Here is a 115,343-nt window from a genome sequence, read left to right as displayed (position 1 = left end):
TATTAAGCTTCCCAATCTTTAGCTTTAGAAAGGCCTAAGTCTTGCTTGATCTTAGTCGTAGAAATACCTTCAGTCCGTGGTAAGTAAACCACTTCACAGTAATCTTCTAAGAAATCAAACTTGCCTTTCCAGTCATCGCCCATTACAAAGACATCAATGTTGTTTTCTTGGACATCTTTAATTTTTTGGTCCCAACCTTTTTCTGGAATCACTTCATCAACATACTTGATGGCTTCCAAAATGTATTTACGATCTTCGTAAGGGGTGTAAGCTTTCTTGCCTTTTTCTGCGTTAAATTCATCAGATGATAAGCAAACAGTTAAGCTATCGCCTAGTTCACGTGCCCGCTTCAATAACCGAATGTGACCTTTATGAATCAAATCAAATGTTCCGTAAGTAATTACTTTTTTCATAATCTCTCCCGCTTTATTGTTAATTTAATGGTGGTGCTTATTAAAATTGCCAAATCCAATTTAAATCATAGCAATCTCAAAAACGTTAGTCAACAAGCCCCAACTAGATTAAGATGTTTCTTTAGGATTTAGATGGAAAATATTATATAGGTAGCTAACCACTACTTTGACCACTGCATATAATGGAATAGCCAAAATCATCCCGGCGATCCCGGCAATGTTTCCCGCTGCCAATAAGATAATAATAATGGTCAAAGGATGAATTTGCAAAGACTTCCCGATTACGTTTGGATAAACAAAGTTACCATCAATTTGTTGAACTATCAAGACAACAATAATATTGTAAACTACCGACATCCAGCTACCAGATGAAAGTGAAATTGCTAAGGCCGGAAATATTCCGATATAAGGTCCTAGGTACGGAATAATATTACAGATTCCAGCAATCACTCCTAGTAATAATGCGTAATCTAAACCAATAATAAAGTAACCAATTGCAGTAAACGTCCCAACAAAAAGACATTCAATCATTTGCCCACCAATATATTTTGATAATGTATCACTCATCTTTTCTAAGAGTTCCATGATTTGATCCCGACCTTTTGCCGGTAAAAACCTCTTAATGTTAGGAGCTAGTTTATAGCCGTCTTTTAGCATATAAAACAGAACAACCGGCGTAGTAATGGCTACAATTACCACATTAGTAGCAGTAGACACAATACTGCCTACCCCACTAGTTACCCCCTTCAAAATACTATTGGCATAACTAGTAATGTTTTTTTCAATTTTATCAGTAATACTAGTTAAATCTAATTCCTTCACAAATTGTTGATCGTTAAGTTGATTTAACCAATGCTGAACTGTATTTTGAGTTGATGTAGCCGCATCTGGAACGTGATTTAATAAAGTAGTTACCTGTTCAGACAACTTAGGCAAAAAAGCTACCGCCGCAAAAACAATTACTCCCACTAATAAAATAAAAACTAATGAAACTGCCCACGTTCTAGAAATGTGTTTTTTAGGTCCTAACTTGATTTTCATAATCAAGTTAACAATCGGGTTTAACATATAAAATAAAAATCCCGCTAAAATAATCGGCACAAAAATCGTCGAAATAAAAATAGCAATGGGTGAAAATAAGAAACTAATTTTCGTACATACTGCAATGATCCCCACCACGATTAATATCTCTAACGACCAAAACATAAGAGAAGATTTTTTTAATCGCTCTATCATTGACACCCTCCATTTCCACACAATTAAATTCATTCTAACATACTTTATTTAGGGAATAAAAAATGTGTCTGAACATTTTATACGATGTTCAAACACAGTTCTCTTCAATCTTCATTTAAAAAATTAGCGGGACAACTCTAGGTACCGATTAAACCAAATGGCAATAAACTCCTCGGAAAACGGACCTTTCCGGTTATCGATCCAATCGACCAAAATTTTGACGTTACGCTTTAAAATTCGATCAATTTCGGGACCGTAATGCCAACGTTTGCTAAAATCTTCGTATTCATCTACATCCAGTAACCGCCGGTGACCGTCTGCATATACTTTAACGTCTAAGTCATAATCAATATACTTTAAAGCTTCTTGGTCCAAAACATAGGGTGAAGCTAAATTGCAGTAATACACAATGCCATCATTTTGCAACATTGCTACCACATTGAACCAATATTTTTTATGAAAATATACAATCGCTGGTTCTCGAGTGACCCAATGGCGGCCGTTGTCCTCGGTGACCAACGTATGATTATTACAGCCAATTAAGCTATTATCGTTCGCCTTTAAAACCATAGTGTCCCGCCAAGTACGATGCAAGCTACCATCATGCTTGTAGCTTTGGATCGCAATGAAGTTACCTTCGCTTGGAAGTCTTCCACTGCATCCCATAATGGATCCCACTTTCTGGTTGGTTTTAAGCGATTGTCACCAATCTTATCTGTCATTATAGCAGATGGCTAGGATCATGTCGTTATCGATTAGTTTAATTCACTAATTATTTTTTCGATGTCATCTAAACTAAACCCTTTGCGATACAGAGCCTGCTTAGTTTTTTGCGTCCGCTTATAAGTTTCTTCTGCTCGAAATTTATGCCAATATTTTTCTGCTATCCGTTGAATATTTTCTTGATCATCTGCATAGACAGAATCATCAACCACTTCTTGCATGACAATTTCGATAACCTCAGCAGTAAAACCTTTGCGATATAATGTTTGCCTGGTTTTATCTACTGCCATTTTACCGGATTCTCTGTGATTCTTTTTTAATTGATTTTGGGCCACCTTTTGTCCTATTTCAATTTGGGTGGTGATCGGATAATAGTTTTGAATAGCCGCTTCAATCTCATTAGCTGTAATTTTTTTTTGCCGTAATTGATTTTGAATTGCTCCAGGTCCCTTTTGGGCCTCATTAACTATGGTCCGAACGTAACTTTCTGCATACCGTTGATCATTTAATAATTGCTGATCTTGCAACCGCTCAATTACTTCTGTAATTCGTTGCTCATCATCCGTTAGCTCGGCTAATTTAGTTCTGACTTCTGCGACGGATCTTAATTGATGTGCCAAGTAATTTAAGGCCCGATTATACAACTTAGAAACTGTATCAGCATCTTGTATTTGTTGTTGTAATTGGTCGTCAACTTCCATCCCCTTAAAGATTTGAAAGTTAATCAAGACGTCTTCACTAATTGGAAAAGCGTACTGATCATCCAAGTAAATATTGTAGCGTCCTTTGCGACGTTGAGCCTCAATTTTAGTTATTTTCTTCATTAATTGCGCCTCCAATTCAACGGTAAAATTCATTTTCCGATTTATTTTTGCTATACTAAATTCATACTAAAAATTCGAAAAGAAAAGAGATGCGTTATGATTACTGCTCAAGTTATTTACGCAACCATTACTGGCAACAACGAAGATATTGCCGACATTATCACCGAGCGTTTCGAAGATCGGGGCATTGACGTTAACCAAACCGAAATTTCTCAAGCAGACGCTAGTGTTTTTTTAGACTGCGATATCTGTGTTGTCTGTCCTTACACCTATGATGAAGGTGCCCTTCCCGAAGAAGGCTTAGACTTTTATGACGATCTTCAAGAACTCAATTTATCCGGTAAATTATATGGAGTGGCCGGTTCTGGAGACACTTACTATGAAGAATACTTTAACGTAGCTGTGGATAAATTCGATCAAGCCTTTCAAAAGGCCGGAGCTACTAAGGCTACCAAAAGCATCAAAATTAGCTTAGAGCCAGATCAAGTCGACATCGAAGCGTTAGATGAATTTACCGATGATTTAATTTTAGCTGCTCAAAAGCAAGCTGCAGAATAAATAATTGGGAGGAATTAGCCACTCACCAGGTGACTAAATTCCTCCCTATTTATTTTTTCGAATTCGTAATGCTCCGCGCTTCATCACCTGAGCAATCGCATCAGTTTGTTCCTGAATTTCTCCGTGTTTTAATTCTTGGACGGTAGCGTTCACTACTCCTCCAAATAATAAAATTAAGGCCGAAAAATCTAACCAAAACATTAATACAATAAACGTTCCGATTGTCTTATACGCCGTAATGCTATTAGCAAAGTACTGAACATAGTACGTAAAGCCTTGTGATAATAACATTAGACCAATAGTTGAAACTAAGGCCCCTACCCATACATACCGAAACTTAACTCGAGCGGTAGGCACAAAATAGTAAAGTAACATCAACAAAAACCAGACTGAAAAAATTGTCACTGGCCACTTAACCGTGTTAATCACTGACCCTAAATCACTTGGTAACCCCAACCGAGGAGTCAACCATTCAATTGCCATTTGACCAAACGTAAAGAATATCATCACGGCCATCACGATCAAAATCAAAACGATCATCCAAACAAAGGACAAAATACGGTTAGAAATTGCTGTTTGGTGTTTAGCTACTCCATAAGTTTGATTAATTGTCCGTTGAAATGCTGCAACAGCACGACTAGCAGACCAAATAGTCACAATAATCCCAAAAGAAAATTGCCCAGTACTATAACCATTTAAAGTAGATTCAATGATGGGTTTTAAAAAACTATAAATGCTATCCGGGAAAATCGGAGCAGCATACTCTAAAATCTGGTCAGCATCAAAATTAAATAATTTCAGTAAGCTTCCTAACAAAATAATAATGGGAAAAATAGATAGCAATGAATAAAAAGCTAAAACAACAGCTGAATCAGAAATATTCCCCTCTTGGTAATGGTTAATTAACGAATGGGTAAAAGTTTTCGTCTTTCGCCACAGTATGGTCCCCCATTTTTTCATTATGCTTCTTGGGACCCCAAAGTTTCTTGAATTGCCGTCAAAATATATTCGGCTGCATGACCATCTCCATAAGGATTTTTAGCGGTGGCCATCCGTTTATATTCTTGAGGATCATCCAGTAATTGATTCATTGCCATTTCAATTGCTGTTGGATCGGTACCTACCAGCTTCAAGGTACCAGCTGTAATCCCTTCTGGTCGTTCGGTAGTGTCTCGTAAAACTAATACCGGCTTTTCTAACGATGGAGCTTCTTCTTGGACCCCTCCGGAATCGGTCATAATAAAGTAACTACGAGCCGCCATATTATGAAAATCAATCACATCCAACGGTTCTACTAAATGAACCCGTTCTAAGCCATCAAAAGCCTCGTGGGCTGCTTGTTGGACCGCTGGACTCAAGTGAACCGGATAGACAACTTCTGTATCAGGATGATTTTGTAATACCCGCTTAATGGCTGCAAAGGTCCGTTTCATTGGTTCTCCTTGGTTTTCGCGGCGGTGCATAGTTAACAAAATCATTTTATTATTAGAACTTAACTCGTTTAAAACACTATGTTCATACTCCGCACTGACCGTTTGTTTTAAGGCATCAATGGCGGTATTTCCAGTCACAAAAATATTTTCTGCGGGATGGTTTTCCTTTAGCAAGTTTTCTTTGCTAAGCTGTGTGGGCGCAAAATACATGTCAGCCAAAACATCCGTTAACTGGCGATTCATTTCTTCTGGATATGGCGACCACTTGTCCCACGTCCGTAAGCCGGCTTCTACGTGGCCCACTTTAATTTGATGATAAAAAGCACTGATACTTGCTGCAAACGTAGTTGTTGTGTCACCATGGACTAAAATAATATCAGGCTGCACTTCCATAATAATCGGATCTAGTTGCTGAATTACCTTGGTGGTAATATCACTTAGACTCTGGCTTTTTTGCATGATATTTAAATCATAATCTGGAATAATCTGAAAAATACTTAATACCTGGTCTAACATTTCTCGATGTTGACCCGTCACAACGGTCACGGGTATAAATTCTGCTGGCCGTTGTTGCATCTGTAAAATTATCGGGGCCATTTTAATGGCTTCCGGACGAGTTCCAAAAATAGTCATTACTTTGATGGGCTTCATAATCGTCCTCCTTCGTTCGCCATATTATACCAAATTTGACGCTTCTTTTTAATTTTATTATAAAAAGGACTAACTACTAATATGGTATAATCAGTTGGTGTGACGTTATTTTAATACTTAAAATTTAAATGAGGACTTAACTATGTCAAGTGACTTAACAACCAACTTAACTAAATACGCTAACTTAATCGTTAATCTGGGAGTTAACGTTCAACCCAAGCAAACTATCATTATTTATGCGGCAGTAGATCAAGTTCAATTAACCCGCTTAATTACTAAGGCTGCTTATGCTAAAGGGGCTGCAGAGGTAATCATTAAATGGGATGATCCCGTTATTGACCGTGAATTTTTAACTAATGCTGATCCTATCCGGCTTCGAACTCCATATACGTTTGAAAAACAAGCAGCTACTGAGTTAATGAATAAAAAAGCTAGTCGAATCTCTATCCTGTCTAATTCTCCAGATGCGTTTAAGACAGTCCCAACAGACCAGCTTCAAGCATATAAAATTGGCAAAACCATCATTAAGCAACCAGTAATGAAAGCCACTATGAATAACGATATTAGTTGGTTAGTAGTCGCTGCAGCTAGTCCAGAGTGGGCCCAATTAGTGTACCCTACTGAAACAGTAGAGGATGCCACTAACCATTTATGGCAAACCATCTTTGCAGCTAACCGACTAAATACTGCTAATCCAGAGACTAGTTGGGCAGAACATATCGCTTTTTTAGATAACCAAGCAGCCTGGCTAAACTCCAATCAATTTGACGCGCTTCATTATCAATCAGCTAATACCGATTTAACAATTGGCTTACCAGCTAACCATGTCTGGAAAGCTGCGGGAGACAAAGATCGTTCTGGTAACTCGTTTGTGCCTAATATGCCTACCGAAGAAGTCTTTACCGCTCCTGATAACCGGCGAATTGATGGGACAGTTGCTAGTACCTTACCCCTTAGTTACAACGGTCAGATTATTAATGGTATCCAATTAACCTTTGAAAGTGGTAAAATTATTGCGGCTACGGCTAAGGAAGGTACCGAACTATTAACTAGTCTCATTGACACCGATGCCGGTTCTCATAGCTTAGGAGAAGTTGCTTTAGTTCCAGAAGACTCTCCAATTGCTCAAACAAAGACTATCTTTTATAATACTTTGTTTGATGAAAATGCTTCAGACCACATTGCCATCGGGGCTGGTTATCCGTTTAACATCCAAAACGGTACTAATATGACAGCAGACCAATTAGCGGCTGCCGGACTAAATCAATCTGATGTCCACGTTGATTTTATGATTGGTTCTAAAGATATGAACATTACTGGTATTACTAAAACACAACAAGAAATTCCCATTATGCAAAACGGCAACTGGGTTTAATTTTTGGAGGAAATATTTTGAAAACCATTAGTTTAATTGTTCCCTGTCACAATGAGGAACAAACTATTAACATTTTTTACGACACCACCGCGAAAGTCTTTGAACAGCTAAACGAACAAAATGTTGAAACCTATGTTCCAGAATATGTTTTCATCAATGATGGTTCAACAGATAAGACTTTAACCGTTCTACGAGACTTACAAGATGCTCATCCAGAAAACGTCCACTACATCTCATTTTCCCGGAATTTCGGAAAAGAATCCGCCTTCTCGGCAGGTTTTAACAATGCTAGCGGAGACTTTGTAGCCGTAATGGATGTTGATTTACAAGATCCCCCGGAGTTATTACTACAAATGGTGCCTATCTTAGAAAGCGGCGAATATGAATGCGTTGGTAGCATCCAAACTTCGCGAAAGCAAAATCCAGTTCGGGCCTTCTTATCCTCTTCATTTTATAAGTTAATCAACAAAATGTCAGAGGTAGAACTAAAACAAAACGTTCGGGATTATCGATTAATGACCCGTAAATACGTAGATGCCGTTTTGGAACTCCCCGAATACAACCGTTTCACTAAGGGAATTTTTTCTTGGGTTGGTTTTAAAACTAAGTACTTAGAATATGAAGGAGTGGAACGTTCAGCCGGAACTAGTTCTTGGTCATTATTTCAATTATTTGAATATTCCTTAGAGGCAATCGTCGACTTTTCAGATGTCCCCCTTAAAATTGCATCCTTTATCGGCGGCATCATCTGTTTCTTTTCCGTAATTGCCCTTTTCTTCGTTGTAATCAGGGCTGCCTTTTTCGGTGGTTCCGTCAGCGGTTGGGCTTCAATGGTCTCAATTCTATTATTCATGAGTGGGGTTCAATTGTTCTGTTTAGGAATTGTCGGTAAATACATCGGCAAAATTTATTTAGAAACTAAGCATCGCCCAGAATACGTTATAGAAGAAAAGCGGTAAAATTAATGAAATGGATTTTAGCAAAGTATAAACAATACCAAGAAGTGATTGCCTACCTCTTTTGGGGGGTAGTTACCACCGTTGTCAATATTGGAATTTTTATTTTTCTTAAACGCTTTACTGGCTGGAACTACCAAGTCGATAACGCTATTGCGTGGTTTATTTCCGTAGTAGTGGCATTTATTTCCAACAAGGCCTTCGTCTTTAAATCTCAGTCGGCTTCTTTAGGGCAAACTGCCCGTGAATTTCTTTCCTTTACTGGTGGTCGGGTAGCTACTTTATTAATCGAATCTGTCATTTTATGGGTGGGAATTTCCCTTCTTCATGGGAATGATGTGATCGTTAAAATCATCGACAACGTTGTAGTGGTAATCATCAATTACTTCTGGTCTAAATGGGCTGTTTTCAACAACAAGGCTAAATAATTGTAATTTTAAGTGCCATTCGCTATTATAAAGTCATGGAAATTATTTCCACGACATAGAACAACTGATTAATTACATAAGAGGTTGTAATAGCTCTTTGTTCCCTCACTTCGGTGGGGGATTTTCTTTTAGCTAAAAAACGGAAGCTAACACTTTAAGTAGTGTTAACCTCCGTTTTTTTAATCATTCTGTAATTGGTTTAGAACTAGTTTTTAATAATTTCATCCCACTCCAATAAATCAGTGCCGTAATTGCCATTGCGATGAAAGTAGCTCCAACCGTGTTAGCAATGAACGGAATTTGTTTTAATCCCCAATAGGCTAAGACTCCTAAGATCCAGCTAGCAATAGCCGTCCAATTCATTCCGTTTTGATACCAATAAGCGCCCCCTACTTTTGTCAATTCAGCCACTTGGTATTTTTTATGTTTCAGCCAGAAAAAATCGACTAAGAAAATCGCAATTTCAGGTCCTAAAAACATCCCAATACCATCTAGAAAAGTTTCAAATACTTCTAAGAAACTCGCTAGGTATACCGGAATAAAGGTAACTAATGTAGCTACAATCGTTACAATCCACAAGCTAGCATTTAACGATAAGCGGTGCACAATGTTAGTTAGTGCCGAACCGGCAGACATCAAGTTCACTGCGTTAGCCGTGGTACTAGTTAAGACAATTACTAACAATGCTAGAAACCCCAGACCTAACTTAGCAGCTACGGTACTAGGATCAGAGTTGTTAGGATCAAAGTGGTTCAACGTAATGGCAGTTCCAATCGTAGCGAATAAACCAATGAATGCAAACCAGAATAGTCCGATATTAGCTCCTAAGAATGAAGAGGTTGTTGTAGCTGACTTTTTGTCCGTAAACCGGCTAAAATCAGAAGCCGCCGTTACCCAAGCTAAGTTGAAAGCCGCCAAAGTATCCGCTGCGACTCCAGAAGACATTCGTAAGTTGTGTGGTGGTTGCCAAGCGACGATTTCTTGTAGAGAAACCATTTTAAAAACCACTACTGACTCCCAAATCACAAAAATCACTACCAAAATTATTCCGACCCGTTCAATCATTTGAATTGAGCGTTGGCCTAACGAAATACTAATCAAATGCAAAACGCTCATGATTAAAATCCCAACGATCAAGCCAAAGTTGCCGCCTGGTTGTCCGTACAGTGGCCACCCAAACATAGTATTGAACAGATAGCTTATGGAAGTCGCAGCAATAAAAGTATTCACTGCTGCCCAGCCGATAAACTGAATCACGTTAATGGCGGACGGAATAAAACTGCCTCGTAACCCGAATGAAGCTCTGGTTAAAGCCATCGCCGAAACTCCGGTTTTATAACCCATGTAACCAGCCAATACTAATAATAAATAAGAGCAAAGTCCTACAATAATTAACGTAGTGGAAGCCGTTAAAAAACCACACGCTGCGATTACCCCACCAATATACCAGGTTCCGTTATTAGCGTTAGCCCCGATCCAAGTGGCAAATAAATCCCAATTAGTCATTTTGCGATTAGCCAGCGGCACTGCTGTTACCCGGCCAAATTCTTGTGGTGCTTCTGAAGTTACTTTGGTTTCTGCTTTCATTGGTCCACCTTTCTTAATCCTCTTGGTTCAAATCCCATACTATCGGCCTATAAAATTTCTCCGAAAAATTCACCTTTAGTTAACGTCTTAAAATCATAAGTGGCAAAGTCTTGGGCATTCTTGGTGTACCAGTGCAAACTTTCTGTCACCATCAAGTTCACACCCTCTTCTTTTTCCTGAAGAGCTAAAATTGGTTTATTTCGCATCGTGGCTACCCCTAATTCATAAGCGGTACCGGAATCAATATTTTGTGCTTCAAAATCTAAAACAGTCACAAGGACGTCAGCTGCTTTAATTTGATCCATATCCCGCTGATAAATTTCAGCTGCCCATTCTTTGCTGAACTGTTCTGCTTGAGCGTCTTGATGCAAACGTGGTGAATAAAAATCAGTTACCGTTGGATTTTGTTTCAGGGCTTCTTCTACCCTTTGAACCCGATCGACTTGTTCGGGACTAAAAAACGGACTTGCAATATAAATTTGTGCCATGGAAAAATTCCTCCGGTTAATAATTTTTCAACCCACTTCCCATAAAAAAACGGCCAGACTCCGCAAGGAATCCAGTCGTTAGGTGCACTACTGCTAGTGCTTTTTTATCGGACCCTTACTAGCCTCACAGGACTAACTTAAAAGGAAATATTTGGTTGTTGTTAGCTATTATACGGATTCACCTAGTCATCGTCAAACTGATTAGCGCAATTAAGATTGTAATTAACCGTTTTAGTTGTTAACAGATCAGATTTTAAACTTTTTTCGTGTCATAAAACAAAAAGCTCGAAGCACCAGGTTAATACCTAGTACTTCGAGCTATTTTATCAGGAAGTGACCCCATCCGGACTTGAACCGGAATCAACCGCTTAGGAGGCGGGTGCCCTATCCAGTTGTGCTATGGGGCCAATACCCTTTAATTTTCTCATTTTTAAAACTAAATGTAAAGAGACTTAAGATTGTTTTCGCTTATAGCGCATCCCTTTACGCTTAGAATGTTTCTTTTTATTATGCTTTTTAGGACTAACCGGATTACTTGCAGTAACTGGTTTTTTCCCGGCAATTCGCACAGGTTTGTCATCATTAGTAGTTTTAGGCTTAGCTGACCGTTCAGAAACAGCGGCCTTATCAGTTGTCTTAACTACTTGCGAATTTGCGGGTTCCACGGTTGGTCTGGTAGTAGTTAATTGATTACCAGCAAAGTAAACTTTCACCAGTTGGTAACCTTGCGGACTAATCAAATGATTTAATTCTCGTAAGTCATGATCATTACCAAAACTCAACACCTGACCGCTAGCACCCATTCGACCGGTTCGGCCACTACGGTGAACGTATACCCGCGCGTCTTTAGGTAGGTCAAAATTAATCACCGCTGGTAAATCGGCAATATCCATCCCCCGCGCAGCCACATCGGTTGTCAACAAGAGTCTTAATTTGCCATTACGAAAATCCGTCAACGCCTTTTGGCGATCCACTTGCCGTTGGTCAGCCGTTAATTCCCCAGCCGCAACGTGATTGTGGCGCAAGAACGCTGCCGTTTTCTTCAAGGTGGCAACTTGGTTAAAAAAGACCAATGCCTTAAATTTCGGCATGTGCAATAACCGTATTAGCATTTGCGCCTTCTTAGGATTAGAAACCATTAGCAATTCGTGGGTAACTTCTCCTTGAGTATCATCAATCTCACGAACGTCTAAGGTAGTTACTTCTGGAATAAACCATTTAGACAACTCCGCTAACACATCGTTAGTGGTGGCGGAAAAGAACCCTAGAGTAACCTCCGTTGGGGTATGGTCCACAATGCTTCTAACCTGATCCAGAGAATCTTCGCTCAACAAATTATCAGCTTCATCAACAATTACGGTAGTTACATTACTGGTCTTTAACCGCCCAATTTCAATCAAGTTTAAAATTCGGCCCGGTGTCCCCACTACGATCTGAGGATGTTTTTTCAACCGTTCCATCTGTCGCTTGATGTTCGCACCACCAATTAGTGAGAGTACTTTAATATCTAGTTGGGCCGCCCACTGACTCATGACCTGACTAGTTTGGGCTGCTAATTCAGCTGTGGGTTCCAAAATAATTGCTTGAGTCGTTTGTTCCGCCATAATTCGTTCTAACACCGGTACGGTAAATGCTACGGTTTTACCAGAACCAGTCGGTGCGATTCCTAAAACACTTTGTCCCTGCAACATGGGGCTGTACACCGCCGTTTGAATGGCTGTTGGCTGTTGATAACCTAATTGAGTTGCGTAAGCTTGTAATTTTTCCTGCAAAGTAGTCTCCTGTTATTCTTCATCGTCCGGAAAGACCAAGTTAGCATCTTGACGTAAATTAAAGAGCACTTTATTTACGTTCATGCTTAATTGGAACCACCGGTCATAATCTAATTTATTTTGCGGATCATCTGGGTTATTAATTACCCGTTCAAAATCCTTCACTTCTGGATACATTGGGTTAACTTCGTCAACGTTACCAATGGTAGTTCTTTCACCTTCACCATTAACGTAAACCACGTCGCCAATTTCACCAGCATCGTCAATTTCAATGGTATCTCTTAACCCGTAAATTTCTGATTGCATGTATGAATTGCTAGTCTTGCCAAAGTTTAAAACAACGTTATATTCTGGGTATTGCAAAATAGCAGTCCCCTTACCATCAACTTCTGTACTAATAATTTGTGGGAAGTAAGATACTTCATCAGGCATTCCAAACAAAGTTACGGCATCATAAACGGTGTAAACCCCTAAATCTTGAAGCGCCCCACCAGCAAATTTCAATGAGAATATATTAGGTACTTCTCCGTCTAACACCTTGTCATAACGAGAAGAATACTTTTCATAAGTAAATTCTGCTCCTTGGATGACCGGCATTTTAGCTACTTGTTTTTCAATGGCCTTAAAGTTAGCAGTATGAATTTGGCGAGCAGCTTCGAAGAATAAAACGTTAGGTTTTTGTTTTAATAACGCTTCGATTTCTGCCATTTGTTTTTGATTAGTAAATGCGGGTTTTTCCACAATGATATGTTTATCAGCCGCAATTGCCAACTTAGCATATTTAAAGTGCAAACTGTTAGGCGAAGCAATATAAACAACGTCAAACGAACCATCGTTAAAGAAACGATCCAAGTCATCGAAAGTTTCCGCTGCATGGTTATGTTCTGCAAAGGCCTTAGCCTTGTCCATTGTTCGTGAATAAACACTGGTTAACTTGAAATCAGTGTTTAACTCCGTTGCATCAATAAACTGTTGGGTAATCCAATTGGTACCAATAATTCCTAATTTAATCATAGTTAGCCTCCTTCGATCTTCATATTTATATTGTATCAATGTTTTTTTATAAAGAATACTTCAAAGACCATATCTAGCAAATGTTTTTGGTACAATAAAGGGAAATTAATTGCAAAGGATGGTCGATATGCGAAGAAGAACGGTAATTTTATTTGCGGCATCATTAGTTGCGGGTTTACTCAAAACTCCCAAAAAACATAAGGAACTGCCTAATGGTAAAACTGATCCGCGTTTTTTTGTAGGTTCTTGGCAGTATACTGATCAAGAAAATCGACTCCATTATTTAGCTATTAATCCCGATCTGGAATTAATAATTGATCAAAAACCAGTTAAGGGGAATGTGGAAACTATTAATGCCTATCAACTAATTTTCTTGGATGCATTAGGCTACCATTTAATCATCAAAGCAAATGAAATCGGCCCCGTCGCATTTTTTGACGAAGCCGATAATGTTAATTATTCACTTAATAAAGCTAATTGACATTGGCGGACAAATATTGTTCCCACTTCAATTGATTACCATTAAATACTGCCTGAGTAAAACTTTGTTTAGTACCTGAAAGGTCAATCGTTGGTTTTCCCGGAACCGATAAAAATCTGGCATCCCCGTTGGGTTTTCCCAACGTACCATCAGAATACCAAAGTTGATACTTAGTTCCGATCTTAATTTCTAAGTGATCTAAAACTGATTTTGGTCCCCAAAAGAGCAATGGTCTTCGATAGTAATGGGTTAATTGTTTAGCTAGCCTTATAATTTTTTGACGAGTGGCTTGCCAATTCACGTTGTCATCAGAATAGGTTCCATAATAATCAATATACAACGCCATCGGTAAACTCCCGGTATTGGTTTTTACTTGATTAATTATATTATGATACTGCGAGTTAGCAGTGCTACTAAAGCTAAACACATGATAAACTCCTACTGGCAGCTGAGCCCCCTGGCTACGAGAATAATTACTGTTAAAGCTATCATCGCTAAATGCAGCTCCTTGAGTAGCTTTTAGATAGACAAAATCTACCTGTGCTTTTTTTAAAGCATCAAAATCTACATAACCATCATTTTGGCTTAAGACTACCCCTGCAATGGGGTATTTTTTTAATTGCTGTTTTTCATAATATCTATATCCCAGCCAGCCACCAATGGCTATCAATAGTATCACTCCAAGCAAGGAGTAAATAATTATTGATCGTCGCTTCCGTTGGTAAGTTTGGGTATAAATTGGTTGAATATCCTTACGCCCCATCAGTTCATCACCTTGCTACGTTACTTCCGGGTTTCACCTATGATGCGATGAACGTTTTGAATGGACTGTTCGGTATCGGGACCCATTCGCACACTAGTCATCATAAATAGGGTATCCACGATCGTAGTTTGCGCAATCAATGAATACATCCCTTCAGAACGATAATTAGATTCATCACTAGAAGAAATAAAGGTAATATCACTTTTTTCAGCTAATGGTGATTCCGGATAACTGGTAATCCCAATTACGGTTGCTCCAGCCTCGTGTAACGTGTCGGCTAGTTTTAACGTTTGCATGTTTCTTCCAGAGTGTGAAATCACAATTGCACAATCATCCTTAGTTAATTTTACCGCTTGCATCAACTGTACGTCAAAATCTGGGTAGTAAAAACAAGGAATCGGTGTTCTTAAAAATTTATGATAACCATCTAATGCCACCACTGAAGAACCTCCTAAGCCAAAAAAGCCTAGCGTGTGACAATTGATAATTCTTAAAACTGCACGAGCAAATTCACTATCTTCAATATTTTCTCTAGTATCTTGAATAGCTCGTTGAGCACTAGCAAAAATTTTATCAGCAATTTGAGGTAACGTATCGTCTGGATTTATTTCCTTAAATATAGGTAGATTTGATGGTCGTAGTTGAGTATAGGCTAATGCCAATGAAAACTCTCGGAAATTATTATAGCCTAGATTTTTTACCAACCGGGAAATAGAGGCGGTAGATGTTTTGGTTACGGCCGCCATTTCTTCAATATTTAGTTCTGAAGCTCTTTGGGGATTATTAATTACGAAACGAGCAATTTTTTTATTGGCCTTACTAAGGTCCTCAAAAGTCTGTTTTAATAACTGTATTGGAGAACTCATCGCGGTCACCTCTTTAATTTTTTTAATTTATGTAAATATTTTACAGCAAAACAGTTGAATTGTGAAAATTTTTTTCATATAATTAATTAAGCGCTTCAAAGTAAATTATTATTTTTAGTTTTCATGTTAGAATAAAGGTGCTTGTGAATCACCGGGAATTCCCGTTTTTTTTATCCAAATCGAGGTAACCGGTTTCACTTGCTACTATATCCTAATTTTTGAACGAGAGGATGGAATCAATTATGGAGTATATGTTAGGCGTTGATATTGGAACTACCAGTGTCAAAACAGTCCTTTACGATTTAGATGGCAAGGTACAAGGCTACTCAAACGATGGCTACGACCTTTATCAAGACACCCCAGATATGGCCGAGGAAGATCCAGAAGAAATCTTCTCCGCAATGAGCGAAGGAATTACCGAAATTTTAAGAAAAGCCAACGTTAAAAGTGGCGAACTTAAAGGAGTTTCTTTCTCATGTGCCATGCACAGTTTAATTTTGCTTGATGAAGATCACAAACCTTTAACTCGAGCAATCACTTGGGGAGACAACCGTTCAGTTCAATACGCTGACAGTTTGAAGGCTAGTCCTGAAGGAATGGAACTTTACCAAAAGACCGGGGTTCCAATTCACCCAATGACTCCCCTATCAAAAATGATTTGGTTACGCAATGACGAACCTGAATTGTTTAACAACGCCCGTTACTTCGTTGGAATTAAGGAATATATCCTTTACAAATTATTTGGTCAATTAAAGGAAGATTACTCCATTGCCAACGCAACTGGTTTGTTTAACATTTACAACCTTGACTGGGATGATCAAGCTCTTGAAATTGCTGGTGTTACTCGCGATCAGCTTCCTGAACTAGTTGATACTACTTACCAACTTCATGGTTTGAAGGAAGAATACGCTAAAGTCTTCGGCATGGATTCAGACGTACCATTCATCATTGGGGCTTCTGATGGTCCGTTAGCTAACCTTGGAGTTAATGCTATTAAGCCTGGAGTTGTCGCAGTTACCATTGGTACTTCTGGTGCCGTTCGGGTTGTTACTGACAAGCCAAGAACTGATCCTAAAGCCCGGGTATTTTGTTACTATCTAGCTAAGGATATGTGGGTAATCGGTGGGCCAGTTAACAACGGTGGGGTTGTCTTCCGCTGGGTTCGCGACGAACTTTGTGCTCCAGAAAAAGTTACGGCAGAACAATTGCAAGTTGATCCATACGATTTGTTGACTGACATTGCTGCTAAGATTCCTGCTGGCTCAGACGGTTTGATCTTCTTCCCATACTTAGGTGGGGAACGGGCTCCAATTTGGGACGCCAATGCTCGGGGTTCATTCTTCGGACTTAGTCGTACTCATACCAGAGCTCACATGATCCGGGCAACTCTTGAAGGGATTGTTTATAACCTTTACACCGTTATGCTCGCCCTTGAAGAAGTAGTTGGCAAACCAACTAGTATCCAAGCCAATGGTGGCTTTGCTCGTTCAGAACTTTGGCGTCAAATGCTTACCGATATCTTCGAACAAGACGTTTCTATTCCAGAAAGTTTCGAAAGTACTGCTCTAGGGGCTGCTACTTTGGGAATGTACAGTTTGGGCTTGATTGATAGTCTTTCAGAAGTTTCTAAGTTTGTGGGAACCACCGTGGCTCACCATCCAAACCCAGCAAACTTCGAAGCATACCGGGAATTAATTCCAATTTATATTCGTTTAAGCCGTTCACTTCAACCAGAATATAAAAATATAGCTGAGTTCCAGCGAAGACATGACCGTAAAAAGGATGAGCTTTAATTAGGGGTCTTGTTTTCGATATTAATATCATAAAGTCTGAAGGGAGACTTATTTTATGAAGTTACTTGCCTTATTAATTGGGATCATCTTCTTATTAGTCCTAATTATTAGATTCAAGATTAACACTTTCGTAGCATTAGTTTTAACAGCTGCGGTTACCGCCCTCTTGTTAGGTATGCCAATGCAAAATATTGCTACGTCAATTGAAACTGGTATCGGTGGTCAACTGGGGGAACTATCGATGGTCTTTGGTTTTGGGGCCATGTTGGGCCGACTGGTATCTGATTCCGGTGGGGCCTACATTATCGCTAACACCTTGATCGAAAAATTCGGTCGAGCTCGTTTGCAATTAGCCGTAATGGTTGCCTCATTTATCCTTGGGATCGCCCTCTTCTTCGAAGTTGGGATGGTATTGTTGGTTCCTATCGTCTTCGCCATCGCGGTTGAAGCTGGGGTACCAATCCTATTTCTAGGAATTCCAATGGCCGCTGCCTTGTCAGTTACCCACGGATTCTTGCCACCTCATCCTGCTCCAACTGCCATCGCCCAAGCCCTGGGTGCTAACGATGGTAAAGTCCTACTCTTTGGTTTAGTAGTTGCTATTCCAGCAGCTTACATTGCTGGTCCTGTATTTACCAAAGTTGCTGAAAAGTTTGCTCCTGACGCTTTTGAAGCTAAAGGAAACCTATCTTCTATCGGGGAAATCAAACACTTTTCTAAAGAAGAATCACCATCATTTGGTCTTTCTGTTTTAACCGCCCTCTTCCCAGTTATCTTGATGGCTATCACTACCGTTTATAAGATGACCGTTGAAGGTGGAACTACTCCTAAGAACCCAACTACCATGGATTCAATTGTTGCCTTCATTGGTTCACCAAGTATTGCAATGTTAATTTCATTATTATTTGCAATGTGGGCAATGGGCTGGGCTCGTAAGAGAACAACCGGTCAAATCATGGAATCACTTGAAAATGCCGTTAAATCAATTGCTATGTTGCTCTTAGTTATTGGTGGTGGTGGTGCCTTCAAGCAAGTTCTTATTGATGGTGGTGTTGGTAAAGAAGTTGCTAGCATGTTCGCTAACACTTCAATCTCACCATTGATTCTTGGTTGGTTAGTTACCGTTGTTCTCCGTGTTGCTTTAGGTTCTGCAACCGTTTCTGCCTTAACTGCTGCCGGAATTGTGGCTCCATTAATGGCTCAATCAGGTGTTGATCCTGCCCTCATGGTACTAGCAATTGGTGCCGGTTCATTAGCTGCTTCTCACGTTAACGATGCTGGTTTCTGGATGTTCAAAGAATACTTTGACCTTTCAGTTAAACAAACTCTTCAAATTTGGACCGTTTTGGAAACTGTTATCTCAGTTGTCGGAATCGTCATTGTTATGATTTTAAACATGTTCTTCCATTAAAATCTAAATTAATATCATTATTAAGGAATCCAAACATTGGATTCCTTTTTTTGTTAGTTTTAAAGCCGTAAAAATACTCCTTAACCGTTGTTTAATTAGTTAAGGAGTATTTATTCTAATTAGTTATTCGATGGTCTCATAGATCAATTCTGGTGCTTTAGCACTAGCACTAATTTCAATATTGTTGTACAACAATTCTTTAATGTCCTCTACGTCTTCGCGGTTGCTGTAAATCGTCAATAATGGTTCTCCGGATTCTACACGATCACCAATTTTCTTATTCAACATAATTCCAACTGCATAGTCTAATTGATCATCAGCTTTTTGGCGACCGCCACCTAATAACATGCTGGCAATTCCCATTTCATCAGCCTCTAGCTTAGAAACGACACCACTAGTTTTGGCTGGGAGTTCAATTTGGTACTTGGCTTGTGGTAACACTGCTTGGGGCGCATCAACTACGATAGCATCCCCACCTTGAGCAGCCACCATTGCTCTAAAGCGTTCTAGGGCTTGTCCGTTGTTGATAACATCTAAACACATTTGCTTGCCTTCAGCTACCGTTTCGGCCTTATGGCCCATCACGGCCATGTAGCCACCAATAGTGGTAATTAATTCAACTAAGTCAGCAGGACCGTTACCTTTCAATAACTCAATTGATTCTTCAATTTCTAAGGCGTTACCGATGGCCTTGCCTAGTGGTTGATTCATATCAGAAATAATTGCCATACATTGCATTCCTACTCCTTGACCAATATCAACAAGTGCTCGAGCTAATTTTTCTGATTCTGGTAAGGTCTTCATGAATGCACCCGCACCGGTTTTGACATCAATAATCAATGCGTCAGTACCAGAAGCGATCTTCTTACTCATGATGGAACTGGCAATCAACGGAATGGAATCTACCGTATCAGTTACATCTCGTAACGCATAAATCTTCTTATCTGCTGGTGCAATATTACCAGTAGCCCCAATAATTGCTAATTTTTCGTCATTTACCTGCCGTTTAAAGTCGGCTTCACTAATTTCTACCTGATATCCTGGAATGGCTTCTAACTTATCTAAGGTACCACCAGTGTGACCCAGACCTCTACCAGAAATCATTGGCACTGGAATGCCCAAAGCAGCAACTACGGCAGCTAATGGAATACTGGTCTTATCACCAACGCCCCCAGTAGAATGCTTGTCAACCTTAACTCCCTCAATATCGCTTAAATCTAAATGATCACCAGACTTCATCATCGTCATCGTTAGGTTAGACTGTTCTTCCTTAGTCATTCCGTTAAAATAAGTGGCCATTAAAAAGGCACTCGTTTGGTAATCTGGAATAGAGCCATCAACTACTCCGTCTACAAAGAATTGAATTTCTTCTGGAGTTAATTCTTTTCCTGATCGTTTCTTATCAATCACGTCTACCATGCGCATAATATAGTCGCTCCTTTTGTAATCGGTTTCATCATTTCGTTAATAAAAACTCAATCCAAATTGAATTGAGCTTTATCAGTATTAATCTAAATTTACTAATTTTTGGGCTAATAGTTGATCAATGACCGCACAATTAGCATATCCTGCTTTAAGGACAGCGTGAACCCCAGCGGCTTTAGCTACGCCGGTTGCAACTAGCATTGCGTGTTCTTTTTGCTTTAGGTCGTCTAAGGCAATGCCGATTGTTCGTTCATTAATCGTGGTACTGACAATTTCACCATTTGCATCGATGAATCGTGAGCAAACATCACCTACAGCTAATTGCTGCAGTTCGTTTTTTTCAGATTCATTAAAATATCCCAGTTGGAAAATTAAAGCTTCGGTCCTAACAGTTCCCACCGTGAAGATAGCTACGTTAGCTTTTCTTCCCAGTTCCAAAATGTGGTTAATGTGGCGGTCTTTTTCCACCATTTCCTTAGTAACCTGATTATCAAAAATTACTGGCAAAGGTAAAAATTCCGGATTACCGTGGTAAGCTGCCGCCAGTTCATTAGCACTTTCGTAAGCAAAAGTTTTTTGGTTAGAAAAACTAACACTTCCCTTTAACTGCACTACTTGCACCCCGCTAACGGATTGTTCTTCAATGTTTTCCGCTAGTAAATGGACGGTCTTACCCCAGCCAATTCCAATGATGTCACCCGGTTTCACCAAAGTGGTTAAAAACTCTGCCGCATACTGACCGTAACTGTTTTGAAACGTATTCTCCAAAGGATTTCCCGGAACCACTTTGATAGTAGCTCCGTACTTTTGGGAAAGTTGTTGAGCCAAGTTAGCTGAGTCTAATAGTGGATTGACAATTTCAATTTTAACGATTCCCCTGTCCCTAGCAAACTGCAATAATCTAGAAACCGTGGGCCGAGAAATACCTAACCGGCTTGCAATCTGAGCCTGGCTTAAATCTTGTTGATAATATAATTCCGCTACTTCTTGACTTTGGACCAGCTTATCCGTTTCTAACTTTTCGCTCACAATGCATTCCCCTAGTCTTGCATATTGGCAATCGCCGTATCTAACGATAAGCGAATCATTTCATCAAAGGAAGTTTCTCGATCCTTAGCTGATAAACTTTCACCAGTTTGTAAATGATCACTAACCGTTAAAATGGTTAAAGCTCGAATATGATATTTAGCTGCTAATAAGTATAGCCCTGCTGTTTCCATTTCAGTAGCTAATACTCCGTAATCAGTAAGTTTTTGCATGTCTAATTCATCGTTATAGAATCGATCAGCTGCAAAAATATTTCCCACCTTAACGTCTACATCATTAGCTTTGGCAGTTTGGTAAGCTGAATCTAATAATTCGAAGTCCGCAATTGGAGAGTAGTACACACCAGGACCAAAAGTATTAGCGATAATTGATGAATCAGTCGTTCCAGCTTGACCTAAAATAATGTCTCGCATTTTAACATCCGGACTCATGCCACCACAGCTACCTACTCGGTAAATGGTATCTACACCGAATTCCTTGATCATTTCAGTAGTGTAAATGGCTAGCGATGGAATTCCCATACCAGCTCCCTGGACTGAAATTTTGTGACCCTTATAGGTTCCGGTAAAGCCAAGCATGTTACGCACAGAACTGTAACAAACTGGATTGTCTAAGTAAGTTTCTGCAATATACTTAGCCCGCAATGGGTCTCCTGGCATCAAAACGGTTGAAGCAATATCTCCTCTGTTGGCACCAATGTGTGTACTCATGTTTTTGTCCTCCTATTTCAAATCAGCTAAGAAACTTTGACCTTCGTCGTTACCGGCAACGTTAAAGTTAGCTAAGACGGTTTGCCCGAAGTCTGCAAAGGTGGAGCGTAATCCTAAGCTACCACTTTCTGTCATGGATGGTGAGTAAGCTAATAGTGGAACCATTTCACGGGTATGATCACTACCTTTAAAGCCAGGGTCATTTCCGTGATCGGCAGTAATTAAGAGTAAATCATCATCCTTTAAGTTAGCTAAGACTTTGGCTAACCGTTGGTCAAAGTCCATTAAGGCTTGGCCAAAACCAATTGGATTTCTACGGTGGCCATACATAGCATCAAAATCAACCAAGTTCATGAAGCAAAAGCCGGTAAAGTCTTCTGCCATTACGTGGTCTAAATGATCCATTCCATCCATATTGCTTTCGTTATGGTAACCTTCTTCGATTCCTTGACCGGAGAAAATATCATTAATTTTGCCGATTCCCACGGTATGAACGCCATTTTCCACTAAGTAGTCCAAATCGGTTTTACCAGTTGGTTTCAACGTAAAGTCATGGCGGTTAGCGGTTCTAACAAAATGATCTTTGTCTGGTCCTACGTATGGACGAGCGATTACCCGACCCACCGTATATTCCGGACCATTAACAATCGAACGGGCAAACTCACAAATTCGATAGAGTTCTTCTAATGGAATAATCTCTTCGTGAGCGGCAATTTGAAGGACTGAGTCACCAGAAGTATAAACAATTAGATCACCAGTTTGCATTTGTTGTTCACCTAACTCAGCGATGATCTTAGTACCAGATTCAGGACGATTACCAATCACTTTGCGGCCAGAAAAGTCTTCTAATTGCTTAACAATCGAGTCTGGAAACCCATTAGGAAAGGTACTTAATGGCTTCATTACTGGTAGCCCCATCATTTCCCAGTGACCATCCATACTATCCTTGCCGGCAGAAATTTCTTTCATCTTACCGTAATAACCTAGTGGTTGTTCAACTGCTGCCACTCCCATGATTTCCTTGTCTCGTAGGTTAACTAAACCTAATTTTTGTAGGTTAGGAATTTCTAACTTACCTTCATAAGCTTCGCCCACGTGACCTAAGGTATCAGAACCTTCATCACCATAATTAGCGGCATCAGGAGCTTCACCAGTTCCCACTGAATCTAATACAATTTCAAAAATACGTTTATACTTTTGTTCACTCATAGTTGCCTCCCGTAACAGTTAGTTAATTATTATTCAGCTAAAATTTTGACAGTGGCACTAACGCCTAAACGACTTGCGCCAGCTTCAATCATGTCGATAGCTTCTTTACGTGAGTGAATTCCGCCAGAAGCCTTAACTCCCAAACGATCACCAACGGTAGTTCTCATTAAGCTAACGTTAGCCAAGGTAGCTCCTTCTGAACTAAAACCAGTAGAAGTTTTAACGTAATCTGCTCCAGCAGCTTCAGATGCTTTACATGCTCGAACAACTTGGTCTTCATTCAAGTATGAAGTTTCCAAAATTACTTTTAGTAATTTACCCTTGGCATGAACTGCTTCGGCTACGGCTTTGATGTCAGCGGTTACATTTTCATCATGACCAGTAAGTAATTCGCCGATATTGATTACCATATCAACTTCTTCGGCACCTTCATCAATGGAAGTATTAGCTTCGTAAACTTTAGTAGCAGTGTTAGTAGCACCTAATGGGAAACCAACAACGGTAATTGGGTTAACAGTTGAGCCTTCCAATTCTTTGGTTACCAATGGCATCCAGTATGAATTAACACAAACGGAAGCGGTGTTGTATTCTAAGGCTTCGCGACAAGTTTGAATAATTTCTTCTTCAGTAGCATCTGGTTTTAAATTAGTGTGATCCAAATATTTAGCGAGTTCTGCAGTTGTTAGTTTCATAATGTGTATCCCCTTTCATTTTTACAAAATAAGCATACCTGATTTCTGCACATTTGTAAACGTTTTCTTTAGAGATTTTGTTCAGATCTTTTTGTTTGCTCATTAAAAACCGCCCTAATCCTAAATTGGACTAAGGCGGTTACTATTTTATTTATCAATTTCCGGAGCTTGATCTAATTCAGCCTGAATCATCCACAATCGTTTTTCGGTTGCGGTTTTAAAGCCAATGAAAATATCTTGGGTGCAGTAGTCTTTTTCTACTTCACTAACTTCGATACCGTGTTGGTATACTCCGGCTAAGTAGCGATAATCTTTAGCTAAAATCGTTAGGCGTTCTGGAATAGTTTTCTGCCAATCTCCTGGTTCATCAGCAATTTTGGTATGCTCTGCCATTTCGGTTAACGTGGAGTAAGGAGACCCATCAAGTGTAATTAAACGTTCAGAAATTTCATCTAACTGGTCATTTAAGTCAGCCATCCAATCATCCATTAACGGATGTAGCTTCAAGAAATTAGTTCCCCGCATGTACCAGTGAGTCTGGTGCACCACCATAGCTAGTTGGGATAGATCGGCGACTAATTGATTCAATGTTTCTTTAGTTTCTTTATATTGCATCTTCATAACCTCCATCACTAAATTAATCTGAGCTAATACTTAAGATGTTACGAGTTTATTGTACCATTGGATCATAAAAATTGCTAAAAAGAGCGGTTTAAAAAACACCCCTAGTTACCTAGGAGTGTTTTATCATCTCTAATTATTAATTAATCAGTTGTTCGTTCCAACACCGTTACACTTTCCACGTGAATCGTTTGTGGAAATTGATCTACTGGTTGGATTGGTTGGTTCACTTGATAGCCTTTTTCAGCAAACAATTGCACGTCACGCGCCAAAGTAGCTGGGTTGCAAGAAACGTAAACCACTTTTTTAGGGTTCATTTCGGCAACACTATCAATCAACGTGCTGTCAAGGCCCTTCCGGGGTGGATCCACGAATACAACATCTGGTTTCAAGCCATCTGATTGCCACTTAGCCATCTGTTCTTCAGCCTTAGCAGCTACAAAATCAACGTTGCGGATATTGTTTAACTTCGCGTTATGCTTAGCATCTTCTACCGCTTGGTCAACAATTTCGACCCCGTACACTTTTTTAACGTGTTGGGCCACCGCTAGTGAAATCGTTCCAATCCCACAATAAGCATCAACTACTACGTCGTCCTTTTTCAACTCCGCCTTATCAATGGCCAATTGATAAAGTTTTTCTGTTTGGACTGGATTAACTTGGTAGAACGAAGTAGCTGAAATAGCGAAATTAAGTCCCAACAAAGTATCAGTAATAACGTTAGTCCCTGCTAACACATTGTTTACAGGCCCCATTAATGCATTGGTTTTTGCACTATTAACGTTTTGAATGACACTCTTAACTTCAGGTAACTTGGCTAAAATGCCAGCCACAATTTCTTCAGCGTGCGGAATCTTTTTCGCTCTAGTTACTAAGACAATCATCATTTGGTGAGAATAATAACCCCTTCTCACCATAATATTTCTAACTACCCCTTTATGATGCACTTCATCATAAGGTGCTACGTGGAAGGTCCGCAGTAAGTCCCGGACTACGATGATGGCTTTATCGATTTCTTTATCTTGAATGTAAAAATCTTCGATTGGTACTAAATCGTGAGAATGTTTCCGGTAAAAACCAGTTTCTAGTCGACCATTAATTAATCTAACCGGAACTTGAGCCTTATTACGGTAATGGGTAGGATCATCCATTCCCAAGGTAGGTTCTACATCCACATCTAGACCTAACTTTTGAAAGTCCATCGCTACTTGGTGTTGCTTAAACTCTAATTGAGCTGGGTACGCCAAGTGTTGCAAAGTGGCAATTCCCGTTTGGGTGTAAGCTTTATCCACTAATTCCACTCGATTAGGGCTAGTAGTTTTAAAGGCCACTACTTTTCCAAAAGCAAAACTACTTTTGGTTTTGATTACCTTGATTTTAACCTCTTCACCAGGAAGTGTGTTTTCAATAAAAATGGGGAAGTTATCGATTTTGGCAACGCCCAACCCTTGGTAACTAAGGTCTTCAATCGTTACATCATAATCAGTGTTTTTTGTTACAGGTATTTGTTTTTTCATTATTTATCCTTAATTTCAAATCCTTAAATAAAAATTGCGCTGCATCACGCAAACGCAATTTTGAGTTACTCTGTTTGATCCGGAATCTTATCAATGCCCTTTAAAAATTTAGCTTCCGCTTCCTTTTCTTCTTGGGTTTCACCGATAGCATGATTAGGGATTTTATCCGTGTTAGCAAACATTTCAATATGCCGTTTATGATCAATAAAGGTCATCGGCGCATCCCCACCATATTCACCATCTAAATTGACTTGAATCTGGTCGTTAATTGGTAAAACTTTTACTTTACGGGTTTTCTTGTAGATGATTCGCGGATCATCTACGTGCTTACCGCCGTTTAAAACCTTAGAAAGTAAGTGCAACATCTCTACTAGATTAGCCGTTTTTACGATGATCATCGTAAATTTACCGTCATCTAGTTCTGCATCCGGCACGATTTGCTCCAAACCACCGACCGAATTAGTTAGCGCTAGGAAAAACATGGACGCTTTGCCCTTGTATTCGCCACCGTCGTACTTAATGTCTACTTCTACTGGTCTGACCTGAGGTAATAACTCAGCCCCCTTAACCAGATAGGCTAAATAACCAAACAGCGTTTTTAAGTTTGACGGCACTTCATAGGTCAACTCAGCAATTTTACCACCCGCAGCGATATTAATAAAGTAGTTATCATTTGCTTGGCCAATATCCATTTTGACGGTTTGGTCTTTTAATACGATTTTTGCTGCTTCAACTGGATCTTCTCTAGGAATATGCAGGGCACGGGCATAGTCATTAGTCGTTCCCGCTGGAATAATTGCCATTTTAGGCCGGTAGGTTAACGGTGCAATCCCATTAACTACTTCGTTAATAGTTCCGTCACCCCCCGCCGCCACGACCAAATCAAATCCGGCTTTGGCTGCACGCTCAGCTTCATTTTTAGCAGAATTTTTTTCCGGCGTCGTTGCAAAAGCACTAGTTTCGTACCCCGCCTCTTCAAAAATTCCCAAAATATCAATCATTTTTTGTTTCATTAATTCGCGTCCCGCCGTGGGATTGTAAATAATACGTGCCCTTTTTTGCATAAGCTAAACTTTCCTATCCATTTATTTATTCATTGATGCGACCAATAACTTATTGACCACGGTTGGGTTAGCCTTCCCATGAGTTTGCTTCATGATTTGACCAACCAAAAAGCCAATAGCCCGATCCTTACCATTATGGAAGTCTTCAATTGACTGTGGATTAGCAGCCAAAACTTCATCAATAATTGGTTGCAATTGGGCAGGATCTGATAATTGAACCATACCATTAGCTTCAACGTAGGCATTAGGTTCTTCACCATTGGTAACGGCCTTAAAGACCTTCTTAGCCATCTTAGAAGAAATCGTCCCGTCAGTAATTAAGGTAATCATTCCGGCTAAGTTAGCTGGCGTGATCTTAGTATCGTTTAGATCGACCTGATTATCGTTTAAGTAGGCGTTAACGTCCCCTTGCAAGTAGTTAGCGGCTAACTTAGGATCAGCACCCAAACTAATCATTTGATCATAAAAATCAGACATTTCTTTGGTTTGAGTAAGCACCATTGCATCGTAATCGGTGATTCCCAGTTCATTTACGTAACGAGCGCGACGTTTACCAGGTGCTTCTGGCAAGTTAGCTTGCAAGTCGTTAACCCATTCATCAGAAATCGTTAAAGCTGGTAGATCAGGTTCAGGGAAGTAACGGTAATCGTCAGCACCTTCTTTAACCCGCATCAAAATAGTTTCACCAGTAGCTTCGTCAAAACGACGAGTTTCAGGTCTAACAACTCCACCTGACATTAAGACTTGTTGTTGGCGCTTTTCTTCAAAGGCCAAGCCACGCTTAACGTAGTTAAAGGAGTTCAAGTTCTTTAACTCCGTTTTAACCCCGTATTCCTTTTGGCCAATTGGACGAACGGAAATGTTAACGTCCACCCGCATTGAACCTTCTTCCATCTTAACGTCAGAAACGCCAGTAAATTGAATTTGTTGGCGTAATTCTTCCAAATAAGCATAGGCTTCATCAGGAGAAGCAATATCTGGTTTAGAAACAATTTCGACCAGTGGCGTTCCTTGTCGGTTTAAATCAACCAACGAGTAACCGGTGGCATGGGTGTTTTTTCCGGCATCTTCTTCAATATGCATTTCTGCAATCCCGATTTTTTTAGTGTTACCATCAACCGTGATTTCCACCCACCCATCATGAGCCAATGGTGTATCGGATTGAGTAATTTGGTAAGCTTTCGGGTTATCAGGGTAGAAGTAGTTCTTCCGGTCGAAATGCGGATTAGGTTCGATTTCAGCATGTAAAGCCAAAGCAGCCTTAATTCCAGATTCGACTACCCCTTTATTAGTAGTTGGTAAGACCCCAGGATAACCCCAATCAATTACGTTGGTATTAGCATTGGGATCATCACCAAACTCTACTGGTGAAGGGCTAAAAATTTTAGAATTAGTCTTTAATTCAACGTGGACTTCAAGTCCAATGGTAGTTTCAAAGTTCATTAATTTTGCCCTCCTAACTGTGGGTTTTGTTTATGAAAATCGGTTGCCTGTTCAAAAGCATTGGCAGCTTGGTAAACGGTCACTTCATCAAATGGCCGACCAATTAACTGCATTCCAACGGGCATCCCGTCAGCAAAGCCCACTGGCATACTTAGGCCTGGTAAACCGGCCATGTTAACTGGAATCGTCATGGCATCGTTCATGTACATTGTCATTGGATCATTAACTTCGGCACCTAAAGCATAAGCAGTAGTTGGCGCAGTTGGGGCCAAAATCAAATCAACGTTCTTGAACACTTCGGTGTAATCATTAATCATCAAGGTCCGCACTTGAGCAGCCTTCTTGAAGTAGGCATCGTAGAAACCAGCTGACAATGAGTAAGTCCCTAACATAATCCGCCGTTTTACTTCGTCACCAAACCCTTGACTTCTAGTTTGGACGTAGATGTCTTCCAAGTTTTTAGTGTTATCTGCTCTAAAGCCGTAACGAATACCATCAAACCGTTGCAAGTTAGATGAAGCTTCTGATGAAGACAAAATATAGTAAGCAGCTACTCCATAACGGGTGTGAGGTAGGGAAACTTCTACTACCTTGGCCCCTAATTGTTCATAGGTTTTAGCGGCAGCCAAAATTAATTGCTTAACTGAATCGTCGACTCCTTCGCCTAAATATTCAGTTGGTAACCCAATGGTCATCCCGGCTACCCCTGCATCTAATTTTTCAGCAAAATTAGGCACAGCCTTATCAGAACTAGTCAAATCACGTTGATCTTGTCCGGCAATAGCAGTTAACATCGCAGCGTTATCGGCAACGGTCTTAGTAAACGGACCAATTTGGTCAAAGCTAGAACCAAACGCGATCAAGCCCCAACGAGAAACTCGGCCATAAGTGGGCTTCATCCCTACGATTCCGTTAAAGGAAGCAGGTTGACGAATGGAACCACCGGTATCAGAACCAAGGGCTCCCAATACTTGTCCAGAAGCAACTGCTGCTGCAGAACCACCAGATGAGCCACCAGGAACCTTAGTATAGTCCCAAGGATTTTTAGTAGTTTGAAAAGCTGAGTTTTCGGTAGAACCACCCATGGCAAATTCATCCATGTTAGTCTTACCAACCATTACCATGCCAGCATCAGTCAATTTTTGCACCGCTGTAGCTGTATAAATGGGTTTGAAGTTACCTAACATTTTAGAAGCCGCGGTAGTTTTAACTCCCTTAGTAACCAAGTTATCCTTGATCCCAACTGGAATTCCGCTCAGGATATTTTGTTCATCCACTCCAGCCGCATCAATTTTCTCAGCCGCTGCTAAAGCTTCATCTTCATTAATGGTAATGAAGGCTTGAACATCTTTATCGGTTTCTTTCATATTAGCAATTGTTTGTTTAGCTAATTCGGTGGCAGACATTTCTTTAGCCACTAACTTTTGGTGAATGGATGTAAGTGATTCATCAAAATAGTTCATTATTAGTTATCCTCACTTTCATCTAAAATCGTAGGTACTTTAATATAGCCGTCCATGGTTTCTGGCGCGTTAGCTAACAACTCTTCTTTTTGATTCCAGTTATCCGCAATGTCTTCACGCATTACGTTTAACTGGTCAGTCATACTATTAGTGGGTTCGACCCCCGTAGTATCAACTTCACTTAATGTTTCAAAAAGACCCATAATTTGATCAAGTTGTTCTGTGAAATATGGCAATTGTTCATCACTAATTTCGAGTTTCGCTAACCCGGCAACGTGTTGAACTTGCTCTTCTGAAATTCTAGCACTCATTTAAATTCCTCTTTTCATCCGGTAAAAAATAAACCAAAAATATTCTATCACACTAATGATACTAGCGGGACAGCCTAATAGCTATTAAACACGTGGGAACTAAATTTCTTTTCGTTTGCCTTACGGCTTAAGAAACTTTGAATTCCTTCGGTAGATTGTACGGTAATATCAATTGGGGCATTAGCTGGTAAGTATTTTTGTGCCGCCGTTTGCAGGTACTGGGTGAAACTGATGATTTCAGTTTGACTGTAGAATTGGGTGTTAATGTTAATGTTCATTCCACTTAACGAACTATCGTTATATTGCGCTTGGGCAGTCACCCCACTCAAATTAGGGAAGAAGTTTTGTACTTCACTCTTAAAGTTTTCAAATGAACTTTCATCGTTACTGTTAGGAGCAGTCTTACCAGATTGAATTGGGAAGACGTAACTCTTTTGTTTTATCTTAGTCCAATCAGAAACCTTAGTAGTGCCACTATCATTAACGGAGTAAGCGTAGAAATTACCACCTACTAAACTATCGTCAGAGGCTTGTCGGTACATTGCAATTACAATCGGCACGTTTTTAAGCGCACTCTTTTTACGTAGCCGCGCTAGTACTTTATTAGCAATTTTTTGACCTTCCGCTTTCATTTGAGCATTACTAATATCCGTTTCAAAGGTGGCGCCGTACTTAGTTTTCTTATAGTAATCCACTGAGTTCATGGCTAATCCAATAGTAATTCCAGCTGTCTTAAGTTTCTTACCGTCTTGAACCATGAAATCTTGCTCATTAATTTGAGACAAATAAAGCGGGTTACGGCCTGTAGGACTAGTGGAACCATTTTTCTTAGGATTCAACCCCTTAGGATTACTCTTGGATTTTCGGCCAAGCCAATTGGTTACCGTCTTAGTTGAGAGATATTGTCCCTCTTGGAAAATGTACTTCTTAGTTGAAAATTCCTTTTTAGAAATATTTAACAGTTCACTTTCGAAACCTTTGATATTAAATTGGTTAGATTCTTGCGAAACGCTAACCCCTCTAGACTTACTAGTTTGATAGCGGCCGTTTTTGATAACTCCTTGGTAGTCATCACTATTAGCTTGCCCCGTTAGTTGGGTTCCGCTTTTGTTACTACCGCTATCAGAAGAATTGCCTCCCGATAAATTATCCACGCTGCCACAAGCCGTTAAAACCATTGCGGTTAATAACATCGAAAGCCCCACTGCCATTTTTTTCAAGCGTGGTCTGTTATTATTCTTCACTGTTCATCACCTCATCGAATCGAGATTCATTCCAAATTTCGACTCCTAATTCCTGTGCTTTAGTATATTTAGATCCTGGATCAGCTCCTACAACTAATAGGTCAGTATTTTTAGAAACTGAACTGCTAACTTTAGCCCCGTGGTTTTGTAACCATTCAGTAGCCGTTGCCCGGCTAAAAGCTTCCAGTTTACCAGTTAAAACTACCCGTTTACCGTTAAAAAACGAATCAGAAGCTGCCAAATCGGCTGCTTTAACGCCACGATATTCCATGTTCACTCCGACTCGTTGCAATGAGTTAATCAACTCGGTTGCTTCCGGAGTAGCAAAGTAAGTAGCGATACTATCACCAATCACTAGTCCCAAACTGTTAATTTCAGCAATTTCTTCTGCACTAGCAGCCATAATAGCAGCCATACTTTCAAAACGTTGAGCAATTAATCGAGCAGCTTTGGCCCCTACGTGTCGAATTCCTAATCCAAATAGTAATCTTTCTAAGGAATTGTCCCGACTATTTGCAATGGCCGTTAATAAGTTATTAGCTGATTTTTCCCCAAATTTATCTAGGGTTACTAACTGTTCAAAAGTCAATGCGTATAATCCCGCAACGTCACTTACTAATTGCTTAGTAAACAGCTGTTGGATGATTTTAGGCCCCAAGCCATCGATATTCATTGCATCTCGTGAAGCAAAATGAGCTAACCCTTCCGTTAATTGGGCCGGACATTTTGGATTAATGCAGCGTAAAGCTACTTCTTCGTCTAAATGCACCAACTCAGAATTACACGAAGGACAAGTAGTCGGAATCACGTATTGGATAGCTGAATCTGGTCGTTTAGCGGCCACATAAGTAGAAATTTCTGGAATGATATCACCAGCTTTGTGAAGCTTGACGGTATCACCAATCCGAATATCTTTTTCGGTGAGGTAATCAGGATTGTGTAGTGAGGCCCTAGCAACAGTGGTCCCTGCCAAGACAACCGGATCCATCACAGCAGTGGGCGTCACTACTCCAGTTCTACCTACCGTCCATTCAATATCTCGAACTACCGTTTCGGCTTCTTCTGGTGGAAATTTATACGCAATGGCCCACCGGGGGACTTTAACCGTATTACCTAACTGCCGTTGACTAGCTAGGTCATTAACTTTAATAACAATTCCATCGATCCCATAAGGTAAATCATCTCGCTGAGCTTGGTACTGATCTACATAGTCATTAATTTGATCAAAGCTAGCGGCCACCTGGTAATTTTCGTTAATGTTAAAGCCTAAGGCCTTTAATTCCGCCAATAACTCACTTTGGGTGTTGGCTTCTAAATCGTCATAGTCGGCCACATTATACATAAAACTACTTAGGTTCCGACTGCCCGTCACCTTAGAATCTAATTGCCGTAAACTACCAGCCGCAGCATTCCGCGGGTTAGCAAATGGTGCTAACCCATCTGTTTGACGTTGTTGATTAAGTTTGACAAACGATTCTTTGGGCATGTAACATTCGCCCCGAACTTCCACTGTAACTGGTTTAGTAAGTTGCTGCGGAATCGACTTGATTGTCTTTAGGTTGGCCGTGATATCTTCACCAATTTGCCCGTTACCACGAGTAGATCCCTGCACTAATTTACCGTTTTCGTATCGTAATGAAATCGCTAGACCGTCAATTTTTAGTTCACAGTTAAACTCCGGTCTAACCCCCTGCTCTACTAATCGATGGGTAAAATTCTGTAACTCTGCTACTGAGAAAACGTCGCCTAGAGATAACATTGGCACATCATGCGGTACCTTAGTAAACTCTGGTAACGTAGTATCTCCCACTTCTTGAGTAGGTGAATCAGCGGTGATTATTTGTGGAAAACCGGTTTCTAATTCCACTAGCCGTTCATAGGTTTGATCGTAAACACTATCTTCTACACTAGGCGCATCGTACGTATAGTATTCTGCCGCCCATTTTTTTAATTTAGTTCTTAAATTCGCCGCTTGTGTTGCAGCTTGGTCTGGCGTTAATTGATTGATTTCTTGTTCCGCCACGAAGGATTCCTCCTACTCTTGTTTAACAATTGGGGCAAAGGCTGCCAATAAACGCTTAATCCCTTGTTGATCAAAAGCAATATCTAATTCCATGTCTTCACCTTGACCAGAAACTTTCACAACCGTTCCGGTTCCCCAGGCTTTATGACTTACTTTATCACCAATTTGCCATTGTTTCTTATTTGCACCAGTTTCTTTAGGCTTTTCTACGGTTTGACTAGGTCGTTTGTAAATTGAAGCCACTGCTTGATCCGTTCTGCGATCAAATGGTGTTCTGGGGCCCGTACCTTCCGTTCGGCCTTGATTTTCAGGATGCAATAATTCTGGGGTAATTTCATTAACAAATCGTGATTCTGGGTTGTTTTGGCGTCGACCATATAGCATCCGAGAAAATGCATTGGTGATATACAACTTTTCTTTGGCGCGAGTGATCCCCACGTAAGCTAATCGACGTTCTTCTTGCATTTCTGCTTCGTTTTGATTAGCCCGAGATAGTGGGAACAAGCCCTCTTCCATCCCCATGATGAAAACAACTGGGAATTCTAGCCCTTTAGCTGCGTGTAAGGTCATCAATGTTACTTGACTAGTTTCTTCTTGTACATCATCTTGATCAGATACCAATGCCAAGTCGCTTAAGAAATCAATTAAGTTATCCACTCCAGAACCATCTGAATGTTCTTGATCATACTTTTGCGTTACTGAAATAAATTCTTCGATGTTTTCAATTCTAGATTGAGCTTCTAATGTCTTAGAAGCTTGCAAAGCTTTCACGTATCCGCTATTTTCTAATAGGTTTTCGGTAATTTCAGTAATGTCCATATTGGCTGCTTTAACACTGGCTTGTTTAATCACACCCGCAAATTGTTCAATTTCATTTTTAGCTCTGGTAGACAATCCATTCGCCAGATCTACGTTTTGCGCTGCTTCTAATAAGCTCCATTGGTGATCATTAGCAAATAACCGTAATTTTTCCACGCTGGTTTGCCCAACTCCACGCTTAGGTTCGTTAATCACCCGTTCAAAACTCATGGAGTCGCTAGGATTAGCCACTAAAGTTAAGTAAGCTAAAACATCCCTAATTTCTTTTCGATCATAAAACTTGTGCCCACCAACCATCGTATATGGAATATTAGACTTCAACAAAGTTTCTTCCATTACTCGTGATTGAGCATTAGTCCGGTATAAGATTGCCACACTACCATAATTGCGATGAGGTTTTTGAACTTCTTTTTGAATATTAGCCACGACGAAGCGAGCTTCATCATTTTCAGTTTGGCCCCGATAATAAGAAATTTGCTCACCGTCATCATTTTGAGTCCACAAATTTTTATCTTTACGATTATCGTTGTTAGCAATCACGGCGTTAGCTGCATCCAAAATGGTTTTAGTGGAACGATAATTTTGTTCCAGCATAGTTACGTGAGCGTCAGGATAATCTTTTTCAAAGTTCATGATGTTTTCCATATTGGCTCCTCGCCACCCATAAATACTCTGGTCAGCATCCCCAACCACACAAATATTACGGTATTTGGCGGCCAACATGTTAACTAACTTATATTGAGCTTCGTTAGTATCCTGGTATTCATCCACGTGGATATAGCGGAACTTATTTTGGTAAAATTCAAGAGTTTCTTTAGAGCTATTGAATAGCTGAATTGTCATCATGATTAAATCATCGAAGTCCAGCGCTTGATTCCGTTTCAATTCCGTTTGGTACCGATCGTAAACGTCACCCACAATTGATTCAAACGGACTAGTAAATTCTTGCTTATACTGCGCTGGGGTTAACAAGTCGTTTTTGGCGTTGGAAATAGCCCCTAAGATAGAACGAGGATCATATTTTTTAATGTCCAGGTTCATATCAGTCAAAATTCGTTTCACTAGTGTTCGTTGTTCGCTAGTATCAGCAATGGTAAATGCCCGATTATAACCAATTTGATCAATATTTCTTCTTAGAATTTGCATACATAGTGAGTGAAATGTTGACACCCAAACATCAGAGCCATTTCCCCCTAGTAAGTTATCCACCCGTTCTCGCATTTCGCGGGCTGCTTTGTTAGTGAAAGTAATCGCTAAAATGTTCCAGGGGTTAACGTGATCATGTTCGATCAAGTAAGCAATTCGGTGGGTTAAAACCCTCGTTTTGCCACTTCCAGCCCCTGCCATAATTAGCACTGGTCCCTGGGTCGAAATGACCGCATCTTTTTGTTCTTTATTGAGTTTTGCTGTTAAATCCTCTGTCGCCACTTAATTGTCTTCCTTTCACTTAATATCTTGTCAATTATACCAAAAATTGGGCCCTATTAGACGTTTGTATTCAATAAAAAAAGTCGGTTTTCCCGACTTATTCCGCACTTTGATATTTGCTATTAAAATCGATGTCGTCCCAGATGCTGGTACTTTCGATTTGTTTTAAAGTTTGGCTAACTGATTCAGTAGGAATTAAAATAATTCCTACAATTGTATCCGGGTTGGAACCGGCATCTTGATAAAAGCTAAAGTGCCAATCGTTTTTGATTACCCATTGAGTTTTAATTCGTTCAAAATCGCGGCGGCGAATCGTTTGCATTACCGTTGGCAAGCTTTCCAAGACATTGGTAAGTGGTAGGCCCGAAATAGCTTTCAAATGTTCTGTAAACTGATCAGTATTAGCTGCATATTGAAAAATCAAGCCAGCCATTCCTAAATTAGGGGCCACTTTGTTTACGTAAATTGTCCCATTTTCTGACAGAAAGAAGGTAATTTCAAAGGTTCCAATATAGTCTAAATTAAACGCAATTTCATTAGCAATCCGTTTAATTTCTTGGTCCACCAAGGGATCAATTTCAGACGGTGTAAAGGCCGTCGTAACCTGGCCAGCCTTATAAATTAACTCAGTAGTCGGAAAAACGGTGCGGTTTCCGACTCCGTCTCTAGTCACTACCACCGCATAATCGCGTTGATGTTCGATAAATGATTCCAAGACGTAAGTTCCCGCATCCAGTAATCCAGAGGCGTCTACGATGTCTTTAGCGGATTTAATGAATAACTGTCTGCCATTTAATAACCCTCGTTGAATGGGTTTTAAAATAGCTGGGTACCCAATAGAATTAATTCCCTGATAAACATCTTCTAAATTAACTACCGTGGTATACGGTGCCATATTAATATTTAAAGAATCAAAAAAACTTCGTTCGATTAATCGATCTTGCATAATTTCTAGTAAATGATCACGTTGTGGCAAAGCGGTGTAACGTGACAAGAAACGTACAATTTCGGGATCAATTCGGTCACTATTATAGGTAATCACGTCGCAACGTTCAGCAAACTGCTGCAGTGCTTTTTGGTCCGCCAGGGGACCTAAATATTTATAATCTGCCATTTGCATAGCTTCGTTAGTCTCATCTAGACTGTACATTGCTACCTTAAATCCCATCCGTTGCGCTGTTACTATTAGAGAAACACTACTTTGGTCATCCCCAATAACCCCAATTGTTGCACCAGGATACAATATCCGTTCGTCAGCCACCGTCTTCACTACTTTCATTTAATGTTATCTCTAATGTTAAAGTTATTATGCCAATTTGACAAACTTTTTTAACCTTTTACTTACAAACTTTGTTATTTTTTATGATTCTGAAACAAATTTAACTTCCCCATTTTCAAACGCTGCAATCCGCGCCAAAGATTCTACTCGAATACCAGTATCTTCGATCATCTTGCGACCTTTTTGGAAGCTCTTTTCGATTACGATTCCAATTCCACCAACTTTAACATTGGCTACCTTAGCGATTTCTAGTAAACCTTGAACAGCTTGCCCATTAGCCAAGAAATCATCAATAATCAAAACCGTATCGTCTTCATTTAAGAAACGTTTATCAATACTAATATCATTGTTAACTTGTTTCGTATATGAATAAACCCGAGCGGTATATAGGTTATCAGTCAATGTTAAACTCTTATGCTTGCGAGCAAAAATCATTGGCACGTCTAAATGTAGAGCTGCCATTAAAGCAGGAGCAATTCCGGATGATTCAACGGTTAACACTTTAGTGATGCCTGCATCGGCAAATAAACGCGCAAATTCAGCCCCCATAGCGTCCATTAGTTTCGGATCTACTTGGTGGTTTAAAAAGTTATCCACCTTTAATACGTCTTCTCCTAGTACTGTTCCGTCTGCTTTAATCTTATCTTCTAATAATTTCATCCTGAAATTTCTCTCTAATCGTATTGATATAAATGATATTTTTGAATTATGGAAATTAATTTTTGGGTATAGGCCGGATCAGTCGCATACCCATCTTGTTGCAAGGCTTTAGCTCCTTCAACGTAGTTAGTAGCGGCAATTACGTCTGCATACTGGTTAGCATTCCATTTGGTTCCTTCAGCTAATAATCGATCATGGGCAATAACAGAATCTCGCCAACTGCTATAAACTTGAAATTGGGCCTTCACCGTTTGGTAACTACCGTTCACAAATTCTTGGGTGCTTAACGTAACACTATTGCTGTCATTAGCCTTCACCCCAAATAAATTGTAGTACCGACTAGCTAACCCACTAGTACCCCAATCAGACTCTAAAATAGCCTGAGCAATCGTAATACTAGGCAATATATGATACGTGGTTTGCATTTCCTGAGCCGTAGGTGCAATTTGTTTAATGAACTTAACATGTGCCACTTGAGTTGGATCTTCTACCGCTGTGGCCTTTGGCTGTTCAAAAGATGTTGTAAATAGCCGGACACTTGCTAAGCATAAAATTCCCATACCAAAGATAATGAGGATTGGTACTACCGATCCTCGCTTCCGTTTAGTTCGTCGTCTCGTCCTTTTTTTGGTCACGCCTACCCCAATCTTTCCACAGTTTACAACTATTCTATCCGGAATTTGAACAGATGACAATTAATATTTGCTAAAGAAATTGTTTGACAAACTGTTCTTTTTCGAGTAACTTAACCACTGATACTTTAAAATACGGAGATGAATTAAATGGCAAAAAGTACTGAAATGTCAGCCGATCAAGCTAAATTCCACGTTGGCGACGAAGTTGGCTTCAAACTTGAAGGTAGTGACTTTACCGGTTTTATCGACAAAGGATACAATAACTCTTTTCTAATTACCTTTAAATCTAGTGATCCAGAAATTATTGATAAATACCACAATAAAGTAGTTATCAACAATAAGCAACTCAAAATGATCAAAGCAGCTCCTCAACCAGATCCAGAACCAGAAGACGAAGAAGAAGATACCAAATAACAACCAAAAAAGTTCTTAATTAATCAATGATTAATTAAGAACTTTTTTTATTTATGTTTGTTAATTACTTTTAATAATGGTCGCCCAATTAACGGAGTTACAATGCCGCTAAAAATGGCTTCTGGAATACCGTTAGTGCCAATTACTCCCAATAAATAAGGAAGTAATGCTTTAACGTTAACTTGGTATAACTGTGGTGCGTTACCTTTATAAAATAGGTAAATCAATCCTAACACTAACAGAGTATTAGTCAAAGAACCACAAATAGCGGCTACTGAAATAGCAATTCCTTGATTATTAAACCGAGTTTTTAATTGTTGGTAAACAACACCAGCAACTACCCCCACCATGATCCGGGGTAACACAGAAACTACCGGATTAACAAAGACAATCGTAGCTAAAGGACTAGTAGGCCACACAAAGGCTCGAATAAAGGTGATGACTCCCCAGACACCCCCAATAATGGCTCCATCGGTCGTTCCTAATAAAATTGCGGCCAATGATACCGTTACCGGAATAATAGTAATGGATAGTGGACCAATTGGAATTAACCCTAAAATTGGTACTGATGTTTGTAAAATAATAATGGCAATAAACATAGCGAGCATATTAAGCCGATACGCATTATTTTTCTTCATGACTCCCATACTCCTCGATAGTTTAATGGGGTCATTATACCATTTTTAGGTTTAGTCTTGACCACAAAAATTCCTAAGTTTAATTCTCCTCTGGCTTATTTAAAGTTAACTGAGTAGCTTTCACCCCAAAGTAATTAGTGGTCAACTGTTCTAGTTCATTCATTGCCGCAGTGGCTCGCTGAGCCTGCTGCTCATTAACTGATTCCATCACCAAAATCGCATTTTGCGTTTGTTCAGTCAGCATCGTTCGTTTAGCTTCTCGCCAATTTAAGCTCCGACAAATCGCTCCTTCATCATCGTAGTAAATCATTTCGCCCGGTAACGCCGGCGCATCTTCTTCTGCGCCTAATGGCCAAAAGTTTTCTCCACCTTGAGCTAGTCCTAAATGCATAGCGCTCTTAATCTGATCAATATCTTCACCACCAGTTGGAACAGCGTATTTCATCGAAACACTATTATAAAAATCCACTAGCGGATTAATACTGGTAAATTGGTGTCCTTGACTGATTCGTTTTAACAACGCTTCAATTGAAGAACGGGCGCCCTTTTTAGTTTTAAACTGTCTAAGAGCTTGACGCCACTGAGCCACCACTTCGTTTTCACTAAATACGTCAGCAGTGATAAATTGCTGAGCATCTTTTTCCGCGTTTTGCAACAGCTCGTTAAATTCTGCCATAGAAGCCGCAGGATGATTATCAATCCCCCGTAGTTCTAGTAAGTTAATTTGGCCGTCTGGAAATAATTCCCAAAATTATTGTTCTACAATTACAGTTTGCATTATTTTTCCTCCATTGTTTTCGTCATAATCCAATCAGTTTGTTGACTATTCCCCATTGTAAAAGTATGTTCAGCAGTTCGAATAAAACCAGTTCGGGTGTAAAAGCGTTGTGCTTGTTGATTATGTTCCCACACCCCTAGCCAGATCATTGATTTCTTTAACTGAATTGCTCTTTTTACTGCCCACGCCATTAGCTGCTGCCCAATCCCCAATTGTTGATATTTTTTCAACACATAAATCCGTTGCACCTCTAAGGATTGCGGATAATCAGCTTCGGTTTGAGCCGTTGCTATGTTAAGTTTTAGATAACCCAATATTTCTGTTCCCTGCTTAGCAAAATAAAATTCGGAATTAGGGTTAGCTAGTTCCTGACACAACTTAGGTTCTATTAATTGCTCATCCAGGTAACTCTTAATATCAGCTTCATTATTGGTCATTGCAAACGTATCCCAAAAGGTTTGCCGACTAACAGTTACCAACTTAGCTAATTCGGCTGGTTGAACTGCTTCAATTGTAATCTGCATATTACTTCAAATACCCCCTAGTGCCACCCTTTTTAACTAGCTCCCAGTCACCATTTACGTTAGTTTCTACTCGGCTTAACAATTGTTTTAACTGCTGTGCTTCAACTTCACTTAAGCCCGCTAGCGCAACTTGATTGGAATAATCATTTTCTGCTTTAATAACCGGGTAAATGGCCAGGCCTCGTTCAGTAGCAAAGATACGTTTATTTTTCTTGTTGTCCACACTACTTCTGCGTTCAACCAGGCCGTTAGCTTCTAATTTTTTTATTGCGCGGGCCACGGTTGACCGATCAACTTTCAACATTGTGGATAACTCTTCGGAAATAATTCCCGGTTGTTCACAAATTCGAACTAAATAAAGATATTGGCCTTTGGTCAGTTCATAAGCTTTAAATTCAATGTTGCTAATTGAATCTAAAGCCCTCGCAATATTGCCTAGTGATCGCAAAATTTCTACCATACATGTCACTCCCATTAACTCTTGAAGTTTATTATACTGATTTTTATTGCAAATGCAATATTATTATATAAATACCACCGCGGGTATATTTAACAATGAATCGCTATTTTAACGAACTAATTAAAAGTTAATTATAATCAAAACATTGACAAATGCCTTTTTAACTTCATAATATACCTAACGAGGTATATTTAACAAACTTGGAGGCTGCCTATGTTTTCCCTATTTAATCGTATTCCCAGTATTTCCACAGCAGAATTAGCTGATCGTTTAAAAGATCGACCAAATTTATTAGACGTTCGAACTCCCACAGAATACCGTTCGGGACATATTTCAATAGCTACCAATTGGCCGTTAGCCAAGGTTGCTCAATATCATCGCCCAGCAACCGAACCCCTATATGTAATTTGTCAGTCTGGTCATCGAAGTAAACAAGCTGCTAAAATATTGCGAACTAATGGCTATCAGGTTATTAACGTACGCGGTGGCATGAACGCTTGGGCCGGCAAAATACGCGTGGGAAAATAAAATTTATTACCATAAAAAGGAGATTACTATGTTTAACACAATCAACACAGATGAATTAGCAACCCAAATGCAAACTGGCACGGTTAACCTGGTAGATGTCAGAGAAGACTACGAATTCAACGCTGGTCACGTTCCAGGTGCCATTAATCTGCCCCTTAGCCAGTTACTTGCCGACTACCATAAACTAGATAAAGCTAACTCTTACTACTTAATTTGTCGTTCTGGAGCTCGCTCAGCCAATGCTTCCGCATTTTTAACCCAACAAGGTTATCGCGTTACTAACGTTACCGGGGGGATGCTGGCTTGGAACGGGGCGATCGAGTAATGACAACTTGTGATAAAACCGTCTTAAATCGCTTAAAACGTACGGAGGGCCAACTTCGCGGAATTCAAAAAATGCTCGTCGAAGAAAAAGATTGTGCCGAAATTATTACCCAGTTAAGTGCAGTGCGCTCAAGCGTTGATCACATTATGGGCCTAATTGTTGCCGAAAATTTAAAAAACTGCTTCGAAAATCCCGAAATAGATGCAGCCGTTCAAGAAGCAAAAGTGGCCGAAGCCATTAAACTAATTATGAAAAAATAAAAAAAACTGCCAAAGCTAGTTATTATTAGCTTCAGCAGTTTTTTTATTATTTAATTGTCCCAAATAAATCGTTAAAGGCTTCCGTCATTGTAGGATGAGAATAAATTTGATCTCGTAAAACTTCGTATGGTAAATGTTGGTGCATAGCTAAAGAAATCATGTTGATTAATTCTTGGGCTTCAATGCAGTATAACGTAGCTCCCAAGATCTCATGGTTAGCTGGGTCCACTAACACTTTTAAGTACCCGGTTGTATTACCTAATACGTGCGCTTTTGGCACAGCGGTAGTAGCTAGTTTACCAACTTGGTATGCGATTTGTTGGTTCTTAGCCTGTTCTTCATTTAAGCCAATCGTTGCCACCGGAGTGTTTAAGAAGACTACGTGGGGAACTAATTCTTGCTCTGCTAAGGTTCGTTTGCCATCTCCTACTAGTTGATCCAACACAATTCGGTAATCGTCTAAGGAAATGTAAGTAAATTGTGCGCCACCCCGGACGTCCCCCATTGCCCAAATGTTATCCACATTAGTTCGCAAGTGGTCATCCACAATGATGCCCCGCTGATTAGTGGCAATTCCCGCTTTGTCTAAACCCAGTTTAGCAATATTAGCTTTTCTCCCAGTAGACACCAAAATGGTATCAGCAGTTAGCGTACGTCGTTGACCGTCTTGTTCGAACTCAATTTTGGCCTCTCCTACTTGATTAATTACCTGGGTGACTTGGGCATTTAATTCAAATTCAACTCCCTTAGCAGCCATATCACGTTGAACAGCCGTTGCCAGTTCTCGTTCATCCCGTGCCATAAACTGTTTACCCGCATCAATAATTGTCACTTGAGAGCCAAAATTAGCGTAGATGGAGGCAAATTCTAATCCAATGTAGCCACCGCCAACAATAGCAAGGTGCTTAGGAAGTCTGCGTTGATCCATCAAGGTTTCACTTGTTTGCATAAATGGACTAGTTACTAACCCCGGAATTTCAGGAATAATCGGGGTACTCCCGGTATTAATAAAAATTCGCTCGCCACTAATTTGATCAACCTTACCATTTTGATATGTAACTTTAAGTTGCTTAGGCGCTTCAAACTCTGCCCAGCCATTTAACACGGTCACGGTTGCTTTGTCACTTAACTTATGAAGGTTACTGCTCCGCAAAGTACCGGTCACATCGTTTTTATTTACGATGGCACTCCGATAATTTTCCTGAGCATCGCCCAAGCGATTATTTTGAGAACTGGTTAATAGGGTTTTGGTAGGGATACAAGCCACGTTAATACAAGTCCCACCGTACATTTTATCCGATGCCTCAATCATAATCACAGATTCACCACGATTAGCTAACGCCCCGGCTAATGTTTTCGCCGCTTTGCCGAAACCAATAAATACGTTTTGTGCAGTAATCATAAACAGTTCCTCCCATTATTCGAATTCAGATTAAACTCATGGTAATTGGGAAAGCAACTAAGTGTCAACTGATTGGCTCATTCATTAATGAAGTCACAAAAAAACACCCACCAAATGGCGAGTGTTTGTACAAACCGAAAAGATAAATCTTAACGCTTTGAGAATTGTGAAGCTTTACGAGCTTTCTTAAGACCTGGTTTATTAGAATCCATTTTCACTAAGTTGGAATAACCTTTAATATCAAGGCTTTTCTTAAGTATTACCTTCAATAAATCTCACTCAATTTGAATAACTTTGACTCAAATGGTGGGGATTTTATCAAAATAATGCGAGTCATTAGTGTTCCTTACATAGAAAAATTATCGTCAGCATTTTCAGCAACCATATCTACTGGTTGCTTTTTTTGATCCGTATCATCTGTGATATTTGTGATTTCTTTTAACTGTTCCATCGTGCCACGTCCATCGCCATTAGTATAGAATTTTAAACCACTAATTTGAATATTGCTTTCATTGTCCATAAATTCCATATCAGCATGATGATTCGTCATATATAACAGAAGCTCTTCTTTCCATAATTCTTTCTCGAATCGTTCGCCACTCATTCCCTTAGGCTCAATAAAGATTTGGAAATAATAATCGTTTGTATCTTCAAGAAACAAAATAAAGTCAGGTTGGAAGCCGGTCAGATGAATGCCATATTTAGGATTTTCTTGATATTGATGTAACTTCAGTTTTTCACTCTTAGCTGACTCTCTGTGCATGGTTTCATCCATACGGAACAGATACACTGCTTTACCATACTTAGCTTCTAAATCCTCAATATATGCTTTAACTCGTTCGATTAATTGATATTCAAGCCGGTTTACAATGGCATTGTCATAAACATAAAATTCGTCATCTTTCATTTGATAAACTTTAATATCTTGCGTTTCAGCAAATTGTGTCTGAGTGTCATATTCTGGAACGCGTTTATTATAATCGCTAAGATATTCCTTAATTGGATAACCGATAAAGTTATTAGTTCCGCGCTGCTTAACATAACCTGATTGGATTTTAACTTGATATTCTTTTAGAAGATCAACGATGACTTTCAAGATTTCTTCTGCGGTCAAATTAGCTTCACGATATTCAACAGGTACTGTTAAAAATAATCTTAGATGATTAGCATTCAACCAGTTTCTTCCATAAATAAACTCATCCATAGATTGAAGATTAGGAATGTACTGTTTCAAATTTGAAAATTGATAAAAATCTAATTTTTGAATCGCCTTTTTAACATAGCGATCATCAAATCTAGAAACACTAATCGTTTTAGTCTCAACGCTTGCTGAATACGCTGAATAATTGACTTCCCGTGAACCATAGTTTAGATTACGCTGAAGATCAACCTTATGTTCAATACCATACTTTTGAATACTATCAAAGTAACTACTAGGAACGTCAACAGATTCGTTATAATAAATCTTTCCATTGCGATAAGCATTGGTTCTTTTGAACTCAGGTTTAACTTTTACCTCAATAGGTGGATTTTTGCTATCTTTACCAGTTGGCAAATCCATTTGCTTTAATGATTCAACTAGCTGTTTTAAATATTGTGGTTCATTCATCGTGTGATAATGAAGTGTTTCTAAAATCAGTTGTTTATCTGATGGATCATCATCAAATCTGCGCTTGTAACTCTTTTTGCCATCTATTTCAAAGGGATAATAGCGTGCACCACGTCCGATTAGTTGAGCCTCTACCATAGTTGCCGTTTGATTTGTCTTTTTTTCTGCTCCTTCACTAATACGAACAATATCATATAAGTTCAAGACATCCCAGCCTTCAGTGAGCTTGGCAACTGCAAAAACAACCCGATAAAAATTATTGGGGCTTTCTAAGGTATTTAAAGCCTCATACTGACCTTTTTCAAGCATATTACCACTAGCATCATTCGCATTTAATACATTTTTAGAATCAAAGTCATGTTTGATTTCGCGAACAATTTTACCTAATTCTTCCTTGTTCTTTAAATAATATTTATAGGAAAGCTCGAGTACTGCATTGTCATTGCTATCCATCAATTGTTGACGTTCAATAAAGGCTAGTAAATCTTTGGCTGTTAGCTTGGCAATCATTTCATTAAATTTAGCATTCGCCGTGTTAGAAACAGCAACTTTAGCCGACTTAAACATAATAATTGGTTTGAAGGTACTGGTGACATTCTCAATTTGAGCCCGATATTTTCTAAACTGAGAAAGCAGCACAACATTTAGCATTTTTTCTTCATCGCTAGCTGATGTTTCAATCCGTTTTACTTGCTTAGAATAACCATCATACATAAAAAGGCTTAAAGGATAACGGTAAACAACCTTATCACGATATTTATCATAAATAGTCGTCTTCTCAAAATCGACTGTTGCTGTAAACTCTAGCAACAAATTCTTTTTGTCTTCATTATTTCTAGCATTTAAAACTTTATTGATTGCTGATTCCCAGGTATGCTCTGCTTCTTTTTCAGATTTGGTACTTGCTGAATAATGATGGGCTTCATCGGCTAAGATTACGACTGGATCTTGTTCGTAATCGCTCAAGCCCATAGTATTTTCTTTAACCGTAAATAGATCGTTCGAAACTGTCTGAACCGTTGCTAATTTAAGATAAATTGTATTGGCTTGTTTGATTCGTGGGTAGCGATTGACTTCTTGAATCGTAATATATTGTCCATCAATCTCAATTTTGTCTTTAAAGAGATACTTATCGCTACCAGCATTAATCAGATTATCTTTCGTCTTCATCAATACCGAATTCGTATTCACGGTAAACAAGAAATTCGTGTAGCCTTGATCTTGATATAAATACAAGATTAAAGCTGCCATTAAATCTGTTTTTCCAGAGCCTGTTGCCATATTAAACAAAACGTGTTGTGGGTTAGGTTTGATTTGTGTTTGGGTGTACCAAAAATTGTTTATAGCATCATTTTGATATTTACGTAAATTATGCTTCAAATTGCTATCAATATAAAATGAATCTCCAAAAAGGCCACTAAAGTAATTAAGATCTGCCTGTTCAGCCTGTTCCACTAGAGGAAATTTCAATGATTGAATGTCTTTCTTTTTAGACTTCGCCATAATTACTCACCTGCTTCATAAAAGCTTTGATTAAATTGATAATCCCGATCTGATAAAAACTCGCGAACATTTTGATCATCGATTTCAGAGTAGTTATAGTACAGCCCATTTTTATCAAGTAATTTAATTAATAAACGTTTTTGATCATCAAATCGAACCTTGGTTGGATCCCATTCAATTTTGTTTAAATCCGCCTTAAAAGAAATATCCGCTGCTTCTTGTGAACCTTCTACACCAGATAACATGCGATTATATATTTCATGCATTTCATCAATTGTCTTTGCAGAAATTAAATCTTGTAAATATCCCATATTCTTTTGCATCAGTTTAGCATAGACGAATGAACCACCACCTTGCCAATTGACATCTTTCGAAATACCTCCTTGCTCGCCAGCAATAACTTTTTGTAAGCGAGGAACTGAGACCGTATTGATGTAATCCATTTGCTCAATACCGATAAAACGTCGATTCATTTTCATGGCTACTGCTTGAGTAGTCGCGGAACCCATGAAAAAATCAAGAACCATATCTCCTTCATTTGTAACAAGTTCTATCAATTTTTTAAGTAAACCCTCTGGCTTTGGAGTGTTAAATGTTGCATCCCCAAATAACAATTTGATTTCATCCGAGGCATTTTTATTTGTGGGTACATCTTCTATTTCAATATTCAATATTGATCGAAGAACTTTTCCTGTCGGCTGAAAAACCTTATGATGCAATTTCCAGCCATTATTGGTATGGGTAAACTTTATATTACCTTCTCTTAGTTCTTTTTCAACAGTTGCTTGGGATGATTGCGAATTAAGCTTGACCACCGTTCCATCCGGTGCAACAACAGAAACAGGGATAGGATTTTTTAATCCATCTCTTGCCAGAGTATCCCAATAATATCTAAGACCACTTTTGTCATCAGAATATTTATATCTTTTTAAGTATTCGTCTTCATATGAAACTCTCCATTTTTCACCTAATCCAACAGTTTTTATGCTTTTTGTATAAACTGCTAAATAATCGTGATCAAGCGCAATAAATCTTGAATCGTTACCACCACCTTTTCTTTTTTTCCAAATTAAATCCCCAACAAAATTTTCTCTCCCAAAAATGGCATCTGATAACACCTTCAAATATGCCTGCTCAACTTCATCTGTATTAATAATGATTACACCATCATCAGTTAATAATTCCTTTGCTATTTCAAGTCGATTCTTCATAAAAGTGAGCCATGCCGAATGGGAAAACGAATCATTATAGTTCCATGAATCCTCACCGGTATTATATGGTGGATCTAGATATATAAATTTAACCTTACCTGAGTAAAGTTTCTTCAGCGTATGTAAGGCTATCAAATTATTTCCCTTAATAATTAAATTATCTTTTTCTACATCAAAATTATCAGTATCTTTTTCACCGTCAACATCATATCTCTTAGCATGATTTAATATCTTCTTGTCAAACAAACGATCAATTTCATCTTTTTCAATGACTTCATTTAAGAATGCATCATCATAACCATTTTCATTATCTTCCTTGGTCATGCTCGCTGTTAAGACGCCATCTTTAAAGGGAAATTCCAAAACAACGTCTTGATTATCTTCAATAAACTTTCCATTACTCGTTAAACCAACTCGATTTTCATATTTCGTATAGCTTGTGTCCCAATAATCATCGTAAAGAATCGCTTCTTCAAGTTGATCAATTTGAAATAGTTTTTGTCCCGCAACTTCTTTAATATAATTCTTTTTAATAAAATCAATTTCAAATAATTTTGCTAGTAAAGCTTCATCATAAGCACGTAAATCATCAGAAACCTTTGAACGATTTAATTCATCGCCAATGAAGTACTTGTCCCCAAATGAGACAAGTACTTTTTTTAATTCATCGAATAATCTTGGTTCAATTTTAGACATGTCTTCTTCCTCTCCAATTGCTGAATAAGCTAGAATCTATAATAATAATTATAATTAAAATATTACTTTATTTATATTTATTATAAATCTACTTACCTAGATTAAACAATTTTAATTTAGTAAATAACTGTTAATTTAACTACAAAAAAACACCCACCAAAATGGCGAGTGTTTTGCAAACCGAAAAGATAAATCTTAACGCTTTGAGACTTGTGAAGCTTTACGAGCTTTCTTAAGACCTGGCTTCTTACGTTCCTTCATACGAGGGTCACGAGTAAGTAAACCTGCACGCTTTAATGGGCCACGGAAATCTGGGTCAACTTCAAGAAGTGCCCGTGAGATACCATGACGAGTTGCTCCGGCTTGACCAGAGAAACCACCACCGTTAACGTTAACCAAGGCATCATAGTTGCCAAGAGTTTCAGTAACGTTGAATGGTTGCATAACAACTTCACGTAAGTTGGCAAATGGAATGTATTCTTCGATTGCCTTGTCATTCATAACAATTTTACCAGTACCGGGAACTAAACGTACCCGAGCAACTGAATCTTTACGACGGCCAGTGCCGCGATATTGTACTTGAGCCAATGCTGTTTCCTCCTTAAATTAAGTTAGTAATGTCCAAAACTTCTGGTTTTTGTGCTTGTTGTTCGTAGTCAGGACCTGCATAAACATGCAACTTCAAACCAATTTTGCGACCTAACGTTCCGTGAGGAAGCATGCCTTTAACTGAAGTTTCGATCAACTTTTCAGGGTTCTTATCACGGAAATCACCGGCAGTCCGTTGTTTCAAGCCACCGATAAATTTACTGTGACGGTAGTAAATCTTGTTCTTAGCCTTTCGACCAGTCAAGGCTACCTTGCTAGCATTAATAACGATAACGTTATCACCAGTATCCACGTTGGGAGTGAATGTTGGTTTGTTTTTTCCTCTTAAGATTGAAGCGACAACTGTTGATAAACGTCCCATAGGAACATCAGTTGCATCGATAACGTACCATTTACGTTCTACTTCACCTGGTTTTGCCATATATGTTGTACGCACGTTTGTTTCCTCCATGTTCTGTGTTTGTTTGACACCAAAATAAGGTTCCGGGGCTTATCAGTGGGGCAAACAATACCAACTACAATAATACAAATTAATAATGCAAAAGTCAATTTATTTCCTCAAAATCAACGTTGATATTTCGGCAATTTTACCGGATGTTGAGGATCATCACCCTCATAATAAACTCGTTTTAAGTATAATCCACTAGCAGGCATCGTTCGTCGAGCTTCATTTCGATCCTTAACTTCAAATAATCGTTGAACGTCTGCCACCGGTCTAAAGCCAGAACCAATTTCCACTGCTACGCCTACTAGTATACGAACCATGTTATATAAAAACCCATTACCGTAGAATTCGATTTGCAGCTCTTGATTGGCTTCATCCATGTGCGCCGTAGCTTCATAAATTGTCCGGACATTACTTTTGGCTGAGGAACCAGAAGCCACAAAGCTAGAAAAATCATGCTCGCCGACTAATTGTTCTAACGCCTGATTTAATAACTCCATGTCCACCGGGTATTTCCAGTGACCAGTATAGTTTCGTTTAAACGGATTTTTAAATTGTCCTAAATCAAGACGGTACAAATAGCGTTTACCAGAAACATCATAACGGGCGTGAAAATCAGGTTCCACAATTTCTGCTTTTTTAATCTGCATATCAAGTGGAATCATGCTGTTTAAAGCCTTAAACATGTTTTCCGCCGGTATGTTAATCGGAAAATCGAAGTGTGCCGTTTGAGCTAACGCATGAACCCCAGCATCGGTTCTTCCCGAACCAAAAACTTCAATCGCTGGTTGAGGTTCTTTAGCCATTTTATTAACAACTTTAGTTAAAACTCCTTCGATCGTCCGTTCATGTGGTTGGCGTTGAAAACCACTAAAATTAGTGCCGTCATACGCCATCGTAATTTTGTATCTAATGATTATTCCCTACTTTCTAACCAAGAAAACAATAATGCCGACGGCGATAAAAATCAGCCAGGCAATTGTATCACTTAACTGCCAATTATAAACGCGGTACTTAGTTCGCGATTCACTATCGGTAAAGCCCCGCGCTTCCATCGCGGTGGATAACTCTTCTGCATGGTTAATTGCACCGGTAAACAGCGGAATTAACAATGGCACCGCCACCTTAACTCGGTGTTTTAAACTCCCAGAACCAAAATCAACTCCCCGAGACCGCTGAGCATTCATAATGGTGGTCATTTCATCCATCAATGTCGGCACAAACCGTAACGCAATCGACAGCATCAAAGCCAAGGTATCCACCGGAAAATGCAGTTTCTTTAGCGGCCGCAAAATAGTTTGGACCCCATCAGCAATGGCTAATGGCGCAGTCGTTAACGTTAAAATCGTGGAGATCATAATGATTAACAGGAAGCGCACGAAGATATAGCCACCATTAATCAAACTCAGATCACTTACCGAAAAAGGTCCCCAGTGCCAGATGACTTTGCCACCGCTACTAAAGAAGATTTGCAGTAAAACGGTGAAGATAATTAGCCAAATTAACGGTCTAATTCCTCGTAGAAAGAAGCCAATTGAGATTCCGGATAAAATAATCGCAGCTAGAATTAATACCGCTAATACGGCATAAGAAGCCACATTATTAGCTAAGAAGATAATGGCCACGAAGTAAAAACACAATAACAATTTGGATTGCGGACTCATTTGGTGAATAACTGAGTGACCGGGCAAATATCGGCCAAAAATAAAATTATCCATGATTAGCCCCCAATTCCGCTACAATCGCATTGGTTAAATCAGTTAAAGTTAATGGGCGACTGGTTAATGGAAAGCCAGCTAACTTTAATTGCTCTGCAAATTCCGCACTGGTTGGTAGAGTTAACTGCATTTGGCGAACCCATTTTAGATCTGCAAAAATATCTTGTGGACTACCCTGTTTAGTAATTTCGCCATGGCTCATTACCACTACCTGTTCAGCGTATTGCACCACGTCATCCATTTGATGGGTGACCAAAATTATGGTAATCCCCATTTCATCATGCAACCGGGCTACCAATGCCATAATGTCGGCATGGCCCCGAGGATCTAATCCCGCGGTGGGTTCATCCAAAATCAGAATGGACGGATTCATTGCTAGTACCCCGGCAATTGCCACCCGCCGCATCTGTCCACCTGACAAATCAATTGGTGATTGATCTTGGTATTGTTGAGGTAACCCCACCAAATTCATTGCATTTAAGGCTGCTTGTTTGGCTTCAGCTTCCGTTGCTCCATAATTAAGCGGACCAAACATAATATCTTTGATAACCGTTTCTTCAAAAATCTGTTTCTCTGGAAACTGAAATACCATTCCCACTTTTTGGCGCAAAGGGCGTAGATTTTTGTTAGTAGTTTTATTAGTAATCACGTAATCACCTACGCTGACTTCCCCACTAGTTGGCTTGATCAAGGCATTAATGTGTTGAATCAAAGTAGATTTACCACTACCGGTATGACCAATAATGGCGGTAAAACTACCTTCCGTTAGTGTTAAATTAATATTATTAAGTGCCTGGTGCGCATCAGGTGAGTCAGCGTGATAAACGTAATTTACATTTTGGAATTTAATTTGACCAGCCATTTGATTACCTCCTCATCATTTAAATATTGATCAGGTAAATCTACTCCCGCTTGTCGGAGTTGTTCAGTTAATTGACTAGCAAATGGAACATCTAGTCCATCATTTTTAAGTAGTTCAGAATCATTTAATACCTTAGCCGGCGTATCTTCTAATACTAATTGGCCGTTATTTAGTAACATGATTCGGTCAGCCACCGCGGCTTCATTAATATCATGCGTAATGGAAATAACCGTTAAATCCTCTTGTTGCTTAAGGGTCTGAATTAAAGAAATAATTTCCTTACGTCCTCGAGGATCTAACATACTAGTAGCTTCATCTAAGATTAAAATTTGTGGACGTACAGCAATAATTCCGGCAATCGCCACCCGTTGTTTTTGGCCCCCAGACAAATTAGCTGGAATTCGTTCCCTAAAGTCCATCATATTAACAGCCTTAAGACTATCTTCAATGATCGGTCCCATTTGTTCTCTGGGTACTTGTCGATTTTCAAGTCCGAAAGCTACATCTTCTTCAACCGTTGCGCCTACAAATTGGTTATCTGGGTTTTGAAATACCATTCCAATTTGGTTGCGAACAGCCCCTAAATGTTCATCATCAACTGGTAATCCAGCGACCGTAATTTGACCGCCTTTGGGTTCCAATAAGCCGTCCATTAGTTTGGCCAACGTACTTTTCCCACTACCGTTTTGACCGATAATAGCAAGCCATTCTCCCTGTCTGACGTTAAGGGATAGATCGCTAAATACAACGTGCTCATCTGGATATTCAAATGAAAGGTGACTAACCGTTACGATATTTGTCATTGCTGCTCTTCCTTAACCTTTTTTATGTACAAAAAAATCACTGACAGGTTAACGGCGCATGAGAAATTCATCTCACATTCAAACTAGACTAGGACAAAGCCACCATCATAGCGTTCTATACCGAAAACCCGAGTGATTCTCGTGAAAACAAATTGTTTAATTATTTAAAACTAGTCAACTAATTGTAAGATGACCATTTGGGCACCGTCCCCGCGACGAGGCATAGTCTTGTAAATTCGAGTGTACCCACCGTTACGGTCAGCATACTTAGTTGCAAGATCTCCGAATACCTTTTGCAATGCAGTAGTTACAGTTACGTTATCGCCGTCTTCGTTAACGTCGGCAACTACGTCACGTAAAAATGCAGCAGCTTGGCGACGAGCATGAAGATCCCCGCGCTTGCCAAGTGAAATCATCTTATCAGCAGTTGAGCGAACTTCCTTAGCTTTAGCTTCAGTAGTTACGATTTGACCATTAACGATCAAGTCAGTAGTAAGGTTACGAAGCAAAGCTTTACGATGTTCACTGGTCCGTTGTAATTTCCGGTAACTCATGAATGAATCTCCTCCTTATCCTTTAGTCTTCTTTGCGAAGTGACAAACCAAGACCCGCTAATTTTTCCTTAACTTCTTCAAGTGACTTCCGGCCCAAGTTACGAACCTTCATCATGTCAGCTTCGGAACGATCAGTTAATTCTTGAACGGTGTTAATTCCTGCTCGTTTCAAGCAGTTATATGACCGAACAGAAAGATCGAGTTCTTCGATAGTCATTTCAAGCATTTTTTCCTTGTGTGTTTCTTCCTTCTCAACCATGATTTCAGCATTTTTAGCTTCGTCAGTGAGATTAACAAACATTTCAAGGTGTTCAGTGAGAATTTTGGCGGCCAGACTAATTGCTTCACTAGCTGTAATAGAGCCGTTGCTCCAAACATCAAGTGTTAGCTTGTCAAAATCATCTCTTTGACCAACTCGTGTACTTTCAACTTGATAGTTAACACGTTCAATTGGGGTGTAAATGGAATCGACAGGAAGAACTCCGATAGGCATATCAGTGCTACGCTTCTTGTTTTCCATTGCGGAAACATAACCTCGACCCTTGTTAGCAGTTAAGTTCATATGGAAGCTAGCACCGTCAGCTACGGTAGCAATGTGTAAATCTGGATTTAAGATAGTAACGTCACTTCCACCAACAATGTCAGCAGCAGTAACTTCGGCAGGGCCAATTACATCAATTTCCAAATTTTCTTCTTCTTCATCAGGTCCATCTAATTTCAAAGAAATTTTCTTAACATTCAAAATGATTTGAGTCACATCTTCAACAACCCCTTTGATCGTTGAAAATTCATGAAGGACGCCATCAATTTGAATACTAGTAATAGCAGCACCTGGAAGTGAAGACAACAAGGTTCTACGTAAGGAGTTTCCTAACGTAGTACCATAGCCTCGTTCTAGCGGTTCAACAATTACTTCTCCAAAATTACTGGTTTCTTCAACTTTATGAATGTTAGGCTTTTCAAATTCAATCATTCTTATCATTAACCCCTTTCAAAACGTGCGAGTTTATATATAAATCATATCGGAAGGATAACAATGGCACACTTCTTCCAGTATTAAACCCGACGACGCTTTGGAGGACGAGATCCATTATGAGGAACTGGAGTAACATCACGAATTGCAGTGACTTCCAACCCAGTTACTTGAAGTGCACGAATTGCAGCTTCACGACCTGAACCAGGACCTTTAACCGCAACTTCAACAGTCTTCATGCCATGTTCCATTGATGCTTTAGCAGCAGCTTCAGCAGCCATTTGGGCAGCAAAAGGTGTTGACTTACGGCTACCACGGAATCCAAGGGCACCAGCTGATGACCAAGAAATAGCGTTTCCTTGCACATCGGTAATCATAACCAACGTGTTGTTAAACGTTGAGTGGATATGAGCAACACCTGATTCGATGTTCTTCTTTACCCGGCGCTTACGATTTGTTTTTCTCTTTACCATGGGAACAGTTAACCTCCTTTATTTATTTCTTCTTGCCTGCGATGGCAACTGCTTTACCCTTACGAGTACGAGCATTGTTCTTAGTGTGTTGACCACGAACTGGCAAGCCACGACGGTGACGCATACCACGGTATGAGCCAATTTCTTGAAGACGCTTGATGTTCATGCTTACTTCACGACGAAGATCACCTTCGACTTTGTAGTTGTCAACGACTGCACGAATCTTGTCTTCTTGATCAGGAGTTAAGTCCCGAACACGAACATCTTCAGAAACGTCAGCTTGTGTGAGAATCTTTTGGGCAGTAGTGTTACCAATCCCGTAGATATAAGTTAATGCAATAACAATTCGTTTATCACGAGGTAAATCGATTCCGGCAATACGAGCCATTTAACATACACCTCCTAGTTACGTTTATTTACCTTGACGTTGTTTATGTTTAGGGTTTGCTGAGCAAATAATCATTACTCGACCCTTACGTTTGATAACTTTACAATGTTCGCACATTGGTTTTACAGATGGTCTTACTTTCATTTTTAAACCCTCCTCAAAAAATGATGAAGACTAATTACTTAAATCGATAAGTAATCCGACCTTTACTTAGGTCATAAGGAGACATTTCAACGGTAACTTTGTCACCTGGTAAGATTCGAATGTAATGCATTCTAATTTTACCTGAAACGTGTGCTAAAATTTCATGTCCATTTTCGAGTTCAACTCGGAACATGGCATTAGGTAAGGTTTCAAGCACCTTACCTTCAACTTCAATAACATTATCCTTAGCCATTATTATCCACCTCCAACTAACTAAGTTAGATTGATTCTAGAAAACTTCACAATAGCTAACGAGTAGTCTATCACAGTTATTCTAGCATATCAATCCTGTAGTTTCAAAATGATGAAGGGCTATAGTGACCGTAAAATAGCATCAACATCTTGCCAAACAGCATCAATTTCTTGATCCCCATTGACGGTGTGAAGTAAGTTACGTTCATCATAGTAGGAAACTAACGGAGTGTTCATCTTGATATTGACGTCTAACCGATTCTTAACAGCTTCTGGTTTGTCATCGTCACGTTGATAGAACTCATGACCACCACAAACATCACAAGTATCAGGAACCTTTGGCATATGGTACAACTTATGATAAGTTGCGCCACATGTCTTACAAATGAACCGTCCAGTAAGACGATCCGTCAAAACTTTAGGATCTACATCAATGTTGATAACCGCGCTTAATGGCTTGTTCAATACATCAGTCATTTCTGCTAATGCATCTGCTTGAGCCAAAGTCCGTGGAAAACCATCTAGTAAGAAGCCAGGTTCAGTGTCAGGCTGACTTAAACGTTCTTTAACGATCCCAACAGTGACATCGTCAGGAACCAAATCACCCTTATCAATGAATTCCTTCGCTTTTAATCCCATTTCGGTTTCATTTGCCATTGCTTCTCTAAACATATCCCCAGTTGAAATGTGAGGAATATGATATTCATCCACAATGTATTGGGCTTGTGTCCCTTTTCCTGCACCAGGGAGACCCATTAAAATTAAATTTAATGCCATTTCGTTTTCCTCCTGTATTTTGAGATTAACTATTATTCAGTCGGCTGTGAATCTTGAATGAATCCAACGTATTGTCGTTTCATCATTAATCCACGAATTTGCCGGATGGTTTCGATAGCAACCCCAACAACAATAAGTAAACTAGTCCCACCTAATCCGATTGACTCACTCAAGTTCCAAACGTTTGAAGCAATTAATGGAATTAAGGCCACGATACCTAAGAATAGGGAACCAACGGTACTTAATCTCATTAATAAACGAGAGATATATGATTGAGTCTCGTGTCCAGGCCAAACACCAGGAATATAGCTGCCTTGTTTTTGCAAGTTTTCAGCTAGTTTTTCTGGGTTAACTTGAACAAATGCATAGAAATAGGTAAACATAATGATTAATAAAGTGTAAAGCGTTGCGCCAACTGGCGTTTGCATGTTAAACACATTATTTAATACTTGATACCAAGTATCTTCAGAATGGTTATTAGCAAAAGCCATTAAAATCGTTTGTGGAGTTGAAATAAATGAGCTAGCAAAGATAACTGGAATAACTCCGGCAACGTTAACCTTCAAAGGAAGGTAACTACTGTCAGGAGCACCCGCTACCCGCCGAGTATATTGAATTGGTACTCGACGTTCAGCTTGTTGTACCCAGGTAACCCAAGTAACAATGATCAAGATAACAATTGCTAAAGCAACTGCGAATAGAATTGGTTGCCATAAGTCCTTAGTAGCTACCCCAACAAAATATTGTTGGTATAGTTGTTGAAGACCAACAGGAATTCTAGCAATGATTCCGGCAAAGATAATCATTGAAATACCATTTCCGATTCCTCGATCAGTAATCATGTCCCCCATCCAAGTAGTTAACATTGAACCACCAGTTAGAATAATACCGATAGTAATGTAAGTAGTTGCCGATGGATGAGAAACTAAATTCAAACTACTCAAAGTATTAAATCCGGCCGTAATCCCAATTGATTGGAAGAATGCCAACACCACCGTTAGATAACGAGTGACTTGATTTAATTTTCTTCGACCAACTTCCCCTTGTTTCCCCCATTCCACAAAACGTGGAACAATATCCATTTGGAGAAGTTGCACAATGATTTGCGCGGTAATATATGGTGACACCCCCATGGCAAAGATGGAATAGTTAGTTAGCCCGCCACCACTAAAGGTGTTCAAAATGCTAACCAACCCAGATGATGCCACTGACTGGAGTGCCTTTGCGTTAATACCTGGAACCGTAATGTATGCCCCAAGTCGAAAGACCACAAGAACCATCAGCGTAAAGAGGATCTTATTTCTAATATCTTTGACTTTAAAAGCATCTTTCAGGGTCGAAAGCATTAAATCACCTCGATTGAACCGCCAGCGTTTTCAATTGCAGATTGTGCAGATTTAGAGAACTTGTTAGCCTTAACGGTTAACTTCTTTGAAAGTTCGCCTTCACCAAGAATCTTGATACCGCTCTTAACGTTCTTAACGATACCTGCAGCGATCAATGATTCTGGAGTAACTTCAGCGCCGTTGTCAAATGCTTCTAATCTAGAAACGTTAACAACTGCATATTCCTTGCGGTTGATGTTGTTAAAACCACGTTTAGGAATTCGACGATACAAAGGCATTTGCCCACCTTCAAAGCCTAAACGAGTCTTGCCACGAGCCTTTTGACCTTTTTGGCCACGGCCAGCAGTTTTACCTTTACCAGCTGAACGTCCGCGACCTTTACGCATGCGTGATGACCGTGAACCTTCTGCAGCTTGTAGTTCATTTAACTTCATGAAAATTGGCACCTCCTTGTTAATTAATCTTTAACTTCTTCAACTTCAATTAAGTGTGCAATGTGGAAAAGTGCTCCACGGATAGCTTCGTTGTCAGGTTTAACAACTGAGCTGTTGATGCGGCCCAAGCCAAGTGCCTTAACAATTTTACGTTGCTTAGGGAGGCGATGAGCTGCGCTACGTTTTAAAGTAATTTTTAATTGAGCCATCTTAATTCCCTCCTTATTCAGCTAAGTGTGCGGTTGAAACGCCACGTAATACTGAAACTTCTTCAGCATTCTTCAAGCCTTCAAGACCGGCAAAAGTTGCGCGGATAACGTTGACAGGAGTGTTTGAACCAAGACGCTTACTAGTAACATCATCGATACCAGCAAGTTCCATAACGGCACGAACAGCCCCACCAGCTGCAACCCCAGAACCTTCTTCGGCAGGCTTAAGCATAATGCGGCCACCACCGTAAGTTCCAATGATTTCATGAGGAATGGTAGTACCCACGATTGGAACTTCAATCAAGTTCTTACGAGCTGCTTCGATAGCTTTACGAATAGCTTCGGGAACTTCTTGAGCTTTACCAGTACCAAAGCCAACATGACCGTGCTTATCACCGACAACGACTAAAGCAGCGAAACGAAGACGACGTCCACCCTTAACAACTTTAGTGATCCGGTTAATGGAGACAACGTTGTCTTCAAGTTCTAACTTATCGGGATCAATAAACTTCTTCATGTGCGGTTATTCCTCCTTCTCTAAAATTCTAATCCGTTCTCGCGAGCTGCTTCAGCGAGAGCTTGGACACGACCATGATAAATGTATCCACCACGATCAAATACGACATTTTTAATGTTCTTAGCAGCTGCACGTTCTGCAACTAACTTACCAACACTAGCAGCTTGTTCAGTCTTAGTACCACTGACAGCTTCTTCTAATGTTGAGGCACTAACAAGCGTTACACCCGCTACGTCATCAATTACTTGAGCGTAGATGTTTTGGTTAGAGCGAAAAACATTCAAGCGTGGGCGCTCTGCAGTACCAGAGATCTTATTGCGGACACGATTGTGACGTCGTTTCCGATTTTTGTTCTTATCTGGTTTTGAAATCAAAATAGTCACCTCAAATTTTATTTAGGCTGATAAATTACTTACCAGTCTTACCTTCTTTGCGAATAATGTGTTCATTTTCGTAACGAATACCTTTACCTTTGTAAGGTTCTGGTGAACGAACGGCACGAACTGAAGCAGCAAAGTCTCCGACGTGTTGCTTGTCAATACCTGAGATATTGATAGTAGTGTTGTCAGGAACTTCAACAGTCAAGTCTTCTGGGACAGTCATTTCAACTGGGTTTGAGTAACCAACGTTAAGGGTCAAAGTGCTGCCTTTAAGTTGAGCACGGTAACCAACACCGACAAGTTTAAGAGTTTTCTTAAAACCATCAGTAACCCCTTCAACCATGTTGTTGAAGTTGGCACGTGAAGTACCATGCATTGCACGAACTTTGTTATTGTAGTTTCCTACTGGTTCAAAGTTAACTTTGTTGCCTTCGATATTCATCTTAACCATGTCAGAGAATTCACGGCTTAAAGTACCTTTAGAACCTTTAACAGTAACCACGTTACCTTCTTGTTTTACTTCTACACCAGCTGGTAAAACAACTGTTTTATAACCAATACGACTCATTTTTATTTCACCTCCAATTCCTTTTTAATTTTTACCAAACGTAAGCTAATACTTCGCCACCGATTTTTTTAGCGCGAGCTTCTTTATCAGTGATAACTCCGTTTGAAGTTGAAATAATAGCAATTCCTAAACCATTAAGAACCTTAGGAACAGCATCTGCTTTGACGTATGAACGCAAACCAGGTTTTGAAATTCGCTTAAGACCGGTGATAACACGTTGGTTATCTTGACCATACTTAAGGAATACGCGAATAATGCCTTGCTTATCGTCTTCGATGTATTCTACATCGCGAACAAAACCTTCGCGCTTAAGAATTTCAGCAATATCGCCTTTGATTTTTGAAGCAGGTACTTCGACAGTTTCGTGACGAACCATGTTGGCGTTACGAATACGAGTCAAGAAGTCTGCGATTGGATCAGTCATAGACATGTGCGAACAACCTCCTTTTTATGTTTATTTTTACCAACTAGCTTTCTTCATACCAGGGATTTGACCTTCATGGGCAAGTTGACGAAGGCAAATACGGCAAAGATGGAATTTTTGGTAGACTGCACGAGGCCGTCCACAGCGTTCACAACGAGTGTAAGCTTGCGTTGAAAACTTAGCTGGACGTTCACTTTTTACAATTAATGATTTTTTAGCCAATGTGAAACCTCCTAGATTACTTTGTGAATGGCATACCGAATTGACCAAGCAACTCATGTGCTTCTTCATCGGTATTAGCAGTAGTAACGATAACGATGTCCAAACCACGAACACGGTTAACATTATCATAATCAATTTCAGGGAAAATCAATTGTTCCCGAATACCTAGAGTGTAGTTACCACGACCATCGAATGAACGAGAGTTAACACCGTGGAAATCACGAACTCGAGGAAGAGAAACATTGATTAACTTGTCAAGGAAGTCGTACATCCGGTCACCACGAAGAGTTACCTTAGCACCAATTGACATTCCTTCACGTAATCTGAATCCGGCAATTGATTTTTTAGCTTTAGTAACCAAAGGCTTTTGACCTGAGATTAAAGCTAATTCAGCAACTGCTTCATCCAAGTTTTTAGCGTTGGTAACGGCGTCACCAACACCCATGTTCAAAACAATTTTATCAAGCTTAGGAGCTTGCATGATTGACTTGTAGCCAAACTTGTCCATCATATGTGGAGTAATTTCGCTATTGAATTTTTCTTGTAAACGACTTGACATTTAAGTGTGGTCCTCCTTTCTTAATCGATAGCCTTATCTGACTTCTTGGAAAAACGAACTTTTTTACCATCTTCAACGCGGAAACCAACACGGGTTGGTTCGTTGTTTGATGGGTCGATGAGCATTACGTTAGAAACATGGATAGGTGCTTCAGTATCAACAATTCCTCCTTGAGGATTGGATTGAGAAGCCTTGTTATGTTTCTTAACCATATTAATGCCTTCAACGATAACGCGGTCTTTAGAAGCAATAGTCTTTTTTACTGTTCCTTCTTTACCCTTGTCCTTGCCGGCAATGACACGAACTTTGTCACCAGTTTTTACAAACATTACGGGCACCTCCTTATTTTTGGTAGTTTAGAGAACTTCTGGGGCTAATGATACAATTTTCATGAAATTGCTATCACGTAATTCACGAGCAACCGGGCCAAAAATACGAGTACCTTGAGGGCTCTTGTCATCACGAATTAAAACAGCAGCATTTTCATCAAAACGAATATATGAACCATCATTACGACGAGTTGCAGCTTTAGTCCGAACAACAACTGCCTTGACAACGTCACCTTTTTTGACAACGCCACCTGGTGTTGCTTGTTTGACAGTAGCAACAATCACATCACCGATACCGGCATATCTTCTAGTAGAGCCACCTAAAACCTTAATAGTCAGAATTTCTTTTGCACCTGAGTTGTCGGCAACTTTTAAACGACTTTCTTGTTGAATCACAGGTTTATCCTCCCTTCATTTTTTAAATCAGAATACGATAAAAAATGATTTTAAATTAAATAATAACTGCTTTTTCAACAATATCGATCAAACGGAAACGCTTTGTTGCAGACAAAGGACGAGTTTCCATGATTCGAACGATATCGCCAACCTTTGCTTCGTTGTTTTCATCATGAGCGGTGTACTTCTTTGAGTACTTAACACGCTTGCCATATGTTGGATGGTTTTTGTAAGTTTCAACAACGACGGTGATGGTCTTGTTGTTCTTATCAGAAACAACGCGTCCTTGATATACCTTTCGCTGGTTACGTTCTTCAGCCATTAATCATACCTCCTATCGTATTCTATTTGCTTAGTTCTTGTTGACGAAGAGCTGTCTTGATACGAGCAATGTTCTTACGAACTTGCTTAAGACGAGCAGTGTTTTCCAATTGACCAGTGGCTAGTTGGAAACGAAGATTGAACAATTCGTCTTTGTAATCTTTCTCTTTTTCAAGCATCTGAGCAGTGGTTAATTCATTAATTTCTTTAGCCTTCATTTGATTCGCCACCTACTTCCTCACGTTTTATGATCTTAGTGCGAACGGGAAGTTTCATTGCGGCAAGGCGCAAAGCTTCACGAGCAGTTGCTTCATCAACGCCGGCAACTTCAAACATTACCTTTTGGCGTTTTACAGGAGCTACCCATCCAGCAGGAGTACCTTTACCATTACCCATTCGGACACCGACACCTTTTTCAGTATATGACTTGTGAGGGAAAATCTTAATCCAAACTTTCCCACCACGCTTCATGTGACGGGTCATCGCAATACGAGCAGCTTCGATTTGACGGTTTGAGATCCAATGTGAATCAAGAGCTTGTAAACCGAATTCACCGAATGCTACCGTCTTACCGCCTTTAGCTTCGCCACGCATGTGGCCACGGTGCTCACGACGGAACTTAACACGCTTTGGTACTAACATGTTTATTCCCCTCCTTTTTCAGCTTTTTGACTATTTGGCTTATCTGGAAGGATTTCACCACGGTAGATCCAAGTTTTGACACCAATGGCACCGTAAGTAGTAAATGCTTGTTCCCATGCATAATCAATATCTGCACGCAAAGTATGCAATGGAACAGTTCCTTCTGAATAAGATTCAACACGTGCCATGTCGGCACCATTCAAACGACCAGCAACTTGAGTACGGATACCAAGGGCACCAGAACGCATAGTCCGTTGAATAGCTTGACGCATAGCCCGACGGAATGCAACACGGCCTTCCAATTGACGAGCAATACTTTCACCAACTAATTTAGCATCCAAATCAGGTTTCTTGATTTCGATGATGTTGATGTGAACACGTTTACCGGTAAGGTTGTTAAGTTCCTTACGTAGGTTTTCAACTTCAGAACCACCCTTACCGATAACCATACCTGGTTTAGCGGTGTGGATAGAAATGTTAACGCGGTTTGCGGCACGTTCGATTTCAATGGTTGAAACTGAAGCACTTGCAAGACGCTTTTCGATGTATTTACGAATTTGTAAATCTTCACGCAAGTAGTTAGCATAATCTTTTTCAGCATACCACTTAGCTTGCCAGTCACGAATAATCCCTACTCGTAAACCGTTAGGATTGATTGTCTTAGCCACGCTTTATCCCTCCTTTTTTTCAGACACAACGATAGTGATGTGACTTGTTCTTTTGTTGATTGGTGATGCAGATCCTTTAGCTCTTGGGCGGAAACGCTTCAAAGTAGGACCTTCATTCACGATTGCTTTACTAATGTAAAGATCTTGACTATCTAAGTCAAAGTTGTTTTCTGCATTTGCAACTGCTGAGTTAAGAACTTTAGCAACTACTGGAGATGCACCACGTGGGGTGAACTTCAAGATTGCTAAGGCTTCAGCAACACTTTTACCTCTAACTAGGTCAACCACAAGGCGGACCTTACGTGCTGCAATTCGAACAGTTTTGGCAGTTGCCGTTGCTGATGTGATTTGTTCAGCCATTGTTATCCTCCTTGCTATTAACGAGTTTTTTTGTCGTCGCCACCATGACCGTGGAAAGTACGAGTTGGAACAAATTCACCCAACTTGTGGCCTACCATGTCTTCTTGCACGTAAACTGGTACATGCTTCCGACCATCATAAACAGCGAATGTGTAGCCGATAAAACTAGGGAAAATCGTTGAACGACGTGACCAAGTTTTGATGACAGCTTTCTTTTCTACATCTTTTTGGGCATCAACCTTTTTGAGTAAGTACTCATCGGCGAAAGGTCCCTTTTTCAAACTACGACCCATGTTGAAACCTCCTCTACTAAATCTTTTTGTTTAGTTTAAATTACATCTTCGAGCCTTTACGACGACGAACGATAAACTTATCAGACTTAGCTCTCTTAGAACGAGTCTTCTTACCAACCGTCTTCTTACCCCATGGTGATAATGGTGATGGACGTCCGACAGGAGCTTTACCTTCACCACCACCATGTGGATGGTCGTTAGGGTTCATTACAGAACCACGAACGTGTGGGCGTTGACCTTTGTAACGGTTACGACCAGCTTTACCAACGTTAACTAATTCGTGTTCTTCGTTACCAACTGCACCGATTGTGGCACGGTTAACTGCAAGGACCATCCGAACTTCACCAGAAGTCAAACGAACCAAAGCATATTTACCGTCACGACCAAGTAATTGAGCAGAAGCACCAGCAGAACGAGCCAATTGGCCACCCTTACCAGGTTTCAATTCAATGTTATGGATAACTGAACCAACAGGAATGTTAGTAAGTGGTAATGCGTTACCAACTTTGATATCAGCATCTGGACCAGATTCGATCTTATCGCCAACCTTTAAGCCCTTAGGAGCCAAAATGTAAGCTTTAATACCATCCTCATAGTATACCAATGCAATATTTGCAGTCCGGTTTGGATCGTATTCGATTGCCTTAACAGTTGCAGGCACGTTATCTTTGTTACGCTTGAAATCGATGACACGGTACAAGTTCTTGTTACCGCCGCCACGATGACGAACAGTCATATGACCGTAGTTGTTACGACCAGCAGTCTTGTTCTTTGATTCAAGCAATGATTTTTCAGGCTTTGACTTAGTGATTTCACTGTAGTCAAGGCTTGTCATATTACGTCGACCGTTGCTGGTTGGCTTATATGTTTTAATCGCCACGATGTTTCCCTCCTATATAAAAGATATTAATTAATTATTCTTGACCGAATAATTGAATTTCATTTGAGTCAGCAGATAAAGTTACGATTGCCTTACGACGTTTCTTAGTGTAACCAGAGTAACGACCTTGGCGCTTTAACTTACCGCGAACATTCATGATGTTAACTTTAACAACTTGAACATCAAAGATGTCTTCGATTGCTTTTTTAACTTGAGTTTTAGTTGCTCGTAAATCCACGTCAAAGGTGTAACGCTTGTCGTCCATCTTAGAAGTTGATTCTTCAGTAACTACTGGGCGCAAAATAATATCACGTGATTCCATTATGCGAGCACCTCCTCTACTTGAGAAAGAGCAGTCTTAGTCATTACGACCTTGTCGTAGTTAGCAACATCTAAAACGTTAACTTCCTTAGCGTCGATAACCTTAACATTTTCAAGGTTACGAGCTGAACGAATAGCGTTTTCGTTGTCGTTTTCCAAGACTACCAAAGTTTTTGTATCAGCATTTAAAGTGTTTAGCATGTTAGCAAATTCTTTAGTCTTTGGTGCTTCAAAGGCAAGAGAATCAATCATAACAAGCTTGTCATCAGCTACCTTAGCGGAAAGAACTGACTTCATTGCAAGTCTAGTTACCTTGCGAGGTAAATGATAAGCGTATGAACGAGGTGTAGGACCAAATACGACACCACCACCACGCCATTGTGGGGAACGAATAGAACCTTGGCGAGCACGGCCAGTTCCCTTTTGACGCCATGGCTTCTTACCACCACCACGAACAGCAGAACGGTTCTTAACGGCGTGGGTACCTTGACGCATTGATGCCCGTTGCATCAAAATGGTATCAAAAACAACGTGTTCGTTTGGTTCGATACCAAAGATTTCGTCATTCAAAGCAATAGTGCCGTTTTGACTACCATCTTGTTTGTATAATGCTACATCAGTCATTTATCATTTCCTCCTTTCTATTTCTTTGAGCCGCGAGCGGCAGTTTTAATTGTAACAAATGATTTGTTAGCACCTGGAACGTTACCTTTAACAAGGATTACGTTGTTTTCAACATCAGTGCTAACAACTTCTAAGTTTTGAATAGTAACAGTCTTGTTACCCATTCGACCTGGTAATTTCATTCCTGGAACAACCCGGTTAATAATAACACCAAGTGAACCTGGACGACGGTGATAACGAGAACCATGAGTTTCAGGTCCACGACGTTGACCGTCTTTATGGATGTTACCTTGGTAACCATGACCCTTTGTAGTACCAGTTACGTCAACAACGTCACCTGGTTCAAAGATGTCAACCTTAACTTCATCACCTGCACTGTAATCGCTAAGCTCAACATCTTTGATTTCTTTAATGAAGCGCTTAGGATTAGTGTTAGCTTTCTTTGCGTGGCCATCTGCCGGTTTGTTACTTAATACTGCACGCTTGTCATCAAAGCCAAGTTGAACAGATTCGTAACCGTCAGTTTCGTTAGTCTTAACTTGCATAACAACGTTAGGAGTTACTTCGATAACAGTAACTGGAACTAATTCGCCGTTGTCAGTAAAGACTTGCGTCATACCAACCTTTTTTCCTAAGATTCCTTTTTTGGTCATGAGTACACCTCCGATATAAATGTATTTTTATAGTTTGATTTCGATATCCACACCACTAGGAAGATCCAATTTCATTAATGAATCAACAGTTTTTGGCGTTGGGTTCAAAATATCAATTAACCGCTTGTGGGTTAAAATTTCAAATTGTTCACGCGCATCCTTGTATTTATGTGGTGAACTTAAAACAGTATAGATTGTACGTTCAGTTGGCAATGGAATTGGGCCAGAAATAGTAGCACCAGTCCGTTGTGCTGTAGCAACAATCTTGTCTGCTGATTGGTCTAAGATACGATGTTCGTATGCCTTCAACCGAATCCGAATTTTTTGTTTTGCCATTGTGTTCCCTCCTTCGTCTATTTTGAAAATAGGACTAACTCCGTGAAAATTACCGCCGCACCCATGGCAAAGCATCCGGGTGTGTCGCAACCTTTCACATCAAAGCTAATACATACTTATTTAGAGCCTAAATGCCCCTTAAACACAAGTACTAGATCATTCTACATGAAACCCAGGCTGGACGCAAGGTCTAGCACGCAAGTTTTCTCTTTTTCTTCAAATTGTAATATAACGTAGATTTGTAATCTTTGTAGATTTTTTTTAAATACAAAAAAATAGGAGTTAAGGTCTCAAAGACCTTAACTCCTATTTCACTTAGAGTCAAGCAAAAGCTAAACTCAGTTTAATTGAAATTATGAATTAACCAGCGTTACCGCCATTTTTTTCAATAATTTCTTTTTGAATGCTCTTAGGCACTGCTTCGTAGTGATCAAAAGTCATAGTGAAAGTACCACGGCCTTGTGATGCAGAACGAAGAGTAGTTGCGTAACCAAACATTTCTGACAATGGAACGAATGAATGGATAACCTTAGCACCGGCACGATCTTCCATACCGTCAAGACGGCCACGACGTGCGGTAACTTGGCCCATGATATCACCCATGTATTCTTCAGGAACACTGATATCAACCTTCATAATTGGTTCCAAGATAACAGAATCAGCGGTCTTAGCAGCATTTCTCAATGCCATTGAAGCAGCCACTTTAAAGGCAGCTTCACTAGAATCGACTTCATGGTAACTACCATCGTATAACTTAGCTTTCAAGTCAACCATTGGGTAACCGGCAAGAACACCGTTTTCCATAGCTTCCTTCAAACCTTGTTCAACTGAAGGGATGTATTCACGAGGAACAACCCCACCAACGATAGCATCTTCGAATTCGAAACCTTTACCTTCTTCGTTTGGTTCAAATTCAATCCAAACGTCACCGTATTGACCTTTACCACCAGACTGACGAACAAACTTACCTTGTGCGGAAGTCTTCTTAGTAAATGCTTCACGGTATGAAACTTGAGGAGCACCGATGTTGGCTTCAACGTTAAATTCACGCTTCATCCGGTCGATGATGATATCAAGTTGTAATTCACCCATTCCGGCGATTAAAGTTTCACCAGTTTCATGGTTAGTTTCAGCTCTAAATGAAGGATCTTCTTCAGCAAGCTTTTGAATAGCAACATCCATCTTATCACGGTCAGCCTTTGATTTTGGTTCAACGGCAACTTGGATAACTGGATCAGGAATTTCCATTGATTCAAGGTGTAATGGATGATCTGGATCAGTCAAAGAATCACCAGTAGTAGTGTTCTTCAAACCAATAGCAGCAGCAATATCACCAGAAAATACTTCAGGAATTTCGTTACGTTGGTTAGAATGCATTTGAACCAAACGACCGATACGTTCACGCTTGTCCTTAGTAGAGTTAAGTACGTAAGAACCAGATTCCAAAGTACCAGTGTAAACACGGATAAATGTCAAACGACCAACGAATGGATCAGTGATGATCTTAAATGCCAAGGCAGCAAATGGTGCGTTGTCATCAGCTTTAAGTTCAACTTCTTCACCAGTTTCAGGGTCAGTAGCGTTGTATGGCTTAACATCAAGTGGTGATGGTAAGTAGTCAACAACGGCATCTAACATCATTTGAACACCCTTGTTCTTGAAGGCAGAACCAGCAAGTACTGGGAATAATTCAAGTGATAAAGTACCTTTACGGATAGCTGCTTTAATTTCTGGAACAGAAATTTCTTCACCTTCCAAGTACTTTTCCATGATGTCTTCGTCGATATCAGCTAATTTTTCAATCATTTGATCACGACGTTTTTGGGCTTCTTCTTTGTATTCATCAGGAATATCAACAGTATCCCATTCAGTTCCGAGTTCGTCTTCGTCGTAAAGATCGGCTTTCATTTCAACCAAGTCGATAACCCCTTCGAAGTCATCTTCAGCACCGATAGGCATTTGAATTGCTAAAGCATTAGCGTTCAAACGTTCGCCGATTGAATCAACTGAGAAGTCAAAGTTAGCGCCCATCTTATCCATCTTGTTAGCAAAGACGATACGAGGAACACTATATTCAGAAGCTTGACGCCAAACAGTTTCGGTTTGTGGTTCAACACCGGCTTGAGCATCAAGAACGGTTACGGCACCATCAAGAACCCGCAATGAACGTTCAACTTCCATAGTGAAGTCCACGTGACCTGGGGTATCGATGATGTTAACCCGGTAACCTTTCCATTGAGCAGTGGTAGCTGCTGATTGGATAGTGATACCACGTTCTTGTTCTTGTTCCATCCAGTCCATTTGTGAAGCACCATCATGGGTTTCACCAATTTTGTGAATCTTACCAGTATAGTACAAGATACGTTCAGTAGTAGTAGTTTTACCGGCATCGATATGGGCCATGATACCAATGTTACGAGTTTTTTCTAGGGGAAATTCTCGTTTGTTAGCCATTAAATTGTTACTCCTCTCGATTTAAAATCAGAAATAAAGTCGGCTAGACGGCCGACTTTAAAATAAATATTACCAACGGTAGTGAGCGAATGCTCGGTTGGCTTCAGCCATTTTATGAGTATCTTCGCGTTTCTTAACAGCTGCACCAGTGTTGTTGGCTGCATCCATAATTTCACGTGCAAGACGTTCGTTCATAGTGTGTTCACCACGTGAACGAGCGTATTGAACGATCCAACGAAGACCAAGAGTTGATCGACGATCTGGACGAACTTCGATCGGAACTTGATAGTTAGAACCACCAACACGGCGAGCTTTAACTTCAAGAACTGGCATAACGTTCTTCATTGCTTCATCAAATACTTCAACTGGATCGTTACCAGTTTCTTCTTTGATAAGGTCAAAAGCATCGTATAAGATTGTTGAAGCAGTACCACGCTTACCATCAAGCATTAAGTGGTTGATCAAGCGGGTAACCATTTTTGAGTTGTAAATTGGATCAGGAAGTACTTCCCGTTTTTGGACGTTTCCTTTTCTAGGCATATCGTCATCCTCCTATATTTAAATATTTAAATTAAGCTGTATGTTAGTCCTTAGGTTTCTTAGTACCGTATTTAGAACGACTTTGACGACGATCAGTAACACCGGCAGTATCAAGAGCACCACGGATAACGTGATAACGAACCCCAGGTAAATCCTTTACACGGCCCCCACGGATCAAAACAACACTATGTTCTTGCAAGTTATGGCCAATACCAGGGATATAAGCAGTAACTTCGATCAAGTTAGAAAGACGAACACGAGCGTATTTCCGCAAAGCAGAGTTAGGCTTCTTTGGTGTCATAGTTCCAACACGGGTAGCAACGCCTCGTTTTTGAGGAGCTGGGTTGTCAGTTAACTTTTTCTTGTAACTGTTGTAACCGTAGTTCAAAGCAGGAGCATTTGATTTAGTAGTTCTTGATTTACGTCCTTTACGGACCAATTGATTAATTGTAGGCATCTAAAAGTTCTCCTTTCATTTTTCCATTGTAAGTCCACACATCCAGGTGGTTCTTTTTTGGGTAAAAAAGAATCGGCACCTGCACACACTTTTTGACCGAACAGTCAGCATGTCTGATCGTTTCAGAAACCTGTCGCAAAAAGCACCTTCATTAATTTATCATTGCTGACTCAAAATGTCAATCCTTCAAAGACTTTTTCAGCTACTTTCGTATCTTAGTTTGGAGGTGAAAAAATGATAATTAATTTTAGTTTAGGAGCATGCTGGGCTTCCTTTTTCAACTTAGTCATTCAACGACAACTACGTCATGAATCCATTATTTTTCCTGCTTCTCATTGTGATAGTTGCAATCACCACTTAGCTTGGTACGACCTGATCCCCATCATCAGTTTTATTGGACTATGGGGTCATTGCCGTTATTGCCACACCAAAATTGCAAAAATAACTTTACAAACTGAACTACTTTTGGGGCTAGTTTTTATTATGGTTTTACCTAATTGTCCCTCGATTGCTAAAACTTTAATCTTAATTTTGTTCGCATATTTAGTTACCTGGGATTACCATACTCAAACTATTCCCAGTTGGCCCCTTCTCGCATGGCTAGGAATTATCATATTAATATTTCCCTGGAGTTTTAATTATTTAAAGTTGTTTCCTATTTATTTAACGGTAATTATTATTAATCACTTCAGTACCTTCATTGGTACTGGGGATATCGATATTTTATTTTTACTTTGGTTAACTAATGGTCTTCTTTTTACTGTCTGGGTTTTATTTTTAGCCTGTATCTTAGCAATAAGCTACCTATTGTTACGGCCTCACCTTTATTTCCATCATCGAATTGCCTTTTTACCCTTTTTATTTGGTGGATATGCCCTTACTACGCAATTCGCACCTCAATTATTAACCTTTACAATTCCATAAAAAAACAGGATGCGATTGGCATCCTGTTTTAGTTAAAACTAGTTATTTTCTTGAGCTTCAGCCTTCATACGTTCTTCCAATTCACTGATTGAAAGGACACCGTCAGTAGTAGAACCACCAACTTCTTCTGGCTTAATGCCACGGTAGTCGCCCATACCAGTACCGGCTGGAATCAACTTACCAATGATAACATTTTCTTTCAAACCGACTAACGGATCGTTCTTGCCACGAATTGCAGCATCAGTAAGAACCCGAGTAGTTTCCTGGAATGAAGCGGCTGACAAGAAACTGTTAGTTTCAAGTGCGGCCTTAGTAATACCAAGCAAGACTGGCCGAGCTGTCGCTGGAATTCCACCAGAAACAACAGTATCCGCATTGCTTTCTTTAAAGTCGTTAATATCCATCAAGGTTCCTGGAAGTACATCTGTATCTCCAGAATCCATGATTCGAACTTTCCGAAGCATTTGGCGAATCATAATTTCCACATGCTTATCAGAAACTTCCACCCCTTGCATACGGTAAACTTTTTGTACTTCATGCAATAGGTAGTTTTCAGTAGAAAGAACGTCACGAACCTTAAGCATTTCCTTAGGATCAACAGAACCATCATTCAACGCAGAACCACGGTGAATAAAGTCACCTTCGGCTACCTTCATCCGAGCAGCAATCGGAACAGTGTAAGTCCGAGTATCAGCTTCACCTTTGATGGTAACTTCTTTAGTTCTTTCGGCTGGATTTTCTTCGATGGATTCAACTGTACCAGTAACTTCAGTGATTTCCGCTTTACCTTTAGGGTTTCTAGCTTCAAAAATTTCTTGAACCCGGGGAAGCCCTTGGGTGATATCGGCGTTACCGGCAACCCCACCAGTATGGAAGTTACGCATGGTTAACTGAGTACCAGGTTCACCGATTGATTGAGCGGCAACGGTACCAACAGCTTCACCAACTTCAACTTCGTCACCGGTAGCCATGTTACGACCATAACATTTCTCACAAACACCGTGAACAGTGTTACAAGTAAATGCAGAACGGATAGTAACTTGTTCAACACCAGCAGCGTCAATCTTGTCAGCATCGTCTTCGTCGATCATAGTATTAGCAGCAACAATCACTTCACCCGTTTGAGGATCAAAGACGGTCTTCAAAGCATAACGGCCAACAATTCGATCATACAATGGTTCGATCATTTCGTTACCTTCAGTAATTGCACTGATAGTCAATCCACGATCGGTCCCACAGTCTTTTTCACGAACAATAACATCTTGAGCCACATCAACCAAACGACGAGTCAAGTAACCAGAGTTGGCAGTCTTCAAGGCCGTATCAGTCATACCTTTACGAGCCCCATGAGTAGAAATAAACATTTCCAACACTGAAAGACCTTCACGGAAGTTTGAAGTGATAGGCAATTCCATAATTTCACCGTTAGGAGCAGCCATCAAACCACGCATACCAGCAAGCTGAGTAAAGTTTGAGATGTTCCCACGAGCACCAGAATCACTCATCATAAAAATAGGATTTTGTTGTTCGAAACTTTCCATCAATCGTTCTTGAATTTCGTCTTTGGCATCATTCCAGATCCCAATTACTCGTTCATAACGTTCTTGATCAGTGATCAATCCACGACGGAATTGTTTAGTAACCATATCAACTTTCTTTCTAGCATCTGAAATGATTTCAGGTTTATCAGAAAGTTCAGTGATATCGGCGATCCCAACCGTCAAACCAGACTTAGTAGAATCATCGTAACCTAGATCCTTCATTCTATCCAAGAGTAATGAAGTTTCGGTTACTTTGTATTGCTTGTAAACTTCAGCGATGATGTCACTTAAGAAACCTTTCTTAAATGGCAAAATCAATTCAGCATTAGCAAGATGATCATGAATATTTTCACCAGCTGCCAAGAAATACTTATCTGGCACATAACCATTTAAGTTAGTGCTAGTTGGTTCATTCAAGTATGGGAAAACTTCTGGCAAGATCATGTTAAACAAAATCTTACCAACGGAAGTTACCATAATTTTATCGCTTTGTTCTTCAGTAAATGGTTTCTTAGGAAAAGCAGAAGTCCGAATTCCGACACGTGAATGCCAGTGAACTAAACCATTTCTAAAGGCCAAGTCAGCTTCCTTAGGTGAGTTAAAGATCATACCTTCACCCTCACGACCAGCCTCTTCCATAGTCAGGTAGTAGTTACCAATAACCATATCTTGAGAAGGAGCCACAACTGGTTTTCCGTCTTTTGGAGCCAAAATGTGTCCAGCGGCTAACATAAGCAACCGTGATTCAGCTTGTGCTTCATCAGAAAGCGGAACGTGGATGGCCATTTGATCCCCATCGAAATCGGCATTGTAAGCTTCACATACCAATGGATGAAGACGCATAGCTTTACCACTAACCAAAACAGGTTCGAAAGCTTGAATCCCAAGTCTATGCAAGGTAGGGGCCCGGTTAAGTAGTACTGGGTGTTCCTTGATAACATCTTCTAAAACAGCGAAGATATCGTCATCCTGGCGTTCAATCTTACGTTTAGCGTTCTTAATGTTAGAAGCTAAGTCACGAGCAACCAATTCTTTCATGATGAATGGTTTGAAGAGTTCCATAGCCATTGGCACAGGAAGGCCCATTTGATTCATCTTCAAGTTAGGTCCTACATCGATAACGGAACGGCCAGAGTAGTCAACCCGCTTACCAAGTAAGTTTTGCCGGAAACGACCTTGCTTCCCCTTCAACATGTGTGAAAGAGATTTAAGTGGACGGTTACCAGGACCTGCAACCGGACGGCCACGACGACCGTTATCAATCAAGGCATCAACGGCTTCTTGAAGCATCCGTTTTTCGTTTTGAACGATAATTCCAGGAGCATTTAAGTCCAATAATCTCTTCAAACGATTGTTACGGTTAATAACTCGACGATATAAATCGTTCAAATCAGAAGTAGCAAAACGGCCACCTTCAAGTTGAACCATTGGTCGTAAGTCAGGTGGAATAACTGGAATAGTATCCATTACCATCCAAGAAAGTTCGTTACCTGAGTTAACGAAGGCTTCCAAAATGTCCAGACGACGAACGGCACGAGTCCGTTTTTGACCAGTAGCATTTTTAAGTTCTTCTTTTAATTCAACGACTTCTTTTTCTGAATCCACGTTGTCTAACAACGTCTTAATGGCTTCTGCCCCGATTTGAGCTTCAAATCGGCTACCATATTCTTGTTTCTTATCACGGTATTCACGTTCAGAAAGTAATTGCTTGTTTTCCATTGGTGTATTACCGGAATCAGTAACAACGTAGGAAGCAAAGTAAATAATTTCTTCAAGGGCCCGAGGGCTCATGTCAAGAACCAAGCCCATTCGACTTGGGATTCCTTTGAAGTACCAGATGTGAGTTACTGGAGCAGCTAATTCAATATGACCCATTCGTTCACGACGAACTTTAGAACGAGTAACTTCAACCCCACAACGGTCACAAACGATTCCTTTGTATCGAATTCGTTTGTACTTACCACAGGCACATTCCCAATCCTTTGTAGGACCAAAGATCCGCTCATCAAAGAGGCCATCTTTTTCTGGTTTTAATGTTCGGTAGTTGATAGTTTCTGGTTTTTTAACTTCACCGTATGACCAACTACGAATTTTATCGGGAGATGCAAGACCAATTTGCATGCTCTCAAATTTATTAACATCGACCACTAATTCAACCTCCCTTGGTTAATCGTTATTGCTAGTATTGGTTGATTCCGTCTCATTTACACTATTATCAGCTGGTGTTTGTACCGGTTGATCAGCTTCTGCTTTCTTTTCAGCAGCTTCGCTAATAGCGTTAACGTTAATTACGTCATCATCATCTTCATCAAGATCACGTAATTCAATTTCGTTATTACCGTTATCTAGAACCTTCATATCCAATCCTAGGGCTTGTAATTCCTTAACTAAAACTCGGAATGATTCAGGCACACCAGGCTTTGGAATTGGTTCGCCCTTAACGATGGCTTCGTAAGTCTTAACCCGACCTACCACATCATCTGACTTGTAAGTCAAGATTTCTTGCAAGGTGTAGGCAGCCCCATAAGCTTCAAGGGCCCAAACTTCCATTTCACCAAAACGCTGGCCACCAAATTGAGCTTTACCACCAAGTGGTTGTTGAGTAACTAATGAGTATGGTCCAATTGAACGAGCATGGATCTTATCGTCAACCATGTGGGCCAACTTCATGTAGTGCATAACCCCAACGGCAATTCGCTTATCAAATGGTTCACCAGTTCGACCATCATAAAGAACGGTCTTACCATCGTCAGCCATTCCGGCTTCTTTAACTGCAGCCCAGATATCTTCATCTTGAGCCCCATCGAAAACTGGAGTAGCAATGTGAATTCCCAATTTACGAGCAGCCATTCCCAAATGAATTTCCAAAACTTGTCCGATATTCATACGAGAAGGCACACCCATGGGACTCAACATAATGTCGATTGGAGTTCCATCTGGCAAGTATGGCATGTCTTCTTGAGGGATAACAACGGAAACGGTCCCTTTGTTACCATGACGACCGGCCATCTTATCACCAACTTGTAGCTTACGCTTTTGAGCGATGTAAACTCGAACCATCTTGTTAACCCCTGGAGAAAGTTCATCACCATTTTCACGGGTAAAGACCTTAACGTCTTGAACAATCCCGCCGCCTCCATGAGGAACCTTAAGGGAAGTATCCCGAACTTCACGAGATTTTTCACCAAAGATAGCGTGAAGAAGACGTTCTTCTGCAGATAATTCAGTAACCCCTTTTGGTGTTACCTTACCTACTAGGATGTCACCATCATGAACTTCAGCACCTACTCGGATAGTTCCGGTTTCGTCCAAGTTCTTAAGGGCTTCTTCACCAACGTTAGGAATTTCGCGAGTCATTTCTTCAGGTCCTAATTTGGTGTCCCGAGTTTCTGATTCATATTCTTCAATATGAATAGAAGTGTAGACATCGTCTCTAACCAAACGTTCGTTAATACCAATGGCATCTTCGAAGTTATAACCTTGCCAAGTCATGAAGGCAACCACTGGGTTTTGACCCAAGGCTAATTCTCCGCCTTCCATTGATGGACCATCGGCTAAAATTTCGTCATTTTCAACTCGATCGCCAACCTTAACGATTGGACGTTGGTTGTAGTTTTTACCACCGTTTGAACGACGGAATTTCATTAGTTTGTAAGTGTCTAACGCACCATCATCACGACGAACTCGAACTTCACGAGCATCAACGTATTCAACGGTACCATCATGACGACAAATCAAAGCAACCCCGGAATCGTGCGCAGCTTTATATTCAATACCAGTACCAATTAATGGAGCATGAGGATCAAGCAATGGAACAGCCTGACGTTGCATGTTAGCCCCCATCAAAGCCCGGTTAGAGTCATCGTTTTCCAAGAAAGGAATACATGCAGTGGCAACGGCAACTACTTGCTTAGGAGAAACGTCCATGTAGTCAACGTTATCAATGCTAGTTTCAATGTTATTAGATTGAGCACGGGCCATAACTACGTCATTAACGAATGAACCATCATCGTTTAATGGAGAGTTGGCCTGGGCAATAACAAAGTTATCTTCTTCGTCGGCAGTTAAGTAGTCGATTCGGTCAGTAACTTTATGAGTAGTCCAATCAACACGCCGGTATGGAGTTTCAATGAAACCATAACGGTTAACCCGAGCATAACTGGAAAGACTGTTAATCAAACCGATGTTAGGTCCTTCAGGAGTTTCGATAGGACACATCCGGCCATAGTGGGTATAGTGAACGTCTCGGACTTCATATCCGGCCCGGTCACGAGTCAAACCACCAGGTCCTAAGGCAGATAAACGACGTTTGTGAGTTAATTCGCCCAATGGGTTAGTTTGGTCCATGAATTGAGACAATTGTGATGAACCAAAGAATTCTTTTACAGAAGCAACAACTGGTCGAATGTTAATCAATTGTTGTGGAGTTACAGTAGCGGTGTCTTGAATTGACATCCGTTCTCTAACTACCCGTTCCATTCTTGAAAGACCAATTCGGAATTGGTTTTGCAATAATTCACCAACAGAACGAATTCGACGGTTACCCAAGTGATCGATATCATCAACACTACCAATGCCTTCTTGTAAGTTAAAGAAGTAATTCATAGAAGCGATAATATCAGCAGGAGTAATGTGCTTGTAATCGATGTCGATATTATCGTTACCGATAACTGGCACTACCCGTTCAGGATCATTTTCAGATTGAACTTTAATAATTTGGACAGTCATTGGTTCAGTAACAACTGCTTCTTCAGAAGGGTTGAATGTGTATGCTTTGAAGTCTTTGTTGTCCAAGAATGGAGCCAATACCTTCATTGCATCCTTATCAATTACAGTCCCCTTTTGTAAAATAACTTCCCCAGTTTCTGGGTCAGCAAGAGTTTCTGCAAGAGTCAAACCAAGCAAACGAGTCTTTAGGCTTAACTTCTTGTTAGTCTTGTAACGACCAACTGGAGCCATGTCGTAACGCTTAGGATCAAAGAACCGAGCAGTCAATAGACTCCGAGATGAATCGGCAGTCTTAGGTTCACCTGGCCGCAAACGTTCGTAGATGTCCTTCAAGGATTCTTCAACTCGAGAGTCATCAGTGTCTTTATGAACGTCCTTGTCTAAAGTTAATTCCAAGCTGTCGTTAGTGCCCAAGATATCGATAATTTCTTGATCACTACCAAAACCTAATGCCCGAACTAATTCAGTCAATGGAATTTTACGAGTTCGATCAATTCGAACGTAAGAAATATTTTTAGCATCAGTTTCAAATTCTAACCAAGCACCCCGGTTAGGAATGATGGTAGTACCATAAGATACCCGACCATTTTTGTCGGTATCTTCATGGTAGTAAACCCCTGGTGAACGAACTAATTGAGAAACGATAACCCGTTCGGCACCGTTAATAATGAAAGTTCCTTGTTCAGTCATCAATGGGAAATCACCAAAGAAGACGTCTTGAGTCTTAATTTCACCAGTTTCATGGTTAGTAAGCTTCAACGTAATGTGTAATGGAGCAGAATAGTTAGCTTCGTGTTCACGAGCTTCTTCTACTGTATATTTAGGTTCAAGCAATTGGTAACCAACGAATTCTAAGGAAAGTTTTCCTTGGAAATCATCAATTGGCATAATACCTTCAAACGTTTCTTTTAAGCCTTCATCTAAAAACCAATTATAGGAATCAGATTGAATCTCGATCAAATTAGGTAGATCAAGGACTTCTTTAATTCGTGCATAACTTCGTCGGGTACGGTGTTTACCATATTTAACTAAGTGTCCTGCCAAATTTTTCACCTCTCCAAATTCTTGTCAGCTCGAAATGTTACAATTTGATTACAATTTGTCTTTTAGGCCTGTTTTACCGGTTTAATGGCAAAAAAAATCCAAAAACAAGCTCAACTTGCTTTTGGTTTTTTATACAGGTCAGCCCGGACAATAGATCGCGTTGACCATTTCGATTCACAATAAATACAGAATATAATATATCATTTTAAACAACTAACGTCAAGACTTTACTACTTCACTTAAGAAGTAGTTTTGGTGGTTTCAGCAGCTTTATTATTATGCTTGATGGCAATCGTCACTTTACCATTTCGACCACCAATTGTAATCACATCACCAGGTTGAATATCATTAGTTAACAATTGTTCACTCAATTGATCTTCCACTTGAGACTGAATTGCTCGTCTAATAGGTCGGGCACCAAATTCAGGATCGTAACCTTCTTTAGCAATCACATCCACAGCTGTTTTGGTTATCCGAACCGTAACCCCTTGAGCTTCCACCCGGTTTTTAAGTGGTTTAAGCATCAAACGAACAATTTCATGAATTTCGGTTTCGGTTAAGGAATGGAAAATTACTGTTTCGTCAATCCGGTTTAAGAATTCTGGCCGGAAGCTTTGCTTTAAAGTAGCTAAAATAGTTGACTTCATCGCATCATAGTCTGCTTTAGCGGTTTCGTTACCAAAACCAACCGTCTTCTTATCCCGCAACGTAGTGGCTCCTAAGTTAGAGGTCATGATAATGATCGTATTACGAAAATCAACTCGCCGGCCTTTAGAATCAGTTAAGAATCCATCATCTAATACCTGTAATAACAAATTAAAGACATCTGGATGAGCCTTTTCAACTTCATCTAATAACACAACTGAATATGGTTTTTGTCGAACTTTTTCGGTTAACTGACCACCTTCATCGTAACCTACGTAGCCGGGCGCAGAACCAATTAAACGACTAGTAGAGTATTTTTCCATAAATTCACTCATATCAACCCGAATCATGTCGTCTTCAGAACCAAAGACCGCTTCAGCCACCGCTTTAGCCAATTCAGTCTTCCCTACTCCGGTAGGTCCTAAGAACATAAATGAACCAATTGGTCGGTTCGGATCTTTCAAGCCGCTACGAGCACGTCTAATAGCTCTAGACACTGCAGAAACAGCCTCATCCTGACCAATTACCCGTTTGTGCAGTACTTTTTCTAAGTTAACTAAGCGTTGAGCCTGTGTAGCAGTCAATTGAGTAACCGGAATTCCAGTCCACTCAGCAACTACTTCAGCAACATCTTTTGCAGTTTCTTTCGCCACAAATTTAACCTGACTGTTATCAGTTTGTACAGCTTGTCTCTCAGCCTTCTTTTGAAGTTGATCAGCCTGTTTTCTAATTTGAGTGGCTAATTCATAATCTTGATCAATTAGGGCCTGACTCAAAGCATCCATCAATTCGGTCAATTTTGGTTTTTCGGTAGTGGCCTGCTGGTTACCCATTTTATCAATTCGAACCTTAGCCGCTGCTTCGTCCATCAAATCAATAGCCTTATCTGGCAAGAATCGATCACTGATGTAACGGTTAGATAGGTTAACGGCCGCCTCAATTGCATCATCAGTAATTTGCACTTTATGATGCTTTTCATATTTAGGTCTTAACCCTGTCAAGATAGCTTTGGTGTCTTCAACTGATGGTTCTGCCACCATTACTTTAGCAAAACGTCGTTCCAAGGCAGCGTCAGCTTCAATATATTTTTGATATTCATCTAACGTAGTGGCCCCAATCATTTGAAGTTCACCACGCGCTAGTGCTGGTTTCAAAATATTAGAAGCATCAATTGCTCCTTCAGCACCACCAGCCCCGATCAAAGTATGCAATTCATCAATAAATAGAATTACGTTTCCATCATTATAAATTTCTTCAATTACTTTCTTTAGTCGATCTTCAAATTCGCCTCGGTATTTTGTGCCGGCCACTAAGGAACCCATATCTAACATCATTAATCGTTTGTTAGTCATGTCTTCAGGGACCTCACCTGCAACGATGAGTTGAGCTAAACCTTCTGCAATCGCGGTTTTACCCACTCCGGGTTCACCAATTAGCACCGGATTATTTTTGGTTCTTCTAGCTAAAATTTGAATTACTCGTTTAACTTCTTTATCTCTGCCGATAGTAGGATCTAATCTATCTTGCCGAGCTAATTCAGTTAAATCACGAGCTAACGAATCCAAGGTAGGAGTACCTTCATCAGCTTGCTGTTGTCGTTGATTATTTCTAGTAGCAAATGCCTTGCCGCTCACACCCATTTTTCTAAGCGTTACTTTTCGTAAATCAGTAATGTTAACACCTAGGTTAATTAGAATCCGAGAGGACAGGATAGTCTCATCAGTTAATAAAGCTAATAAAATATGTTCCGTTCCTAGTTTAGGAACCCCATTGCGTTGAGCAAAATCACTAGCTAAATCTAAAATATTTTTGGCTTTAGGAGAATAAGGTAAATAGTCATCTCGGTTAAGGCCCGTCAAATCACCATAACCGGCGAAACGTTCAATTTCTTCGCGCACGTCAGTAGCACTAATGGCAAACTGGTCTAAAGCCTTGTAGGCAATTCCATTTTGTTCCATTAATAACCCTAATAAGAGATGTTCAGTACCAATAGCTTGGTGCTTGTAGTACTTAGCTTCATCTTGGGCAAAATTCAAAACGTTTTTGGCGCTTGGAGTAAGATTATTCAATTGATAGCCTCGCTTTCTACTTTTCGTACCGTAAATGGTTCAATATCGATACTAATACATTGGCTCGCATTACTTCCGTTAAATCATTGTCGACATCATACGCGTTTTTATCAACTACCGCCAGAATAATGTTGGCTTCTCGTCGATCAATCAATCCATTTTCGTATAGGGTTTTAACAATCGTTTGACCATCACGTTGTGACAATCGATTGCCAATTCCACTAATCAGAGCATCCAAAACTTCCCCGTCATCTAACAGGTTAGCCTTTTCAATTCGAATATAGCCACCACCGCCTCGTTTACTTTCAACAATGTATCCATTTTGAATGGTAAAACGAGTATTAATTACATAATTAATTTGGGATGGCACCACGTCGAACAATCCAGCAATCTCTGATCTACGGATCTCAATTTGATCGTTTTCGGCCAAAATTTCCTTTAAGTAACGCTCAATCAGGTCGGAAATATTTTTCCCCGCCATCTCATCATCACCAATCTTTGACTAATATTGACTATTATTATACGAAACTGGGACAAAAAAGCAATGATTTATATCATAACGACGAAAAAAGCAGACCTAAAGTCTGCTTAACCAATATATTAATATCAAAATCGGGAAAACAAGATTTGAACTTGCGACCCCTACGCCCCGAACGTAGTGCTCTACCAAGCTGAGCTACTTCCCGAAGTACAATATCTAATATAGCATAAAATTGATATTTCTCGAAAAAAANCCCCCTGGTCCCAAACCAGGTGCTCTACCAAGCTGAGCTACTTCCCGAAAAATGACACAAAAAAATGCACCCAGTAGGAGTCGAACCTACAACCTTCTGATTCGTAGTCAGACACTCTATCCAGTTGCGCTATGGGTGCAAGGTTATTAAAAAGAAAAAGCGGAAAACGGGATTCGAACCCGCGACCCCCACCATGGCAAGGTGGTGCTCTACCACTGAGCTATTTCCGCATATGCCGACTAGACGATTCGAACGCCCGACCCCCTCATTACTAGTGAGGTGCTCTGACCAACTGAGCTAAGTCGGCAAAATATATAAATGAACCAATGCGGGCGAAGGGATTCGAACCCCCACGTCATAAGACACTAGAACCTAAATCTAGCGCGTCTGCCAGTTCCGCCACGCCCGCAAAAGTTAAAACTGGAAATGAGCCGTGACAGGCTCGAACTGTCGACCCTCTGATTAAAAGTCAGATGCTCTACCAACTGAGCTAACGGCTCATATGGAGGATACAGGGTTCGAACCTGTGACCCCCTGCTTGTAAGGCAGGTGCTCTCCCAGCTGAGCTAATCCTCCATTTACGATCATAACTAAATGGTAGAGACATCCATAAGACAACTATTAAATAATAACATCACCAGTTTTAAAAGTCAAACACTTTTTATAAAAAACTTATAAGCAAGTTATTTGAACTTTTTCAACAAAAAATATTATATCGTATCTTCAAGCATTTGACTAGTCTTTTTTTACAAAAAAGCAAAATCGAATTTCGATTTTGCTTTTAAGTGATTAAGCTTGCTTTTCAATTTTAGTCATTCCGTGCATGTAAGGCCGCAAGACTTCTGGAATTGTAACGGTTCCATCTTCGTTTTGATAGTTTTCCAAAATAGCAGCCACTGCCCGTCCCACTGCTAATCCAGAACCATTCAATGTATGAATGAATTGAAGCTTACCATTTTCATCCCGATATTGAATATGAGCCCGACGAGCTTGGAAGTCAGTAGTATTAGAACAACTTGAAATTTCTCGATAACGCTCTTGAGCTGGGAACCAAACTTCAAGATCGTGAGTCATAGCCGCAGTGAAACTCATATCACTAGTGGTCAAAGTAATCACGTGGTAGGCTAAGCCAAGCTTTTCTAGTAATTCTCCTGCATGGTCAGTAAGTTGTTGCAAGGCATCCCAAGATTCATCTGGCTTGGTAAATTTAACCATTTCGACTTTATTGAATTGATGTAACCGGATTAATCCCCGAGTATCCTTACCGGCACTACCTGCTTCCGAACGGAAAGCTGGTGACAAAGCAGTTACTGAAATTGGTAATTTTTCTTCTGGAATTACTTCATCACGGTAATAGTTAACCAAAGGTACTTCTGCCGTTGGGATCATAGTCATGTTATCGGTATCCGCAATTTCATATCCAGCTTTACTTTCTAAGAACTTAGGGAATTGGCCAGTTCCGTACATTGATTCAGCATTGACCATGTATGGAGTGATCATTTCAGTGTAGCCTGCTTTAGAATTTTCATCTAAGAAGAAATTGTAAACAGCTCGTTCTAGTTGAGCACCAGCACCCACGTAGTATACAAAGCGACTGCCAGAAACTTTAGCAGCTCGTTCAAAATCTAAAATACCTAGATCTTCACCAATTTCATAGTGTGGCTTAGGAGTGAAGCCAAGTGGTTTAATTTCGCCCACTTTTTTAATTTCCACTGAACCCTCTTCAGTTAAACTAACTGGCACGCCCTCAGCAGGTATGTTTGGTAGATGAGCGGCCTTGCTTTGTTCTTGTTCATCAATTTCGACTAGTTGAGCATCTAAATCTTTAATTTCAGCCCCTACTTCTCGCATCGCAGTGATAGCTTCTGTAGCATCTTCTTTGTTGCGCTTTAAAGTAGAAATTTGATCAGACACTTCATTACGTTTAGCCTTCAAAGTTTCTGAAGCTACAATCAATTCTCGTCGTTTTTGATCTAGTGCTAATAATTCATCAATGGCTTCTGCAGAAACACCTCGAGTAGCCAATTTTTCTTTAACAAAATCTGGTTGTTGCCGAATTAATTTCATATCTAACATATACTTTCCTCCTAAATAATTAACGGTATACAAAAAAGGACCCTCGTCGTTGGGACGAAGGATCCTTTTTCGCGGTACCACCCAAGTTCTCAGCATACGCCAAGCCCTCAAATGATAACGGTCATTAGCCGTGCAGCATTACCTGCCCGTTTGATGTACTGGAATTTTCGATAGCAATTCTCACCAACCATTGCCTCTCTGAAATCTACTTAATAGGTACAAACGTTTAATTTCCTCGATTATAACCTAAATTCAAGGTACTTAGCAAGCCCTTAAATACCCAGTTTAACAATTTGATCGTCGATCATTTGTAGCACTTGATTACGATCGGCTTCGTTTTCTACAAAGTCATACTTGTCGCCATCAATTTGCATTTTGGCAGACTTGTCGTAACTTTGGTACCAGTCTTCATAGCGTCTATTCAAATCTTTATAATATTCAAATAAACCCGGATCGTTTTCAATTTGTTCGTAAGACCGACCGCGTTTTTGGATTCGGTTTAACATCGTTTCAAAGGAGATATTGATGTGAATTAACAGATCCGGATTTTTAGTATTCGGAGTATCTGGTAGTTCTTGCATCATATTCTTGAGTAGTGAATCGTAAATTTGAACCTCAGTTTCAGTAGCTCGCCCCAAATCAGCGTTTAAATGAAAGAGTAATGAGTCTTCAAAAATTGAACGATCTAACACACTTTCTGAATTGTTCCAGGCATGCTTAATATCATCCATTCTTCGATTTAAGAAATCGATTTGAAGTAAAAAAGCATACTTTTTAGGATCCTTATAAAATAAAGGCAAAATTTGATTATCATCCACAGATTCGTAGTAAGCAGGGGTCTGTAGGTGATCAGAAAGCATGTGAGTTAAAGACGTTTTTCCAGCGCCAATTGTTCCGGCAAGTACAAGCATTTCAGCATTCTCCTTTGTGTCATATATCTTGAGCAACACAACATATTGTACTAGTTTCTAGACTCCATCGCAATATCTGGACAGAATTATTTAACGTCTGGGCGATCAATGATTTCGATTTCATCCTTGCCACCGTACATATCATACCAAGGAGTAGCGTTAGCGGATAAAATTTCTTTGAGATCCATTACGTTTTGAGTTCCCTTATGTTCTAGCCACTCAACTAAGCCCGCTTCGCCGTCTTTAGCATAAACGTTAATTCCGTCACGCCAAGTTGCTCGACCACTTAAAACACCAGAGAATCTAGTGCCAACACTGCCAGCTAACTTAAGTTCCCGTTGAAAGACCGGTGTAGGTACTCCGGCACTTAAGAAAATAAATGGTCGGGTAGCAGCTGCACTAAGTTCTCGCAAGTAGCCTTTTACTTCTTCTTCAGTGTATGCATATTCGCCACCATCATTCCATTCCTTAACGAACTTAGGATTAAATGGCACCTCCATTTTTAAAACATCGATGTGGTACTTATCTTGAGTGAATTCCTTCATGGCATCAATTACCATTTTGGGTTTTTCTTTAGCAAATTCAAGAGAATCACTAGCGTAACGATCATCATAAGTAACCACTTCGAAGAAAGTTGGTACGTCTACTGCTAGTGCTTCAGTACCATAACGTTGAGCAAAGGCTTGCTTAGTCCGATTGATTTCATCAGAATCGTTAGTGTTTAAGTATAGCAAGACCTTCAGTGCGTCTGCTCCCTCTTCTACCATGATCTGAGCCGATTGATCTTGAATTAATTTAGGCAAGCGACCGGGGGTGTCCACATCGTAACCGGTTTGTTCATAAGACATAATCAACCCAGTAGCCGGATCTTTTGCTTCGATACCTTCAAATCCCATTTGAGCATCTAACAAAATGGCTGAACTAATGGGGCTTAGAACTTGAGATACCAGCTTCTTAAAATCATAAACCATCTTCATAGAAAATGGTTTGCCATTATCTGCAGCAGCCTGTTTCATCATTTTAACTAAGGAGCCTCGTTGATCTAACGCTAAGGCGTCAATGATCCCATCTTCGTTAGTTAACTTTTGCATCCGGTTGAGCTTTTGCTTCGTCATTACTTTTGTCATAAACTTTGCTCCTTAATTTGTATTTATACCAATTGATGTTATTGTAGCAAAAAAGCGTTCACAATTCCAACCATTTAGCCTTTTGTAATAAAAAAAGTCCATCCATATGGGATAGACCAATTTCAAAAAAATTACTTATCTTCGGTTAATTTTCCTTCAGTTCTAGTAGGAGACACGTCCACTTCATCTAATGGAATAATCTTAGTATGGTGACGAATCTTATAGCCTAGATACAAAATAATTACCAGCGGTACACTCATGTAGGTAACCAAAATTTGTTGCCAATCAAAGTGGGCAAAAGCACTAGGATCTTGACCAACAATTACCAAAATACATAGAATCAAACAAAGAACTGGACCAAATGGGAACCACTTAGCATGATACTTCAATTCACTAAGTGAATGCCCCTGCTTGATAAATGCTCGTCGGAACCGGAAATGAGAAACAGCAATCCCAAACCAAGCGATAAAGCCAGTCAAACCAGATGCGGCCACTAACCACATGTAAATATGTGGACCTGCAATACTAGAAATAAAGGTTATCGAGGCTACCAACGTCGTAACGATTAACGCCCGGTAAGGAATACCGTTTTTACCGGTCTTGCTTAAGGACTTAGGTGCAAAACCACCATTAGCCATTGAGTAAAGCATCCGGGTTGAAGCGTACATCCCTGAGTTAGCGGAAGAAATTACGGCAGTTAAAATAACAGCGTTCATCACACTAGCTGCTGCAGCTAAGCCAGCCCGTTGAAATACCAACGTAAAGGGACTAATCGCAACGTCTGTGGCGCTAGAACCTAGTAGTGAATGACTAGTATAAGGAATTAAAGCAGCAATTACAAAAATAGCAAAAATGTAAAAAAGAACAATTCTCCAAAAAACATCCTTAATAGCTTGAGGAACACTCTTTTCTGGATCTTCGGACTCACCAGCAGTAATCCCAACTAATTCAGTCCCTTGAAATGAGAACCCGGCTACTACGAAAACACTAATGATGGCAGGAATGCCACCCACAAATGGTGCTTTTTGGTACGTAAAGTTTCTCATCCCTACAAAGTGACCACCCATAATTCCGAAAATGGTTAACACTCCAACAGCTAGGAAAATAATAACGGTGACCACCTTAATAGCAGACATCCAGAATTCAGCTTCCCCAAAAGTAGAAACCGACATCGCATTAATTAACACGATGAGTACTAATGCTATCGTACTCCAAATCCAAGACGGCGTATTTGGTAACCAGAATTTCATAACTAACGCCACCGTGCTAATATCGACCGGAACGGTAATAGCCCAGTTAAACCAATAATTCCAACCCATAGCAAATCCCAGGGCAGGATCGACATACTTACCTGCATAAGCAGCAAACGAACCAGAAATTGGCATGTTAGTAGCCATTTCACCCAAACTAGTCATCAAGAAGTACACCATGATGCCCATTAGGCCATAGGCTACTAACGCTCCTCCAGGACCTGCCTCACTAATTGCTGAACCACTAGCGACAAACAACCCCGTCCCAATACAACCACCTAAGGCAATCATAGAAACATGACGAGTTTTCAGGCCTCGCTTAACCTCTGTTCCTTGTTGCTCAACATTTCTTGTCTCTTCATCCATTACTCAATAACCTCCTAAAATCGGAAGTATCTAATCTGCAAAGAAAAAAGATCCCTCTCCAAGAATATGGAAAGAGACCTTAAAAGTTTCTTCATATCTCAGATAGCACTCCGTAGTTATGAACTACGACAGTCCTTGACTTGTTCAGCCAAGACCCAACCACTAATTTGAAAAGCAAAAAGTGATTTCGGCAAACACCCCTTTCGCTAACCTTCGATACTGCTTTTCCAGCTCCAGTTAGTTACTAATAGTATTTGCGCCTCTACATCGAATTTCATTTAAATGTTTGTCAATATTATAACGTTCCTTTTCCAATAACACAAGCAAAGAACTCAGAAATTGACCAGTTTATACATATTAACCTTAGTTTCAGCGAACGGTTCCGTATATTCATCCACTAATTGAAAGTTAAGCCCGATTAAAAGTCGTTGAGACGCCTGATTATCTGGTAAAGTTTCAGCCCAAATCGTTTTGTTCTTCAGCGGACCGGCTAATATTTGCTTCAAAGCGGTAGTCATAATTCCTTGATTCCAATAATCCGGATGTAAGAAATATGAAATTAATAAATTGGACTCATCTGGCTGACCTTGTTTTCCTACCATCGGAGCCCAGTTAATCACTCCAACCACCTTATTGGCAACTACCACTCCAAATACCGTTTCAAATTCCAACTGTTGTTTGAGAATTTGACCAGCTTGTTTTTCAGTTTCTACCGTGCCTAATTTAATTCCTGCTTGGACCGCTGGTTCTTTGACAATCTGAAAATAATCAGTTTGATCTTGTTGAGTTAAGGGCCGTACCGTGATTGCTTTCATAATTTCCTCCAAATAAAAAAGGATGGTTACCCATCCCCAGCTTAATATTTCGACTTGTTTAGTAGTGGCCAATTTGCAATCTTAGGAGCTACTATTGGATATAAGTTTTCAGCTAGTAACAGCCAAGTATAACCAATCACCACTGCGCCGATTGTATCAGTAGGATAATGAGCGTTTAGATATACCCGTGACACCATAAGTAAAAACATTACTACCACTATTAAGATTTTAACAACCACCCTAGTAGCCCTTTTTTGGATCAAAGGTACTACCACGATCCATAACACCGCTAGAACGATAAAGGCTCCCAACGTATGACCACTTGGATAACTGTAACCATCATCCGCCGCTAAATGTAGTTCGGGACGTGGCCGCTGCACAATGTTTTTTACCAAAAAGCCAACAATGTCAGCTCCGGCTAAAGTAGCCAACCCCCACAGTGCCGGAATTCGATAGTGAAAACCCCATAAGAAAAAGGCAATCACTAACATCCAGAAAATATCTAACGATGGACTAAACAAAAAGGTGATCCCACCGTAAAAATGTTCCCAAAATGGACTGGGAGATTTTTGAATTCCAGTAATCCCTACTGAATCCAAGAATGTTAAGTAACCAAAGTTGGCCTTAACTAGGGCAGTTAATATAATAGCAAACACAAAACTAACTATCAATTTAGCAGTCCGGTTGCCGTCGCGATCAATCATCATAGTTAATTCAAACCTCTCCCTTCAAAATCATTTAGAGTATACCATAATCATATTAATAAAATCCGACCTGGTGGTTAACCTTAAGCATTTGTTGAAAATCTATTGTTAAATAGAATTTCAATCACATTTTTTTACGAAATGCCACTCGATATGTACCCACTTGATGAATAATGCGCAAAATAGTTTCCGCCGCAATGAAGCCCAATGCAATAGAACCAGCAATCCAAATAACCTGAGTAGCATAGTTAACGGCTTCATTATAGTGACCCGTAGCAAAATTTTTAATTAACTCATAAGCTTGACCACCAGGGACTAGCGGCACTAATCCCGGAACATCAAACAAAATACTAGGCATTCGCATAATTCGTGCGACTATCATAGCAAATACCCCTAACGCCATGGCCCCACTAAAATTAGCGATCCCAATGCCAGTGTTAGGCAAAGCGTCGACTAAATAGTAACTGCCCCAACCTACCACACCACTAATACCAGCCAAATTAAGGGCCCGGTATGGTAAGTTCACAATTAGTCCAAACCCCAGACCTGCAAGGTAAACACATCCAATTTTAAGAATTAAAAAAGCCATCAGTTACCTCCTAGAAAAAGTGCAGGCCAACAGCCACACCAAATCCCAACGCACTAGCACTAATCAGCGCTTCAATCCCCCGAGCTGGGCCACTAACCAAGTTACCGGCCAGTAAATCCCTTACCGCATTAGTTAATGGAATTCCGGGTACTAAGGGCATTAAGCTACCAATAATAATGTCATCCATATTATGGCCCCAACCGATATTGACCGTCAAAGCAGCCAAGCCCGCAATCATGAACGCCGCCGCAAACTCGCTCAAAAAACGAATATTAACGTACCGGTTCAAGAAGTAAAATAAGATCCACGCCAATGCCGCAACTAGACAAGATGGTAGAAAATCAACCCAGTTATTTCGAAACACCACTACTAACGGGCCACTAACCAAAATTGCGCCAACGATTTGAAGCCAGAGGGGGAAAAAGTCATTTTGCACTTCAATGATTTTTAATTCCTCAAAAAAAGTAGGGATGGTAATCTGACCACTAGCAAATTGCCGAGATAATTCGTTAACCTTAGCAATTTTCGTTAAATTAAAGCTGCGTTTCTTAATATCGATAACCTGCCCAGCAATATCCGGGTTGGCGGACATAACAATTGCAGTCACAGTTATGTAGGCATTAACGTTTCTTAATCCGGCGTTTTGAGCAATTCGGTAAATAATATCATTTACCCGTTGCATATCAGAACCACTCTCAATCATAATCTTACCAGCCAATAAACAGGTATTGATCACCATTTGATAATAACGCTCATCTTCAGTTTTCATTTGCATTCACCTATTTTACAAAAATGTAGTGAGAAGCTTTATAGCCGATGGTAACCACTGCCCCGTCACTTAAGCGTTTAATTTCCACAGCTCCTTCAAAAGAGTCGTGATCTAATACCAAAATTTTATCGTTTAAGTGTAAATGAATCTCACTTAAGTACGTTAGAAAGTCATAATTATCAATAAAGCGTGCAATTGTGTATTCGTGGCCTACTTCAGCATCATTTAAGACCAAATGAGTGTCTTCGGTGTAAAGACCATCCTTACTAGGAATTACTCCCCCATGCGGGCAAGTTGTCGGATTGCCCAAATAATTATCTAGGTGGTCAATCATTTTATCACTGGTAACGTGTTCTAACTTTTCGGCTTCCACATCCACATCCGGCAAGTCAAACTTTAATTCCCGATTTAAGAATACCTCCCATAACCGGTGCTTACGAACCAATTCTTCCGCATAGTCAATTCCTTTTTCAGTGAGTTTGACTCCCGAATAGGGTTTGTGGGTAACAAAGTTATCGGCCAGCATTTTATTCACCATTTCGGTTACCGAACCAGCAGCTACATTAAGACTAATCGCAATTTGCTTATTGCTAACCATCTTGGTAGCTCCCCCTAATTCAAAAATGATTTTGAGGTAATCCTCTTTCATTGGTGTCATTTAGTTAATCTCCTGTTTATGGTATATCTTTTCCCTGATCATATATTATATCCTGATTGACTCCCCGACTAGCTTCAGCCTGGATTGTAACGTGACAAACTCCGTACTGCGTTTTTAAAACATTGGTAATTTGGTCGTAAATAATTTCTGCTTGACTGATAGGCATATCGTTAAGGTTAACGTGAACCGAAACGATAATATTATTTTCATCTATTAACCAAGCATGCAAATGATGAACCCCTTTTACATCATGCAAGGCCAGCAAATCTGATTTAACTGCTTCAAAATCTAAATTAGCGGGGGCCCCTTCCATTAAGATTTTAATAGTTTCCTTAATAATAGGGGCCGACTCATACATAATATAAATTGCCACCGCAATCGTAACTGCCGGATCAACCCAGGTCCAGTTAAATAATTGAATCAAGACTCCCCCAACAATAATGGCAACCGAGGACAACGCATCGCTCATTATGTGTAAATAAGTAGCTCGCATGTTGAGGTTATTTTTGGAGCCTGCATTTAACAATATTGCCGAAATTACGTTAGCGGCCAAGCCAATCACCGCTACTGTTAGCATCAGTGTACCGTTGATAGGCTCCGGATGTGAAATTCTACGAACCGCCTCAATTACTAAAACGACACAAACCAAGATTAAGGCTAATGCGTTTAACAATGCCGTAATAATTTGAGCTCGCCGATAGCCGTATGTATTAGTTTCTGTTTGGGGCTTTTTACTTAATAAATGAGCAAAATAACTAACTACAATCGAAAGTGAATCACCCAAATTATGGAAGGCATCAGAAACTAAAGACAAACTACCGGAAATAGCTCCGCCAACAAATTCGGCAATGGTGATCACCACGTTTAAGATGGTAACCCAAAAGAAGCGGCGACCACTCATATCGGAATCTGAATGCTGGTGCTTTGTCATCTCAACCCCTCCAATCTATTCAGTTGTCATTATCGCACGGAATGTTTAGTTTTTCCATAGCTGGTAACTAATTACCGCTGATTTTTTACGTTGCCAAACATTTTTTTAAGGTACAAAAAAACGGTACGGATTACTCCGTACCGTTATTACGAATCGGTCCACCATCAGCTAAGGTTTAATTAAACTCACTTCGCTTAATATACTCGGAGACTGACCCAGCCTAAGACTGGATTCTCAAAGTGCTATTGCTGCACCAACTTACATACGTTCGTTAAAACAGACATTGACAAAACGACATCCAATTAATCAAAAGACCGATGAGTGAACCGATTCTCATTGTTAGAATAGCACGTTCACCAAAATTCGACAATTAATATGATTAACCTAGCTTACAGTGCCCAATTAGTTGTTTTAATTCAGCCACCGAAGTCCCATTGCCTACAAAGCACTGAATAACTCCCATCCAGTAATTATCGGAATCATCAAATGACATGTCAGCGCCTGAAGTACCGTTGATGGGTAATAAACCGGCTGCAACGTACTTTTCAATTTCTACAGTTGAAACATTACATTTGGTTGCAAATTCCTCTAATGTCCACTTCATAACCGTTACCTCGAAAAAAGATTTTAATCGTATTCTACAACCCTAGAACTAAAAGAACAAGCTTATTCTTCGACCATCCGCCAATCGCCTTCTGCGGCCTTAGAAATTTGGTTAATAAAGTGCAATAATGATTGAGCTTGTTTTTCATCGTGAGCCTGCAACAAGTTAAGTCCAGCACCGGTAGTCATTGGTACGCTTAGCGAAAAATCAGTCCCTTTTTCGCCATCTTGTTCTCCCGTAGCAAAAACCAGCACGGTAGTTCCATCTTCAATTGTAGTAATAATAAAGAATAAGCTAAAATCATCATCTTGCTTCATATAAGCTGGCATTGCCCAAACATCACTAGCAATTTGGACCAATTCTTCATTACCATACTTATAATCTTTATGGTTGGCCTCAGTTACCGGGTTAGCTAAAACAAACATCATATTATCAAATACTGGATTGCCTAATTGAATATTATCTTCCATTACGTTTTACTTCCATTTCTTTATGATTAGTTAACAAGGATAGTGCCACCGTTGAAATCACTGCATTAACTCCTAATGCTGTACAGGTAATCACCATTGCTGCCGTATTTTTCTTCATTAAGACTCACCCTTATATTAAATATCAAAAATGGTCACCCAAAGGCGACCATTTAAATTAAGCATAAACTGGTTCTGAAACTGTGGCGGCTTTTTGCATATGATAGTAAAGGTGATCACCAATCATTTGCGTCCCCACGGTTTCAAAGCCATTTCGTTCATATAGTTTTTTTGCGTTTGGATTTTCAAAATCGACGTTTAATCCAACCGTGTCCTTCCCGTCGTTCAATGCCACGTTAGGGACTGCCTTTAACAGCCGGCTCCCCACTCCACAACCTTGATAGTCTGGTCGAACAGCAATTGAATCCAAATACCATTCATCACTGTTAGTTTCTGAATCAGCTACAAATGGTGTTTTAAAATCTGCACTTTGCTTCGACAAATTATAAAGAACTTGATTAATTGTTCGTTCATTTTCGCTGGGATAACCAAACATTACCCCAACAACTTGGCCATCGGCCTCGGCCACCACGGTAGATGCTTTATCAAACAAATAGGTATCTGTTTGGTAAGCCTTCGTGATGACCTTGGCTAAACCAGGTTCGGGAACGTCTTCAAGTTCTTCTAACTGCATTTCGTCAAAAATAATATCAATTAACGGGGCTATCTGGCCGGCGTCGTCTGATTGTGCATCTCTAATCGTTATCAAAAAAATCCTCCTAGTAATTAAAAACAGTGTTATTAAAATTATTTTTACATATTACTTCTATTTACGCAATTTGTCAAAAGCTAGTTCTTTTTAGTTGTATCTTCTCGTAAATCATCTAATTCCGTTCTAATTTGGCTAAGAATTTCAATTTGAATTTTTTGAATTTCTAGAGAATGAGGAATTTGATGTTGTGTCAAATGATCCAGCTTAGCATGTAAAATTCGCAATTCATGTTCGGACTTTAAGTTCACATGGTAATCGTTTTCGGAATCCATGCGATCTCGATCAGCCGCCCGATTTTGACTCATCATAATAATTGGTGCTTGAACGGCCGCCACACAGCTTAAAACTAAGTTCAATAATATAAACGGAAACTTATCAAAGTTAACCCCAAATAGTCCCAGCCCATTAACTAACATCCACGCGATTAAGACAAAAACAAAGATACCAATAAAACCCCAACTACCACCAAAATGAGCCACTGCATCCGATACCTTTTGGCCAAAAGTTAGACTTTGTTTCAAGCTTTCATTAACGTCAATAATATCGTAATCATCACTTTCCAAAGCCTTAGTGAGCCGCTTGTTGATCTTTTGAGTTTGCTTTAAATCAGCATTAATTAGCCCATCTACTCGCAACAGTTGATATTTTAACAAGTGATGATTACAAATAAAATCCGTTGCTTTAGCACTGGGATAGTCAGCTTTAATTAAATTTTTAGTAGTGGCATCCAATTGTGACAATATGACCCCATCAGCAATTAAATATTGTCGTTGATCCACTAAACAAGTTTGCATTTCGCTCATTTTTCTTCTCCTTCAGCCAGTTTATTTCTACTATGTAATTATAGAAGAAATTCAACCTTTCTGCGAGTCGGTAAACCGAGTTAGCAAATCAGCAACTGACAATTGATTACGTTCAAAGTAATTAGTTAAATCAGTCGGTAAACTGGCCACCAATCGTTGAGTTTGATCAGTAAAAGGATCAATAAATTGTAAAGTAGCTGCGTGTAAAGCTTGTCTAGTTAGTCCTTGATTTAATGGCCCTCGATACAATTCGTCGCCAACCAACGGATGGCCCAAATGCCTAAAATGTGCTCTAATTTGATGAGTTCGGCCAGTATGCAACTGAATTTTAAGAATGGTATTCCCATCAACTTCGGTTAATTTCCAATATTCAGTAAGTGCTTTTTTGCCAGTGGGTGTTACTAATTGATCGTAGCCCATTGGATTTTTAGCCAATGGTAAATCGATCAGATCGTGTTCAGCTAATCCAGTGCCACTCACTACCGCCAAATACTGTTTTTGAATCTCATGATTTTCCTGCAGCTGATTTGCCAAACTATTTGCTAGCCGATTATGGGCCACTAATACTGCTCCACTAGTATCTCGGTCTAACCTGGTAATAATATGGGGAACCAAATTCGGACTGTCTGCTTGCTGCCAATGTCCTTTAATTTTATTGACTAACGTAGTTTGGCGATCACTAGGTCCTGGCACAGAAGAAATCCCAGCGGTCTTATTTACTACTAACCAGTTATCATCTTCAAAGACTACCTGAATTGGTTCTGTGTCGATCATCACCCGCGGATCACTTATTTCATCTGGGAAGTTAACTTGAACCTCGGCATTAATTGGTACTTCTGCCTGCTGCTTTCCATCAACTAGAATCGCTCCAGGCAGTTCCTTTAGCTCCGAATACATACGGTGACTAATTCCTTGCTGGTTTAAAAACCGTTTGGTACTGATTGGTTCACTAGTGGTATTGAGCCAAGTAAATTTCACGATTACCTCCTAAATTGGCCGGGTCAAGATAATTAGGTCTACGGCCCGAATGTCATTTTCAAAGATTGGTTGCGCATAGTTACTAAAATAATTTGGTTGAATGCTGTTAAACCGAAATCCTAATTTTTGATAGAATCGCAAATTATCAATACTAGAGTTAGCGGTCCCCACTTGCATCTGAGAATACCCCAATTGTTGGTAATGCTCAAATAGATTGCTAATAGTGTAACTTGCTAATCCCCGGCCCCGATAAGCTGGCAACACCGCAATATTTTTAAGCTCAACGGAATGCTCATCACTTTTTAAGACCGCCGTAGCTCCTAAGATTTGCGAACCTACCATAATAGCAAATAAATCAGCAACGTCAATATATTTAGCGACTTGCTTAGGATCTGGATCTGCCAACAATAATATTTTCAGTAGGGATTGGCGATCATGTAAAACGGGAGTAACTTCTATTTTCATAATGGCACCTTCTTTTTTGTAAGTATTTCGTCATAATGATTGACACCGATTACATAATTGGTAAAATAATAGTAGAACCACATTTTGTGAATTGCTGTTCAAGAAAAGGAGATTGAATAATATGAAAGTTGTAGTAATTGGTTGCACCCACGCTGGCACATTTGCCATTAAGCAAATTTTAGCAGAACACCCAGATGCAGATGTCACTGTCTACGAAAAAAACGATAATATTTCATTTCTTTCATGCGGAATCGCCTTATATTTGGGGGACCAAATCAAAGATCCACAAGGACTATTTTACTCTAGTCCCAAGGAATTAAAAGAACTTGGTGCAACGGTTAAAATGTTACACGAAGTTACTGACGTTGATTTGGCAAATAAGGTAGTAACCATCAAGAACCTAGACACAGAAGATACACTAACAGATGCTTACGATAAATTAGTCGTAACTACTGGTTCTTGGCCAATCATTCCACCAATTAAGGGAATCGATAATGACAAAGTTTACCTCTGCAAGAATTGGAACCACGCTGAAGAACTCTTCAGAAAGGCTCCCGATGCTAAACGAATCACCGTTATTGGTGCTGGCTACATTGGTGCAGAACTAGCAGAAGCTTACAGCCGAACTGGTCATGAAGTTACCTTAATTGATGGTGCAGAACGGGTAATGCCTAAGTACTTCAATAAAGAAATGACTGACATTATCGAAAAAGATTACACTGATAACGGAGTTAAGTTAGGTCTCGGAGAATCCGTTGAAGAAATTAGTGGTGATGACACCATTACCGTTAAAACCAACAAGGGTGTTTACGAAACTGATTTAGTAATTCTTTGTGTTGGTTTCCGACCAAATACTAGTCTTTTCAAAGGCAAGTTAGATATGCTCCAAAATGGGGCCTTAATCACTAACGATTACATGCAAACTTCAGATCCTGACGTTTTCGGTGCTGGTGATAGTGTTGCCGTGCATTACAACCCAACTCATAGTAACGCCTACATTCCATTAGCTACTAATGCCGTTCGGCAAGGAATTTTAGTTGGTAAGAACTTAGTTAAGCCAACCGTTAAATACATGGGAACTCAATCCACTTCTGGCTTGAAATTATACGAACGGACTGCTGCTTCAACCGGTTTAACTATTGAAGCCGCTAAAGCTCAAGGCATCAACGCTCGTGAAGTGCGCTTAACCGATAACTACCGGCCAGAATTCATGGAAACTACTACTCCCGTAGTAATGTCATTAGTTTACAATCCTGATACTCGGCAAATCTTAGGGGGCGCTCTTCTAAGTTTATACGATGTAGCTCAATCAGCTAACACTCTATCAGTAATGATCCAAAACCAAAATACCATCGACGATCTCGCCATGGTAGATATGCTCTTCCAACCTCAATTTGACCGCCCATTCAACTACTTGAATGAATTAGGCCAAGCAGCACAGGCACAAGAAGCAAAATAGTATTATATGGCTTAATAATCTCCAACTAAAAAGATCTAACGCTTAAGAACATATGTGTTAGATCTTTTTACTTTCGTTAATTTACTACAGCCCGTGCCTTATTCCACAACAATGTAGAAGTATAATATTATTCATTTCAATTTACCTTGGACAACTCATCAATTGTTTTTCCAGTTTGGTTTTTTAAAATTAGTCAACTATTAGTGCCACCATAGTACAAAAAAAGACCGACTTCATTAACACTCTTGAGAATAATATCTTCGGTAGTAACAAAATTTTCAAATTGAGTGCTATGTTCTGCCCGCAACTGTTCGGCAAATCTAGCACTAAAACCTAACTTACCATCTTGATTTAATGGTGCGGTGCTTCGCATAGTGGCCCCTCTTTGAATTACTAACTCTGCTCGTTTACGCCAATAAACAACTGCCTGACTACCTTCATAATCAACGTAAAACGGCATATCTGACAGTTGTTTCTTAAATTTATGTTGGGCTTTACCATTAGACTTAGCCGGAACCAGCGAACATCCCAACAAACCTAAGATGTTAAGCCAATAATCATGTTGAGGATCCGCTTCGGATTCAATTGCGTTTTTAAGCTCTAATGGGGTTTTTCCCATCGCTTCTAAGCTAACGATACGTTCCATCTTAAGCTGCTTAATTGAAGTGGTTATCTCAGTTATCCGATTATGGTTTAGATATATGTACACCGCGTTTGGCGGAATTCCTTCAAGTTCCGTTTGAACCGTAATAGTGATTTCATCATTAGATAGCTTTAAACCAGCTGGTTGTTGTCTTAAACTCAAATCCATTTTCTGCACCCCATTCCAATGTTTTAATTGCTAATTTAATTTTAGCCTATCTAACTTGAAACTACCTAATATCTTATCTGGGGATGAATCTCTTAGCTAAACATGCTTTAATAGTATTAGACTGTTAGGAGGTTCGATTTACATCATGAATCACGAATTAAATTCTTCTGCGGCTATCAAGGAGGCTTTACCAACCGTATTTGGTTATATCGGAATTGGGTTGGCCTTTGGGATAGTTGCTAAAGACGCTGGATTTAGTCCATGGATCACGTTATTAATGTCTTTGTTTATTTATGCCGGCTCGGCGCAGTTTATTGCAGTCAGCATGCTAGCTGCTCACAGTCCGGTAGCATCCATTGTTTTTGCCGTTTTCTTGGTTAATGCTCGGATGATCTTAATTAGCACCACCGTCGCGGGCTACCTCCCCACTCAAGCTACCTGGAAAAACGTGGTTTTGGGAAGTTTCATTACCGATGAAAGTTTTGCTTTAAGTATGAATAAAATCAACTATACTAATCATCGGTTAAACTTCGAGTGGTTAAATGCTGCCAATCTTGTAGCTTATTGGGTCTGGGCCGGAGCTTCCGTTGTAGGAGCGATTTTAGGCAATTTCATCACCGATCCACAAGCTTGGGGATTAGATTTTGCAATTGTAGCAATGTTTTTAGGGTTACTTTACCTGCAAATTATTTCGGAACAGGTTTTAGCCCTCTCATTACAACTACTAGTAGTCCTGATTACCTTAATTCTAATATACGTTGGATTTATCTTTATCCCCACCAACTTGTTAGTCTTGGTGGTTACCTTAATCACCTGTGGATTGGGGGTGTGGCTCAAAAATGAATTCTTCTGAGTATGTTTTACTGACTATTTTTGGTTGTGGCTTGGTCACTTGGTTATCTCGAGTATTACCATTAGTGCTTCTCCAAAAATTTCGACTATCTCCAAAGATAACTGAATTTTTAAGCTTTGTTCCAATTGTCATCATGGCCGCCCTCTGGTTCGAAAATCTCTTTACCCAACGATTAGGCCACTTGCCAACTCCTAATTGGGATAACATTATTGCTTCAGTGCCCACTTTCGTTGCTGCAGTGATCACCAAAAGCTTGTTGTGGATTGTTGTCATTGGCATGTTATCCTTGGTGGTAGTTCGCCACATTTAACTTTACATTCTTCCTTAAATCACTTAGGGTAGAACATATAAATTCCGACAGCGAACTTTAAGTTCGTCATAATACTAGTAAAGCACGCTTTCTAGGTAGGAAACTAAATTTAGAAGGAGTGTTTTTGTTTTGTCCAAAAAATATTTAACGATGGTAGTGGTGTTAATCGCCGCTAACCTCAGATTAGCAGTAACTGGAATGACTCCCATTTTTAGCACCATTCAAAGTGCTTGGAAAGTGGATTCAACGTACACTTCGTTGCTAATGACCATTCCCTTACTATGTTTTGCGATTGGAGCCATGCTGACACCACAGATTTTAAAGCAAATTGGTTTAAATTGGTTTGTAGCATTATCAGCTGTATTGTTGGCAGTTGCTAATCTGCTACGGGTAATTAACGTAGCCACTATGTTGACTGGAACAATTCTGGTAGGCTTAGCCATCGCCTTTTTAAATGTATTGGTGACCACCATTATTGCTCAATACCGACCTAGTGATGCTACCCAATTAACCAGTTATTATTCCTTGACGATGAGTCTCTTTTCGGCCATTGGAATGGGTTTGGTAGTCCCAATGAGTAACTTAGTAAGCTGGCAGTTCAGCATCCAGCTATTCAGTATCCCAGCTATTATAGCTTTAATAGTCTGGTTATTGTCTCAAAAGAAACTACAAACCGGCTTACAGCAACCCATTAAGAAAACTGATGCTCAACCTATCAGTTTCATGCAAACCCTGTTACACGACCACTATGCTTGGTTATTAGCTCTATTTATGGGGTTACAATCTCTAATTTTTTACAGTTTAAACACCTGGCTGCCATCTATTTACGTTGACCATGGCGTTTCTTCAGCCACTGCTGGTTTTATGCTTTCCTTATTCCAGTTAATCGGAATTCCATCTGCGTTGTTACTAACTTGGATTTTTAATAAACGAATCATCTTAACCATCATCTTAATTGGCTACGTTGGCGGAATGTTAAGCATCTTGCTCAATGGAATTGGTCTGTGGATTTCGGCTCTGCTACTAGGTTTTACCAGTGCATTGATTTTTACCCTTGCAATGGCTTTAATTACCAGTAGCAGTAACCGAATGGAAGTTATTGCAGTCAGGTCTGGGTTCGCTCAATTTATCGGTTATTTAATTGCCGCAGTTGGGCCCCTCTTATTCGGACAGCTCCATAGTGTTACTGGTGGCTGGCTAAGTGTTATTATTACCTTCATCATCTTCATGGTAGTTACTATTAGCATCGGGTTTAAAATTACTGCCAGTGAACAATTTCCACAATAAAAAAACAGGGTCTTAACGGATCCTGTTTTTTTATTATATTTAAACTAGAAGTTTGTAAAAGCATTCACACAAATTAATCATCTCTTGGTATACTAAAAAGGTACTATAAGTACTAATGAATAGCTAATCAGTTAGATCAAGGGCTAATTGATTATCATGTTTGTTAGTTAATTTATTTAGGAGATGAAAGACCATGAAAGCATTACGCAAAACCGCAATTTTAATTGCTGCAACATTTACCATTGGTGGTGGAATGACAGCCATTCCTGCTGCACCAGCGCAAGCTAAGACCCGTTATGTTTGGATTGCCCCTAAACATGGGAAAAAATATCATTATGCTAAACACTGTCGGGGACTTAACCACGCCTCTAAATTAAAGCACGTCACTTTAAAATGGGCTAAAAGAAATCACTACAAACTTTGCGGCTGGGAAGATTAATACAAAAAAGCAACCGAAAAATTGTTTCGGTTGCTTTTTGATTTTATTCTTTTATTAAGTTGCCTTTTTTACTTAGTTCGCCAGTAATCAAACGGCCAAACACCATCATCACTATAACTAATACCATGTACTTAGGCAGTGCCCAAACAGTTCCATCGTGCATAACACTCATCAAAAAAGTCAGCGCACTAATGATTAAGTAGTAAACGAAGCTCAACAAACCACTAGCAGTTCCAATCACATCCTCAAATCCAATCAAAGCTTGATTCAGAGCGATTGGTAAAGTAACATTGACCCCCATAAAGGTAATAAAAACTGTTAATAACAATAACGGCAGGTAAGTAGCCATAATTAACATTCCTAAACTACCGATTAATGCAATTAATAATCCTAAGTTTGTTATTTGTTCAGCCCTAACTTTACCAGCAAGCCAATTAGCGGTGACTGCTCCAGTGATACTAGCTGCAGCCATCACTATTCCTAGCCAACCATATTGTTGCACTGAAAGACCAAAATGGCGTTCAAAAACAAACGGGGCCTCAGCATAGTAACTAAACAAGATACCATTGATACCACTAATAATAAGGCAATAACCCCATACCTGTGGACTTTTTAGCATTTTCATTGCTACCCGATACCAGGGACTAATTACTTCTGAAGTAGTTGGCACTCTAGTTTCTGGTAATTTTAACAAAACTACTAAATATAATATTACTGCCATACTAATCAGTACCGCAAACACGCTACGATAATTGCCAAAATAGCTTTGAACTTCGCCGCCTAACAGTGGGCCAAGTGCTGGGGACAATGCCATTGCAGCACTGACTTGGGCAAAAACCTTTTTTCCCTTAATGCCAGCAAATGATTCCCGCATTATAGTTTGAGTAACCACTGAACCAGTAGCCGCACCAAACGCTTGAACTACCCTAGCAACCATTAAGCCAGCAAAATTACTAGCTAACAAAAGGCCTATATTTCCTAATAGATAAACAACAATTCCCCAGCTCATTGCTGGACGCCGACCTACTCGATCAGAGAGCCATCCCCAAAACAAGACACCAATTGCAAACCCAATGAAGTAACTACTCATTGTTAACTGACTAGTTTGAGCACTAACTTGCATTGCTTGACTTATAGCAGGAAGGACTGGGGTAAAAATAGATTCGCTAATTTGAGGAAAACCTACTAAAGCGATAATTAAGATCACTGATGGTATTTTTTTATGGACGTTTTTCACGTTAATTCTCCTAATAATTTAATTTACGGAAGAACGTCCTAAGTCGGCTACAGTAGCACAAGCAATAAAGGTTGTGTAAATAACCACTGCAACTTCAACTCCTTTTTAAATAGTCTCACCAGCATATCATACGAAACTATAATAGACAATCACTCTTTTGCTGCGTCATTGTCACCAACGTCTAATTTAGGATCTACTTTTTTATTTAACCCTAGTAATTTCGATTTCTTATTAATGGTTCTATTATCTACCAACATAATCACAATCATAACGTAGACAATCCAAGCTTTTCTAGGATACAAAGTGTACCGTGAAATCCACTTGGGTGAATATTTTTCCTTATAATCTCGAATTCCTTGGAAGGAATAAAAGCGAGCCCCGAATTCATAAACCAAGTGTGCTACTCGTTCCTGCATAAAGCTTCGCTTGGAAAGCCCCACATTCGATAGTGGTGCCATCCCTAGATCAAAGTACTGAACTCCTCGTTCCTTCATGTAATCAAACAGGTTCACAAACAAAAAGTCCATGCTCCCAGAAGGTGCGTCTTTGCCGTGGCGCATTAAATCAATAGTTCCTACGGATTTGGTGTAAGTAGGCATAAAATTAGCAAAAGAGACAATTTGGCCATCTGGATCTTTTACTACGGCAATGGGAGCTCGTTGTAAGTAGCTTTCTGAGAAGAAACCCATGGAAAAACCTTTTTCCTTACGTCCCTTTAACCAATAATCAGAGATGTCTTGCAAGGTCGCCATTAAATCTTCATCGAACGGTGGTTGAAGCACATCAAATTGGTAACCCGCTTTAGTAATTTTATTAATTGTCGAACGGGTTCCCTTCATTTTCTTGCCTGCAGTAGTAAAGGTATTAAGGTCTACTAAAGCCTGTTCCCCCATTTTAATGAAATCATAGCCCATTTCATGCAGGGTAATGACACTAGTTTCATTAGTTTCATAAAAGATTGGTTGGTAACACCAGCGATCTGCAACATCTAAGAATTCTTGAATAGCATCTTGAAAATCTTCTTTTTTTCCAGCCGGATCACCCATGACAATACATTTGTTGTTATAGGTAACAAATTGGAAAAAGACGGTATCTTCTTCGCCATCATTATAAAAGTAAATTACTTTATCACCTAAAAAGGCCAACTGACTATCAACATTACCACCATACTGGTTTAAAATTTTTAATACTCGGTCTTCGTCTAACGGTACCCCAATTTTATGCTTGCTTCCTTCTAAATAGCGGAAGAACAACATCATAAAAATGGAAACAATAAAGATAGCAACAAAACCAAAGACCCATAACTTTTCTGATGGAAATAAGAAGAAGGAGATGGTCCCCTTATGGTGATGGTGACGACCTACTCGGTTGTAAACCCCAATAATGGTATACAACATTACTAGGATACCGATAATAAAGCCATCAGCCGTCTTCCATTGCCAGGAATAAACTAATTGTTCCCTGTAAAGCTCAGTCCGTGATACCACAATCATAATTAACATGATTCCTAAAACAAACAAGGCGATCATGCTAAAATCAAAGAAGAATGTGTATAGAATTGCAATTATTAATAAAGCAATAGTTGGCCAGTAGGCTCTTTTAACTCGTGCTGCAATCCCACGCCCCATGACTAATAGTGAAAAACCTAAAATGATATTAGGGAATTCCGAAACAATGTGATAATGATAAATGTTAAGCATCTTCAACCACGGAATTTTAGTGAAGCCTTGCGGAATTGTAGCTAGTAAAATAATCATAATTCCGGAGAAATAAAGTAAAAAAACTTCCACTTTATGGAAAAATTCTAATGCTAAGTTCTTTGGAATACCCGAGTATTGAGCATTAATCGATTGCCAAGTATTGTCAAAGAAGAAGGCCCCACCAATAACGAGTGGAATTACATAGTAAGCTAACCGGAACAAAATTAACCAAATAACACTAGTAGCTCTAGGAACTCCCAAGCTGGATAGGCCTAAGATCATAATGACGTCAAAGGATCCCAAGGCACCTGGAATCAACGAAACAATCCCAATTACGGAAGCGGCAATAAACAATGGCAGAATTTCTAAGATCGAAACGGACACTCCCATTGCCCAGCCAACACACATGAAAGCTATAACTACTCCTGACCATTCCAGAAACGAAGTTAAAGTTAATCCCAAGCGATTTTTAGTGGTCAAACCACCTAATAATCCACTTTTTTTGAACTTGGTGAAAACGTATACTGCTGGAAAATAAATACTTCCCCCGACTAGCCAAATCCAATACTGTTGTAAAAATGGCACAGTGTTACCTGTCACCACGATAACCAAACTAACTAAACTAAGTAATGATAATCCGGCTTCCAAGAATAACAAAATTTTAGATAACGCGGACATTACTTCCTTGGGCTCATTGTCTTTGGCATAAAATTCTGAACGTAACCCAATACTAATTAAGCCCCCAAAACCGGCAATATTATTGACGGTGTTAACGAACCAACTAGTCTCAAACACATAACGTTTTTTATACTTAGTATGTAACATGTTGTTCAAAATAAAATCGTAACCAGTCATGGGTAAAACAGAAATAATCCCAATTACTGCAGTTATTAGCAGTTTGTACAACGGAATAGCTTTTAGAGTTACCTTTAATTCCGCTAACGAAATAGATTTAGCAATGGATAATAATTCACTAAAAACAATAACAACAACGGTAACTAAGAATACCGTTTTTAACAATTTAAAATTACTACGAATCCAATTAACGATAGATTTCAATATGGTCACCTTCGATCCTTTCAAGATTGGGCGGCGCGAAAATAAAACTTAGGGGTAGAGTGAAATTTGATCTGTACTTACATAAAATAATAACGGCTAAATTATTGGGAAACCTGAACATTGTATGGCAAGATTGCGAACCGATCCACATAAGTCTCATAGTTTGATCCAACTTGTCGTTCTCGGTATTCTTTAGCTCCACTTTCAAAAATCATACTAATAGTGCGCATCTGTTGGTTAACAGACACCTCTTCTACTGAATGGGGAACTTTAAATTTATCGGAACCACTATTCGGATTTTTAAAATCTAGATTAAGCGAATTATGGCCAGCAAAACTTTGAGCCTTAAGTAGAATTGTGCTAGGTTGTTTGCCAGCTGATTGGCTCAAAACTGCCAACCCATTATTTAGCATCGAAACTCCCTGAACATTATTCCAGCCCGGATAATAAGCCTCAATAATCTTGTTTTGAACAAACCATTTCATTAAGTTGGCAATGGTAGATTGTTTGCTATTACCCTGATTAGGATGCTTTAGATAATACTTCATAAATTTTTGGATATCGGCTTTTCTTTGAGCCACCGAAATAGATTTTGGTAATCCATTTTTATTAGTCGGAATTAAAATAATGGAACGATGAGTGGGGTTTTTACCGTACTTAGCTACCACCAATAAATTCCTGTAGATTGTAATCGCAGAAGTTCTAGTTCCTAATGCAAACGGAATTTTTTGAGACTTAATTGCCTGCTTGGCAATTACTGGATTATACGCATCAATAGTGGATTGCTTAATAACCCCAAAACCCGCGGTACCGTTCAAGTCATCAGAATAAATTAATTGCCTATGTTTGTCTTCATATGTAATTCCCCCAACATGAGCCATAGAATTTAAGATGAGCGACTTATCGTATTTACGAGTTTTTTTGTCAATTTGGAAAATTAATGAATTCAATTTGTGATTACCATCATAAACACTAATAAAATATTTGCTATTAGACTGGGTTAAACCTTGTGGGACCCAATCTGTTCCAAACGCTGCTTTATTAGTCTGATTATTGATTGACCATGCTCCCCTTAACCCTGGAATCACTCCAAATTTAAGGGCGCTAAAGGAAACGTGCTTAGATTTGTTTTCCCGATTTAAACTAGTGAACTGTTTTCTAGCTGCTGCTTCGCTTTGTAACGGCCTAGGATCTGCCGTCCATTTAGGAACGTCACGAGGTTCATCAACCAGGTCAGCAAGTGCGCGTTGTTGTAAGTAATGTTTTACAGCAAAAGTGCCCCCCACTACCAAAATACAGCCTAGCAAAAACACAATAATCCGTTTGGTCCATTTACTTATCATATTTTTTGCCCCTTATATCTTCTTCATAGTTTTTTTATTAAGGCTGTCATACCTTAACCGCTATAGTAGAATTCACACTTTACCACTTGAGTTCTAGTTTAATTTTTACTGATTTTTGAAAATCGGTAGGCTTTTAACGGCTACTATGAAGAATGGCAGGTACAAGAATAAGAGGTTTAACCGTTGCCATAATCCCCGGTGAGAGATTTGCAAAGAGTTAATAAATGGAATCTTAGGCATTGCAAAGAGGAACATAAAGAAACTAGAAAGTAAGAAAATGACCACTAAAGTAATCACCATCAAACTATTTTGTTGTAAATGAAATAGCCAAATTAATAAAAAAGTACCAATTAAGAGAGCTACAAACCCGGCTCCAGAAGCATAGTTATGCAACATGCTTGCGAAACCTACTTCAGCGGTAGAACTAGCCCTATCAACTAGTCCCGTAATAATACAGTCACCAATTCCAAAGATCACAATGCAAATGGCAGTCCCCATAGCTAGTGAATGCGACGTTGAATTAAAATGCGCATAAAAAGCAGGTGCAGCTAACACAAATAAACTACCGTTAATGATTTCCCAAATTTTAAAAGCCATTTTGGTGGGCATCCCAGATTCGCCAAAGCTAGAAATTAACATTTCCGCTTGGCTATATCCCTTTATGTAACGTCCTAATACAAATGGCAAAACCAACTCACTAATTACAGCTATAATTAGTAGGTAAAAGCCATACCGTTCCAATGTTTTCATAGTTCCATCCCCTAAATTTTTAATCACTCCGTTACTATTTTTTATTGTACCCGTTGCCTGAAAAAAGTTCCAAGGAATAGCTCTTTAAAATTAAGATGAAAGTTATAGCGGGGTAAATGGATGAATTATTGAATCAAATATTAGACACAAAAAAAGACCGGTATCTACCAGTCCTTTAATTTCATTCAAATATTTAGGAGAATTATTCCCATTCAATTGTCGATTTATGCTTTAAAAGCCGTTATATCAATGGTCAAAATTAAATGTACCACATTTGTACCACATTTGTACCACATTTCTTTTTAAAAATCGTTTTTTTAATAAAAACTACTATGAAAGCATCTACCGGATGCTTTTTTATTTATATAAAAATAATTTTGATAAAATACACATTTTGTATTTACATTGATATACAAAACGTGTATTATAATAAGTGTAAAGAAGAAGTAAACAAAGCCTACCAAAAAGGTAGGCAGTCCGCTAAGACTTCTTCTAGTATAACACACAAACTGGAGGAAAATAAAATGAGTAAATTAAACGAAGCTACTATTGCAAACATCAAAGAAGTTGGTCACGAATGGCACTTTAAAAACATGAACCGTATGTATCTTAACCTTGAAGATATTATCGACGTTGAATTTTATAACTCCGGTAATGTCAACCATGCCTACCTAAATAACGGTGAAAAAATTTCTAACTCTAAAGCTAATGGACTTAGATTTGCAAAAACTTACTTAGATCTTGACACTGGTGAATTAGTTAGCGACAGTGCAATTTTATTCGATGAAGCACTTGCCAAATTCACCGTTGAAGAACCCGAAGAAGACGAAAACATGGAGGAAGAACAAATGACTGAAGAAACCTTGGTAGAACAATTAAACGCTGAAAATGTTAGTGTTGATGATGTTGATGATGAATTGGACACTTTGAACGAAGTAGACTTTATCAAGACTGGCCGGTTCATGCTAACCGACGAATACCTAGATAACCTTGATGATGACACTGACTTTGAAGATGACTACTACAATAATTTTAATCCAGATGAAAAATTCGTTTGGGAAAGCAACGCTGATGATGCCAATCGCAAAATTGTTACCAGTAATAAGTTGAGTAACTTAGTTGATGAAGTTGTCGGTCTTGATGAAGTTGTACGAATTATGAATGAACGAAACGAGGACTAAAAATGGAAAAACTGCTTGATAAATATTTAAACAATTTAGGCCTTACCCGTGCTGAACTTTCTAGAAAGGGCGGTATAAGCGTTACCGCCTTACAGCGTTCAAGTGATAAAGATGCTTTTTCACTTAATAAGAACATTCCTAGCGCCATTTCGATGGCTACTGGAAAAACTCCCGGTCAGGTACTAGATGAAATCACAGAGTTAGAAATGAGAACCGATATTACTACAGAAGAATTTAAGTTACTAATCAATCGTATTTTCAAGGAAAACAAAATTGAGGCAGATATATACAATGAAGATTTAGGCTACCCTATTGATGCGGTAGTCGTGGAAATCACTTTGCCTAGTAGTGATACCGTACGATTCGGAGTTCACTTCATTGATAAAGATGACTATGATGAAGATTCTATTTTAAGCCCTGTTTATCCTGACGATAGCTTTGTTCTTACTAAAGATGATATTTTACAAGAGCTGGCAGATTCAATGCGTGGCTATGATAACTTCAACGAAGATGACGGGTTTTACTACCCCGCTGAGTTTGAAAGTACAGTTGGTACAAACCACACCTATAAAACTGACTATGAAATCATTGGTATTTGTAAAAAAGATAGCGATTTTTTAGCTAATTTAGGTAAAAAGTTACTATCGTATAGGGGGTAGATCTTTTGAGAAAAGCAGTAGATTTAACGGGAAAAGTTTTCGGTCACCTGACTGTACTTTACCGTCAAAAAAACGGGTATATCTCTCCCAGTGGGCAAAAGCGTCCTCTTTGGCATTGTCGCTGCGACTGTGGTAAAGAAGTTGATGTTATTTCTAGTAAACTTATGCAAGGTAAAAAGACCAGTTGTGGTCATGATAACTTTAGACCGGATTTAGCAGGAAAAAAGTTTGGCGAGTGGACAGTTATAAAGGATGATGGAACTCGTGATAAAAACAATCTCACAATGTGGCTCTGTCGCTGTTCTTGCGGTAACTATAGACATGTTAGTACTGGTTCTTTAAGGAGTGGCGAAAGTAAAAGCTGTGGTCATATTAAAAATGCGAAGTTGTTAAAAACAGTTGCAAGGATTAAAAAAGAAAATCCCGGCACTAATCCTTACTTACTAAACGATAAAAAGCCTTCTACTAATACATCTGGAGAAAAAAACATCTCTATAACTTACCGAAATGGCGTTAAAAAATATCGAGTAGCAGTTATGTATAAGAAAAAACAGTACGGATCAACTTGTAATTCTATGGAAGAAGCCATCGAACTTAGAGAAAAATTGCGCCGGAAATACTGGCCGAACTACGAAAAATAATTCCAAACAAAAAAAGCCCCCAACTAATTAAGGTTGAGGGCTTAATTTATACTATTTAGTTTTTACCACAAAATCTTTATTACCAGTCATGTAAAATCCGCTAGTGGTTTTAATTTCCCACAAACTACTTTTAGTTTTTACAATCGACTTCACATTAAAGTAGGTATTTTCGCCATAGCTTCTAAGCTTCTTGGATCGTTGTTGATCTTTATATAGGTTAATGGTTCGCAAGGTTTTAACTTGCTTCAAGTTGCTTTTAACATAGTACATATTTTTAAAGTGGCTCACCCAACCAGACAAGTATTTCCCGTTAGTTAGTTGAAGTCGGTAAACTTTGCCTTTGACGTGGACTACTCGTTTTACATCAAATTCAGTTCCTTTTGACCAGTGAGCAACTTTCTTTTTGCAGTTTACATCGCTATAGGTAGATACTCCACTAGTTGCCTTTACTCGACGTGGATTCCAACTGTAGTAACTGATTTTCGTTGGCTTGTTAGCTGTGTTTCCTTCACTGTTGCTAGCTGGATTTTGACCACCAGTATAATAATTATCATAAAGTTGGCTCACGTCAAAACTACCATAAGAATTACGGAAATGATAGGTACTAGACCATTGCCAGCTATGACGAACAGAATAATAATTTAGTCCTGCTGCGCTGCTAGGATAATTGGCAATCCACCCCTTGCCGTTGGCAATGTCCATGCGATAACCTAGCCAAGACCCCATAGTGTAAACATCACCACGATAGCCATAAGCTTCAACCGTTTTAATAAAAGCCTTGTTGTTGGCGTTATTGGTAGCTTTATTTACATACGTCTGTTCTGCTGCTTCAACATCAGCAGTTAAAACAGCCCCCACGGGCAAACCAGCTTGTTTGGCTACCTGTGCAGCATAATTTCCCTCGGCAACTGCTTGGGACTTGGTTTTGTAACGGGCAAAGTGATACCCGTTAATGTACAGTCCCGCTGCTTGAGCGTTCGCAATGTTAGTGGCAGCGTAAGGGTCTGCGTAGTAACTTCCTTCACTAATTTTGGTATTTACTGCTTTAACACCATAGTGGTTACGCATATCTAAATACTCTGATGTGGTCATATTACCATTATGATTAGATACGTCGACCATATCCATACGAGCAGCATAAGCATTTTGAGCAAATAAAAACGCCATAGCAGCAGCTATGACGCCAAATACATATTTATTTTTTTTCATGATGATCTCCTTCAAGGTATTTTTTGATTTTATGAGCAATTTCATTATCAATGATTTTTACTAACCACATTGGAAAATACTTTTCCCAGCCTAGTACATAGACATTAGCCATCACTGAAATAAAATTTTGCCAAATAAAAGCTATAGTAAAAGCTACAAAGATGAAAGATCCTGTTCGCAATTCGTAGTCCATTAAATATGCTAATCCTACACAAATCATTATCATGCAATCACGAATAAGAGAATCAATAGCTGTTGAGCTTCGTTTAGTCATAACTTTTGAACGTCTTGCTAAAGCTGATCCACAAAGCCAGTCCAGCATAATAACTAGCAGTAAAGCAATGACCAGCCAATCATGATATGCACTAGGTAAAATATCATGCTGCTTAAGCATCCAAGCTGGTGCAGCCATAGCAAGACCAACAAACCAACTACCACTAGAGTTCATATGAGTTAAAGTTTGCTTGAATAATCCAAAATAATTCAATTCAAACCTCCTTTTTCAGGTGAGCTTGATTTGATTTTTCAATCATGATTATTCACCTGATTCTTTAGTAGTTACAAATCCGGTTAACTTGGCGCGAGCCAACTCTGTAAGTTCTTTTTTAGTAACATCATCAAATGTTTGATCTGCTGCTAAATCAGTAGGATCAATCAAGATGGTTGCACTAATAAAGTTACCATCCAAATTTCCGTTAAATCCAACTGAAACTCCTGTAGTTTCGTCACCATTAAACTTATAAGTTAAATTGTTCATTGTGATATTCATAATTATTTTTCCTCTTCTTTCTTCAAAACTTTAATAGTTGTTTTTAGTTGTGCAATTTGCAAATCTTTCGATGCAATGTTTTGAGCATAGTCAGAAGTCATTTGTTTAATGAGATCTTCTGCATTAATTTTGACATCATCCATATTAATCCTCCTCAATAGCTGTATTTTCAGCATTAATTTTAGATAAAACTGCATTGGGGTAACCAGCAGCGCCATTACTAATTGAATTAAATTCTTCTTCAGTCAGTCTGACGTTCCCGTGCTGGTTGGTATTTTCCGTATTAAGGTTATAAGCAATTCCATAAAACTTTTCATCGCCTTTAGGAAAAACCACGTTGATAATCGTTATTGCTTCACTAGCTTTCATTTAAATCTCTCCTCAATTCATAAACTTCACGTTCTAATTCAAGAACACGTTTAAAAAGCTCCTGAACATTTAGATGTTCAAGAGCCGAAATTCTATCGTAATTTATCCCTTCAAGCTGGTTATCTTTACCACGATCAACCAACATTTCTAAACCTGCATTAGCCAAATCTTCAGCAACAAAGCCTAAGTGAGGCATTAACCTTGGTGTTGCAGATTCAGGTTTTGTCCCATCGGTTAATTCTTTAGCTATTTCTTCAGTTTCCCTCTTATCAAACCAAGATTTAGCAGAAATAGCTAGCAAAGCGTGTGCTTGCTCCTCATCTTTGAATTCATTGATATTCAGTTTATATTTTGATGCAGAACTGGAGCGGGTCAGCGTACCATTAGCATCAACGTACATATTTGCCGATTGGCTGGTTGGGGTAATGTAGGTGGAATAAGTAGTGGTAGACGATCCATCTATATAAATGTGTTCACCATGCAATCTAATGTTATTACTGCCAAAAGTCCCACCAGATGAGCTACTAATACCCACATCAATGTGTGGAGACGATTTAATCATATCTCGGCTTACTCCTGTACCACCCGAAATCTCAATTCCAGCTTCACCACCACCAAGTAAAGCAGCAGGAGTTCCGTTTTCGGCTGAAGTGACAAATAATCCTTTGACTGATTGTAAACCAACACTTGACATACCACCATCTACGTATCCCATTACCCCAATAGTAACAACATCACGGCCAGCTATAATACCACCTTGAAAAGTCTTATTATAAATTTTCAAATATGGTTCAGTTGATGGATCAAATACCCAAAGTGGTTCAACAAATTGTAATTCTCCGCCTTTTAAAAGGATTCGGTTATCGGTATCAGCAACAGAAATATATTTCTTATCAATATCAATATCGACAGCTTCATCAGCAGAATAAATTTTTCCCTTTTGAAATTTAACAGAACCAGTATTCAGATTCAGGCTTAAGTTGCTACCTGTTAAAGTACCCGTGGAAATGCTGCTAGCATTTAAATTTATTAGATTTACGTTTGAAGCATTGATCGTTCCAGTAGTAATTTTATCAGCGGATAAATCACCGATTGCTGCATTGCCAATAACTCCGTTATCAATGGTGGTCTGTCCTGTAATATGGACTTTTTCACCGTCAATCAAAACACCACTACCATCAACGTTAATTTGATTAACTACATCTCCCTCTTTAACACGCAAATTAATGTCGTCAGCCATTTGGGCGATTTGGCTTGTATTGCTATCAACATCCGATACTACACTAGTGATTTGATCCGCCAACTGCGTTACTTGTGATTTGTCAGCCTTATTAGCAACTGTGCCTTGAATTCCATTTACTTCAATTTCTAAATTTGCATAGTCAGTGGCTGAAGCAAGGTCGTCTAATGCTGCTGTCCAAGGTGAAGCATGATTTCCCTCTTCTAGCTTGATTCGAGAAATCCAAACTTTACCTTTACCATTAGTGCCGAAGCCGACATAGATGTTTGTTGTTTCAGCAGTATTACTAACTTTAAAAGTGTAACTAATTGTATCCATACCAGCAGTTGGTTTTATTATTTCTTGTTCTACCCAAGGATCGATTTTACCATCACCGTGTTGCAGTGCTAGTTTAGTTCCCTGCGCTCCCGTAACTACAGCCGAAAGAGTATAAGTGCCACCTTTAGCAACTTTAATCCCATCTTGAGCATAGCCCCATTGACCCGCGTTCGGGCTAACCAACTGCATTGTTCCTCCAGTATTGGTAGGCCAATCAGCCCCCGCCTTAATAATTTCACGAGTTGCACCTGTCATGACTCCCCAATTCCGCCAGTATTTACCAGTTAAATCAGCAAAGTTGCTGTTTTGCAAAAGGTTAATCCCGCCTGTTTGCAAATTATCGAAATCGCTTTGGCTAACTTTCATACTGATTGATTTGTCAGTTTGAGTTTTGTAGGAATTAAAATCAGAGCTACTAACCTTACTAGAAATTAAGCCGTCAGTCTGCGTTTTGTACGAATTAAAATCCGTGCTGCTAACCTTACTAGAAATTAAACCGTCAGTCTGGGTTTTATATGAATTGAAGTCCGTGCTACTTACCTTACTAGAAATCAAGTTAGACATTTGCAATTTGTCTGATTGGTAAGTAGCATCAGAAACCTTGGAATCAATCAGGTTTGAAAGCTGCGTAATGGTTGATTTTTCAACTATATCTGGATTATACGCACCCACCTTAGGGCCGAAAGTTAGCATTGGGTGAGTAATAACGCCATGAACATAATTCGTTGCAACTGTACCGCGGTAGGCTTGATATTGAATAACTACTGATTCAGCCCCTGCAGGAACTGGAACATTTTCAGCTTTAACCAAAACCCATTTATTAAAAATGCTGGCATCACTTTTAACTAAAGCATCTTTCCAGCCAGTGATTCTGGTACCGGATGAATTTAAGAATGCCAAAGTGATCCCAATAGATGCGTCTGCTGATGTTCCATCGTAAACTTTCACCATTGCAGATGCTGAATAAACATTAGCCGGATCAACAGTAGGATTAGGAAGCTTATACGGCTTAGACGCTCCAAATTGCAGCCAACCGCTACCCTTTTGATTAACCGCCAAACCTAGTGATCCTTGATACATCGAGCCGGGAGCATTGGT

Annotated in this window: 125 protein-coding genes, 8 tRNA genes, 1 pseudogene and 1 riboswitch (1 of these 135 cut by a window edge); of the genes and pseudogenes, 20 read left to right on the top strand and 114 right to left on the bottom strand. The window is 39.6% G+C overall.

The genetic code is table 11. The features are described from left to right. Positions 1-2: 2 nt before the first annotated feature. The 4 genes from tagD to recX all read right to left on the bottom strand — a co-directional run bounded on the left by tagD (position 3) and on the right by recX (position 3,196). Complete coding sequence (gene tagD / locus OXT66_RS03970; RefSeq protein ID WP_056978474.1) at positions 3-413, bottom strand: glycerol-3-phosphate cytidylyltransferase; 411 nt, start codon at positions 411-413, stop codon at positions 3-5. A 108-nt stretch (positions 414-521) separates the two neighbouring features. Continuing rightward, on the bottom strand, positions 522-1,649 hold the full coding sequence (locus OXT66_RS03965; protein ID WP_268595870.1) for an AI-2E family transporter: 1,128 nt from the start codon (positions 1,647-1,649) through the stop codon (positions 522-524). Between the two features lie 123 nt (positions 1,650-1,772). Continuing rightward, positions 1,773-2,315, bottom strand: a complete 543-nt coding sequence (locus OXT66_RS03960) for a DUF402 domain-containing protein (protein ID WP_268595868.1) — start codon at positions 2,313-2,315, stop codon at positions 1,773-1,775. Between the two features lie 89 nt (positions 2,316-2,404). Next, positions 2,405-3,196 carry a recombination regulator RecX gene (recX, locus tag OXT66_RS03955; protein ID WP_268595866.1) on the bottom strand — a complete coding sequence of 264 codons (792 nt, stop codon included), beginning with the start codon at positions 3,194-3,196 and terminating at the stop codon, positions 2,405-2,407. 96 nt (positions 3,197-3,292) lie between these two features. Here recX and OXT66_RS03950 point away from each other — a divergent pair, with 96 nt between their 5' ends. Further along, a complete protein-coding gene (locus tag OXT66_RS03950; RefSeq protein WP_268595864.1) occupies positions 3,293-3,754 on the top strand; it encodes a flavodoxin in 462 nt (153 codons plus the stop codon). Positions 3,755-3,799: 45 nt separating this feature from the next. On the opposite strand, the gene OXT66_RS03945 is transcribed toward OXT66_RS03950, so the two are convergent. Both OXT66_RS03945 and wecB read right to left on the bottom strand, forming a co-directional pair. Continuing rightward, positions 3,800-4,714 (bottom strand): YihY/virulence factor BrkB family protein, encoded by a 915-nt coding sequence (locus OXT66_RS03945; protein WP_268595862.1) that lies wholly within the window; start codon positions 4,712-4,714, stop codon positions 3,800-3,802. Continuing rightward, positions 4,714-5,838 (bottom strand): non-hydrolyzing UDP-N-acetylglucosamine 2-epimerase, encoded by a 1,125-nt coding sequence (gene wecB / locus OXT66_RS03940; RefSeq protein ID WP_268595860.1) that lies wholly within the window; start codon positions 5,836-5,838, stop codon positions 4,714-4,716. The genes OXT66_RS03945 and wecB overlap by 1 nt, the downstream gene beginning before the upstream one ends. Before the next feature lie 142 nt (positions 5,839-5,980). On the opposite strand from wecB, the gene OXT66_RS03935 reads away from it, so the two are divergent. From OXT66_RS03935 to OXT66_RS03925, 3 genes are read left to right on the top strand one after another with little or no spacing between them, the layout of a single operon-like run. After that, positions 5,981-7,213 carry an aminopeptidase gene (locus OXT66_RS03935; RefSeq protein WP_268595859.1) on the top strand — a complete coding sequence of 411 codons (1,233 nt, stop codon included), beginning with the start codon at positions 5,981-5,983 and terminating at the stop codon, positions 7,211-7,213. A gap of 17 nt (positions 7,214-7,230) precedes the next feature. Further along, positions 7,231-8,172, top strand: a complete 942-nt coding sequence (locus OXT66_RS03930; RefSeq protein WP_268595857.1) for a glycosyltransferase family 2 protein — start codon at positions 7,231-7,233, stop codon at positions 8,170-8,172. A 5-nt stretch (positions 8,173-8,177) separates the two neighbouring features. Then, on the top strand, positions 8,178-8,597 hold the full coding sequence (locus OXT66_RS03925; RefSeq protein ID WP_268595855.1) for a GtrA family protein: 420 nt from the start codon (positions 8,178-8,180) through the stop codon (positions 8,595-8,597). Positions 8,598-8,780: 183 nt separating this feature from the next. Here the strand turns inward: OXT66_RS03925 and OXT66_RS03920 are convergent, their stop codons facing one another. From OXT66_RS03920 to OXT66_RS03900, 5 genes are all read right to left on the bottom strand, one after another. After that, entirely contained in the window at positions 8,781-10,184 is a 1,404-nt protein-coding gene (locus OXT66_RS03920) for a cytosine permease (protein ID WP_268595853.1), read from the bottom strand. Positions 10,185-10,231: 47 nt separating this feature from the next. Then, the gene (locus OXT66_RS03915; RefSeq protein WP_268595850.1) at positions 10,232-10,672 is read right to left on the bottom strand and encodes a nucleoside 2-deoxyribosyltransferase; all 441 of its coding nucleotides are present in this window, start codon (positions 10,670-10,672) and stop codon (positions 10,232-10,234) included. Between the two features lie 334 nt (positions 10,673-11,006). After that, positions 11,007-11,079 (bottom strand) — tRNA-Arg (locus OXT66_RS03910). Between the two features lie 45 nt (positions 11,080-11,124). Further along, the gene (locus tag OXT66_RS03905) at positions 11,125-12,444 is read right to left on the bottom strand and encodes a DEAD/DEAH box helicase (RefSeq protein WP_268595848.1); all 1,320 of its coding nucleotides are present in this window, start codon (positions 12,442-12,444) and stop codon (positions 11,125-11,127) included. Between the two features lie 12 nt (positions 12,445-12,456). Further along, complete coding sequence (locus OXT66_RS03900; protein ID WP_268595846.1) at positions 12,457-13,458, bottom strand: Gfo/Idh/MocA family protein; 1,002 nt, start codon at positions 13,456-13,458, stop codon at positions 12,457-12,459. A 127-nt stretch (positions 13,459-13,585) separates the two neighbouring features. Between OXT66_RS03900 and OXT66_RS03895 the strand changes: the two genes are divergently transcribed. Further along, positions 13,586-13,939 carry a DUF4828 domain-containing protein gene (locus OXT66_RS03895; protein WP_268595844.1) on the top strand — a complete coding sequence of 118 codons (354 nt, stop codon included), beginning with the start codon at positions 13,586-13,588 and terminating at the stop codon, positions 13,937-13,939. Here the strand turns inward: OXT66_RS03895 and OXT66_RS03890 are convergent. Together OXT66_RS03890 and OXT66_RS03885 are read right to left on the bottom strand one after the other, a co-directional pair. Next, complete coding sequence (locus tag OXT66_RS03890; protein ID WP_268595842.1) at positions 13,932-14,702, bottom strand: GH25 family lysozyme; 771 nt, start codon at positions 14,700-14,702, stop codon at positions 13,932-13,934. The genes OXT66_RS03895 and OXT66_RS03890 overlap by 8 nt on opposite strands. Before the next feature lie 20 nt (positions 14,703-14,722). Further along, positions 14,723-15,568 carry a MurR/RpiR family transcriptional regulator gene (locus OXT66_RS03885; RefSeq protein ID WP_268595841.1) on the bottom strand — a complete coding sequence of 282 codons (846 nt, stop codon included), beginning with the start codon at positions 15,566-15,568 and terminating at the stop codon, positions 14,723-14,725. 242 nt (positions 15,569-15,810) lie between these two features. On the opposite strand from OXT66_RS03885, the gene gntK reads away from it, so the two are divergent. Continuing rightward, a complete protein-coding gene (gene gntK, locus OXT66_RS03880; RefSeq protein ID WP_268595840.1) occupies positions 15,811-17,361 on the top strand; it encodes a gluconokinase in 1,551 nt (516 codons plus the stop codon). A gap of 55 nt (positions 17,362-17,416) precedes the next feature. Then, entirely contained in the window at positions 17,417-18,772 is a 1,356-nt protein-coding gene (locus OXT66_RS03875) for a gluconate:H+ symporter (protein WP_268595838.1), read from the top strand. A gap of 123 nt (positions 18,773-18,895) precedes the next feature. Here the strand turns inward: OXT66_RS03875 and OXT66_RS03870 are convergent, their stop codons facing one another. The 17 genes from OXT66_RS03870 to OXT66_RS03790 form a co-directional block, all read right to left on the bottom strand. Then, the gene (locus OXT66_RS03870) at positions 18,896-20,197 is read right to left on the bottom strand and encodes a pyrimidine-nucleoside phosphorylase (protein ID WP_268595836.1); all 1,302 of its coding nucleotides are present in this window, start codon (positions 20,195-20,197) and stop codon (positions 18,896-18,898) included. An 81-nt stretch (positions 20,198-20,278) separates the two neighbouring features. Beyond that, positions 20,279-21,226, bottom strand: coding sequence for a sugar-binding transcriptional regulator (locus OXT66_RS03865; protein ID WP_268595835.1), 948 nt, complete (start codon positions 21,224-21,226; stop codon positions 20,279-20,281). An 11-nt stretch (positions 21,227-21,237) separates the two neighbouring features. Beyond that, positions 21,238-21,954, bottom strand: coding sequence for a purine-nucleoside phosphorylase (deoD, locus tag OXT66_RS03860; protein ID WP_054671482.1), 717 nt, complete (start codon positions 21,952-21,954; stop codon positions 21,238-21,240). Between the two features lie 12 nt (positions 21,955-21,966). Then, positions 21,967-23,163, bottom strand: a complete 1,197-nt coding sequence (locus OXT66_RS03855; RefSeq protein WP_268595833.1) for a phosphopentomutase — start codon at positions 23,161-23,163, stop codon at positions 21,967-21,969. A gap of 29 nt (positions 23,164-23,192) precedes the next feature. Then, a complete protein-coding gene (gene deoC / locus OXT66_RS03850; RefSeq protein ID WP_268595831.1) occupies positions 23,193-23,855 on the bottom strand; it encodes a deoxyribose-phosphate aldolase in 663 nt (220 codons plus the stop codon). Positions 23,856-24,002: 147 nt separating this feature from the next. Further along, positions 24,003-24,470 (bottom strand): Dps family protein, encoded by a 468-nt coding sequence (locus OXT66_RS03845; RefSeq protein WP_056978508.1) that lies wholly within the window; start codon positions 24,468-24,470, stop codon positions 24,003-24,005. Positions 24,471-24,619: 149 nt separating this feature from the next. After that, the gene (rlmD, locus tag OXT66_RS03840; protein ID WP_268595829.1) at positions 24,620-25,993 is read right to left on the bottom strand and encodes a 23S rRNA (uracil(1939)-C(5))-methyltransferase RlmD; all 1,374 of its coding nucleotides are present in this window, start codon (positions 25,991-25,993) and stop codon (positions 24,620-24,622) included. A gap of 65 nt (positions 25,994-26,058) precedes the next feature. Next, a complete protein-coding gene (locus OXT66_RS03835; RefSeq protein ID WP_268595827.1) occupies positions 26,059-27,057 on the bottom strand; it encodes a diacylglycerol kinase in 999 nt (332 codons plus the stop codon). A 21-nt stretch (positions 27,058-27,078) separates the two neighbouring features. Then, positions 27,079-28,500: an Asp-tRNA(Asn)/Glu-tRNA(Gln) amidotransferase subunit GatB gene (gatB, locus tag OXT66_RS03830; protein ID WP_268595826.1), complete on the bottom strand. Its 1,422-nt coding sequence runs from the start codon at positions 28,498-28,500 to the stop codon at positions 27,079-27,081. Beyond that, complete coding sequence (gatA, locus tag OXT66_RS03825; RefSeq protein ID WP_268595824.1) at positions 28,500-29,963, bottom strand: Asp-tRNA(Asn)/Glu-tRNA(Gln) amidotransferase subunit GatA; 1,464 nt, start codon at positions 29,961-29,963, stop codon at positions 28,500-28,502. The genes gatB and gatA overlap by 1 nt, the downstream gene beginning before the upstream one ends. Before the next feature lie 2 nt (positions 29,964-29,965). Further along, complete coding sequence (gatC, locus tag OXT66_RS03820; protein WP_268595822.1) at positions 29,966-30,274, bottom strand: Asp-tRNA(Asn)/Glu-tRNA(Gln) amidotransferase subunit GatC; 309 nt, start codon at positions 30,272-30,274, stop codon at positions 29,966-29,968. A gap of 74 nt (positions 30,275-30,348) precedes the next feature. Continuing rightward, positions 30,349-31,485, bottom strand: a complete 1,137-nt coding sequence (locus OXT66_RS03815) for a CamS family sex pheromone protein (RefSeq protein ID WP_419146375.1) — start codon at positions 31,483-31,485, stop codon at positions 30,349-30,351. Positions 31,486-31,507: 22 nt separating this feature from the next. Further along, the gene (gene ligA, locus OXT66_RS03810) at positions 31,508-33,541 is read right to left on the bottom strand and encodes an NAD-dependent DNA ligase LigA (RefSeq protein WP_268595820.1); all 2,034 of its coding nucleotides are present in this window, start codon (positions 33,539-33,541) and stop codon (positions 31,508-31,510) included. Positions 33,542-33,553: 12 nt separating this feature from the next. Next, entirely contained in the window at positions 33,554-35,788 is a 2,235-nt protein-coding gene (gene pcrA, locus OXT66_RS03805; protein ID WP_268595818.1) for a DNA helicase PcrA, read from the bottom strand. A gap of 97 nt (positions 35,789-35,885) precedes the next feature. Continuing rightward, the gene (locus tag OXT66_RS03800) at positions 35,886-37,067 is read right to left on the bottom strand and encodes an ATP-grasp domain-containing protein (protein WP_268595815.1); all 1,182 of its coding nucleotides are present in this window, start codon (positions 37,065-37,067) and stop codon (positions 35,886-35,888) included. Positions 37,068-37,148: 81 nt separating this feature from the next. After that, positions 37,149-37,727 carry a xanthine phosphoribosyltransferase gene (locus OXT66_RS03795; protein WP_268595813.1) on the bottom strand — a complete coding sequence of 193 codons (579 nt, stop codon included), beginning with the start codon at positions 37,725-37,727 and terminating at the stop codon, positions 37,149-37,151. Between the two features lie 14 nt (positions 37,728-37,741). Beyond that, positions 37,742-38,362, bottom strand: coding sequence for a glycoside hydrolase family 73 protein (locus OXT66_RS03790; RefSeq protein ID WP_268595811.1), 621 nt, complete (start codon positions 38,360-38,362; stop codon positions 37,742-37,744). 147 nt (positions 38,363-38,509) lie between these two features. Here OXT66_RS03790 and OXT66_RS03785 point away from each other — a divergent pair, with 147 nt between their 5' ends. Then, on the top strand, positions 38,510-38,776 hold the full coding sequence (locus OXT66_RS03785; RefSeq protein ID WP_268595808.1) for a DUF2187 domain-containing protein: 267 nt from the start codon (positions 38,510-38,512) through the stop codon (positions 38,774-38,776). A 47-nt stretch (positions 38,777-38,823) separates the two neighbouring features. On the opposite strand, the gene OXT66_RS03780 is transcribed toward OXT66_RS03785, so the two are convergent. From OXT66_RS03780 to OXT66_RS03765, 4 genes are all read right to left on the bottom strand, one after another. Beyond that, entirely contained in the window at positions 38,824-39,414 is a 591-nt protein-coding gene (locus OXT66_RS03780) for an ECF transporter S component (protein WP_268595806.1), read from the bottom strand. A 79-nt stretch (positions 39,415-39,493) separates the two neighbouring features. Then, the gene (locus tag OXT66_RS03775; protein WP_268595923.1) at positions 39,494-40,138 is read right to left on the bottom strand and encodes a B3/4 domain-containing protein; all 645 of its coding nucleotides are present in this window, start codon (positions 40,136-40,138) and stop codon (positions 39,494-39,496) included. A gap of 53 nt (positions 40,139-40,191) precedes the next feature. Beyond that, positions 40,192-40,716 (bottom strand): GNAT family N-acetyltransferase, encoded by a 525-nt coding sequence (locus tag OXT66_RS03770; RefSeq protein ID WP_268595804.1) that lies wholly within the window; start codon positions 40,714-40,716, stop codon positions 40,192-40,194. Position 40,717: 1 nt separating this feature from the next. Then, positions 40,718-41,176: a MarR family winged helix-turn-helix transcriptional regulator gene (locus tag OXT66_RS03765; protein ID WP_268595802.1), complete on the bottom strand. Its 459-nt coding sequence runs from the start codon at positions 41,174-41,176 to the stop codon at positions 40,718-40,720. A gap of 213 nt (positions 41,177-41,389) precedes the next feature. Here OXT66_RS03765 and OXT66_RS03760 point away from each other — a divergent pair, with 213 nt between their 5' ends. From OXT66_RS03760 to OXT66_RS03750, 3 genes are read left to right on the top strand one after another with little or no spacing between them, the layout of a single operon-like run. Continuing rightward, positions 41,390-41,704, top strand: a complete 315-nt coding sequence (locus tag OXT66_RS03760; protein ID WP_268595800.1) for a rhodanese-like domain-containing protein — start codon at positions 41,390-41,392, stop codon at positions 41,702-41,704. A 28-nt stretch (positions 41,705-41,732) separates the two neighbouring features. Continuing rightward, complete coding sequence (locus OXT66_RS03755; RefSeq protein WP_268595797.1) at positions 41,733-42,029, top strand: rhodanese-like domain-containing protein; 297 nt, start codon at positions 41,733-41,735, stop codon at positions 42,027-42,029. Continuing rightward, entirely contained in the window at positions 42,029-42,289 is a 261-nt protein-coding gene (locus tag OXT66_RS03750) for a metal-sensitive transcriptional regulator (RefSeq protein ID WP_268595921.1), read from the top strand. Before OXT66_RS03755 ends, OXT66_RS03750 begins: the two co-directional genes overlap by 1 nt. 46 nt (positions 42,290-42,335) lie before the next feature. Here OXT66_RS03750 and OXT66_RS03745 read toward each other — a convergent pair whose 3' ends face one another. The 41 genes from OXT66_RS03745 to rpsL all read right to left on the bottom strand — a co-directional run bounded on the left by OXT66_RS03745 (position 42,336) and on the right by rpsL (position 70,641). Continuing rightward, a complete protein-coding gene (locus tag OXT66_RS03745; RefSeq protein WP_268595795.1) occupies positions 42,336-43,691 on the bottom strand; it encodes an FAD-dependent oxidoreductase in 1,356 nt (451 codons plus the stop codon). Positions 43,692-44,037: 346 nt separating this feature from the next. After that, positions 44,038-46,803: a DEAD/DEAH box helicase family protein gene (locus OXT66_RS03740; protein WP_268595794.1), complete on the bottom strand. Its 2,766-nt coding sequence runs from the start codon at positions 46,801-46,803 to the stop codon at positions 44,038-44,040. A 2-nt stretch (positions 46,804-46,805) separates the two neighbouring features. After that, complete coding sequence (locus OXT66_RS03735; protein WP_268595792.1) at positions 46,806-48,710, bottom strand: DNA methyltransferase; 1,905 nt, start codon at positions 48,708-48,710, stop codon at positions 46,806-46,808. A gap of 195 nt (positions 48,711-48,905) precedes the next feature. Next, complete coding sequence (gene rpsI / locus OXT66_RS03730; protein ID WP_268595790.1) at positions 48,906-49,298, bottom strand: 30S ribosomal protein S9; 393 nt, start codon at positions 49,296-49,298, stop codon at positions 48,906-48,908. Between the two features lie 13 nt (positions 49,299-49,311). Further along, a complete protein-coding gene (rplM, locus tag OXT66_RS03725; protein WP_054671449.1) occupies positions 49,312-49,755 on the bottom strand; it encodes a 50S ribosomal protein L13 in 444 nt (147 codons plus the stop codon). Between the two features lie 128 nt (positions 49,756-49,883). Continuing rightward, positions 49,884-50,681 (bottom strand): tRNA pseudouridine(38-40) synthase TruA, encoded by a 798-nt coding sequence (truA, locus tag OXT66_RS03720; RefSeq protein WP_268595919.1) that lies wholly within the window; start codon positions 50,679-50,681, stop codon positions 49,884-49,886. Positions 50,682-50,687: 6 nt separating this feature from the next. Beyond that, complete coding sequence (locus OXT66_RS03715) at positions 50,688-51,482, bottom strand: energy-coupling factor transporter transmembrane component T family protein (protein WP_268595787.1); 795 nt, start codon at positions 51,480-51,482, stop codon at positions 50,688-50,690. Then, positions 51,475-52,344, bottom strand: a complete 870-nt coding sequence (locus OXT66_RS03710) for an energy-coupling factor transporter ATPase (RefSeq protein WP_268595786.1) — start codon at positions 52,342-52,344, stop codon at positions 51,475-51,477. The genes OXT66_RS03715 and OXT66_RS03710 overlap by 8 nt, the downstream gene beginning before the upstream one ends. Further along, positions 52,314-53,147 carry an energy-coupling factor transporter ATPase gene (locus OXT66_RS03705; protein WP_268595785.1) on the bottom strand — a complete coding sequence of 278 codons (834 nt, stop codon included), beginning with the start codon at positions 53,145-53,147 and terminating at the stop codon, positions 52,314-52,316. Before OXT66_RS03705 ends, OXT66_RS03710 begins: the two co-directional genes overlap by 31 nt. A 170-nt stretch (positions 53,148-53,317) precedes the next feature. Further along, positions 53,318-53,701 carry a 50S ribosomal protein L17 gene (gene rplQ / locus OXT66_RS03700; protein ID WP_056978544.1) on the bottom strand — a complete coding sequence of 128 codons (384 nt, stop codon included), beginning with the start codon at positions 53,699-53,701 and terminating at the stop codon, positions 53,318-53,320. Positions 53,702-53,723: 22 nt separating this feature from the next. Further along, positions 53,724-54,674, bottom strand: coding sequence for a DNA-directed RNA polymerase subunit alpha (locus tag OXT66_RS03695; protein ID WP_268595784.1), 951 nt, complete (start codon positions 54,672-54,674; stop codon positions 53,724-53,726). A gap of 83 nt (positions 54,675-54,757) precedes the next feature. Then, positions 54,758-55,147, bottom strand: a complete 390-nt coding sequence (gene rpsK, locus OXT66_RS03690) for a 30S ribosomal protein S11 (protein ID WP_268595783.1) — start codon at positions 55,145-55,147, stop codon at positions 54,758-54,760. A 22-nt stretch (positions 55,148-55,169) separates the two neighbouring features. Beyond that, positions 55,170-55,535, bottom strand: a complete 366-nt coding sequence (gene rpsM, locus OXT66_RS03685) for a 30S ribosomal protein S13 (RefSeq protein ID WP_054671429.1) — start codon at positions 55,533-55,535, stop codon at positions 55,170-55,172. Positions 55,536-55,559: 24 nt separating this feature from the next. Beyond that, positions 55,560-55,679 carry a 50S ribosomal protein L36 gene (gene rpmJ / locus OXT66_RS03680; RefSeq protein WP_008855781.1) on the bottom strand — a complete coding sequence of 40 codons (120 nt, stop codon included), beginning with the start codon at positions 55,677-55,679 and terminating at the stop codon, positions 55,560-55,562. A 34-nt stretch (positions 55,680-55,713) separates the two neighbouring features. Next, complete coding sequence (gene infA / locus OXT66_RS03675) at positions 55,714-55,932, bottom strand: translation initiation factor IF-1 (RefSeq protein WP_054671426.1); 219 nt, start codon at positions 55,930-55,932, stop codon at positions 55,714-55,716. 119 nt (positions 55,933-56,051) lie between these two features. Further along, a complete protein-coding gene (locus tag OXT66_RS03670) occupies positions 56,052-56,708 on the bottom strand; it encodes an adenylate kinase (protein ID WP_268595782.1) in 657 nt (218 codons plus the stop codon). A gap of 32 nt (positions 56,709-56,740) precedes the next feature. Beyond that, on the bottom strand, positions 56,741-58,054 hold the full coding sequence (gene secY / locus OXT66_RS03665) for a preprotein translocase subunit SecY (RefSeq protein ID WP_268595781.1): 1,314 nt from the start codon (positions 58,052-58,054) through the stop codon (positions 56,741-56,743). Then, positions 58,054-58,488 carry a 50S ribosomal protein L15 gene (gene rplO, locus OXT66_RS03660; protein WP_054671423.1) on the bottom strand — a complete coding sequence of 145 codons (435 nt, stop codon included), beginning with the start codon at positions 58,486-58,488 and terminating at the stop codon, positions 58,054-58,056. The genes secY and rplO overlap by 1 nt, the downstream gene beginning before the upstream one ends. 23 nt (positions 58,489-58,511) lie before the next feature. Next, positions 58,512-58,697: a 50S ribosomal protein L30 gene (gene rpmD, locus OXT66_RS03655; protein WP_054671419.1), complete on the bottom strand. Its 186-nt coding sequence runs from the start codon at positions 58,695-58,697 to the stop codon at positions 58,512-58,514. A gap of 13 nt (positions 58,698-58,710) precedes the next feature. Beyond that, entirely contained in the window at positions 58,711-59,214 is a 504-nt protein-coding gene (rpsE, locus tag OXT66_RS03650; RefSeq protein WP_268595780.1) for a 30S ribosomal protein S5, read from the bottom strand. A 20-nt stretch (positions 59,215-59,234) separates the two neighbouring features. After that, positions 59,235-59,597, bottom strand: coding sequence for a 50S ribosomal protein L18 (gene rplR, locus OXT66_RS03645; RefSeq protein ID WP_054671413.1), 363 nt, complete (start codon positions 59,595-59,597; stop codon positions 59,235-59,237). A 25-nt stretch (positions 59,598-59,622) separates the two neighbouring features. Further along, positions 59,623-60,162 (bottom strand): 50S ribosomal protein L6, encoded by a 540-nt coding sequence (gene rplF / locus OXT66_RS03640; RefSeq protein ID WP_268595778.1) that lies wholly within the window; start codon positions 60,160-60,162, stop codon positions 59,623-59,625. A gap of 31 nt (positions 60,163-60,193) precedes the next feature. Continuing rightward, on the bottom strand, positions 60,194-60,592 hold the full coding sequence (gene rpsH, locus OXT66_RS03635; protein ID WP_054671406.1) for a 30S ribosomal protein S8: 399 nt from the start codon (positions 60,590-60,592) through the stop codon (positions 60,194-60,196). A gap of 30 nt (positions 60,593-60,622) precedes the next feature. Further along, positions 60,623-60,808, bottom strand: a complete 186-nt coding sequence (locus OXT66_RS03630; RefSeq protein ID WP_054671402.1) for a type Z 30S ribosomal protein S14 — start codon at positions 60,806-60,808, stop codon at positions 60,623-60,625. A 16-nt stretch (positions 60,809-60,824) separates the two neighbouring features. Beyond that, entirely contained in the window at positions 60,825-61,367 is a 543-nt protein-coding gene (gene rplE / locus OXT66_RS03625) for a 50S ribosomal protein L5 (protein ID WP_268595775.1), read from the bottom strand. Between the two features lie 20 nt (positions 61,368-61,387). After that, complete coding sequence (gene rplX, locus OXT66_RS03620) at positions 61,388-61,696, bottom strand: 50S ribosomal protein L24 (protein WP_268595773.1); 309 nt, start codon at positions 61,694-61,696, stop codon at positions 61,388-61,390. Positions 61,697-61,723: 27 nt separating this feature from the next. Beyond that, positions 61,724-62,092, bottom strand: a complete 369-nt coding sequence (gene rplN / locus OXT66_RS03615) for a 50S ribosomal protein L14 (RefSeq protein WP_054671396.1) — start codon at positions 62,090-62,092, stop codon at positions 61,724-61,726. Positions 62,093-62,147: 55 nt separating this feature from the next. Then, positions 62,148-62,414 carry a 30S ribosomal protein S17 gene (rpsQ, locus tag OXT66_RS03610; protein ID WP_054671392.1) on the bottom strand — a complete coding sequence of 89 codons (267 nt, stop codon included), beginning with the start codon at positions 62,412-62,414 and terminating at the stop codon, positions 62,148-62,150. A gap of 22 nt (positions 62,415-62,436) precedes the next feature. Further along, entirely contained in the window at positions 62,437-62,631 is a 195-nt protein-coding gene (gene rpmC, locus OXT66_RS03605) for a 50S ribosomal protein L29 (RefSeq protein ID WP_054671389.1), read from the bottom strand. Further along, the gene (gene rplP / locus OXT66_RS03600; RefSeq protein ID WP_268595769.1) at positions 62,621-63,055 is read right to left on the bottom strand and encodes a 50S ribosomal protein L16; all 435 of its coding nucleotides are present in this window, start codon (positions 63,053-63,055) and stop codon (positions 62,621-62,623) included. The genes rpmC and rplP overlap by 11 nt, the downstream gene beginning before the upstream one ends. A gap of 2 nt (positions 63,056-63,057) precedes the next feature. Then, complete coding sequence (gene rpsC, locus OXT66_RS03595; RefSeq protein WP_056978559.1) at positions 63,058-63,723, bottom strand: 30S ribosomal protein S3; 666 nt, start codon at positions 63,721-63,723, stop codon at positions 63,058-63,060. 3 nt (positions 63,724-63,726) lie between these two features. After that, complete coding sequence (gene rplV / locus OXT66_RS03590) at positions 63,727-64,083, bottom strand: 50S ribosomal protein L22 (RefSeq protein ID WP_056978561.1); 357 nt, start codon at positions 64,081-64,083, stop codon at positions 63,727-63,729. 17 nt (positions 64,084-64,100) lie between these two features. Next, positions 64,101-64,376: a 30S ribosomal protein S19 gene (rpsS, locus tag OXT66_RS03585; protein ID WP_054671375.1), complete on the bottom strand. Its 276-nt coding sequence runs from the start codon at positions 64,374-64,376 to the stop codon at positions 64,101-64,103. A 40-nt stretch (positions 64,377-64,416) separates the two neighbouring features. Next, positions 64,417-65,256: a 50S ribosomal protein L2 gene (gene rplB / locus OXT66_RS03580; protein WP_054671372.1), complete on the bottom strand. Its 840-nt coding sequence runs from the start codon at positions 65,254-65,256 to the stop codon at positions 64,417-64,419. 34 nt (positions 65,257-65,290) lie between these two features. Next, the gene (gene rplW / locus OXT66_RS03575; protein ID WP_054671369.1) at positions 65,291-65,578 is read right to left on the bottom strand and encodes a 50S ribosomal protein L23; all 288 of its coding nucleotides are present in this window, start codon (positions 65,576-65,578) and stop codon (positions 65,291-65,293) included. After that, complete coding sequence (gene rplD / locus OXT66_RS03570) at positions 65,578-66,201, bottom strand: 50S ribosomal protein L4 (RefSeq protein ID WP_268595763.1); 624 nt, start codon at positions 66,199-66,201, stop codon at positions 65,578-65,580. The genes rplW and rplD overlap by 1 nt, the downstream gene beginning before the upstream one ends. A 17-nt stretch (positions 66,202-66,218) precedes the next feature. After that, positions 66,219-66,854: a 50S ribosomal protein L3 gene (rplC, locus tag OXT66_RS03565; protein ID WP_268595761.1), complete on the bottom strand. Its 636-nt coding sequence runs from the start codon at positions 66,852-66,854 to the stop codon at positions 66,219-66,221. A gap of 27 nt (positions 66,855-66,881) precedes the next feature. Further along, positions 66,882-67,190: a 30S ribosomal protein S10 gene (rpsJ, locus tag OXT66_RS03560; RefSeq protein WP_054671360.1), complete on the bottom strand. Its 309-nt coding sequence runs from the start codon at positions 67,188-67,190 to the stop codon at positions 66,882-66,884. Positions 67,191-67,550: 360 nt separating this feature from the next. Continuing rightward, positions 67,551-69,644, bottom strand: a complete 2,094-nt coding sequence (fusA, locus tag OXT66_RS03555; protein WP_268595759.1) for an elongation factor G — start codon at positions 69,642-69,644, stop codon at positions 67,551-67,553. Positions 69,645-69,713: 69 nt separating this feature from the next. Then, on the bottom strand, positions 69,714-70,184 hold the full coding sequence (gene rpsG, locus OXT66_RS03550) for a 30S ribosomal protein S7 (protein ID WP_056978571.1): 471 nt from the start codon (positions 70,182-70,184) through the stop codon (positions 69,714-69,716). A 43-nt stretch (positions 70,185-70,227) separates the two neighbouring features. Then, positions 70,228-70,641: a 30S ribosomal protein S12 gene (gene rpsL / locus OXT66_RS03545; RefSeq protein WP_056978573.1), complete on the bottom strand. Its 414-nt coding sequence runs from the start codon at positions 70,639-70,641 to the stop codon at positions 70,228-70,230. 234 nt (positions 70,642-70,875) lie between these two features. Here rpsL and OXT66_RS03540 point away from each other — a divergent pair, with 234 nt between their 5' ends. After that, positions 70,876-71,565 (top strand): prepilin peptidase, encoded by a 690-nt coding sequence (locus OXT66_RS03540; protein WP_268595755.1) that lies wholly within the window; start codon positions 70,876-70,878, stop codon positions 71,563-71,565. 38 nt (positions 71,566-71,603) lie between these two features. On the opposite strand, the gene rpoC is transcribed toward OXT66_RS03540, so the two are convergent. From rpoC to OXT66_RS03400, 28 genes and pseudogenes are all read right to left on the bottom strand, one after another. Beyond that, the gene (gene rpoC / locus OXT66_RS03535) at positions 71,604-75,254 is read right to left on the bottom strand and encodes a DNA-directed RNA polymerase subunit beta' (protein WP_268595753.1); all 3,651 of its coding nucleotides are present in this window, start codon (positions 75,252-75,254) and stop codon (positions 71,604-71,606) included. A gap of 95 nt (positions 75,255-75,349) precedes the next feature. Next, positions 75,350-78,878, bottom strand: a pseudogene (locus tag OXT66_RS03530) (DNA-directed RNA polymerase subunit beta); the annotation flags it as partial. A 239-nt stretch (positions 78,879-79,117) separates the two neighbouring features. Then, positions 79,118-81,592, bottom strand: coding sequence for an ATP-dependent Clp protease ATP-binding subunit (locus OXT66_RS03525; RefSeq protein WP_268595748.1), 2,475 nt, complete (start codon positions 81,590-81,592; stop codon positions 79,118-79,120). A gap of 16 nt (positions 81,593-81,608) precedes the next feature. After that, complete coding sequence (locus tag OXT66_RS03520; RefSeq protein ID WP_268595746.1) at positions 81,609-82,073, bottom strand: CtsR family transcriptional regulator; 465 nt, start codon at positions 82,071-82,073, stop codon at positions 81,609-81,611. Positions 82,074-82,204: 131 nt separating this feature from the next. Further along, positions 82,205-82,278: transfer RNA gene (locus tag OXT66_RS03515), tRNA-Pro, on the bottom strand. Positions 82,279-82,391: 113 nt separating this feature from the next. Further along, a tRNA-Arg gene (locus tag OXT66_RS03510) sits at positions 82,392-82,465 on the bottom strand. A gap of 19 nt (positions 82,466-82,484) precedes the next feature. Then, positions 82,485-82,556 (bottom strand) — tRNA-Gly (locus tag OXT66_RS03505). A gap of 3 nt (positions 82,557-82,559) precedes the next feature. Beyond that, positions 82,560-82,633, bottom strand: a tRNA-Thr gene (locus tag OXT66_RS03500). Positions 82,634-82,653: 20 nt separating this feature from the next. After that, positions 82,654-82,735, bottom strand: a tRNA-Leu gene (locus OXT66_RS03495). A gap of 18 nt (positions 82,736-82,753) precedes the next feature. Further along, positions 82,754-82,826: transfer RNA gene (locus tag OXT66_RS03490), tRNA-Lys, on the bottom strand. A gap of 3 nt (positions 82,827-82,829) precedes the next feature. After that, positions 82,830-82,902: transfer RNA gene (locus OXT66_RS03485), tRNA-Val, on the bottom strand. Positions 82,903-83,115: 213 nt separating this feature from the next. Next, positions 83,116-84,402: a serine--tRNA ligase gene (serS, locus tag OXT66_RS03480; RefSeq protein ID WP_268595744.1), complete on the bottom strand. Its 1,287-nt coding sequence runs from the start codon at positions 84,400-84,402 to the stop codon at positions 83,116-83,118. Positions 84,403-84,674: 272 nt separating this feature from the next. Then, positions 84,675-85,313 carry a deoxynucleoside kinase gene (locus tag OXT66_RS03475; protein ID WP_268595742.1) on the bottom strand — a complete coding sequence of 213 codons (639 nt, stop codon included), beginning with the start codon at positions 85,311-85,313 and terminating at the stop codon, positions 84,675-84,677. Positions 85,314-85,399: 86 nt separating this feature from the next. Then, the gene (locus tag OXT66_RS03470) at positions 85,400-86,440 is read right to left on the bottom strand and encodes a tagatose 1,6-diphosphate aldolase (RefSeq protein ID WP_268595740.1); all 1,041 of its coding nucleotides are present in this window, start codon (positions 86,438-86,440) and stop codon (positions 85,400-85,402) included. A gap of 131 nt (positions 86,441-86,571) precedes the next feature. Continuing rightward, positions 86,572-88,056 (bottom strand): amino acid permease, encoded by a 1,485-nt coding sequence (locus OXT66_RS03465; RefSeq protein WP_268595738.1) that lies wholly within the window; start codon positions 88,054-88,056, stop codon positions 86,572-86,574. A 95-nt stretch (positions 88,057-88,151) separates the two neighbouring features. Beyond that, a riboswitch (Lysine riboswitch) is annotated at positions 88,152-88,329 on the bottom strand. Between the two features lie 59 nt (positions 88,330-88,388). Continuing rightward, positions 88,389-88,871, bottom strand: a complete 483-nt coding sequence (locus OXT66_RS03460; RefSeq protein ID WP_268595737.1) for a GNAT family N-acetyltransferase — start codon at positions 88,869-88,871, stop codon at positions 88,389-88,391. Between the two features lie 41 nt (positions 88,872-88,912). Continuing rightward, complete coding sequence (locus OXT66_RS03455; protein ID WP_268595735.1) at positions 88,913-89,578, bottom strand: phosphatase PAP2 family protein; 666 nt, start codon at positions 89,576-89,578, stop codon at positions 88,913-88,915. Between the two features lie 121 nt (positions 89,579-89,699). Continuing rightward, a complete protein-coding gene (locus OXT66_RS03450; protein ID WP_268595734.1) occupies positions 89,700-90,164 on the bottom strand; it encodes a threonine/serine exporter family protein in 465 nt (154 codons plus the stop codon). Between the two features lie 10 nt (positions 90,165-90,174). Next, entirely contained in the window at positions 90,175-90,933 is a 759-nt protein-coding gene (locus tag OXT66_RS03445; RefSeq protein WP_268595732.1) for a threonine/serine exporter family protein, read from the bottom strand. Positions 90,934-90,943: 10 nt separating this feature from the next. Continuing rightward, positions 90,944-91,591 (bottom strand): metal-dependent transcriptional regulator, encoded by a 648-nt coding sequence (locus OXT66_RS03440; protein ID WP_268595730.1) that lies wholly within the window; start codon positions 91,589-91,591, stop codon positions 90,944-90,946. Between the two features lie 16 nt (positions 91,592-91,607). Beyond that, positions 91,608-92,522 carry a cation diffusion facilitator family transporter gene (locus tag OXT66_RS03435; RefSeq protein ID WP_268595728.1) on the bottom strand — a complete coding sequence of 305 codons (915 nt, stop codon included), beginning with the start codon at positions 92,520-92,522 and terminating at the stop codon, positions 91,608-91,610. A gap of 379 nt (positions 92,523-92,901) precedes the next feature. After that, the gene (locus OXT66_RS03430; RefSeq protein WP_268595727.1) at positions 92,902-93,126 is read right to left on the bottom strand and encodes a MerR family transcriptional regulator; all 225 of its coding nucleotides are present in this window, start codon (positions 93,124-93,126) and stop codon (positions 92,902-92,904) included. Positions 93,127-93,188: 62 nt separating this feature from the next. Beyond that, entirely contained in the window at positions 93,189-93,596 is a 408-nt protein-coding gene (locus OXT66_RS03425; protein WP_268595725.1) for a hypothetical protein, read from the bottom strand. After that, on the bottom strand, positions 93,586-93,714 hold the full coding sequence (locus OXT66_RS03420) for a hypothetical protein (RefSeq protein WP_268595723.1): 129 nt from the start codon (positions 93,712-93,714) through the stop codon (positions 93,586-93,588). Before OXT66_RS03420 ends, OXT66_RS03425 begins: the two co-directional genes overlap by 11 nt. A 57-nt stretch (positions 93,715-93,771) precedes the next feature. Further along, the gene (locus OXT66_RS03415) at positions 93,772-94,362 is read right to left on the bottom strand and encodes a GNAT family N-acetyltransferase (protein ID WP_268595722.1); all 591 of its coding nucleotides are present in this window, start codon (positions 94,360-94,362) and stop codon (positions 93,772-93,774) included. An 80-nt stretch (positions 94,363-94,442) separates the two neighbouring features. After that, the gene (locus OXT66_RS03410; RefSeq protein WP_268595721.1) at positions 94,443-95,168 is read right to left on the bottom strand and encodes a DUF1003 domain-containing protein; all 726 of its coding nucleotides are present in this window, start codon (positions 95,166-95,168) and stop codon (positions 94,443-94,445) included. Between the two features lie 51 nt (positions 95,169-95,219). Continuing rightward, a complete protein-coding gene (locus tag OXT66_RS03405) occupies positions 95,220-96,146 on the bottom strand; it encodes an RluA family pseudouridine synthase (RefSeq protein WP_268595719.1) in 927 nt (308 codons plus the stop codon). Between the two features lie 9 nt (positions 96,147-96,155). Next, on the bottom strand, positions 96,156-96,611 hold the full coding sequence (locus tag OXT66_RS03400; protein WP_268595717.1) for a GNAT family N-acetyltransferase: 456 nt from the start codon (positions 96,609-96,611) through the stop codon (positions 96,156-96,158). A 121-nt stretch (positions 96,612-96,732) separates the two neighbouring features. On the opposite strand from OXT66_RS03400, the gene OXT66_RS03395 reads away from it, so the two are divergent. After that, positions 96,733-98,070 (top strand): FAD-dependent oxidoreductase, encoded by a 1,338-nt coding sequence (locus OXT66_RS03395; protein WP_268595715.1) that lies wholly within the window; start codon positions 96,733-96,735, stop codon positions 98,068-98,070. Positions 98,071-98,263: 193 nt separating this feature from the next. Here OXT66_RS03395 and OXT66_RS03390 read toward each other — a convergent pair whose 3' ends face one another. Further along, positions 98,264-98,881, bottom strand: coding sequence for a hypothetical protein (locus OXT66_RS03390; RefSeq protein ID WP_268595713.1), 618 nt, complete (start codon positions 98,879-98,881; stop codon positions 98,264-98,266). Between the two features lie 145 nt (positions 98,882-99,026). Between OXT66_RS03390 and OXT66_RS03385 the strand changes: the two genes are divergently transcribed. The 4 genes from OXT66_RS03385 (at position 99,027) to OXT66_RS03370 (ending at position 101,770) form a co-directional block, all read left to right on the top strand. Continuing rightward, a complete protein-coding gene (locus OXT66_RS03385) occupies positions 99,027-99,734 on the top strand; it encodes an AzlC family ABC transporter permease (protein ID WP_268595711.1) in 708 nt (235 codons plus the stop codon). Then, positions 99,721-100,044 (top strand): AzlD domain-containing protein, encoded by a 324-nt coding sequence (locus OXT66_RS03380; RefSeq protein WP_268595710.1) that lies wholly within the window; start codon positions 99,721-99,723, stop codon positions 100,042-100,044. The genes OXT66_RS03385 and OXT66_RS03380 overlap by 14 nt, the downstream gene beginning before the upstream one ends. A gap of 129 nt (positions 100,045-100,173) precedes the next feature. After that, a complete protein-coding gene (locus tag OXT66_RS03375) occupies positions 100,174-101,331 on the top strand; it encodes an MFS transporter (RefSeq protein WP_268595708.1) in 1,158 nt (385 codons plus the stop codon). A gap of 193 nt (positions 101,332-101,524) precedes the next feature. Continuing rightward, on the top strand, positions 101,525-101,770 hold the full coding sequence (locus OXT66_RS03370) for a hypothetical protein (RefSeq protein WP_268595706.1): 246 nt from the start codon (positions 101,525-101,527) through the stop codon (positions 101,768-101,770). A 43-nt stretch (positions 101,771-101,813) separates the two neighbouring features. Here OXT66_RS03370 and OXT66_RS03365 read toward each other — a convergent pair whose 3' ends face one another. The 4 genes from OXT66_RS03365 to OXT66_RS03350 form a co-directional block, all read right to left on the bottom strand. Further along, the gene (locus tag OXT66_RS03365) at positions 101,814-103,007 is read right to left on the bottom strand and encodes a multidrug effflux MFS transporter (RefSeq protein ID WP_268595704.1); all 1,194 of its coding nucleotides are present in this window, start codon (positions 103,005-103,007) and stop codon (positions 101,814-101,816) included. 149 nt (positions 103,008-103,156) lie between these two features. Then, complete coding sequence (gene mprF / locus OXT66_RS03360) at positions 103,157-105,769, bottom strand: bifunctional lysylphosphatidylglycerol flippase/synthetase MprF (RefSeq protein WP_268595917.1); 2,613 nt, start codon at positions 105,767-105,769, stop codon at positions 103,157-103,159. A gap of 98 nt (positions 105,770-105,867) precedes the next feature. Continuing rightward, on the bottom strand, positions 105,868-107,109 hold the full coding sequence (locus OXT66_RS03355) for a hypothetical protein (RefSeq protein ID WP_268595702.1): 1,242 nt from the start codon (positions 107,107-107,109) through the stop codon (positions 105,868-105,870). A 105-nt stretch (positions 107,110-107,214) separates the two neighbouring features. Beyond that, positions 107,215-107,859, bottom strand: a complete 645-nt coding sequence (locus OXT66_RS03350) for a DUF998 domain-containing protein (protein ID WP_268595700.1) — start codon at positions 107,857-107,859, stop codon at positions 107,215-107,217. 524 nt (positions 107,860-108,383) lie between these two features. Here OXT66_RS03350 and OXT66_RS03345 point away from each other — a divergent pair. Genes OXT66_RS03345 through OXT66_RS03335 form a run of 3 tightly spaced genes read left to right on the top strand, consistent with a single transcriptional unit; the run spans position 108,384 to position 110,340 of the window. Continuing rightward, on the top strand, positions 108,384-109,040 hold the full coding sequence (locus OXT66_RS03345) for a hypothetical protein (RefSeq protein ID WP_268595698.1): 657 nt from the start codon (positions 108,384-108,386) through the stop codon (positions 109,038-109,040). A 2-nt stretch (positions 109,041-109,042) separates the two neighbouring features. Continuing rightward, a complete protein-coding gene (locus OXT66_RS03340; RefSeq protein WP_268595696.1) occupies positions 109,043-109,699 on the top strand; it encodes a hypothetical protein in 657 nt (218 codons plus the stop codon). 5 nt (positions 109,700-109,704) lie between these two features. Then, complete coding sequence (locus OXT66_RS03335; protein WP_268595694.1) at positions 109,705-110,340, top strand: hypothetical protein; 636 nt, start codon at positions 109,705-109,707, stop codon at positions 110,338-110,340. 51 nt (positions 110,341-110,391) lie between these two features. Here OXT66_RS03335 and OXT66_RS03330 read toward each other — a convergent pair whose 3' ends face one another. The 6 genes in view from OXT66_RS03330 to OXT66_RS03305 are tightly spaced (at most 48 nt apart) and all read right to left on the bottom strand, a layout consistent with a single transcriptional unit that may run on beyond the window. Continuing rightward, positions 110,392-111,549: a GH25 family lysozyme gene (locus OXT66_RS03330; protein ID WP_268595692.1), complete on the bottom strand. Its 1,158-nt coding sequence runs from the start codon at positions 111,547-111,549 to the stop codon at positions 110,392-110,394. Then, positions 111,536-112,036: a phage holin family protein gene (locus OXT66_RS03325; RefSeq protein WP_268595690.1), complete on the bottom strand. Its 501-nt coding sequence runs from the start codon at positions 112,034-112,036 to the stop codon at positions 111,536-111,538. The genes OXT66_RS03330 and OXT66_RS03325 overlap by 14 nt, the downstream gene beginning before the upstream one ends. 48 nt (positions 112,037-112,084) lie before the next feature. Further along, entirely contained in the window at positions 112,085-112,318 is a 234-nt protein-coding gene (locus OXT66_RS03320) for a hypothetical protein (RefSeq protein ID WP_268595688.1), read from the bottom strand. Positions 112,319-112,320: 2 nt separating this feature from the next. Continuing rightward, on the bottom strand, positions 112,321-112,461 hold the full coding sequence (locus OXT66_RS03315; RefSeq protein ID WP_268595686.1) for a hypothetical protein: 141 nt from the start codon (positions 112,459-112,461) through the stop codon (positions 112,321-112,323). Position 112,462: 1 nt separating this feature from the next. Further along, entirely contained in the window at positions 112,463-112,687 is a 225-nt protein-coding gene (locus tag OXT66_RS03310) for a hypothetical protein (protein WP_268595684.1), read from the bottom strand. Beyond that, a protein-coding gene (locus OXT66_RS03305; protein ID WP_268595682.1) for a gp58-like family protein crosses the window boundary here: on the bottom strand, positions 112,677-115,343 show its 3' portion. Its footprint extends 2,475 nt past the window's final position; the window shows 2,667 of its 5,142 coding nt (coding positions 2,476-5,142); its start codon lies beyond the right edge, outside the window; its stop codon occupies positions 112,677-112,679. The genes OXT66_RS03310 and OXT66_RS03305 overlap by 11 nt, the downstream gene beginning before the upstream one ends.

The organism is Lentilactobacillus senioris, from assembly GCF_026798195.1.
Lineage (GTDB): Bacteria > Bacillota > Bacilli > Lactobacillales > Lactobacillaceae > Lentilactobacillus > Lentilactobacillus senioris_A.
The sequence above is the reverse complement of the archived record's forward strand: the minus strand, read 5'-3'. Positions and strand labels throughout refer to the sequence as shown.

What these genes read in the sequence shown, in the direction of transcription:
- OXT66_RS03800 (WP_268595815.1), bottom strand. Translation starts at nt 37,067, where the DNA reads ATGAAAGTAGTGAAGACGGTGGCTGACGAACGGATATTGTATCCTGGT.
- OXT66_RS03320 (WP_268595688.1), bottom strand. Translation starts at nt 112,318, where the DNA reads ATGAATATCACAATGAACAATTTAACTTATAAGTTTAATGGTGACGAA.
- OXT66_RS03745 (WP_268595795.1), bottom strand. Translation starts at nt 43,691, where the DNA reads ATGATTACTGCACAAAACGTATTTATTGGTTTCGGCAAAGCGGCGAAA.
- OXT66_RS03670 (WP_268595782.1), bottom strand. Translation starts at nt 56,708, where the DNA reads ATGGCATTAAATTTAATTTTAATGGGTCTCCCTGGTGCAGGAAAAGGG.
- rpsK (WP_268595783.1), bottom strand. Translation starts at nt 55,147, where the DNA reads ATGGTAAAGAGAAAAACAAATCGTAAGCGCCGGGTAAAGAAGAACATC.
- OXT66_RS03345 (WP_268595698.1), top strand. Translation starts at nt 108,384, where the DNA reads ATGAGTAAATTAAACGAAGCTACTATTGCAAACATCAAAGAAGTTGGT.
- OXT66_RS03755 (WP_268595797.1), top strand. Translation starts at nt 41,733, where the DNA reads ATGTTTAACACAATCAACACAGATGAATTAGCAACCCAAATGCAAACT.
- rpsE (WP_268595780.1), bottom strand. Translation starts at nt 59,214, where the DNA reads ATGAAGAAGTTTATTGATCCCGATAAGTTAGAACTTGAAGACAACGTT.
- OXT66_RS03795 (WP_268595813.1), bottom strand. Translation starts at nt 37,727, where the DNA reads ATGAAATTATTAGAAGATAAGATTAAAGCAGACGGAACAGTACTAGGA.
- secY (WP_268595781.1), bottom strand. Translation starts at nt 58,054, where the DNA reads ATGCTTTCGACCCTGAAAGATGCTTTTAAAGTCAAAGATATTAGAAAT.
- OXT66_RS03440 (WP_268595730.1), bottom strand. Translation starts at nt 91,591, where the DNA reads ATGACACCAATGAAAGAGGATTACCTCAAAATCATTTTTGAATTAGGG.
- OXT66_RS03935 (WP_268595859.1), top strand. Translation starts at nt 5,981, where the DNA reads ATGTCAAGTGACTTAACAACCAACTTAACTAAATACGCTAACTTAATC.
- rlmD (WP_268595829.1), bottom strand. Translation starts at nt 25,993, where the DNA reads ATGAAAAAACAAATACCTGTAACAAAAAACACTGATTATGATGTAACG.
- rplQ (WP_056978544.1), bottom strand. Translation starts at nt 53,701, where the DNA reads ATGAGTTACCGGAAATTACAACGGACCAGTGAACATCGTAAAGCTTTG.
- OXT66_RS03470 (WP_268595740.1), bottom strand. Translation starts at nt 86,440, where the DNA reads ATGACAAAAGTAATGACGAAGCAAAAGCTCAACCGGATGCAAAAGTTA.
- OXT66_RS03760 (WP_268595800.1), top strand. Translation starts at nt 41,390, where the DNA reads ATGTTTTCCCTATTTAATCGTATTCCCAGTATTTCCACAGCAGAATTA.
- OXT66_RS03920 (WP_268595853.1), bottom strand. Translation starts at nt 10,184, where the DNA reads ATGAAAGCAGAAACCAAAGTAACTTCAGAAGCACCACAAGAATTTGGC.
- OXT66_RS03875 (WP_268595838.1), top strand. Translation starts at nt 17,417, where the DNA reads ATGAAGTTACTTGCCTTATTAATTGGGATCATCTTCTTATTAGTCCTA.
- OXT66_RS03455 (WP_268595735.1), bottom strand. Translation starts at nt 89,578, where the DNA reads ATGATGATTGATCGCGACGGCAACCGGACTGCTAAATTGATAGTTAGT.
- OXT66_RS03475 (WP_268595742.1), bottom strand. Translation starts at nt 85,313, where the DNA reads ATGCTTGTACTTGCCGGAACAATTGGCGCTGGAAAAACGTCTTTAACT.
- OXT66_RS03890 (WP_268595842.1), bottom strand. Translation starts at nt 14,702, where the DNA reads ATGGGGCGTAAGGATATTCAACCAATTTATACCCAAACTTACCAACGG.
- OXT66_RS03945 (WP_268595862.1), bottom strand. Translation starts at nt 4,714, where the DNA reads ATGAAAAAATGGGGGACCATACTGTGGCGAAAGACGAAAACTTTTACC.
- OXT66_RS03460 (WP_268595737.1), bottom strand. Translation starts at nt 88,871, where the DNA reads ATGAAAGCAATCACGGTACGGCCCTTAACTCAACAAGATCAAACTGAT.
- serS (WP_268595744.1), bottom strand. Translation starts at nt 84,402, where the DNA reads ATGTTAGATATGAAATTAATTCGGCAACAACCAGATTTTGTTAAAGAA.
- OXT66_RS03740 (WP_268595794.1), bottom strand. Translation starts at nt 46,803, where the DNA reads ATGGCGAAGTCTAAAAAGAAAGACATTCAATCATTGAAATTTCCTCTA.
- OXT66_RS03845 (WP_056978508.1), bottom strand. Translation starts at nt 24,470, where the DNA reads ATGCAATATAAAGAAACTAAAGAAACATTGAATCAATTAGTCGCCGAT.
- OXT66_RS03520 (WP_268595746.1), bottom strand. Translation starts at nt 82,073, where the DNA reads ATGGCGGGGAAAAATATTTCCGACCTGATTGAGCGTTACTTAAAGGAA.
- rplE (WP_268595775.1), bottom strand. Translation starts at nt 61,367, where the DNA reads ATGTCAAGTCGTTTACAAGAAAAATTCAATAGCGAAATTACTCCACAT.
- infA (WP_054671426.1), bottom strand. Translation starts at nt 55,932, where the DNA reads ATGGCTAAGGATAATGTTATTGAAGTTGAAGGTAAGGTGCTTGAAACC.
- rplD (WP_268595763.1), bottom strand. Translation starts at nt 66,201, where the DNA reads ATGACTGATGTAGCATTATACAAACAAGATGGTAGTCAAAACGGCACT.
- deoD (WP_054671482.1), bottom strand. Translation starts at nt 21,954, where the DNA reads ATGAGTACACACATTGGTGCCAACAGAGGAGATATTGCTTCAACCGTT.
- OXT66_RS03385 (WP_268595711.1), top strand. Translation starts at nt 99,027, where the DNA reads ATGAATCACGAATTAAATTCTTCTGCGGCTATCAAGGAGGCTTTACCA.
- rpsQ (WP_054671392.1), bottom strand. Translation starts at nt 62,414, where the DNA reads ATGGCTGAAGAACGTAACCAGCGAAAGGTATATCAAGGACGCGTTGTT.
- rpsM (WP_054671429.1), bottom strand. Translation starts at nt 55,535, where the DNA reads ATGGCTCGTATTGCCGGAATCGATTTACCTCGTGATAAACGAATTGTT.
- OXT66_RS03340 (WP_268595696.1), top strand. Translation starts at nt 109,043, where the DNA reads ATGGAAAAACTGCTTGATAAATATTTAAACAATTTAGGCCTTACCCGT.
- OXT66_RS03430 (WP_268595727.1), bottom strand. Translation starts at nt 93,126, where the DNA reads ATGAAGTGGACATTAGAGGAATTTGCAACCAAATGTAATGTTTCAACT.
- gatB (WP_268595826.1), bottom strand. Translation starts at nt 28,500, where the DNA reads ATGAACTTTGAAACTACCATTGGACTTGAAGTCCACGTTGAATTAAAG.
- rplC (WP_268595761.1), bottom strand. Translation starts at nt 66,854, where the DNA reads ATGACCAAAAAAGGAATCTTAGGAAAAAAGGTTGGTATGACGCAAGTC.
- OXT66_RS03450 (WP_268595734.1), bottom strand. Translation starts at nt 90,164, where the DNA reads ATGGCTTTTTTAATTCTTAAAATTGGATGTGTTTACCTTGCAGGTCTG.
- OXT66_RS03815 (WP_419146375.1), bottom strand. Translation starts at nt 31,485, where the DNA reads ATGGCAGTGGGGCTTTCGATGTTATTAACCGCAATGGTTTTAACGGCT.
- rplO (WP_054671423.1), bottom strand. Translation starts at nt 58,488, where the DNA reads ATGAAGTTAAATGAACTACAAGCTGCAGAAGGTTCACGGTCATCACGC.
- gatC (WP_268595822.1), bottom strand. Translation starts at nt 30,274, where the DNA reads ATGAGTGCTAGAATTTCAGAAGAGCAAGTTCAACACGTTGCCGGGTTA.
- rpmD (WP_054671419.1), bottom strand. Translation starts at nt 58,697, where the DNA reads ATGGCTCAATTAAAAATTACTTTAAAACGTAGCGCAGCTCATCGCCTC.
- OXT66_RS03770 (WP_268595804.1), bottom strand. Translation starts at nt 40,716, where the DNA reads ATGCAGATTACAATTGAAGCAGTTCAACCAGCCGAATTAGCTAAGTTG.
- fusA (WP_268595759.1), bottom strand. Translation starts at nt 69,644, where the DNA reads ATGGCTAACAAACGAGAATTTCCCCTAGAAAAAACTCGTAACATTGGT.
- OXT66_RS03695 (WP_268595784.1), bottom strand. Translation starts at nt 54,674, where the DNA reads ATGATTGAATTTGAAAAGCCTAACATTCATAAAGTTGAAGAAACCAGT.
- recX (WP_268595866.1), bottom strand. Translation starts at nt 3,196, where the DNA reads ATGAAGAAAATAACTAAAATTGAGGCTCAACGTCGCAAAGGACGCTAC.
- OXT66_RS03395 (WP_268595715.1), top strand. Translation starts at nt 96,733, where the DNA reads ATGAAAGTTGTAGTAATTGGTTGCACCCACGCTGGCACATTTGCCATT.
- rpsS (WP_054671375.1), bottom strand. Translation starts at nt 64,376, where the DNA reads ATGGGTCGTAGTTTGAAAAAGGGACCTTTCGCCGATGAGTACTTACTC.
- OXT66_RS03780 (WP_268595806.1), bottom strand. Translation starts at nt 39,414, where the DNA reads ATGAAGAAAAATAATGCGTATCGGCTTAATATGCTCGCTATGTTTATT.
- OXT66_RS03425 (WP_268595725.1), bottom strand. Translation starts at nt 93,596, where the DNA reads ATGGAAGATAATATTCAATTAGGCAATCCAGTATTTGATAATATGATG.
- OXT66_RS03870 (WP_268595836.1), bottom strand. Translation starts at nt 20,197, where the DNA reads ATGCGCATGGTAGACGTGATTGATAAGAAACGATCAGGAAAAGAATTA.
- OXT66_RS03750 (WP_268595921.1), top strand. Translation starts at nt 42,029, where the DNA reads ATGACAACTTGTGATAAAACCGTCTTAAATCGCTTAAAACGTACGGAG.
- rplX (WP_268595773.1), bottom strand. Translation starts at nt 61,696, where the DNA reads ATGTTTGTAAAAACTGGTGACAAAGTTCGTGTCATTGCCGGCAAGGAC.
- OXT66_RS03410 (WP_268595721.1), bottom strand. Translation starts at nt 95,168, where the DNA reads ATGAGCGAAATGCAAACTTGTTTAGTGGATCAACGACAATATTTAATT.
- OXT66_RS03400 (WP_268595717.1), bottom strand. Translation starts at nt 96,611, where the DNA reads ATGAAAATAGAAGTTACTCCCGTTTTACATGATCGCCAATCCCTACTG.
- OXT66_RS03835 (WP_268595827.1), bottom strand. Translation starts at nt 27,057, where the DNA reads ATGCAAAAAAGGGCACGTATTATTTACAATCCCACGGCGGGACGCGAA.
- OXT66_RS03950 (WP_268595864.1), top strand. Translation starts at nt 3,293, where the DNA reads ATGATTACTGCTCAAGTTATTTACGCAACCATTACTGGCAACAACGAA.
- rpsG (WP_056978571.1), bottom strand. Translation starts at nt 70,184, where the DNA reads ATGCCTAGAAAAGGAAACGTCCAAAAACGGGAAGTACTTCCTGATCCA.
- OXT66_RS03350 (WP_268595700.1), bottom strand. Translation starts at nt 107,859, where the DNA reads ATGAAAACATTGGAACGGTATGGCTTTTACCTACTAATTATAGCTGTA.
- OXT66_RS03710 (WP_268595786.1), bottom strand. Translation starts at nt 52,344, where the DNA reads ATGGCTGGTCAAATTAAATTCCAAAATGTAAATTACGTTTATCACGCT.
- OXT66_RS03380 (WP_268595710.1), top strand. Translation starts at nt 99,721, where the DNA reads ATGAATTCTTCTGAGTATGTTTTACTGACTATTTTTGGTTGTGGCTTG.
- rplP (WP_268595769.1), bottom strand. Translation starts at nt 63,055, where the DNA reads ATGTTAGTACCAAAGCGTGTTAAGTTCCGTCGTGAGCACCGTGGCCAC.
- rplW (WP_054671369.1), bottom strand. Translation starts at nt 65,578, where the DNA reads ATGGAATCACGTGATATTATTTTGCGCCCAGTAGTTACTGAAGAATCA.
- OXT66_RS03705 (WP_268595785.1), bottom strand. Translation starts at nt 53,147, where the DNA reads ATGACAAATATCGTAACGGTTAGTCACCTTTCATTTGAATATCCAGAT.
- tagD (WP_056978474.1), bottom strand. Translation starts at nt 413, where the DNA reads ATGAAAAAAGTAATTACTTACGGAACATTTGATTTGATTCATAAAGGT.
- OXT66_RS03895 (WP_268595844.1), top strand. Translation starts at nt 13,586, where the DNA reads ATGCGAAGAAGAACGGTAATTTTATTTGCGGCATCATTAGTTGCGGGT.
- OXT66_RS03445 (WP_268595732.1), bottom strand. Translation starts at nt 90,933, where the DNA reads ATGAAAACTGAAGATGAGCGTTATTATCAAATGGTGATCAATACCTGT.
- OXT66_RS03735 (WP_268595792.1), bottom strand. Translation starts at nt 48,710, where the DNA reads ATGTCTAAAATTGAACCAAGATTATTCGATGAATTAAAAAAAGTACTT.
- OXT66_RS03465 (WP_268595738.1), bottom strand. Translation starts at nt 88,056, where the DNA reads ATGGATGAAGAGACAAGAAATGTTGAGCAACAAGGAACAGAGGTTAAG.
- rpsL (WP_056978573.1), bottom strand. Translation starts at nt 70,641, where the DNA reads ATGCCTACAATTAATCAATTGGTCCGTAAAGGACGTAAATCAAGAACT.
- OXT66_RS03390 (WP_268595713.1), bottom strand. Translation starts at nt 98,881, where the DNA reads ATGGATTTGAGTTTAAGACAACAACCAGCTGGTTTAAAGCTATCTAAT.
- rpsH (WP_054671406.1), bottom strand. Translation starts at nt 60,592, where the DNA reads ATGTCTATGACTGATCCAATCGCAGACTTCTTGACTCGTATTCGTAAC.
- gatA (WP_268595824.1), bottom strand. Translation starts at nt 29,963, where the DNA reads ATGAACTATTTTGATGAATCACTTACATCCATTCACCAAAAGTTAGTG.
- OXT66_RS03900 (WP_268595846.1), bottom strand. Translation starts at nt 13,458, where the DNA reads ATGATTAAATTAGGAATTATTGGTACCAATTGGATTACCCAACAGTTT.
- OXT66_RS03420 (WP_268595723.1), bottom strand. Translation starts at nt 93,714, where the DNA reads ATGAAGAAAAATACGGCAGCAATGGTGATTACCTGTACAGCATTAGGA.
- OXT66_RS03715 (WP_268595787.1), bottom strand. Translation starts at nt 51,482, where the DNA reads ATGGATAATTTTATTTTTGGCCGATATTTGCCCGGTCACTCAGTTATT.
- OXT66_RS03960 (WP_268595868.1), bottom strand. Translation starts at nt 2,315, where the DNA reads ATGGGATGCAGTGGAAGACTTCCAAGCGAAGGTAACTTCATTGCGATC.
- rpsJ (WP_054671360.1), bottom strand. Translation starts at nt 67,190, where the DNA reads ATGGCAAAACAAAAAATTCGGATTCGGTTGAAGGCATACGAACATCGT.
- deoC (WP_268595831.1), bottom strand. Translation starts at nt 23,855, where the DNA reads ATGAAACTAACAACTGCAGAACTCGCTAAATATTTGGATCACACTAAT.
- OXT66_RS03435 (WP_268595728.1), bottom strand. Translation starts at nt 92,522, where the DNA reads ATGACAAAGCACCAGCATTCAGATTCCGATATGAGTGGTCGCCGCTTC.
- OXT66_RS03885 (WP_268595841.1), bottom strand. Translation starts at nt 15,568, where the DNA reads ATGAGTTCTCCAATACAGTTATTAAAACAGACTTTTGAGGACCTTAGT.
- rplV (WP_056978561.1), bottom strand. Translation starts at nt 64,083, where the DNA reads ATGGCTGAACAAATCACATCAGCAACGGCAACTGCCAAAACTGTTCGA.
- OXT66_RS03965 (WP_268595870.1), bottom strand. Translation starts at nt 1,649, where the DNA reads ATGATAGAGCGATTAAAAAAATCTTCTCTTATGTTTTGGTCGTTAGAG.
- OXT66_RS03785 (WP_268595808.1), top strand. Translation starts at nt 38,510, where the DNA reads ATGGCAAAAAGTACTGAAATGTCAGCCGATCAAGCTAAATTCCACGTT.
- OXT66_RS03540 (WP_268595755.1), top strand. Translation starts at nt 70,876, where the DNA reads ATGATAATTAATTTTAGTTTAGGAGCATGCTGGGCTTCCTTTTTCAAC.
- OXT66_RS03915 (WP_268595850.1), bottom strand. Translation starts at nt 10,672, where the DNA reads ATGGCACAAATTTATATTGCAAGTCCGTTTTTTAGTCCCGAACAAGTC.
- OXT66_RS03330 (WP_268595692.1), bottom strand. Translation starts at nt 111,549, where the DNA reads ATGAAAAAAAATAAATATGTATTTGGCGTCATAGCTGCTGCTATGGCG.
- OXT66_RS03370 (WP_268595706.1), top strand. Translation starts at nt 101,525, where the DNA reads ATGAAAGCATTACGCAAAACCGCAATTTTAATTGCTGCAACATTTACC.
- rplF (WP_268595778.1), bottom strand. Translation starts at nt 60,162, where the DNA reads ATGAGTCGTATTGGTTATAAAACAGTTGTTTTACCAGCTGGTGTAGAA.
- wecB (WP_268595860.1), bottom strand. Translation starts at nt 5,838, where the DNA reads ATGAAGCCCATCAAAGTAATGACTATTTTTGGAACTCGTCCGGAAGCC.
- OXT66_RS03310 (WP_268595684.1), bottom strand. Translation starts at nt 112,687, where the DNA reads ATGAAAGCTAGTGAAGCAATAACGATTATCAACGTGGTTTTTCCTAAA.
- OXT66_RS03855 (WP_268595833.1), bottom strand. Translation starts at nt 23,163, where the DNA reads ATGAGTGAACAAAAGTATAAACGTATTTTTGAAATTGTATTAGATTCA.
- OXT66_RS03765 (WP_268595802.1), bottom strand. Translation starts at nt 41,176, where the DNA reads ATGGTAGAAATTTTGCGATCACTAGGCAATATTGCGAGGGCTTTAGAT.
- OXT66_RS03925 (WP_268595855.1), top strand. Translation starts at nt 8,178, where the DNA reads ATGAAATGGATTTTAGCAAAGTATAAACAATACCAAGAAGTGATTGCC.
- rpmC (WP_054671389.1), bottom strand. Translation starts at nt 62,631, where the DNA reads ATGAAGGCTAAAGAAATTAATGAATTAACCACTGCTCAGATGCTTGAA.
- OXT66_RS03355 (WP_268595702.1), bottom strand. Translation starts at nt 107,109, where the DNA reads ATGATAAGTAAATGGACCAAACGGATTATTGTGTTTTTGCTAGGCTGT.
- OXT66_RS03315 (WP_268595686.1), bottom strand. Translation starts at nt 112,461, where the DNA reads ATGGATGATGTCAAAATTAATGCAGAAGATCTCATTAAACAAATGACT.
- rpmJ (WP_008855781.1), bottom strand. Translation starts at nt 55,679, where the DNA reads ATGAAAGTAAGACCATCTGTAAAACCAATGTGCGAACATTGTAAAGTT.
- gntK (WP_268595840.1), top strand. Translation starts at nt 15,811, where the DNA reads ATGGAGTATATGTTAGGCGTTGATATTGGAACTACCAGTGTCAAAACA.